Here is an 89,875-nt window from a genome sequence, read left to right as displayed (position 1 = left end):
TGTCTCGGCGCCCGGGGCGACGGGGGTCCCCACCGCCGCGTGCACCCCCAGGAGCCGGCCGTCGCGTTCCAGGGCGCGGCGCTGCCGCGCCTCGCGGCGCTGAGCGTACCGGCGGACGCCGGCCGCGAGGTGCACCTGCTCCGCGCCGGCCTCGGCGGCCACCGCGCGGACCTGTTCGGTGACGTCGCCGGTGCGCAGGGCCAGCCGGGCTCCGGTGCGGCGCAGCCGGGTGTCGAGATCGGCGAGGCAGCCGGCCAGGAAGGCGGCGCGGTTGGGGGAGGGACAGCCGGCGTCGCGGATCGCGTGGTCCACGACGAAGAGCGGGACGACCTGGTCGGCCGAGCCCAACGCGCCGCGGAGCGAGGGGTTGTCGTGCAGCCGGAGGTCGCCGGTGAACAGCGCGATGGAGACGGACATACCGCCAACAGCTACCGACTCCGGCGGCCCGCGGCCGGGCGACACGCGGAGGGCACGGTCACGCCTACTCGAAGGAGCACGCGCTGCTCGAAGAAAGCGGTCACACCTTGCCGAGCATGCGCTCCAGTACGGCCCGCTGCCCTGGCCGGGCCACCTCGTACCGGGTGCGCCCCAGGTCGGTGATCCCGACCCGTACGCCGCGCCGGTCCTCGTCGCAGATCCCGCGGCTCACCAGGCCGTCCTTCTCCAGCCGGGCCACCAGCCGGGACAGCGCGCTCTGGCTCAGATGGACCCGGTCGGCCAGTTCCTGGACGCGGAAGGTGCAGCCGCCGTCCGCCGGATCCCCGCCGGCGAGTACGTCGAGGACCTCGAAATCGCTGGCCCCGAGACCGTGCTGATGCAGCTCACGGTCGAGTTCGCACGCCGTACGCGCGTGGACGGCGAGGATCGCCCGCCATTCCTCCACGAGCGCCCGCTCACCTTTGTCACCGGTCATCTCTGCACGGTAGCAGAAAAACGACGCTCCATGCGCAAGCATTAAATGCACTTGCATTGGATGCATGCGCATGTAGTCTGCTCCGCATGACCTCTCCGTCCTCCACCGTCCGCGCTACCGAAGCGAGTTGGAACGCCCGCCAGTGGGGCACCCTGCTGGTGCTCTGCGCGGCGCTGTTCCTCGACGCGCTCGATGTATCGATGGTGGGCGTAGCCCTCCCCTCGATCGCCCACGACCTCGACCTCACCACCGCCTCGCTCCAGTGGATCGTCAGCGGCTACATCCTCGGCTACGGCGGTCTGCTGCTGCTCGGCGGCCGCGCCGCCGACCTGCTCGGACGCCGCCGCGTCTTCCTGATCGCGCTCGGCGTCTTCGCCGCCGCCTCGCTGCTCGCCGGCGTCGTCGACTCCGGTGAGCTGCTCATCGCCACCCGCTTCATCAAGGGTCTGAGCGCCGCGTTCACCGCACCCGCCGGACTGTCGATCATCACCACCTCGTTCGCCGAGGGCCCGGTCCGCAACCGGGCGCTCACCATCTACGCCTCCTGCGGCGCGACCGGCTTCTCGATGGGCCTGGTGCTCTCCGGGCTGCTCACCGAGGTGGGCTGGCGCTGGACCATGCTGCTGCCCGCACCGGTCGCCCTGATCGCCCTCGTCGTCGGCCTCAAGCTCATCCCCAGGAGCCCCCGCGAGAGCGGCGCGGGACGCGGCTACGACCTGCCCGGCGCGCTGACCGGTACCGCCGCGATGCTGCTGCTCGTCTACACCGTCGTCGAAGCCGGACAGACCGGCTGGGGCTCGGCCCGCACCCTGGTGTCGTTCGGCGTCGTCGCCGTACTGCTGGCCGGCTTCATCGCCATCGAACGGCGCTCCGCGCACCCGCTGATCCGGCTCGGCATCCTGCGCTCCCCCAACCAGATCCGCGCCAACCTGGGCGGCGCCACCTTCATGGGGTCGTACATCGGCTTCCAGTTCCTCGTCACCCAGTACATGCAGTCCCTGCTCGGCTGGTCGGCACTGCACACCGCGCTCGCCTTCCTGCCGGCCGGCGCGCTGGTGGCCATCGCCTCGCCCCGGATGGGGCCGGTGGTCGACCGGTTCGGCACCCCGCGGGTGATCACGGCGGGCTTCGCCTCGCTCGTCCTCGGCTATGTGCTCTTCCTGCGGGTCGACCTGTCGCCCGCCTACGCCCTCGACATCCTGCCGTCGATGCTGCTGCTCGGCACCGCCTTCACCCTCGCCTACTCGTCGCTCAACATCCAGGCCACCAACGGCGTCAGCGACCATGAGCAGGGCATGGTCTCCGGCCTGCTCAACAGCTCGTTCCAGGTGGGCGGGGCGATCTTCCTGGCCATCGTGACCGCGGTGGTGACGTCGAGCGGCACCGGGTCGCCCAGCACGCCGCAGGCGGTCCTGGACACCTACCGGCCGGGGCTCGTGGTCGTCACCCTCATCGGGGTGGCGGGGCTGCTGATCACCGTCACCGGGCTGCGCAAGCGCCGTCCGGCCCACGAGATCGTCGTCGCGACCTCCGTACCGTCGGCCTCGTCCGCCGGTGTGGTGGCGGCGGAGGCCGAGGCGCAGCCGGTGGCGGTGCGCGACTGACCGACCGGTCCGCCGTACCACCCGGGAACCGACCGTCGTCCGGTCCCGCGCCACGAGGGAGGGCGCGGGGCCGGACGTCTCCCGTGGCGCGGGGCCGGGTGCCGGACCGGCGGATTGTGCCGCCGGTCCCAGGGGAAGGGTGTTCCTATGCGTGGGACTCGTACACAGGCCGAGCGGGACGCCACCACGGTCGAGATGATGTACGCGGCGGCGGCCGGAACGGTCTTCGCCGCGATCGCCTTCGCCCTGGTGGTGAGCCCGGTGCTAGCCGGGCGGGTGCACGGCGACGCCCGGCACAGCTGGGTGACGGCGGCCGTCGCCGTGGCGGTGGTGACCTTCTGCGGCACGGTGGCCGGCGTCCTGCAGCGCCACGAGAACCGGACGCGCGAAGCGCGGGACGTACCGGGCCGCAGAGAATCCCGCTGAGCCGGATCGATTCAACCCCGGTCGGGTGCCGGCCCCTTCGGTCAGCCGAGCCACCCAGGGCGTACCAGCCCGGACTCATAGGCCAGGACGACGAGTTGGGCCCGGTCGCGGGCACCGAGCTTGATCATGGCGCGGCTGACATGGGTCTTGGCGGTGAGCGGGCTGACAACGAGTCTGCGGGCGATCTCCTCGTTCGACAGGCCGATGCCCACCAGCGCCATCACCTCGCGCTCGCGGTCGGTGAGGTGCTCCAGGCCCGCGACGGTCGTCGGCTCCTTCGACCGGGCCGCGAACTCCGCGATCAGCCGGCGGGTCACCCCCGGCGAGAGGAGGGCGTCGCCCTCCACCACCGCCCGGACCGCCCGCAGCAGTTCCGCCGGCTCGGTGTCCTTGACCAGGAAGCCGGAGGCACCGGCGCGGATCGCCTCGAAGACGTACTCGTCCAGCTCGAACGTGGTCAGGATGACCACCTTGACGCCGGTCAGCGCCGGATCCGCGGTGATGTGCCGGGTGGCCGCCAGACCGTCCATACGCGGCATGCGGATGTCCATCAGGACGGCGTCCGGGGTGAGTTCGCGCACCAGCCGCAGCGCCGCCTCCCCGTCGTCGGCCTCGCCGACCACCTCGATATCGCTCTGGACGTCGAGCAGCGCCCGGAAGCCGGCCCTCACCAGGACCTGGTCGTCGGCAAGCAGTACGCGGATCATCGGCCCTCTTCCTCGGTGGCGCCCGCCACGGTACCGGCCGCGCCGGACGGCAGCCGTGCCAGCACGCGGAAGCCGCCGCCGGGGCGCGGTCCTGCCTCGACCGTGCCGCCCAGCGCCGCGGCCCGTTCGCGCATACCGATCAGGCCGTTGCCGCCGCCCCCGTCGCCCTCCTGCCGCTGCGCCGAGGGTCCGTCGTCGTCCACGCTCAGCTCGACCCCCTCCGGCCCGTATCCGAGGCGGACGCGCGCGGTGCGGGAGCCGGAGTGCCGGACGATGTTGGTCAGCGCCTCCTGGATGATGCGGAACGCCGCGAGGTCCGCGCCGGGCGGCAGCGGGAAGCGCGCTCCGGCGGTGGTGATGTCCACCGTCAGACCGGCGCCGGCCGCCTGTTCGGCGAGTTCGGGCAGCCGGTCCAGGCCGGGGGCGGGCGACCGCGGCGCGTCACCCGGTGCCCGCAGGGTGCTGAGCACCTGTCGGACCTCGCCGAGCGCCTCCTTGCTGGCGGCTTTGATGGTGGTCAGCGCCGTACGGGCCTGCTCGGGGTGGTCGTCCATGAGCGCGAGGGCGACACCCGCCTGCACATTGATCACCGAGATGCTGTGCGCGAGGACGTCGTGCAGCTCCCGGGCGATCCGCAGCCGCTCCTCGTCGGCGCGCCGGTTCTCCGCCTCCTCGCGCTCGCGCCGCTCGCGCGCGATCCGCTCACGGCGGGCCCGGAACAGCTCGGCGCCGGCCAGGACCGCCAGCAGCCAGGCGGCGATGCCGGACGCGGCCATCCAGGACGAGGGGCCGTCGCCCTCCGGCGGCAGCCAGCGGTACAGCCACTGGCCGACCAGCAGCTCCCCTGCGTAGACCACCCCCGCGATGATCAGCACGGCGCGGCGGCGGCCCGCTCCGATGGCGGCGAAGAAGGCCACGACCACGCTGAGGAAGACCGGCCCGTACGGGTAGCCGAGCGCGAGATAGCCGCCGGCCACGGCGGCGGTGCCGGCGGCGACGAACACCGGCAGGCGGTGGCGCAGCGGCAGCATCGCCGGTCCTGCCAGCAGCAGTACGTAGGCCAGCGAGTCCAGGGGCACGCGGCCCGTCTGGTTGCGCGCCGCTCCGTTGGAGCCGACGAGCTGCGCGACCGCCACGGCGATCGAGGAGATCCAGGGGTAGCGGGTGGCGATGCCACGGAACCGGGGTGCCCGGGGCGACTCCTGGTCTGTCATGCCGCAACGCTAGACCGGCGGACCGATGGCCGTCGTCCGCTGCCGGTGGTCATCGTGACTACTCCGCTGGGAGTACGGCGGCGGGCGACAGCCCGACCTGGCCGGCCAGCGCGCCCACGGCCTGGTCGAAGAACGCACCGCGGGCCTCCACCACGCGGTTGAACTGGCCGAAGAGCTCGAAGCTCAGCAGTCCGAAGAGCTGGGCCCAGCTGCCGACCAGCGCGGCGACGACCGGGATGGGGAGCTCCGGGCCCAGCTCCGCCGCCAGCCGGGCGGCGTCCGCCCTGACCGGCGCGGCCAACGGCGATCCGGGGGGCGGGCCCAGGGTGCCGGCCGCATGCGCCTCCCGCACCACGGCGACCAGCGTGAGCGGTACGCGGGAGGCGGGGCCCACGGTGTCCATCGGCGCGATGTAGCCGGGCACCGGCGAGCCGTAGATGAGGGCGTACTCGTGCGGGCGTGCCAGGGCCCAGTCGCGCACCGAGCGGCAGACCGCCACCCAGCGCGCGTGCGGGGCGTCGCCGGCCGTGCGGGCGAGGGCGGCCTCGGCCTCCGCTCCCATGGCGTCGTACGCGTCGATGATGAGCGCGGTCAGCAGCTCGTCCCGGCTCGGGAAGTAGCGGTAGAGGGCCGAGGAGACCATGCCCAGCTCGCGCGCCACCGCACGCAGGGAGAGGCGGGACGCGCCCTCGGCGGCCAGCTGCCGTCTCGCTTCTTCCTTTATGGCGGCGGTTACTTCGATTCGGGCCCGTTCCCTGGCTCCGCGGATCACACTCATGTCGTCCAGTCTGCCATCTTCCGGAGCATCGGCCAACAATGAGAGCACCGCTCTTGTTTTTTCCGGACGACGGTGACAGGCTGAACTCAAGCGAGAGCACCGCTCTCCATTTCGCCTCAGGGAGCACCGATCATGGCCGACCGCGACCACGTCAAGAAGCCCGGCTGGTTCACCGTCAACGTCTTCAACCGCACGGTCGCGTGGCTGACCCGGCGCGGGCTGAGCATCTGGGGATCGCGGGTGCTGGCCGTGAAGGGCCGCAAGAGCGGCGAATGGCGGCGCACCCCGGTCAACCTGCTGACGGTCGGCGAGGAGCGCTACCTGGTGGCCCCGCGCGGGCACGTCCAGTGGACGCACAACATGCGGGCGGCCGGCGGCGGGCAGCTCATCCTCGGCCGGAGGACCGAGGAGTTCACCGCGACCGAGATCGCCGATGACGACAAGCCGGTGCTGCTGCGCGCCTACCTCAAACGCTGGAAGGCCGAGGTCGGCGTGTTCTTCGGCGGCGTCGGACCCGATTCGACCGACGAGGAGCTGCGCGCGATAGCGCACAAGCACCCCGTCTTCCTGGTCACCACCTCGGGCTGACGGCGAACCGCCCGCGAACGGCCTGCGGGCGGACCGCCAGGAACAGGGGCCGACGGGCCACGGGACCACGGAGCCGTCGGACTACGGGGCGAAGGTCACCTCGACCTTGGTGAACCCGAGCGAGGTGAGCAGCCGCTGCAGCATCGACTGGGTGTTGGCCTCCGCGCGCCGGCCCAGCTCGGTCGCCTTGGCCGCGTCCTGGATCTTCTGCGCGGCCAGTTCGTTCAGCTGCTTCTCGTTCCCGGGGTTGTTGCCCAGGAAGTCGCCGAGCCGGTCGAAGAAGCCCCGCTGCTGGGAGACCACATAGGAGTTCTTCGGGTCGAGGGCGGTGCGCTCCAGCTCCGCGTGGGGCAGCCGGATGGTCGCGGCGGTGCGGTCGGCGGAGACCGTGACCGCGTCCTTGCCGACCTTGCCCAGGTCCACATAGGAGTCGACGCTGCCCGCGCCGACGTACAGCGTCCGCTTGCCCTTCACGGAGTCGGGAAGGAAGGTCGCGTCCTTCTGCAGATCGACGACGACCTGGAAGTTCCCGCTCGCGCCCTGGAAGCGGCTCATGTCCTGGATCGACTTCAGCACCACGGGACCGCTGCGGTCCTTGGTCTTCTCGCCGAACGGATTGGGGATTCCGGGAAGCAGGTCTGCCTTGGCGAAGAGAAAGAAAAGCCCGGCCAGGACCACCACCGTGGCGGTCAGCCTGGCCCACCACGGCATTCGGCCCGCACTGTCGCGCAACACCATGTTGACGGCACCTCCTGGGAAGTCGCCTTCCCCTCAAGTGCCGTTCCATGGGCCGCCGTTACGAACGGTCCAGCGCCCACAGCGCCCGGCGGGCGAGCGGATGGTTACGGACCAGGTCCGCGAGGGTGCCCTTGCCGCGGGTGATCCCCGCGAAAGCGTTCCAGGCCGGCGGGAAGGTGGTGAGAACGGCGTGCAGCAGACCGGGGCGCTTCTCGAACAGGGCCAGCATCCGCCGCCCCACCCCCATCTCCACACCGAGCCCGGCCTTCACGGCGAAGGCGTAGTTCAGCGCCTGCCGGCGGGCGTCGACCGCGTCGTGCGCCTCGGAGATCCGGACCGCCCACTCCCCCGCCAGCCGTCCGGAGCGCAGCGCGAACGAGATGCCCTCACGGGTCCACGGCTCCAGCAGCCCCGCCGCGTCACCGCACACCAGGACCCGGCCACGGGACAGCGGGGAGTCGTCGGAGCGGCAGCGGGTGAGGTGCCCGGAGGAGATGCTCGGTTCGAAGCCGGCCAGCCCGAGGCGGGCGATGAAGTCCTCCAGGTAGCGCTTGGTCGCGCTGCCGTCACCGCGCGCGGAGATCACGCCGACGGTGAGCGAGTCGCCCTTGGGGAACACCCAGCCGTAACTGCCGGGCAGCGGGCCCCAGTCGATGAGGACGCGGCCGGCCCAGTCCTCGGCCACCGACACCGGTACCGGGATCTCGGCCTCCAGGCCGAGGTCGACCTGGTCCAGCTTGACCCCGACGTGAGCTCCTATCCGGCTGGCGCTGCCGTCGGCGCCGACCACGGCGCGGGCCAGGACGGTCGCCCCGTCGTTGAGCACGACGGCGACCGTCCGCCGGTCGGGCACGGCCGGGCCGTGCTGCTCCACGCGGGAGACGGTCACCCCGGTCCGCAGCACGGCCCCGGCCTCCTGCGCCGTCCGGACCAGGGCCTCGTCGAACTCGGGGCGGTTGATCAGGCCGAACAGCATGTGCCGCGAGCGCTTGGTGCGGGTCAGCTTGCCGTTGAGACTGAAGGTGACCGCGTGCACACGGTCCCGCAGCGGAAGCTCGAAGCCGGGCGGCAGCGAGTCGCGGGAGGGGCCGATGATGCCGCCGCCGCATGTCTTGTAGCGCGGGAGTTCGGATTTCTCCAGCAGCAGCACCCTGCGGCCGGCGGCGGCCGCCGCATGGGCTGCCGAGGCACCACCGGGGCCGGCACCGACCACCACGACATCCCAGACCGTGTCGTCCGCTCCGTCGTCCGCCGAACCGCTGCCCTGCGCCGCTTGCTCGCTGCTCACGTGTGATTCCGCTCCCGCTCGACCCGCCGACTCTCGTCGCCCCTGCTCAGCCGCATCCTATGGCGAGAACCCGGCTCCGACCGCTGTGGCACCATCGGCAACGTCCACTTGTGCGCACGAACACACCATCACACCCGCAAGGAGCGCCCATGCAGGCCGTCCCGCTCTCCGAAACCGTCGCCTCCCTCATGCCGCGCGCCCGCGCGGAACTCGCCGAGCTCGTGTCGTTCGCGTCGGTCGCCGACGAACGCCAGTTCCCGAGGAGCGGCTGCGAGAAGGCCGCCGGCTGGGTCGCCGACGCACTGCGGGCCGACGGCTTCCAGGACGTGGCACTGCTGGACACCCCGGACGGCACCCAGTCGGTCTACGGATACCTCCCAGGACCGCAGGGCGCGCCGACCGTGCTGCTGTACGCGCACTACGACGTGCAGCCGCCGCTGGACGAAGCCGCCTGGATCTCCCCGCCGTTCGAGCTGACCGAGCGGGACGGCCGCTGGTACGGGCGCGGCGCCGCCGACTGCAAGGGCGGCATCCTGATGCACCTCACGGCGCTGCGCGCGCTGCGCGAGCACGGCGGGTCCCCGGTGAGCATCAAGGTCATCGTCGAGGGTTCCGAGGAGCAGGGCACCGGCGGCCTGGAACGTTATGTCGAGGCGCACCCCGAGCTGCTGACGGCCGACGCGATCGTGATCGGTGACACGGGCAACTTCCGGGTCGGGCTGCCGACGGTCACCGCGACGCTGCGCGGCATGGCGATGGTCGAGGTGAAGGTCGAGACCCTCGGCGGCAATCTGCACTCGGGCCAGTTCGGCGGTGCGGCCCCGGACGCGCTCGCCGCGCTCATCCACATGCTCGGCACCCTGCGCGACGAGAACGGCGCCACCACCGTCGACGGGCTGGCCGCGGACGGCCGGTGGGACGGGCTGCAGTACCCGGAGGACGACTTCCGCAAGGACGCCAAGGTGCTGGACGGTGTCGGCCTCGTCGGCACCGGCACGGTCTCGGACCGGGTCTGGGCCCGGCCGTCGGTGACCGTGCTGGGCATCGACTGCCCGCCGATGGTGGGCGCGACCCCGTCCGTCCAGGCGAGCGCGGGAGCGTTGGTCAGCCTCCGGGTGCCGCCGGGCATGGACGCGCAGGAGGCCGCCGACGCGCTCATCGCGCATCTGCGGGCGGCCGCCCCCTGGGGTGCCCGGGTCGAGGTCACCCAGCGCGGCAGCGGCCAGCCGTTCCGAGCCGACACCACCAGCCCGGCGTACACCGCGATGGCCGACGCCATGCGCACCGCGTACGGCCAGGAGCTGGAGATCGCCGGTCAGGGCGGGTCGATCCCGCTGTGCAACACGCTGGCCACGCTGTACCCCGAGGCGGAGATCCTGCTGATCGGCCTGAGCGAGCCGGACGCCCAGATCCACGCGGTGAACGAGAGCGTCTCCCCGCAGGAGCTGGAACGCCTGTCGCTGGCCGAGGCGCTGTTCCTGGGCCAGTACGCCGCGTCCAAGTCCGTATGAGCTGACGGGGTCCCGCCGCTGAGCGGCGGGACCCCGTCAGGCCGGTTCACTCGACGGGCCGGCCGGCCTCCAGGTTCAGCGGGACGCCGCGCTCGCGGGCTCGCAGCGCCCAGTGCAGCCGGTCCAACCGTACCGGGGGCAGCAGCCCCGCGGCCTCGTCCTCGGTGACGAACCGCCAGCCGCGCAGTTCGGCGCCGGGGAGCAGCAGCCGTTCGGCGTCGGCCGCGGGTATGCGTCCGCCGTCGAAGAGCAGCCGCATTCCGCCGAAGCCGGGTGGCGCCGGCGGTTCCCAGTCGACGACCAGCAGCCTCGGCACCACGGCGAGTTCGATGCCCAGTTCCTCGGAGACCTCGCGCAGTCCCGCCTGCGCCGGTGCCTCGCCCCGCTCGACGACCCCGCCGGGGAACTCCCAGCCCGGTTTGTAGGTCGGATCGACGAGCAGCACCCGGTCGTGCTCGTCGAAGAGCAGCACCCCGGAGGCGACGGTCTCCGCCGTGGGTTCCGGGGTCTGCACGATGTCGCAGCGCCCCACACCCTGGCGCAGCGCCTCGGCGATCCGCTCCGCGGTCTGGCGGGGTGTCAGCTTCGCCGTCCTGATGACATACGCGTCGGTGCTGAGCCAGGACAGCGCGTCCAGGTACTCCGGAAGGTGGTTCCCGGACCAGCGGCGCGCCGGCGCGCCGGCTCCGGGCGGCAGCGGCAGCCCGCCGACCGGTCCGCCGTCCAGTCCCTCGCCGGGGTCCGCCCGCAGCTCCTCCTCCGCCTCCTCCCGGCGGGCGAGACGCTCCCGCAGGATCGTTTCCCCTGGGTCGAGCAGCACATGTCGCACCACGATTCCGCGCGAGGCCAGACCGCCGAACAACTCGTCGCGGTACTCCTGCCGCAGCAGAGTGGCCGGGACGACCAGCACTCCCCCGACCTCCTGGAGCAGCGCGGCGGCGGTGTCGACCACCAGCCGCCGCCAGATCTGCAGGTCCTGGAGGTCGGTCACCTCCTGGAGCCGCTTCTCGGACAACAGCTGGCCGAGTCCCGTACCGACGACCTCCGGATCGTAGAGAGTGCTGCCCGGCAGTAGGTCCAGCAGTTCGCGTGCGGCGCTGGTCTTGCCAGCGCCGACCGCCCCGTTCACCCAGACGATCACGGTGCCCCCTTCTCCGTAGCCCCCTACGAATTGCCCGGATCATCGCTATCGGCAAACGCGCAGTACCGGCCATCGGCTCGTACCGGCCCCCACCGACGGCCTCCCGACGGCCTCCCCACGCCCCTCTCGGCGCCCAGCCTGCACCCGCCCGTCACCCGGCCCGGAAGAAAGTTCTCCCGCCGTGTCGATCCGGGGCGACCCCGTTCGACGCATGAGTAGAAGCCGTGAGCAGAAGCACGGTCCGGCCGGCGCGCAGCGCCGGAGCACCCGGCCCGGACGCCGTCCCTCCCCACCTCAGGAGCCGCATCATGACCACGACCCACTCCGCGTCCCCGTCCGTGAACCGCCCCTCCGCGGCCCGCCAGCTGTCCGCCGCCGCATCGGGCCGGCGGCGGCGCGTCCGGGCCGCCGCCGTGGCCGGCGCCGTCGTGGCCACCTGCGCGGTCCGGGCCGTGGGCCACGCCGCGGGTGCGGACTTCGCGCTCGCCGACTCCATGGGCAGGACCGTCATCAGCCTGCCGGTCGTGGCCGTCTTCAGCCTGCTGTTCGCACTCCTCGGCTGGGGCGGCCTGGCGCTGCTGGAGCACTTCACCCGGCACGCCCGCACCGCGTGGACCACGCTCGCCACGGCGGTGCTGCTGCTGTCGCTGCTGCCGGTCCTCGCCGAGGAGGCCACGACGGCGACCAAGGTCGCGCTGTGCCTGGTGCACGCCGCCGTGGCCGCGGTCCTCGTCCCGGCGCTGCGCCGGACCACCCGCTGACCGCCGGGCACTCTCCCGCTTCACCCCTTGTTCGCGCCGAGGGTGAGGCCCGCGATGAACTGCCGCTGCAGGATCATGAAGACCAGGATCGTGGGCAGCGCGACCATGACCGACCCGGCCGCCAGCAGGTTGTAGTCGGTGAAGAACTGTCCGCGCAGGTTGTTCAGCGCCGAGGTGATCGGCAGTTTGTCGCCGGAGGACATGAAGACCAGCGCCCACAGGAAGTCGTTGTACATCCAGGTGAACTGCAGCGTGGCGAGCGCGGCGACAGCCGGCCGGCACAGCGGCAGCGTGATGCGCCAGTACTGGGTCCACACGCCCGCGCCGTCGACGATCGCCGCCTCGATGATCTCCATCGGCAGGGTGCGCATGAAATTGGCGAGAACGAATACGCAGAAGCCGGTCTGGAAGGCCACCTGGACGGCGATCACGGCCCAGTAGGAGTCGTACATCGTCATCGAGTCGGACATCCAGTACGGCAGCGGAATCCGGTTGAAGAGGGCGTACAGCGGGGTCACGATCACCTGCTGCGGCAGCAGGTTGCCCGCGGTGAACATGACCAGCAGGAAGACCCGGCCCCTGAGCTGGATCCGGGACACCGAGAAGGCGACGAAGGAGGCGAAGAACAGCGTGAGCAGCAGCGCGGGCACCGCGATGATCAGGGAGTTGACGAAGTACTTGCTCATCTCCCCCTCGGTGAACGCCTGCCGGTAGTAGTCGAACGACAGATGCCGCGGCAGGGAGAAGTACCCGTACTTCGCGGTCTCCTGGTAGGGCCGCAACGAGGCGTAGACCGCGAGCAGCAGCGGGGCGAGGAACGCCAGCGACACGGCCATCAGGAACGTGTGGAGTCCCAGACGCGCGGGCCGGACCCGGCGCCGGTCCCGCGAACCGCCGGTGGCGGCCTTCGCGTGCTGGTGGGAGGGCCGGGCGGCAACGGCGGATGTCATGGCTTCCTCTCCTCGCGCATCTCCTGGACCAGGTACGTCACGATGAATCCCAGCGAGATGGTGAGCAGCACCACCGCGATCGCCGATCCGAAACCGATCCGGCTCGCTTCGCCGATGATGTTGTCCGTGACGAGCACGCTGAGAAGTTCCAGACCGTTGCGCCCGTGGTTGACGGCGTAGACGATGTCGAACGCCCGGAGTGCCTCGATGACGGTGATCACCACGACGATGACGTTCACCGGCCGCAGCGCCGGCAGCACGACCCGGAAGAACGCCTGCACCTCGCTGGCCCCGTCGATCGCCGCGGCCTCCTCGAGGGCCGGGTCCACCGACTTCAGCCCGGCCAGGAAGAGGATCATCACGTAGCCGGTGTGCCGCCAGGCCGCGGCGAGCAGGATCGCCCAGATGTTCAGCGAGGGATCGCCCAGCCAGTCGGTCGGGTTGTCGGTGTTCGCCAGGACGGCGTTGAGGGCGCCCTGGTCACGGGAGAAGACCAGCTGCGCGATGAAGCCGACGACCGCCAGTGAGAGCACGACCGGCATGTACAGGGTGCTCTGGTAGAAGCGGCTGAAGCGGATGTTCTTGTCCAGGAGCACCGCGAGCAGCAGCCCGAAGGGGGTGGCGATCAGGCCCAGGAACCCCAGCCAGAGCAGGTTGTTGCGGGCCGCCCGCCAGAACGGCGGATAGTTCGTGAACAGGTCGTGGTAGTTGCGGGTGCCGACCCAGTGGATGCTGCCGACGCCGTCCCAGCTGGTGAACGACAGCCCGATGGAGGCGAACGTGGGGCCCCAGACGAGGCCGATCTCCAGCAGGACGGGTATCCCGAGCAGCACACCGAGGACGGCGAGGTCGCGGGGGGAGAACCTCCGCGGACCCCGCCGTCCGGCGCGCCGCGTGATGATCTGCGGCACAGCCTGTACTCCTAGTCCGCGGCGGCGAAGATGGACTTCTTCTGCCTCTCGATGCTGTTGACCAGCCCGTCGATGTCGTCCGGCTTGTTGATGAACGTCTGCAGCGCGGGGATCATGACGGTCGAGGCGAAGTCCGGACGGGTGTCGCGGTCCAGGTACTGGGATATGTGTTGGGCGCCGGCGACCAGTACCGCGGACTTCTTCTGCAGTTCGGTGTACTTGGCGGTGGAGGCACCGGAGTTGACACCGACGTTGTTCGGGTCGCTCGCGAGATAGGAGTCCTCGGCCGCCGGGGTGGCCAGGTACGTGAGGAAGTTCCGTGCCGCGTCCTTGTTCTTGGCCTTCTTCGACATCAGGAAGCCGTCGATGGGTGCTTCGACCGAGTCCTGCCCGTGCGCCGGATCGATCTCCGGGAAGGGGAAGAAGTCCAGGTCCGCGTGCTCGGCCTCGGGGAACTGGGTGCCGGGGTGCGGCAGTCCGAAGACCGCCATGCCGGTCTTGCGCTGCTGCAGGCTCTGCCCCGCCTCCTCCCAGGTCCGGCCGTTGGCGCCCTTCTGGTGGTAGGGCATCAGGCTGCGCCAGAGGTCGAAGACGTGCTTGACCTTGGGGTCGGTCCAGGACTCCTTGCCGGCCATGAGCGAGGCGTGGAAGTCGTAGCCGTTGGCCCGCAGGTTGATGTAGTCGAACGTGCCCATCGCGGGCCAGCCGTCCTTGTCGCCGAAGGCGATCGGCGTGAGCCCGTCCTTCTGCATCTGCCGGGCGAGCGCGGTGTACTGGTCGAACGTCTTCGGCGGCTGGTAACCGTGCTGCTGGAAGAGGCTTTTGCGGTGGAAGACGGCCCACGGGTAGTAGTAGTACGGCACGAAGTACTGCTTGCCGTCATGCCCGGTGGACTGCGCCTTGAGCGCGTCGGAGAAGCCCTTGAATCCCGACCACACATCGCTGATGTCGGACAGCAGGCCCTTTTCCGCGAAGAACTGCATCCGGTTGCCGGCGAACCACATGAAGACGTCGTCCGGGCTGCCCTGCAGATAGCGGTTGATGTTCTCCTGGAACGTGTTGTGGTCGACGGTGTTGACCTTCACCGTCCTGCCCGACTGCTGCTGATAGGCGTCAAAGGCCGACTGGAACGCCGTCTTCGGCACGGCGTCCGACGCGTTGGAACCGAGAGTGACCGTCTTGCCGTCCCCGGAGGGACCGCTGCCGCAGGCGGCGAGCAGCGAGGGAAGGGTGACCGCTCCCGCGCTGATCGCCGCGCCCCGTAACAGACTTCGGCGGGAGATCCGATGTCCGGACGCTTCCCCGACTGTGGGCCGACCACTGAACGATGACTGCGCCATGTCCCCCTCCTCGTGGGTGGAACTGAACACAACCGAACGCGAGCGGTGCGATCCCATCGCCAAGAGGAGGCGGTGTCAAGGTTTCTGACCGGATGACCGGCAACAGCTAGGGGATCTCGCCTCACCAATTTCCACCATTGTTCAACGCAAACAATCGCCATTTCCCGTGGAATGACGCTGCGTCACTCCGGGCGGAGCCGAATCCGGGACGATATGTCCCTACTCCGCAGGCGCCGCGTACCGCCAGTCATCGGAGCGCTGGTCACCCTTCCAGGGCGAACTCCGGTGAGAACTCGGCCAGTCCGAGCACCTGGGCGGCGGCCGCCGCGGCGCCGACCAGACCCGCGTCGGTGCCCAGCAGCGCCGGAACCACCTCGATCCCGGCGGCGAACGACAGAGTCGCGTAGCGCGCCAGATGCGCGCGCAGCGGGCCGAAGAGCACGTCTCCCGCGCCGGCCACCCCGCCGCCGATCACCACGACCCGCACCTCGACGAGCGTCGCGGTGGCGGCGATCCCGGCCGCGAGCGCCTGCGCGGCCCGGTCGAAGGAGGCCAGCGCGACCGGGTCGCCGGCGCGCGCGGACTGCGCCACGGCGGCGGCCGTCGGCTCGGCGCCGCCGGCCGGCACCCAGCCGTTCTCCAGGGCCCGGCGGACGATGTTCGGTCCACTGGCCAGCCGCTCCACACAGCCGCGCGATCCGCACGGGCAGGAGTCGCCGTCGAGGTCGACGCTGATGTGGCCGATGTGGCCCGCGTTCCCCGTGGGGCCGGGCAGCAGGGCGCCGCCGAGCACCAGCCCGCCCCCGACGCCGGTGGAGACGACCATGCAGAGCGCGTTGTCGTAGCCGCGGGCGGCGCCCAGCCAGTGCTCGGCCGCAGTCATCGCGACGCCGTCGCCCGTCAGGACGACCGGAAGCGCGTCGGCCGCCCGCGCCACCCGCTCGACCAGCGGGAAGTCACGCCAGCCGGGGACGTTGACCGGGCTGACGGTGCCCCGCGAGGCGTCCACCGGGCCCGCGCTGCCGATGCCGACGGCCACCACCCGCCGCCATCCTCCGTCCAGGCGCAGCTCACCGAGGACCTCCCCGACGGCGCGCATCACCGTCTCCCCGTCCTGCTTGGCGGGGGTCGGCCGCAGCGCGCGCACGAGCAGCCGGCCGCTCGCGTCGACCAGAGCGCCGGCGATCTTCGTTCCGCCGATGTCCAGTGCGGCAATCAGCGAGCCTGCGGCGCGGTCGGAGTGCATCGGGTTCCGTTCTCCCTCTCATTGGCCGGATACCCGCACGTGACGCGGGGTTAGGAGTAGTGTTTCCTTTCGCTGACAACGTTGTCCATTCATTGCGGCAAGGAATATCGCGACAGTGACCCATACCCCGGGGCATACCCCCCGCCCCACCATGAAGGACGTCGCGGCGCGGGCCGGAGTCGGGCTCAAGACGGTCTCCCGGGTGGTCAACGAGGAACCGGGGGTCACCCCGGACACCATCCAGCGGGTACGGGAGGCGATCGACGCCCTCGGCTTCCGGCGTAACGACAGCGCACGGCTGCTCCGCACCGGACGCACGGCCAGCATAGGGCTGGTGCTGGAGGATCTCGCCGACCCCTTCTACTCGCCGCTGAGCCGGGCCGTCGAAGAGGTGGCCCGCGCGCACTCGACCCTGCTGTTCACCGGTTCCAGCGCCGAGAACGCCGAACGCGAGCAGGAACTGGTCCTCGCGTTCTGCGCCCGCCGGGTGGACGGGCTGGTCGTGGTGCCCGCCAGCGACGACCACCGCTATCTGGAACCGGAGATCGACGCCGGTGTCTCCACCGTCTTCGTGGACCGGCCGGCCGGCGGCATCGACGCCGATGTCGTCCTCAGCGACAGCGCGGGCGGCACCCGTGAGGGCGTCGCCCATCTGATCGCACACGGCCACCGCAGGATCGGCTTCATCGGCGACGAGCTGCGGATCCACACCGCGAACGAGCGGCTGCGCGGCTACCGCGAGGCGATGGCCGCCGCGGGGCTGCCGGTGAGCGAGGAGTGGATCTCGATGGGCCCCACCGCGCCCGAGCGGGTACGCGCCGCGCTGACGGCGATGCTGGCCGCTCCGGAACCGGTCACCGCGCTGTTCGCCGGCAACAACCGGGTCACCGTCACCGCGGTGCGGGTGCTCCTCGGCGAGGTGCGTCCGGTCGCCCTGGTGGGGTTCGACGACTTCGAGCTCGCCGACCTGCTGCGCCCCGCGGTCACCGTGATCGCGCAGGACGCCGTCGGACTGGGACGGGCGGCGGCCAAGCTGCTCTTCCGCCGGCTGGACGGCGGATCGGACAAGCCGCGCCGGATCGAGCTGCCCACCCGGCTGATCGTGCGCGGCTCGGGCGAGATCCCGCCGGCGCCGTAGCCGGCGGCCCCGGTGCCCGGCCCGGCGCCGTCAGGGCGCGCCGGCCGGGCACGGTCGGTGGGAGGCTCCCCCGGGGCTCAGCGGCCGGCCAGGGCGTCCAGTTCCGCACGGCCGAGCCCGGTGCGGGCGGTGACCTCTTCGAGGTCGACGGCGCCGCAGTCCAGGCCGCGCAGCAGGTAGCCGCTGAGCGCCTTGGCGGTGGCGGGCTCGTCCATCACATCGCCGCCCGCCTTGGCCACGTACGCCGCAAGCCGGGCCGCGGCGGTGTCGAGGCCCTCGCGGTAGAAGGCGTAGACGGCGGCGTAGCGGGTGGGCAGGTGGCCGGGGTGCATGTCCCAGCCCTGGTAGTAGGCGCGGGCGAGCGAGCGGCGGACGAGGCCGTGGTGGAGCCGCCAGGCGTCGTGCACCTGGGCGGTCGGACCGACCGGCAGCACGTTCGTGGAGCCGTCGGAGAGCCGGACGCCGGTGCCCGCCGCGGCGACCTGCATGACCGCCTTGGCGTAGTCGGCGACCGGGTGGTCCATCGACTGGTAGGCGGCGCTGACCCCGCAGGAGGCGCTGTAGTCGAAGGTGCCGTAGTGCAGTCCGGTGGCGCGGCCCTCGGCGGCGTCGATGAGGCGCGGCACGGTGGCGGTGCCGTCGGGGCCCAGGATCGACTGGGTCGTCTCGATCTGGATCTCGAAGCCGATGCGGCCGGGCGTCAGGCCGTGCGCCTTCTCGAACTCCTCGCAGAGCCGGACCATCGCGGTGACCTGCTGCGGGAAGGTCACCTTCGGCAGCGTCAGCACCAGCCCGTCCGGCAGGCCGCCGGACCGCATCAGGGTGCTGAGGAAGATGTCCAGGGTGCGGATCCCGCGGTCGCGGACCGCCGCCTCCATGCACTTCATCCGGATGCCGATGTACGGGGGCGCGGTCCCGTCCTCAACCGCGGCCGAGACGATCCGGGCGGCGGCCACGGCCGCGGCGTCCTCCTCGGCGTCCGGGCGCTGGCCGTAGCCGTCCTCGAAGTCGATCCGCAGGTCCTCGACGGGCTCGCGCTCCAGCTTGGCGCGCACCCGGTCGTGGACCGGCCCGGCGAGCTCGTCGCTCAGGCCCAGCACCCGAGCGAGGGCCGCCGCGTCCGGGGCGTGCTCGTCGAGCGCGGCCAGCGCCTGCCGGCCCCAGCTGCGGACGGTGTCGGCGGTGAAGGCGTCGGCGGGGACATAGACGGTGTGCACCGGCTGCCGGGTGCCCGGGTCCCCGGGGTAGCGGCGGGCCAGCTCCGCGTCGGTCGCGGCGAGCGAGGCACCGATGCCCTCTCGTACCGCGTCCGCCAACGTCGTGCCGACCGTCTCACCCTGCGTCATGTGCCAGCCTCCCGAACTTCAACAAACCGTTGAAGGGAAGCTATCCGCGCCGCAGGACCGGGTCAACACCCGGACCGGCCCGATGTCGGGGTAAAACGCGATTTCCTATTCTTTCCCGGCCCTGCGGACCAGGCGGAACGCACGACGGCCCCCGCACGCGCCAGGCGTGCGGGGGCCGTCGGAGGCGTTCCTCGGGATCAGCCCTTACGGGCGGTGATCTCCTCGGTCAGCTGCGGGACGACCTGGAACAGGTCGCCGACCACGCCGTAGTCGACCAGGTCGAAGATCGGCGCCTCGGCGTCCTTGTTGACCGCCACGATCGTCTTCGAGGTCTGCATGCCGGCCCGGTGCTGGATGGCGCCGGAGATGCCGTTGGCGATGTAGAGCTGCGGCGAGACCGACTTGCCGGTCTGGCCCACCTGGTTGGTGTGCGGGTACCAGCCGGCGTCCACCGCGGCACGGGACGCGCCGACGGCCGCACCGAGCGAGTCGGCGAGCGCCTCGATGACGTGGAAGTTCTCGGCGCCGTTGACACCGCGTCCACCCGAGACCACGATCGCGGCCTCGGTCAGCTCCGGGCGGCCAGTGGACTCACGCGGGGTGCGCGTGAGGACCTTGGTGCCCGTGGCCAGCTCGCCGAAGGAGACGGCGAGCTGCTCGACCGTGCCGGCGGCCGGGGCGGCCTCCGGGGCGGCGGAGTTCGGCTTGACGGTGATGACCGGCACGCCGGTGGTGATGCGCGACTTGGTGGTGAACGACGCGGCGAACACCGCCTGCGTGGCGACCGGGCCACCCTCGCCCGGCTCGACGTCGGTGGCGTCGGTGATGATGCCGGAGCCGAGGCGCAGCGCGAGGCGGGCCGCGATCTCCTTGCCCTCCGCGGAGGACGGCACCAGGACGGCCACCGGCTCCACGGCCTGGGCGGCGGCCTGCAGCGCGTCCACCTTCGGTACGACGAGGTAGTCGGCGAACTCGGCCGCGTCGGCGGCCAGCACCTTGACCGCGCCGTACTCGGCGAGCACGGGGGCGGCGGTGTCGACACCGGCGCCGAGGAAGACGGCGACGGGCTCGCCGATCCGGCGGGCCAGGGTCAGCAGTTCGAGAGTCGGCTTGCGGACGGCACCGTCCACGTGGTCGACGAGGACGAGGACTTCACCCATGGGTACGGTCTCCTGCGAAATCTGTAGGGGCGGGGGCGGATGGGTCGCGGCTCAGATGAACTTCAGCCTCGCGAGGCTGCTCTAGATGAACTTCTGCTCCGCAAGGAAGGCGGCAAGCTGCTTGCCGCCCTCGCCCTCGTCCTTGACGATCGTGCCGGCGGTGCGCGCCGGGCGCTGCGTGGCCTCGTCCACCGTGGACCAGGAGCCGGAGAGGCCGACCGTGGCCTCGTCGATGTCCAGGTCGGACAGGTCCAGGGACTCCACCGGCTTCTTCTTGGCGGCCATGATGCCCTTGAACGACGGGTAGCGGGCCTCGCCCGACTGGTCGGTCACGGAGATCACGGCGGGGAGGGACGCCTCGAGCTGCTCGCTCGCCGCGTCGCCGTCACGGCGGCCGGTCACCTTGCCGTCGGCGACGGACACCTCGGACAGCTGGGTCACCTGCGGGACGCCGAGGCGCTCCGCGAGGATCGCCGGCAGCACGCCCATGGTGCCGTCGGTGGAGGCCATACCGCACACGACCAGGTCGAACCCGGCGTGCTCCACGGCCTTGGCGAGCACCAGCGAGGTACCGAACACGTCGGTGCCGTGCAGTGCGTCGTCCTCGACGTGGATGGCCTTGTGGGCGCCCATCGACAGCGCCTTGCGCAGCGCGTCCTTGGCGTCCTCGGGACCGACGGTCAGTACCGTGATCTCGGCATCGTCGGCGGCGTCGGCGATCTGCAGCGCCTGCTCGACCGCGTACTCGTCGAGCTCGGACAGCAGACCGTCAACGGCGTCGCGGTCAGTGGTCAGGTCCTCGGCGAAGTGACGGTCGCCCGTGGCGTCGGGCACGTACTTCACACAGACAACGATCCTCAAGCTCACGCCTGCTCTCCTACTGCTTAGTCTCGTCAACTGCCCTTGCAGGCAGCATAGGCGCCTTAGCGGGGTGGCCCCCCACCGGCACGCACCAGCGTTCCAACAGAAGGTTACTCGCCAGTACACCCAGCTCCTCACCCGTAAGCAAGGGTGATGAACTGTGACGTTGCCGACGCCACGGCCCGGAACGGGTCAGTGGCGCAGCCCGTTGAAGCCGCCCTGGTGGTAGAGGAGCGGGCTGCCGGGGCCCGTCGGGTCGCCCGCGACGGCCTGTGCCACCACGATCCGGTGATCGCCCGCCGGGATACGGGCCAGCACGCGGCAGACCAGCCAGGCCGAGACCTCGCCGAGCACCGGCACACCGTGCGGCCCCTCGCGCCAGTCGGTGGCCGGGCCGAACCGGTCGGCGCCGCTGCGCGCGAAGGTCGCGGCCAGCGCTTCCTGGTGGTCGCCGAGCACATGGACGCCGACGAACGGGACCTCGGACAGCGTGGGCCAGCTGGAGGAACCGGTACTGATGCCGAACGAGAGCAGCGGGGGTTCGGCCGATACGGAGGTGAGCGAGGTGGCCGTGAAACCCACCGGCCGGTCGCCGGCCGCGGTGATGACGGCGACCCCGGCCGCGTGGCGGCGGAACACCGAGCGGAAGACGGCCGGGTCGAAGCCGGCGGCGGTGCCGGGAAGGGTGCCGAGGTCGGTCAGGGCAGTCATGGAGTTGTCCTTCTGGAGCGGTCGGGCCGGAGGCGAATGGTCGTCTGGGGCGCTCAACAACTCGGACAGCGCGCACTCGAATGGCGACCGAGATCGACATCCGCGCGCGTGTGAAGAAGGGGGTCTCGCGACATAACGTCAGAGTGACGATGGCAGGCGGGCTCCGTCAAGAGCGGCCCGGGATTTGGGATCCCCATCACAAGATCACCGGTCCGGATGCGCCGGTCCGCGGGCCGGCCGTCACACCGCGGCGCCGAGCGCCGCGATCACGTCCACCTTGCGCGGCTGGCCCGCCGCCCGGCGCACCACCGCTCCGCTCGCGTCGAGCACGAGGACGGTCGGGGTCTTCAGGATCGCCAGCCTGCGGACGAGTTCCAGATGGGCCTCCGCGTCGATCTCGACGTGGGTCACCCCTTCCACCATGGTGGCGATCTCGTCGAGCGTCCGCCGGGTGGCCCGGCACGGGGCGCAGAAGGAGCTGGAGAACTGCACCAGCGTGGCGCGCGCACCGAGCGGCCCGCCGATCTCGGCAGCCGTCAGCCGCTCCTGGCCGTCCTTCGTCCGCACCCGAATCCTCCCGTTCCGGCGCTGGTGCACCAGGCCGAACGCGCTCGCCGCCGCAAGGACAGCGAGGCACACCACCAATCCCGTCATCTTTTCCTCCCGCAGCGGTGCAGCGTTCACGGGACCGCAATGATTCCCGTGGGGCCGGGTGCGCCCCGGTCCGGGATCATCGGCTCCATGAACGCGATGAATGCCGCGAACGCCGCCCCCGCCTCGAGCCTCGATGTCCGCGGGCCCCGCTTCGGCGCCGTCCTCACCACCGTCGTCCTGGCCGCCGTCCTGGTCACCGGGAGTGGCTGGCTGCTGGCCGTACAGGCGGTGGTCTTCGCGACCGGCGCCGCGGCCGGCGTGCGGCGCTCCCCCTACGGCTGGCTGTTCGCCACCGTCGTACGGCCCCGGCTCGGGCCGACGCAGGAGACCGAGGACCCCGCGCCGCCGCGCTTCGCGCAGGCCGTGGGGCTCGTCTTCGCGCTCATCGGTCTGGTCGGCTACTTCGCCGGACCGCTGTGGCTGGGTATGGCCGCGACCGGCTGCGCGCTGGCCGCGGCGTTTCTCAACGCTGCCTTCGGGTACTGCTTGGGGTGCGAGATGTATCTCTTGTTCCGGCGTGCGACGGGGTGACGTGACGAGAATCTCGCGGGATCGTGGGCACGCAAGGTGACACGGGGCACGTTGTCGGTGCACGATCCATCAGCGACCGGAACCTACGGGCGCGTAACTTCCGCCGGGAGAGCCGCCCCCGGAGAGAGCAGGTACCCGGACATGGCTGAACTCGTCTATCCCCCGGTCATCGGCGTTGCCCGCACCATGTTCCGTGTGCAGGGGCTGCGCTTCGACATCGGCGGCACGGAGAACGTACCGCGCAAGGGCGGAGCGCTGCTGGTCTCCAACCACATCGGCTACCTGGACTTCGTCTTCGCCGGTCTGACGGCGCTGCCGAACAAGCGGCTGGTCCGCTTCATGGCGAAGGACTCGGTCTTCCGGCACAAGGTGTCGGGTCCGCTGATGCGGGCGATGAAGCACATTCCGGTGGACCGCTCGGAAGGTATGCACGCGTACGCGCACGCGCTGGACGCGCTGCGGGCCGGCGAGATCATCGGGGTCTTCCCCGAGGCCACCATCTCGCAGTCGTTCACCCTGAAGTCGTTCAAGTCCGGCGCGGCGCGGCTCGCCGAGGAAGCCGGCGTACCGCTGCTCCCGATGGCCCTGTGGGGCACCCAGCGGCTGTGGACCAAGGGGCACCCGCGCCATCTCGGCCGCAACAAGTTCCCCATCACCATGCGGGTGGGCGAGCCGATGCGGGCGAACGAGGGCGAGAAGCCGGGCGCGCTCACCCGGCGGCTGCGGATGCGCGTCCAGGAGCTGCTGGAGGACGCGCAGCGCGCCTACCCGGGCAAGCCGAGCGGCCCCGACGACCGGTGGTGGCTGCCCAGCCACCTCGGCGGCACCGCGCCCACCCCGGAAGAGGCCGCCGAGCTGGACCGTGCGGACCGCGACGAGCGGGCGGCCAGGCGCTGACCCACCGCGCCACGGCGCCCGGCCGGGCTCAGTCCGCCTCGCGGACCGTCACCTCGGCCGCGGGGCTCAGCAGACGCAGTCCCTCGGCGAGCTCGCCCGCGGCGGTGTGCAGCTCGTCGAGCGGCATCGGCGTGAGGCGTTCGAGCAGGAAGACGGCGTTGACGGAGTCCTCCGTCAGCCGGGTGCGGACGCCCTGACGCCAGTTCCAGCGGCGGCAGGTGACCCCGGTGTCGTCCTGCCAGACGACCTCGCCGGGCTCGGGGTGCTCCACGACCGGCTCGCCACCGGCCGCGGTCTCGAACTTCTCGTCGCCGCCGGCCCGTACCAGCCGCATCCCGCCGAGGATGTGGTCGGTGTCCTCGCCGCCGACCGGCACCAGATGGGCCACGCTGACGGCGTTGTAGAGGTCGACGAGGAGATTGATCCTCGGCAGCCCGCCGTCGGCGAGTGCGCGTCTGGCCAGCGCCTCGGCGGAGTTGCGGGTGCGGGACGGCTTGGCGCCGAAGGCGGTGTACGCGTCGCGCCAGGCCGCGATGTGCGGGTCCTCGTGCGGGGCGCGGCCGGCCAGCCGCGCGGTGAGCCGGCGCACGGCGTCGTCGAGCAGCGCGGAGCTCCGCTCGTCGCTCGGCCCGTTGGTCAGGCCCCGGGCCTCGACGATGAGCGGGACGAATCCGGGTGCGAGCTCGTGCACCTCGGGGGCCACGGTGATGTTCAGGGGCTGAGCGGGGTTCGTCGGGGGCATCGCAGACCTTGGTTCCTTGACGGGGACGGCGTTCACAGCGCGGTGGGCAGCAGCTGCCACAGGTGCGGCCGGTCGGTGGCGCGCTGAAGAGATTCCAGCACGGCCGGCGGCGGAGCCGCGTACAGCACCGGGTAGTCGGCCTCGCCGAACTCGGGGCGGACCCGCCAGGCGAGCTGTTCCCGCTCCGCCGAGAACTGCGCGTCCACACCCGGCTTGTTCCCCCGCGCGTCCTGCCGCGCCCACTGCGTCCGCCCGGGCAGCAGGACGGCGACGAGGCCGTGCACCAGCGGATTGCCACCGGCTTCGTCGGTGAGGCGCTGGTAACAGAGCCCGGTGGGAATCCCCTCGGCCCGCAGCAGCGCGGCGAGGGCGTGCGACTTGGCGTGGCAGATACCGGTGCGCAGCCGCAGGACGTCCGAGGCGCGCCAGGTCACCCGGGGGTCGTCGGCGTCGCCGGAGTGCGGAACGGTGTCGCGGACGAACTCGAAGGCCGCCCGGGCGTAGTCGTACGCGCCGTCACTACCCGCGCGCAGCCGTTCCGCGGTCTCGCGCACCAGCGGATGGTCATGGTCGATGACGTCGTCGGCGGCGAGATACGCCGCGGGACCGGGTACGTCCTGGAGGAGTTCCATATTCGGAACCCTAGGCAGGATCACACGTCCGATCAATCGAAATACGAATCAGTGCATACTTATTCAGGAGCGGGCTAGGCGATCGCACCGTTCGTGGCGCCCGGTCCGGCGTCGTCCGCGTGCCGGGCCAGCGCGGACGCCAGATCGGGATGGATCTCGAAGACCCGCCCCAGCCGGGTGAGCCGCAGCAGCCTCGTGAAGGACGGATCGGCGCTGACGATCCGGATGCGGCCCCCGTTCTCGAGGGCGTGCATCCGGAACCGGCAGAGCAGCGAAAGACCGCTGCAGTCGATGAACGTCACGGGCCGCAGATCGATGATGAAGTCCGAGTCGGCCACCCGGGCGAGTGCGTCGAGGAAAGGGGACAGCCCCGCCGCGGCGAGGACGTCCAGTTCTCCCCACAGCTCGACCACGGTGGTCCCGGCCACCGATCGCCGACTGGCGCCGAAGGCGGGCTGATCGTCGTACATGGCAGGCCCCCCACTCCTGGTGATGGGCGTGCGCCGATGCGCATGTGTACGTGTCATACCCGCCGGTCGGCGATGAAGTCAACGGTTGGGACAGCAGCGGAAGTTGGCTTGTTCCGGGCCGTGGCCGGGCCGTGGGACAGCGGTGGCGGGACTAGTGTCCGGCCAGTTCCGCGGCGATGGCAGCCGCGAACGAGTCGACGTCGTCCTCCGTGGTGTCGAAGGAGCACATCCAGCGGACCTCACCGGTGTTCTCGTTCCAGAAATAGAAGCGGTAGCGCTTCTGCAGCCGCTCACTGACCTCGCGCGGCAGGATCGCGAAGACGGCGTTGGACTGCACCGGACGGACGATCGTCACACCGTCGACCCCCCGGACGGCCGCTTCCAGCCGCTGCGCCATCGCGTTGGCGTGCCGCGCGCCGCGCAGCCAGAGGTCGCCGGCGAGCAGCGCCTCGAACTGCACCGACACGAAGCGCATCTTGGAGGCGAGCTGCATCGACAGCTTGCGCAGATGCTTCATGGCGCGCACCCGCTCGGGGGTGAGCACGACGATGCACTCCCCCATCAGCAGGCCGTTCTTGGTGCCGCCGAAGGAGAGGATGTCGACCCCGGCGTCGGTGGTGAACGCCGCGAGCGGCACACCGAGCGTGGCGGCGGCGTTGGAGATCCGCGCCCCGTCCAGATGGACGGCCATGCCGTGCTGGTGGGCGTGGTCGCAGATCGCCCGGATCTCGTCGGGGGTGTAGCAGGTGCCCAGTTCGGTGGTCTGGGTGATCGAGACGACCTGCGGCTGCGCCCGGTGCTCGTCCTCGAAGCCGAACGCCTGGAGGTCGATCAGCTCGGGGGTGAGCTTGCCGTCCGGCGTCGGGACGGTCAGCAGCTTGAGCCCGCCGACGCGCTCCGGAGCGCCGCACTCGTCCACGTTGATGTGCGCGGACTCCGCGCAGATCACCGCGCCCCAGCGCTCGGTGACGGACTGCAGCGCCGTGACGTTGGCGCCGGTGCCGTTGAAGACCGGGAAGACCTCCGCGCGCGGGCCGAAGTGGCCGCGGAAGATGTCCTGCAGATGGGCGGTGTAGTCGTCCTCGCCGTACGCGACCTGGTGGCCGCCGTTGGCGAGGGCGAGGGCGGTGAGCACCTCGGGGTGCACGCCGGCGTAGTTGTCGCTGGCGAAGCCCCGGACCTCGGGGTCGTGGCGCCGGACGGCGTCGGTGGCGAGCTGCTCGCTCACGGTTGGGGCGTCAGCCACAGTCGGGTTCCGTTCACTTCCTCGGCGGGCCGGTTCCAGATGTCCGTGACGGCCTCGGCGAGGTCCGTCACATCGGTGAAGCCGGCGAATTTGGCGTTCGGGCGCTGCGCCCGCATCTCATCGTGCACCAGCGCCTTGATGACGACGACGCTGGCCGCCGCGGTGAGCGGGTCGGTGCCCGCCAGCTTGCGGAACGAGTCCCCCATGGCGAGCGTCCAGGCCTCGGCGGCGGCCTTCGACGCGGCGTAGGCGGCGTTGCCGGCCGTCGGGCTGCTGGCACCGGCGGCGCTGATCAGCACATAGCGGCCGCGCGTGCTGCGCAGCAGCGGGTCGTGGAACGCCAGCGAGGTGTGCTGGACGGTGCGGATCAGCAGCTTGTGCAGGAAGTCCCAGTCGGCGAGGTCGGTCTCGGTGAACGACGCGGAGCCGCGCCAGCCGCCGACCAGATGGACCAGACCGTCGACCGGACCGTGGTCCTTCTCGATCCGCTCGGCCCATTCACGGGTCGCGTCGGGGTCGAGCAGGTCCACGATCTCACCGGTGATGTCCGCACCGCCGGCGTCGAAACGGGCCTGGTCGACGGCTTGCGCGAGCCGTTCGGGGTTCGCGTCTGCGGCGACCACATGAGCGCCCGCCTTGGCGAGCCGCTGGAGCATCGCGCGGCCGGCCGGACCGCCGGCTCCCGCCACCGCGATGACCGCTCCCTGGAGCGGTCCCTGGCTTTCGGTCCCGTTCGCCATCTTCGCCTCCTCGGCCGCGTCGCTCACGCCGCCGTCCGTACGACGCCGCTCGCGGTGATCCCCTTGGTCGAGGCGATCACGTCGCGCAGCTTCTTCGCGAGTGCCTCATAGAACATGCTCAGCGGGAACTCGTCGACGAGCACCTCGTCCACGAGCTTGCGCGGCGGCAGCGACAGGTCGAGGGCGTCCGGGCCCTTGGCCCACACCGATCCCGGGTGGGGCGAGAGGTACGTCGCGACCAGGTCGTACGCGGCGAACCAGTGCACGAGCTTCGGGCGGTCGATGCCGTCGCGGTACAGCTTCTCGATGTCGGCGCAGAGCTGGTTGGTGACCTTGGGAGCCAGCTCCCAGTCGATGTGCAGGGTGTTGTCCGTCCAGCGTACGGCGTCGTGCTTGTGCAGGTAGGAGAAGAGCAGCTGGCCGCCCAGGCCGTCGTAGTTGCGGACCCGCTCGCCGGTGACGGGGAAGCGGAAGAGGCGGTCGAAGAGGATCGCGTACTGCACGCCCAGGCCCATCGGGTGGCCCTCGGCCTGCAGCTTCACGGCCTCCTTGAAGGTCGTGAGGTCACAGCGCAGCTCTTCGAGGCCGTACATCCAGAACGGCGCCCGCTGCTTGATCATGAAGGGGTCGAACGGCAGGTCGCCGTGGCTGTGGGTGCGGTCGTGGATCATGTCCCACAGCACGAACGTCTGCTGGGAGAGCTCCTGGTCCTCGATGAGCCGCGCGGCCTCACCGGGCAGTTCCAGGCCGAGGGTGTCCACGGCGGCGGCGGTCACGGCCCGGAAGCGGGCGGCCTCGCGGTCGCAGAAGATGCCGCCCCAGGTCCAGCGCTCGGGCGCCTGGCGGACGGCCACGGTCTCCGGGAAGAGCACCGCGGAGTTGGTGTCGTAGCCGGGCGTGAAGTCCTGGAACGTGATCGGCACGAACAGCGGGTTGTCGTAGCGGGTCCGCTCCAGCTCGGCGAGCCAGTCGGGCCACACGACGCGCAGGGCGACGGCTTCCAGGTTGCGGTCCGGGTTGCCGTTCTGCGTGTACATCGGGAAGACGACCAGGTGCTGCAGGCCGTCGCGCCGGTCGGCGGCGGGCTGGAAGGCCAGCAGCGAGTCCAGGAAGTCCGGGACGCCGAAGCCGCCGTCGGCCCAGCGGCGCAGGTCGGTGACGAGCGCCTGGTGGTACGCCGTGTCGTGCGGCACCAGCGGGGAGAGCTGCTCGATCGCGTCGATGACGCGCTCCAAGGTGCGCTCCACATCGGCCAGCGACGGGACGACCTCGGCGGAGAAGTCGATCGAGCCGTCCTTCTGCTGCCAGGGCCTGATGGCTTCCACGGCTTGCTTCAGTACGGCCCACGCCGGATGCGAGGCGATGCCCTCGCCGGATATCCCGGCCCCGTCAGCCACTACAGCCGAAAGATTTTCACTCATGACCCCTCCTTCACAGAAGAAACGCGCTTGATCCGCCAAGGAAGCGTATCTATACGAGCTTCCTCCGTTCAAGGGGGGTCGGAGCAGATTATCCTGTGCGACCCCCCACAAGACCGGTCATTTTCCTGTCATGCGCCGTTCTCGCGATGAGTTCTGTTAGTTGCGTCATGATGGGGCGGCCGACCTTCGGAACATTGCTCCCTTATGACCGTAAAGCGACTTCGTTCCAGTCTCGCCCAGCTTCCCGGCGCGCGCGATCCCCGCGCCGGATCCCGGCGGCCCGGTGGCAGCCCGGCGGGCGGCACGCCCTCACACGAGTGACGGAACCGGCAGGCCGGGGTCCGGCGGCGGTAGGAGAGGGGTCATGAGTACCCGCGCTGTCCTCGTCGCCGCCCTGATCACCGGATTCGTCCTCGGCACGGCGGGTGTCCGCTCCTCGCACTCCGCGCCGTCACACCACGTTCCACCTGCCGTCACCGCCCGTCCCTAGGATGTCGGCCATGAACTTCCTCACCGTCGGTCACCGGGGTGTCATGGGCGTGGAGCCCGAGAACACCCTGCGTTCCTTCGCCCGCGCCGAGCGCGAGGGGCTGGACCAGATCGAGCTCGATCTGCACCTGAGCAAGGACGGCGCGCTCGTCGTCATGCATGACGCGGAGGTGGACCGCACCACGGACGGCACCGGCCGGATCGGCGACCTCACCCTCGACGAGCTGCGCGAGCTGGACGCGGGGCAGGGCGAACGGGTGCCCGTCCTCGAAGAGGTGCTGGACGCGGTCACCGGACCGATCCAGGCCGAGATCAAGGACGTGGCCGCCGCCCGGGTGCTCGCGAAGGTGCTGCGCGACCGCGACGAGGTGGGCCGGGTGAGCGTGCTGTCCTTCCACGACGAGGCGCTGCGCGAGATCCACGAACTGCTGCCGGAGTCGCACCGCGTGCTGGTCGCCAGCGAGCTCGGCCGGGACCTGGTGGCACGCGCGCGGGCCGTGGGTGCCCGGATGGTCAGTCTGGAACTGCCGCAGCTCAGCCTCGACGTGGTCCGCCGCTGCCGGGACGCCGGGCTCGCCGTGATCGCGTGGACGGTGAACACTCCGCAGGAGCTGGACCTGGCGCACGCACTCGGGCTGGACGGCATCGTGACCGACCTGCCGTCCATCGACGGTCGGGCGATGCCGCAGATCGCCGGACGGGCCTGACAGGTAGGCCTCCTGGCGAGGCGCGGGGCAACACCCCGGACACAAACGTCCGGCATTCGGACGTATGCTCCCGCGGCCTGGACAGATTCCCCCGGCCGATGTCAATGTCCGGCCATGCGTTCCGCGAACCTGCTGTCCCCGCGCCTCGCCGCCATCGCCGCGGCCGCCCTGCTCACCCTCGCCGCCACCGGCTGCGCGCCCCAGGAGGACGACTCCGCGGGCAGCACCGCCGCGCCCTCGGGAACGTCCGCCGCGAGCTGTGCCCCGGCCGGTCTGTCCACCCGCACCGCGGGCAAGCTGACCGTGGGCACGGACACGCCCGCGTACAACCCGTGGTTCACCGACGACAAGCCCGCCAACGGCAAGGGCTTCGAGTCGGCCGTCACCTACGCCGTCGCCAAGCAGCTCGGCTATGCCCAGGCCGATGTCGTCTGGCAGACCGTCGCCTTCAACAACGCCTTCGCGCCCGGCGCGAAGACCTTCGACTTCGACATCAACCAGGTCTCGATCAGCGACGACCGCAAGAAGGCCGTCGACTTCTCGTCCGGCTACTACGACGTGCGCCAGGCCGTCATCGCGCTCAAGACCTCGAAGATCGCGAACGCGAGGTCGATCGCCGACCTCAAGGGCGCCAAGCTCGGCGCCCAGGTCGGCACCACCAGCCTGGACGTGCTCAACGACGTCATCAAGCCGACCCAGGCACCCGCCGTCTACCAGAAGAACGACCTCGCCAAGAGCGCGCTGAAGAACGGTCAGGTGGACGGCATCGTCGTCGATCTGCCCACCGCGTTCTACATCACCGGCGCCGAGGTGCCGGAGGCCAAGGTCGTCGGGCAGTTCGAGACCGGCGGCGCCCAGAAGGAGCAGTTCGGCCTCGTCCTGGACAAGGGCAGCAAGCTCACGGCGTGCGTCAGCAAGGCTGTCGACGCGCTGCGCAAGGACGGCACGCTGGCCGGGCTGGAGAAGCAGTGGCTGTCCGAGGCCGTCGACGCGCCGGTGCTGAAGTGACGCTGGAGGACGTCCGGCCGGACACCTACCGGCCGTCCGAGCGGCGGATCGAACGGGAGCGCTTCCGGCGCGCCCGCACCCGCCGCGCGGTGATCATCGGTGCCGTCAGCACGCTCGCCACCGCCGGGTTGCTCATCGGGCTCGTCGTCAGCTCCCCCGGCTGGCAGCGCACCCGCGAGACCTTCTTCAACGCGCACGACGCGCGCGCGTCACTGCCGAAGATCCTCGACGGGCTCTGGCTCAACCTCCAGCTGATGGTGGTGTGCGGAGCTGTCGTCCTGGTCCTCGGGCTGCTGCTCGCCGTCACCCGCACCCTGCGCGGGCCGGTGTTCTTCCCGCTGCGGGCGCTCGCCACCGCCTATGTCGACTTCTTCCGCGGTCTGCCGCTGATCATCTGCCTGCTCGGCGTGGTCTTCGGCGTCCCCGCGCTGCGGCTGCAGGGCGTCACCACCGACCCGGTGGTGCTGGGCGGCACGGCCCTGGTCCTCACCTACTCGGCGTACGTCGCCGAGGTCTTCCGGGCCGGGATCGACACCGTCCACCCCAGCCAGCGCGCCGCCGCCCGCTCGCTGGGGCTGAGCAGCGCGCAGACCATGCGCCACGTGGTGCTGCCGCAGGCCGTCCGGCGGGTCGTGCCCCCGCTGCTGAACGACCTGGTCTCGCTGCAGAAGGACACCGGTCTGGTGTCGATCGCCGGCGCGGTCGACGCGGTGTACGCCGCGCAGATCTACGCGGGCAAGACCTTCAACTACACCTCGTACGTCGTCGCCGGCCTGATCTTCGTCGCGCTCACCATCCCGATGACGCGCTTCACCGACTGGATCACCGCCCGGATGAACCGCCGCCAGTCGCAGGGAGGAACCGTATGAGTGACGGCACGAGCACGACACCCGTGCTGCGGCTGGAGTCCGTACGCAAGACGTTCGGCTCCACGGTGGTGCTCCGCGACATCGATCTCAGCGTGCCCCCGCACACCGTCACCGCGCTGATCGGCGCCTCCGGCTCCGGCAAGTCGACGCTGCTGCGCTGCGCCAACCTGCTGGAGGACATCGACGACGGGGCGATCTTCCTGGACGGCGAGGACATCACCGACCCGCGGGTCGACCCGGACACGGTGCGCCGCCGGATCGGGGTCGTCTTCCAGGCGTACAACCTGTTCCCGCACATGACCGTGCTCGACAACATCACCCTCGCGCCGCGCCGGGTGCACAAGGTCGCGCGCGCCGAGGCGGCCGAGCGGGCCCGTGAACTGCTCGCCCGGCTCGGCCTCGGCGACAAGGCCGGCGAGTACCCGGACCGGCTCAGCGGCGGCCAGCAGCAGCGCGTCGCGATCGTCCGGGCGCTGGCCGGGCAGCCGCGGCTGCTGCTCCTCGACGAGATCACCGCGGCGCTCGACCCGGAGCTGGTCGGCGAGGTGCTGGGCGTCGTCCGCGATCTCAAGGACCAGGGCATGACGATGGTGATCGCCACGCACGAGATGGGCTTCGCCCGCGAGGTCGCCGACCAGGTCTGCTTCCTCGACGCCGGGGTGGTGCTGGAGCGCGGCACCCCGAAGCAGGTGTTCGGGGCACCGGAGCAGGAGCGCACTCAGCGCTTCCTGCGGCGCTTCGCGGAGGCCGGGCGGCTGTAACGGGTCAGCCGGTGGCCGCGGCCTTGAGGTCCTTGAGGTCCTTCACCAGCAGTTCGAACTCGAGGTCGTCACGCTGCGGCACCCCGAAGCGCTCGTCCCCGTAGGGGAAGGCGTGCGTCTCGCCGGTGCGGGTGTAGCCGCGGCGCTCGTACCAGGCGATGAGGTCGGCGCGCGCCGTGATCACCGTCATGTGCATCTGCGCCGCGTCCCACTCGGTCGCGGCGTAGCGCTCGGCCTCCGCGAGGACGGTCTTCCCGAGACCTCCGGCCTGGGCCGTGGGCCGGACCGCGAACATCCCGAAGTACGCGTTGTCCCCGCGGCGTTCGATGTGGCAGCACGCGATCAGCTCTCCCGCGCGCTCCACCAGGACGAGCCGGCTGCCCGCCTTCTCGATCACCTCGACGACACCCTCGGGGTCCGTCCGCTGTCCCTGCAGGATGTCCGCCTCGGTCGTCCACCCGACCCGGCTCGAGTCCCCCCGGTACGCCGACTCGACGAGAGTCACGACGGCGGGAACATCGGCCGGCGTGGCCGTGCGGAAGGTCGGCTGCGCGGTGCGCTCGCTGATGTCCATGGGGCCGAGGCTACCCGGGAGCACATCCGGGGCGCCGGGGCCGGGTAGCTTCACCGCATGGTGAATGTGGTGAGCAGCCGGATCCTGTTGCAGCCGACCGACCTGGAACGATCCCGGGCCTTCTACCGTGACGATCTCGGGCTGGCGATCTACCGGGAGTTCGGCAGCGGTCCTGAGCGCGGCACGGTGTTCTTTCTCGGCGGCGGCTATCTGGAGGTCTCCGGGCGCTCCGGGGCGCCGATGAGTGCGGCGCTGCGCATCTGGCTGCAGGTCCCGGACGTCACGGCGGCGCACGCCGAACTGGCCGGTCGCGGGGTGACCGTGCTGCGGCCGCCGGTGAAGGAGCCCTGGGGGCTGGTCGAGATGTGGATCGCGGATCCCGACGGGCTGGAGATCGTCGTGGTGGAGGTGCCGGCCGACCACCCGATCAGATACCGGCCCTGACCTCCGTGAAGGCGGCCGCGAGCCGCCGGATCCCCTCGTCGATCTCCTCCGTGCCGCTGGTGTCGGCGAAGCTGACGCGGATGTACGGCGCCGGGGCCTCGGCGGCGAAGTAGGCGCGCCCGGCCGCGACCGCGACCGAGGCGCGCAGGGCCGCAGTGCACAGCTCCGTCTCGTCGGTGCCGTCGGGCAGTCGCAGCTGGTAGCCGCCGCTCGGGACCCGGTCGGGGACGAGGTCCGGCAGGTCGCGCCGCAGCGCCGCCAGCATCGCGTCGCGGCGCTCGCGCAGCCCCGTCGCGACGGCCCGCAGATGGCGCGGCCAGGCGGGTGCGCCGACCAGTTCCAGGGTCGCCTCCTGCAGGGGGCGGGGGACGAAGAAGCTGTCGACGACCTGGATGGCGCGCAGCCGTTCCACGACCGGGCCACGCGCGATGAGCGCGCCGACCCGCAGGCTGGGCGAGGTCGGCTTGGTCAGCGACGTGACATGGACGACGGTGCCGTGCGGGTCGTCGGCGACCAGCGGCGCGGGCAGCGGGCCGCCGTGGCCCAGCCGCCGGGCGAAGTCGTCCTCGATGACGAACGCCCCGGCCGCGCGGGCGATCCCGGTGATCTGCGCCCGCCGCGCCGGGGCGAGAACGGTGCCCGTCGGGTTCTGGAAGAGCGGCTGGCAGAAGAACACCCGTGCGCCCGTGGCGTCGAAGGCGTCGGCGAGCAGGTCCGGGCGTACGCCGTCGGCGTCGGTCGGCACCGGGACCGGCCGCAGTCCGGCCGCCCGGGCCACCGCGAGCACTCCGGGGTACGTCGGGGACTCGACGAGCAGCGCGGAGCCGGGCGGGGCGAGCGCGCGCAGCGCGGTGGTGAGCGCGGCCTGGCCGCCCGCCGTGATCAGCACCTGGGCGGGTCCGACGCCGGCCTCGCGCGCGAACCAGGTGCGCAGCGCCGTCAGCCCCTCCACCGGCGGCCGGTCCCACGCCCCGGGCCGGCGGGCCGCGCGGGCGAGCGCGGCGCCGAGGGCCTGCTGCGGCTGGAGATCCGGGTGCAGATAGCCGCCGTTGAGCGGGATCACACCGGGCGGCGGGGCGGCGAGCGTGGCGAGCACCCCGGAGGCGTCGACGACGCGGGGGGCGGGCTCGCCGTGCTGGTCCCCGGCGGTCAGGGCGACCTGCTGCCAGGAGGTGTCGACGGGGCCGGCGGGGTGCGCCGCCGGCTGCGACCGGTAGGTGCCCGAGCCGGGCCGGGTCTCCACCAGCCCCTCAGCGGCGAGCGCGGCCAGCGCCCGGGACACCGTCACGGGGCTGACGCCGAACCGGTCGACGAGGGAGCGGCTCGACGGCAGTTTCGCTCCGGGAGAGAAGCGCTTCAGCTCTCCTCGCAGCGAATCCGCCAGGGAATGCGAACTGCTACCGTCGTTCATGACAGCACATAATAGCGCTACCGCACTGCGGCCGATAGCGGTGAACGGCACCGCCCTCGCCGGGCTCGGCGTCGCGGTCTTCTCCTTCACCTTCCCCGCGACCCACTGGGCGCTCGGCGGCTTCGGGCCGTGGACCACCGTCGCCGTGCGCGGTGTGCTCGCCGCCGTCATCGCGGGTGTCTGCCTGGTCGCCGGGCGGGCGCCCCTTCCCGCCCGGGAGCACTGGCCGGGACTGCTGGTCGTCGGCCTCGGGGTGGTCGTGGGCTTCCCGCTGCTCACCACGCTGGCGCTGACGACCACCGACACGTCGCACGCCGCCGTCGTCATCGGCGCGCTGCCGCTGGCCACCGCCATCGTGGCCGCGGCCCGGGAGGGGAACCGTCCGTCGCGCACCTTCTGGGCCGCCGCGGTCGCGGGGGCCGGCGCCGTCACGGTGTTCACCCTCGCGCAGAGCGGCGGGGCGCCGACCACCGGCGACCTCTACCTCTTCGGCGCGCTCGCGGTGTGCGCGGCGGGCTACGCCGAGGGCGGCCGGCTGGCCAGGGTGATGCCGGGACTGCGGGTCATCTCGTGGGCGCTGATCGCGATGCTCCCGTTCACCCTGGCCGGCTCGCTCGTCGCGCTGGCCTTCGAGCCGGTGCACTTCGGCGGCCAGGCGCTGCTGGGGCTGGCGTATCTCGCGGCCGTCTCCCAGGTCCTCGGCCTCATGGTCTGGTACCGGGGCATGGCCGCCATCGGCGTCGCGCGCGCCAGCCAGCTCCAGCTCGCGCAGCCGCTGCTGACGCTGGTGTGGTCCGCGGCGCTGCTCGGCGAGCACCTTGACGCCGCCACCCCGCTCGCGGCGCTCGCCGTCCTGGTCTGCGTGGCGGTCACCCAGCGCGCCAGGGCCTGAGCTCCCGCTCCTCGAGTCCTTCATCGCGCCCCCCGAGTACGTCCGTGCGCGTGAGTGTGCGCCCTCGTGCCTGGGCAGCTCTCCAGCGGACCGCCGTCGCCCGGGGACGCGGGGCGGCCGGTGGGCGGGAACGCCGCGAACGGGAGGCCGGTCATGCACGGACCACCGCTGGTGGGGTGGCTGCTGGTCGTACTCAGCGCCGCGACGGGGCTCTCGTGCCTGCTGCGGCACGCCGCACGGCACGAGGCCCTGATGGGGGCCGGCATGGCGGTGATGGCCGTGCCCCTGTCCGTACTCGACCCCCGGCCCTGGGGGTCGCTGCTGCTCGCGCTGGTCTTCGCGGCGGCGGCGGTCCGGGCCCTGCTGCTCGCCCGGCGGCCTGGCCACCATCTGCACCACGCCCTGGGCGCCGCCGCGATGGTCTACATGGCGGCCGCCATGGGCACCGCCGCCCCGGCCGGCGGCCACGCCGGGCACGCCCCGGCGGGCGCTCCGCTGCTGACGGGGGCCCTGCTGGTGTACTTCGCCGGATACGTCCTGGCCGCCGGGGCCCGGCTGGTGACGGTGGCGGCCGTCGCCCCGGCCGGCGGTCCGCCGGCCGGGGTGGCGATCGCGCCGGAGCTGGCGGCCTGCCGGGTCTCCATGGCGCTGGGGATGTTCGCGATGCTGCTGACGCTGTGACCCGGGGTGCCGGCCGCCCCGGACGGCGTCAGCAGGCGAGGGCGAGCGGCGGCCGCCAGACCTGGCCGTCACCCGGGGTGCCGGAGGCCGGGCTGGAGTTGAGCGGCACGAACATCATCCGCGCGCCGGTCTGGTTCCGGTCGCCGGTCCACAGGTCGATGCCCTGCCAGGCCTGCCCGTCGACGACCGACACCGTGCGGGACTGTCCGCCACAGCTGTTGGCGGAGATGAGGCGGCGGCCGTTCGCGGGCTGGCCGAACCCGAGGTTGGGGGGCGCGACCCAGGTCCCGTACAGGTTCGTGGTGGTGGCGTAGCCGGTACCGGTGCCCGTGCAGTAACCGCAGCCCGGGTCCGAGTAGGTGAGGAAGTACTGCCCGCTGGCCCGGTCGTACCAGCCGCCCGGGCTCTCGATGTTCTTCAGTCCGGCGACGGTCACCCCGCCCGATCCGGAACCGCCGACGCCCGCGGCGTTGAGCTCCTCGATGGACAGGGACAGCGCACCGGGCATCGTGCACACCAGAGCGGGCGCGGCACCCGGCGTGACGGAGTCGATGAAGCCCATGTCCCCGTTACCGGTACAGAACTTCAGGCTGGGCTTGGTGTACGAGCCGTTCGGCGCACCGGCGGTGGGACCGCAGGGGCCGGCCGGGCCGTTGCAGCCCATCGCGTTGTAGGCGTTGGACCGGTCACGGTTGAAGTCCGCCGGGGAGTTGAACCACAGGATCCACGCCCCGTCGCCGGCGCCCCAGCCGCTGCGCTGGATCATCCGCGCGTTGAAACAGCCCGCGCCGGTGCCGCCGCACTCCACCTGCCAGGTCTGCCCGGTGTACGGATCGATGTCGTTCGGGCCGAACAGCAGCTGGGGAGTGGACCAGGGTCCCAGGAGCGACGGAGCGGTGGACACCTTGAAGCCGCACCAAGGGGTGTTGGCCACCTGCCAGTGGAACCCGCAGGCGTACGCGGTTCCGTACGCGTAGTAGGTGCCGTTGAACTTCTGGACGGTGCCGTCGTGCAGGTCGAGCGAGGCGGGCAGGCTGAACGCCACGGGCTGCCCCTCAGGAGCCGAATCGGCCTGAGCGGTGGACGCACCCCCGAGGAACGTGACGAAGGAAAGAGCGAGGACGGCGAGCAGGGCACCGATACGGCACACCACGCCTCCAGTTCGATGAGGTCGTCGCGGACAGGGTCGTGGGCAAATCGAGGGCGAGCCGTTCCGATGATCGGCCCGCATGACGCACCGTAGTCGTGCGTTTCCGGTGCGTCGGACGACGCGACCGGCTGCCGCCCCACGTCACCCATAGCGACGAAGGCTCGTACGCCCGGCCGAGTCCCGCGCCGGCCGGGCACCGGCCGGCGGGCGAGGCGGGGCGGGACGGGGTGAGGCGTGCATCACTTCGGACGGCGGACCGTACCCGGGGCTCCCGGGGCCTCCTAGGGTGAGCGGCATGACGGTCCCGTTCGTGCTGCTGGTGGTCGGCGCACTGGCGGCGGCGATGACGCCGCGCCTGCTGTCCCGTGCCGCCTGGCCGGAGCGCGAACCCGTGCTGGCCCTGTGGGTCTGGCAGTGCGTCGTCGCCGCCGTCCTGCTGTGCTGCGTCCTGGCGATGGCGCTCAGCGCCGCCGCCGCTTCGGCCGCGGTCCGCTGGCACCTGTTCGGTTTCGCCCCGCACGGTGTCGTGGACGCGTACGGTCTGCCCGGCTACGGGCGCTGGGCCGGATCGCTGGCGGTCCTGCTGGCCTGCGGTGGTGTGTGGACCGCCGCGATGCTCACCCGCGAGGTGCGCGGGGCGCGGGCCCGGCGCCGTCAGCGGCGTGCCGACCTGCTCGTCCGCTCCCCCCGGCTGCCCGGCGAGGAGCCGCCGGCCGGTGACCGGCTGGTGGTGCTGGAGGGTGACCGGCCCGACGCCTGGTGGCTGTCGGGCGCGCAGCCGCAGCTGGTCGTCACCACGGCCGCGCTGCGCCGGCTCAAGGGCCGTCAGCTCGACGCCGTGCTCGCCCATGAACAGGGCCACGTCCGTGCCCGGCACGATGTGCTGCTGCACTGCGCGGGCGCGCTGGCCTCCGGCTTCCCGCAGGTCCCGGTCTTCGCCGGGTTCCGCGACCAGGTGCACCGGCTGATCGAGCTGTCCGCCGACGACACCGCCTCCCGCCGCTTCGGCCGGCTCACCACGGCACTGGCCCTGGTCGAGCTCAACGAGGACCGCGGGGTGTTCGGCCCCTGCCCGACCCCGCTCGCCGAACTGCCGCGCCGGGTGCACCGGCTGCTGGACCCGGCGCCGCGGCTGGCTCCGGTACGCCGGGCCGGGCTGACCGCGACCGCGCTCCTCGTCCCGGCCGTTCCGCTCCTGATCGCGTTCGTTCCGGGGCTCAGCGCTCTCGCGTAGCCGACCGGAATCGCTCCTTCCGGGCCCCTGACGGCTCCTTCCCCGGCCCGTTCCGGAGAATGGCGCCATGGTGATCAAGGGATGCATGTTCGACTTCTCCGGGACCTTGATGAGAATCGAACCGGCCGGGCGCTGGCTGGACGCGGTCCTCACCGCGGCCGGGCACGACGTTCCCGCCGGACAGGCCGCGCGGTACGCGGAGCGGCTGGAGCGGGCCGGGGCGCTGCCCGGCGGCGCGCATCCGAGCGCGGTGCCCGAAGCGCTGCGGGAGGTCTGGCAGGAGCGGGACCGCAGCGCGGAACAGCACCGGGCCGCGTTCACCGGCATGGCCCGGCAGGCGGAGCTGCCGTGGGACGTCTACGACGCCCTGTACGACCGCCACATGACGCCGGTGGCCTGGACGCCCTACCCCGACGCCGCCGAGGTGCTGGGGGAACTGCGCGGGCGCGGGACCGCCGTGGCCGTGGTGAGCAACATCGGCTGGGACCTGCGGCCGGTCTTCCGCGCCCACGGACTCGACGCGTTCGTCGACGCGTATGTGCTGAGTTTCGAACACAGCATCCAGAAGCCGGACCCCCGGCTGTTCACGATCGCCTGTGAGGCGCTGGGACTGCCTCCCGCGCAGGTCGCGATGGTGGGCGACGACCGGCGGGCCGACACGGGCGCCGCCGCGCTGGGCTCCCCGGTGCACCTCGTCGACCATCTGCCGGCCGATGAGCGGCCGGACGGTCTGCGGAAGATTCTCGATCTGCTGTAGATCCACCAATCCGCACCGGCCGCCGCTCCGAATACCTCACAGGACATGCGGGCGTGAGGAGGGCGGACTGTGATGACGGAACGACGTCGGGTCGCGATCATCGGGAGCGGGATCGCAGGACTCACGGCCGCATACGTCCTGCGCGGGACGCACGATGTCCTGCTGTTCGAGGCGGACGCCCGGCTCGGCGGCCACGCCGACACCCACGACGTCGTGGCCGCTGACGGCGGCCGGGCGTTCGCCGTCGACACCGGTTTCATCGTGCACAACCGCCGTACGTACCCGCTGTTGACGCGGCTCTTCGCCGAACTCGGCGTGGCCACCCAGGAGACCGACATGAGCATGTCGGTGCGCTGCGACGGCTGCGGTCTGGAGTACGCCGGAGCCCGCGGCGCGGCGGGGCTGTTCGCGCGCCCCGGCAACGCGGCGAACGTCCGCTATCTGCGGCTGCTCGCACAGGTGCCGCGCTTCCACCGGGCGGCCCGCGAACTGCTGGCACGGCCTGCGGACGGACCGGAGCCGACCCTCGGCGAGTTCCTCGCCGAACGGCGCTTCCCGCCGTACTTCGTCTCGCACTTCATGACGCCGCTGGTCTCCGCGGTGTGGTCCTGCGGCGCGGAGCAGGCCGCCGGCTATCCCGCCCGTTATCTCTTCCGCTTCCTGGACAACCACGGGATGCTCTCGGTGACCGGGGCGCCGGCCTGGCGGACCGTCACCGGCGGCTCGCACGAATACGTCCGGCGGATCGCCAAGCAGGTCACCACGGTGCACACGTCGGCCCCGGTGCACGCGCTCACCCGCCGTCCCGGCGGCGTGCGGCTGTGGACCGGCGACGGCGCCGAGCACACCGCGGACGCCGTGGTCGTCGCCGTCCACCCCGATCAGGCGCTGCGGCTGCTCGCCGACCCGACGCCCGCGGAGTCCGAGGTGCTGGGCGCGTTCTCCTACTCCCGCAATCCGGCGCTGCTGCACACCGACGCCTCCGTGCTGCCCCGGGCGAGCAGCGCCCGCGGCTGCTGGAACTATCTGCTGCCCTCGTGCGGCGCCACCCCCGACCGGGTCCTGGTGAGCTACGACATGACGCGGCTGCAGCGGCTCGACACCCCGCAGGAGTACGTCGTGACCCTGGGGGGCGAGCGGCTCGTCGACCCGGCCCGGGTCCTGGACCGCATGGACTACGCGCACCCGGTCTTCACCACCCGCTCGGTCGCCGCCCAGCGGCGGCTTCCGGAGCTCAACGGCTCGGTCACCACCTTCGCCGGGGCCTACCACGGCTGGGGATTCCACGAGGACGGCTGCCGCTCGGGAGTCGCGGCGGCCGCGGCGCTGGGGGTCCGGTGGTGACCGCGGCGCTGTACGAGTGCGTGGTGTCGCACGTGCGCACCGCCCCGCTGCGGTACTCCTTCCGGCACCGTACGTATCTCTGGCTGGTGGACCTGGACGCGCTGCCCCGGCTGCCGCGCCCGCTGCGCCCGCTGGCCCGTTTCGAGGCCCGTGACCACTTCGGCGGCACGGCACCGGACATCCGCGCGGGACTCGACCGCTTCCTCGCGGCGGAAGGGGTGGAGCCGCCCGGCGGGCGGGTGCTGATGCTCACCGCGGCCCGGGTGTTCGGCCATGTCTTCAACCCGCTGACCGTCTACTGGTGCCACCGCTCCGACGGTTCGACGGCCTGTGTCGTCGCCGAGGTGCACAACACCTACGGCGAACGGCACTGCTACCTGCTGCGCCCGGACACCGCGGGCCGGGCCGGTACCGCGAAGGACTTCTACGTCTCGCCGTTCTTCCCGGTGGACGGCGAGTACCGCATGCAGCTGCCGGAACCCGGCGCGCGACTCGCTCTGACGGTCCATCTGGAGCGGGCCGGCACCCGGCCGTTCACCGCGACGCTGCGGGGCGAACGGCGCCCCGCGACCACCGCGGGCCTGCTGCGGACCACCGTGCGGCACCCGTGGTCGACGGCCACCGTGTCCGCGCTCATCCGGATGCACGGCGTCCTGTTGTACCTGCGCGGCCTGCCCGTGCGGCCCCGTCCCCCGCACCGACCCCAGGAGGGTGTGCAGTGACTGCCCCCGTTTCCCGTCCGATCCTCTCCCGTCCGGTCCTTTCCCGTCCGTCGGCGGCCGGTCCGCCGGAGTCCCGTCAGCCCCTGGCCCGCGGCCTGCCGGTGAACCCGGAACTCTGGCCGGACGTCGTCCGGGTACCCGGCGCTCCGGTCCGCGCGGCCGTCGCCGAGCACCTGGTGCGGCGGGCCGTGGCCCGTCTGCCGCTGCGTCTCGCTCTGCCGGGCCGCGCACCGGCCGGGTCGGCGGACCCGGACGCCCCGCTGCTGCGGGTGCACCGGCCCGACGCCTTCTTCGCCCGGATCGCCACGTCGGGACTCGTCGGCTTCGGCGAGTCGTACATGGCGGGCGAATGGGACTCCGACGACCTGGTGGGGGTGCTGACCGTGCTCGCCTCGCAGGTCGGGTCGCTCGTCCCGGCTCCGCTGCAGCGGCTGCGCGGCGCGTGGGCACTGCGGCAGCCGTCGGCCCAGCGCAACACGGTCGTGGGGGCGCGTGGCAACATCAGCCGCCACTACGACCTGTCGAACGACCTGTTCTCGCTCTTCCTGGACGAGTCGATGACGTATTCGGCGGCTCTGTTCCCGCCGGACGGCGAGCCCGCCGACGTCCGCTCCCCCACCGGGGCCGAGCCGCTGACCGTCGCCCAGCACCGCAAGATCGACCGGCTGCTGGACCTCGCCGCCGTGCGGCCCGGCACCCGGCTGCTGGAGATCGGCACCGGCTGGGGCGAGCTGGCGCTGCGGGCCGCGGAACGCGGCGCGGAGGTGGTGACGGTGACCCTGTCGCGGGAGCAGCGCGAGCTGGCCCGGCTGCGGATCCGCGAGGCTGGGTATGAGGACCGGGTGACGGTGCTGCTGCGGGACTACCGGCAGATCCGCGGTGCGTACGACGCCGTGGTCAGTGTGGAGATGGTCGAGGCGGTCGGCGAGGAGTTCTGGCCGGTGTACTTCCGTGCGCTGGAGCGGTTCCTGGCGCCCGGCGGACGGATCGCCCTGCAGGCCATCACCATGCCGCACGACCGGCTGCTGGCCTCCAGGCGCACCTTCACCTGGATCCAGAAGTACATCTTCCCCGGCGGCCTGCTGCCGTCGGTGACCGCCGTCGAGCAGGTCCTGGCCCGCCACACGGGGTTGCGGATCGCGGAGGACACCGGGTTCGGGCCGCACTACGCCCGGACGCTGGAGCTGTGGCGCGAGCGCTTCACCGAGCGGGCCGCGGAGGTGGCGGAGCTGGGGTTCGACGAGACCTTCCGCCGGATGTGGACCTTCTACCTGGCCTACTCCGAGGCCGGATTCCGATCCGGTTACCTGGATGTGCGCCAGCTGCTGCTGGTGCGCGGCGCGGCGGGCACCCTGTGAACGATTTTCCGTGGGGCGACTTCGCCACCTGTCTCGCGGCCTCGGCCGGCGCGGCCCTGGCGGTGCTCCTCGCAGCCTTCGCCGCCGGCGCGGCGAAGGGCCTGCACCGGGTCGTGGACGTGGCCTGGGGAACGGCCTTCGCCGGGGTGGCGGCGGTGTCGTACGCACTGTCCGCGGGCCACGGCGACGAGGGCCGGCGGCTGTTGGTCCTGATCGCGACGGCGGCATGGGGACTGCGGCTGTCCGTGCACATCGGCCTGCGCGGCTGGGGCCACGGCGAGGATCCGCGCTACGACCGGCTGCTGTCGCGCGCGCCCGGCAGCCGGAACCTCTACGCGCTGCGCATGGTCTACCTGCTGCAGGCGGTCCTGGTGTGGGTGGTGTCGCTTCCCGTCCAGTTCGCCATGTACGTGCCCGGCGCGCTCAACGGGTTCGCGTCGGCCGGGGTGGCGCTGTGGCTGGTGGGGTTCTTCTTCGAGTCCGTCGGCGACTTCCAGCTCGCCCGCTTCAAGCGGGATCCGGCGCACCGCGGCGCGATCATGGACCGGGGGCTGTGGAGCTGGACCCGGCACCCCAACTACTTCGGTGACTTCTGCGTCTGGTGGGGGCTGTTCCTGCTCGCCTGCTCGACCCCGCTGGTGGTCGTCACTCTGGTGTCGCCGCTGGTCATGAGCTTTCTGCTGCTTCGCGGGAGCGGTAAGCCGATGCTGGAACGGCATATGGAGCGCCGCCCGGGATTCGCCGAGTACACCGCTCGTACCAGCGGTTTCTTCCCCAGGCCGCCACGGCACCGGTCCTGACCGGCGACCGGTTCTCCGGCGCCGACACGCTGTGACCGGGTCGACGCCCGGCGGTCCCCCGCGCCGCCGGGCGCCGATCCAGGCCCCCGTTCCCCGCATGGCCGTGTAGGCCCGGCGGGGGTGCGTTGAGTATATTGGCTGAGAGCCAGTCAACGCAGGAGTAAAGCATGTCTCCCCGAAGCGCATCGGTCAATGAAGAGATGCGGCGGCGTTCCCGGGAACGGCTCCTCCAGGCGACGGTGGAACTGATCGAGGAACGCGGCTACGAGGCCACCACCCTCGCCGACATCGCCGACCGGGCGGGCACCGCGCGTGGCCTGGTGTCGTACTACTTTCCGGGAAAACGCCAGCTCGTGCAGTCCGCGGTGCACCGCCTGATGCATCTGGAGCTGGCGGCGGCACTGGAACGGGAGCCGCAGACCGAGGACGGCCAGGAGCGGATGGCGCGGGCCATCGACGCGATTCTGGGCCTGACCCAGACGCACACGAAATTGATGCGCACGCATATGGCGTCGATCTTGCAGGCCGAGGGTTTCATCCAGTGTTCCGAGCAGCAGCGGCTCGCCGCACTGCTGCAGGACACGGTCGTGCGGTGGGGCGCGGAGGATCCCGGGACGGAGTACCCGATGATGCGCGCGCTCCTGATGGGCGCGGTGGTCGCGCTCCTGGTGCCCGGCGTCCCGATGCCGCTGCCGCGGCTGCGGGCCGAGCTGTTCACCAGGTACGGCCTGGACTGGGAACTGGGCGTTCCGCCGCCCGCCGACGCCGGACCCTTGGCCGCGGCGGACACCCGCCGCCCGGCGCGCTCGCCACTGCCCTGAGGGTCCGCCCCTGAGCGGCGAGCTGCGCGCGCCACTCCCGCAACGCACGGGGATGGCGCATGCTGGGCTTACGACCTGGCGCGCGATGGAGGGCGGATCAGCGAGCGGCGTCATGCGGCTCCGGATCCAAGGCGGAGGAGGGAGGCGACGCGGAGCGTCGTCGACCGACGACAACGCCTGGGGGCCCCTCCCAGCGCTGCTGGGGGAGGGGCCGCAGGGCGTCGGGAGCCCGCTCTCCATCGCGCGCCAGGTCGTCCACGGCGGAAGGAGCCAGCTCGTGCTTCGTGTCGCAGTAGTCGGTTCAGGTCCCAGCGGCGTGTATGTGGCCGAGGCGCTGACCCGTCAGACCACCGTGCCGGACGTGGCGGTGGATGTCCTCGACCGGCTGCCGTGCCCGTACGGCCTGGTGCGCTACGGAGTGGCGCCGGACCACGAGAAGATCAAGTCCCTGCAGGGCAATCTGCGGCAGGTGCTGGAGGACCCGCGGGTGCGTTTCCTCGGCAATGTCGAGGTGGGGCCGGCGCTCGGCCCCGAGCAGCTCGGCGAGCTCTACCACGCGGTGGTCTACTGCTTCGGCGCCGCCGCCGACCGGCGGCTGGGCGTACCGGGCGAGGATCTGCCCGGCAGTTACTCCGCCACCCGGTTCGTCTCCTGGTACAGCGCCCACCCGGACGAACCGCCGGAGGAGTTCGCGCTGCTGGCCCGGTCGGCGGTGGTGATCGGGGTCGGCAATGTCGCGGTCGACGTGGCCCGGGTACTGGCGCGCGGTGCGGACGAGTTGCGGCACACCGACATCCCGCAGTCGGCGCTCACCGCGCTGGACGCCAGCCAGGTCACCGATGTGCACATGGTGGGGCGGCGTGGTCCTTCACAGGCGAAGTTCACCACCAAGGAGCTGCGCGAGCTGGGCGGGCTGTCCGGCGCCGATGTCATCGTGCACGCCGACGAGTTGGCGCTCGATCCCGGGTACGCCGACCCTTCCGCGCTGCCCGCCGTGGCCCGTCGCAATGTCGAGGTGCTGCGCGAATGGACCACGCGGGTCCCGGAGGGCCGGCCGCGCCGGATCCATCTGCGGTTCTTCCTGCGTCCGGCCGGACTCCTCGGTGACGGGCGGGTGTCGGGCGTCCGTTTCGAGCGGACGCTGCCCGACGGGCTGGGCGGAGTGCGCGGGACGGGGCAGTCGGAGGAGATCGAAGCGCAGCTCGTGCTGCGCTCGGTGGGATATCAGGGCGTGCCGCTGCCCGGTCTGCCGTTCGACGAACGGCACGCGGTGGTGCCGAACGACGGCGGCCGCGTGCTGCGGGACGGTGTGCCCTCGCCCGGGGAGTACGTCGCCGGCTGGATCAAGCGCGGGCCGACCGGGGTGATAGGCACCAACCGGCCCTGTGCCAAGCAGACGGTGGCGGCGCTGCTCGAGGACGTACCGCGGTTGCTGGCCAGGTCGCTCCCCCGCGATCCGCTGGAGGCGCTGCGGTCGGGCGGCGGCGATCCGGTGGCGTGGCCGGGCTGGCTGTCGATCGAGGCCGCGGAGATGGCGCTGGGCCGGTCGCTCGACCGGGGCACCGTCAAGATCCAGGACTGGGCGGGGCTGCTGGCCGCCGCGCGACTGGCCGCCTGACCCGAACCGGGAGGCGGCCTCAACGGGCGGCGGTCGCTCCTGGGTGGATCCGTTCGCACTGCCCCTCGGCCGCCGCCAGCACCGAGTCCAGGAGGTTGGGGACCAGCGCGTCCAGATCCTCGCGGCGCAGGCCGCTCATCTTGGACGTGCCCCGGTAGTTCTGCTCGATGACCCCGGCCTCGCGCAGCACCCGGAAGTGGTGCGTGGTGGTGGACTTGCTGACCGGCAGGTCGACATCGGAGCAGGCCAGCTCGGTCTCGGCGGCGGCCAGGGTGCGCACCACATGCAGCCGCATGGGGTCGGACAGCGCATGGAGCACGCCTTCGAGGCGGATGGCCGTGCGCTCCGGGTGCTCCAGCGCACGGGCGGCGGGGGCGGTCTGCGGTGTCATGCGTCCATAGTACGAGTTCTCTCGTAGTTTGACATCCGCCGTATTACGATGGCTATCGTAGAAGGCGTCCGGTGAGTCGATCCGGTGAGCCCTATGACGAGGAGAGCGCCATGAGCGCACTGTTCGAGCCCTACACCTTGCGGTCCCTGACGATCCCCAACCGCGTCTGGATGGCACCGATGTGCCAGTACAGCGCGGCGGTCGACGGTCCGGAGCAGGGCGTACCGCAGGACTGGCACTTCGCGCACCTCGCCGCCCGGGCGACCGGTGGCACGGGCCTGATCCTCACCGAGGCGACGGCGGTGAGCCCGGAGGGCCGCATCAGCCCGGCCGACCTCGGGCTGTGGAACGACCGGCAGCAGGCGGCGTTCGGCCGGATCACCAACTTCCTCAAGGAGCGGGGCACCGTTCCGGGCATCCAGCTCGCCCACGCCGGACGCAAGGCGTCGACGGACCGGCCCTGGCGCGGCGGCGGCCCGGTGGGCGCGGAGAACCACGGCTGGCAGCCCGCGGGCCCGAGCCCGGCGCCGTTCGCCGACGGCCACCCCGTACCGCGGGAGCTGACCGTCGAACAGATCCGGGAGATCACCGAGCGGTTCGCGGACTCGGCCCGGCGGGCGCTCGCGGCCGGCTTCCAGGTCGTCGAGGTGCACGGCGCGCACGGCTACCTGATCCACGAGTTCCTCTCCCCGCACAGCAACCACCGCACCGACGAGTACGGCGGCAGCTTCGAGAACCGGATCCGCCTCGCGCTGGAGGTCGTCGACGCGGTGCGCGCGGTGTGGCCCGCGGAGCTGCCGGTGTTCTTCCGGGTGTCCGCGACCGACTGGCTGACGGAGAACGGCACCGGCGAGGGCTGGACCGCGGACGAGACCGTCCGGCTGGCGAAGGAACTGCGCGCCCACGGCGTCGACCTGCTCGACGTCTCGACCGGCGGCAACGTCCCCAAGGTCCGGATCCCGACCGGCCCCGGCTACCAGGTGTCCTTCGCCGAGCGGGTCAGGACGGAGACCGATCTGCCGGTGGCGGCGGTCGGCATGATCACCGATGTCCGGCAGGCCGAGGAGATCATCGCCTCCGGCCGCGCCGACGCCGTCCTGCTCGGCCGCGAACTGCTGCGCGACCCCCACTGGGCGCTGCGCGCGGCGCGCGAACTGGGCGCGGAATCCCGCGTTCCCGACCAGTACGGATGGGCCATCTGAGACCCGCCCTCCGTCCCCGGTCCGGCCGGTCCGGGGGCGGAGGACGGCGCTACGGGACGATCGAGTCCACGTATCCACCGTCGACCCGGACCGCGCCGCCGGCGCTGCTCGCGGTCTCCCGGGGCTTCGCGAAGGAGGCGGCCGGCACCGGTGTCACCGTCAACTCCGTGATCGCCGGCCCCACCCACACCAGGGCCCCCAGGAACGTTCCACCATGCCGGGCAGACAGCCGCGGGTCATCCGGACCGCGGTCAGCACGTTGACCTCGAAGTAGCGCCGCCACTCGGCGGCGGTCGAACGGGGCGGAGGACGCGGCACCGACCTGCGGGAACTCCGTGCGGCGAGCCATTGTCAGTGGCGGGGTGGAGACTCTGTGATGTCGGACACATTCCATCCTGGAGGCGACGTGCCATGAACGACGTATTGCTCGCAGTGGGCACCCAGAAGGGTCTCTTCCTCGGCCGCAGGAACAGCGCCGGGGAGTGGGGCTTCGGCGGCCCGCACTTCCCGATGCAGGCGGTGTACTCCATCGGGATCGACACGCGCCGCGATACGCCCAGACTGCTGGTGGGGGCGGACAGCTCGCACTGGGGGCCGTCGGTGTTCCGCTCCGACGACCTGGGGGCGAACTGGCACGAACCCGCCCGGCCCGCCGTGAAGTTCCCCGAGGACACCGGCACCTCGCTGGAGCGCGTGTGGCAGCTGCATCCGGCCGGACCCGCCGCACCGGACGTGGTGTACGCGGGTACCCAGCCGGGCGCGCTGTTCCGCTCGGAGGACGGCGGTGAGAGCTTCGCGTTCGTCCGCAGCCTGTGGGAGCACCCGCAACGGGCGGAGTGGAACGCCGGGTTCGGCGGCCAGGCCGTGCACACCGTGGTGACCGACCCCCGCAACGCCGACGCGGTGACCGTCGCGGTGTCCACCGGCGGGGTCTACCGCTCGCTGGACGGCGGGGCGAGCTGGACACCGTCCAACACCGGGGTGCAGTGCACCTTCCAGCCCGAGCGGTTCCCGGAGTTCGGCCAGTGCGTGCACAAGATCGCGCAGGACGCCGAGGACCCGGACCGGCTGTATCTGCAGAACCACGGCGGGGTCTACCGCAGTGACGACGCGGGGGCGAAGTGGTCGGAGATCGGCGCCGGCCTGCCCGCCGACTTCGGCTTCACCATCGCCACCCATCCGCGCCGCGGCGGTGTCGCCTATGTCTTCCCGATCACCGCGGACGCCCACCGGCTGCCGCCGGACCTGCGCTGCCGGGTCTTCAGGACCGAGGACGCCGGGGGGACCTGGGCTCCGCTCTCCCAGGGGCTGCCGCAGGAGCCGCACTACGGCGCCGTCCTGCGGGACGCGCTGTGCCTGGACGACGCGGATCCGGCCGGGGTGTACTTCGGCAACCGCAACGGCGAGGTGTACGCGAGCGCGGACGAGGGCGACAGCTGGCAGCTCGCCGTCTCCCATCTCCCCGACGTGCTGTGCGTGCGTGCGGCCGTCATCGACTGAGCCACTAGAGTGACGGATCGTGACAGCGCGACCGTTGAACGAAATCGTCGAGGCCGGCTGGGCGAAGGCCCTGGAGCCGGTCGCCGGGCAGATCGGCGCGATGGGAGATTTCCTGCGCGCCGAGATCGCCCAGGGCCGCACCTACCTTCCGTCCGGGCCGAATGTGCTGCGCGCGTTCCAGCAGCCGTTCGACGAGGTGCGGGTGCTGATCGTGGGTCAGGACCCGTACCCCACGCCCGGCCACGCGGTGGGGCTGAGCTTCTCGGTGGCTCCGGAGGTGCGCCCGCTGCCCGGCAGCCTGGAGAACATCTACCGGGAGCTCGGCACCGACCTCGGCGTTCCCCGGCCGGCCACCGGGGACCTGACGCCGTGGACGCGGCAGGGCGTGCTGCTGCTCAACAGGGCGCTCACCACGGCGCCCCGCAAGCCCGCGGCCCACCGGGGCAAGGGCTGGGAAGAGGTCACCGAACAGGCGATCCGGGCGCTGGTGGCGCGCGGCACCCCGCTGGTGTCGATCCTCTGGGGGCGCGACGCCCGCAATCTGCGTCCGCTGCTCGGCGACCTGCCGGCGCTCGAAGCGGCGCACCCGTCACCCATGTCCGCGGACCGCGGCTTCTTCGGCTCCCGGCCGTTCAGCCGGGCCAACGCCCTGTTGACAGGACTCGGGGCCAATCCCGTGGACTGGCGCCTGCCCTGACGGAGCCGGACTGTACGCTGCCCGGGTGACGACGCATTCGAATACTCCTGCGGGCTGGTACGCGGACCCGCAAGGCACCCCTGACCTGCTCCGCTACTGGGACGGATCCCAGTGGACCGAGCACACGAACACCGGCCGGCCGGGCCAGGTGCCCCAGCAGCAGACGAGCAACGCCTGGGAGCTGAACGTCGACGGCGGCCACGACCCGTCGAAGGTGCAGCGCCAGGTGCAGCACCAGGCAGGTGTCGCGCCGGCCGGCGGTGGCGGCGGCACGCTGTTCAACGAGCCGATCCTGGTGGTGAACCAGAAGGCCAAGCTGATCGAGCTGAACAACGAGTACAGCGTGTTCGACCAGCAGGGCCGCTCGCTCGGTTCGGTGAGCCAGGTCGGCCAGAGCACGGCCCGCAAGGTGCTGCGCTTCGTCTCCAGCGTCGACCAGTTCCTCTCGGTCAAGCTGGAGGTGCGGGACGCCCACGGGCAGCCGCAGCTGCTGCTCACCCGCCCGGCGAAGTTCATCAAGTCCAAGGTGATCGTGCAGCGCCCGGACGGCCAGACGCTCGGCGAGATCGTCCAGCAGAACGCCATCGGCAAGATCAACTTCTCGTTCGAGGTCAACGGCCAGAAGATCGGCGCCATCAAGGCCGAGAACTGGCGCGCCTGGAACTTCGCGATCGTCGACCACACCGACACCGAGGTCGCCCGCATCACCAAGACGTGGGAGGGCCTGGCCAAGACCATGTTCACCACGGCGGACAACTACGTGCTGCAGATCCACCGGCAGCTCTCCGAGCCACTGCTGAGCATGGTGGTCGCCTCCGCACTCACGGTGGACACCGCGCTCAAGCAGGACTCCCGCGGGCTCGGCTGACCCGATGGCCGGTTCCGGCGGCTGGGTCCTCGGTGTGGACTCCGGCGGCTCCGGGGTGCGGGTGTCCCTTGCCCGTGCCGACGGCACCGCCAGGTCCGCGACCGTCTCCTCCAAGCGGCCCGCCGTGGTCGCCGACCGGGGGATCGACGCCGACAGCCTGCTCGACGAAGTGCTCCCCGCCGCGCGGGAACTGATGCGGGCGGCGGGCGCGGAGACGCTGATCGCGGCCGCGGTCGGCGCCGCCGGCATGGCCACCCTCGGCGACGATCTGCGCGCCGTACTGCCCGGGGCGCTGCGCGAGGCCTTCGGCGTGCGCGCGCTCGCCCTCGCCGCGGACGCGGTGACCGCGTACGCGGGCGCCCTCGGCATGCGCCCCGGCGTCGTGGTCGCGGCGGGCACCGGCATGATCGCCCTCGGCACCGGACTCGACGACTCCGGCTGGCGCCGTGCCGACGGCTGGGGCCATCTGCTCGGCGACTCCGGCGGCGGCGCCTGGATCGGCCGCGCGGGGCTGGACGCCGCGCTGCGCGCCCACGACGGGCGGGCGGGGGGCTCTACCGCGCTCCTGGAGCGTGCGGAAGCGCTCTTCGGCCCGGTCGACTGCCTGCCGGGGCAGCTGTACCCGCGGCCCGACCGGCCGGCCGTACTCGCCTCGTTCGCCCCGGCGGTGGCCCGCTGCGCGGCCGCCGATCCGGTGGCGGCGGACATCCTGCGGCAGGCAGCCCGGCACATCCTGGAGACGGCCGCCGCCGTACGTCCGATCACCGCCACCGCCAACGGCTCGTGCCGCACGGCGCTGACCGGCGGTCTGTTCAAGATGGGCGAGCCGCTGCTCGGCCCGCTGCGTGAGCTGGCGCCCGAGGTGTTCCCCGCGGCGGAGTTCGTGCCCGCCGACGGAGATCCGCTGCTCGGCGCCCTGCGCATCGCGGGCGCGCTCGCCTCGGGCACGCTGTCGCTGCCGGAGGACCCCGCCCTGCTGCACGTCCCGATGCACGTGCATCGGGACAGCCAAATGTGACCGAACGTGAAGGAAATTCGGACGGAACGGGACAGGTCCCCCCTAGGACGTACCCACCCGAACACCCGCGCACCACGAGGCATTAACATGCGACGCCATGAGCACTGCCACTGGCCCCGCACCCGGCCTCCCCGTTCGAATGCCGCGTCCCCGCCAGCCGGGACGCCACCGCCGACCGGAGCCCCTGGCCGCGCCCGAGGGCGCGCCGGTGCTGGTTCTCGCTGTTCCCGGCACCCCGACCCCCGCCGTTCGCAGTCTGGCGGAAGAGGTCATGAGCATCGCCCGTTCCGAGCTGTCGGGCCTGGACCCGCGGATCGGCTACCTCGAAGGGGACGACGCCGAGTTCCCCGCGCTGGAGGCCGTGCTCACGCAGGCCGCCTCCGAGCGCCCTGACGGCTCCCCCGCCGCCGTCGTGGTCCCGCTGCTGGCCGGGCCCGACGCGTCGGTGGTCCGCCGGATCCGCCAGGCGGTGACCGACAGCCGCTGCGGCGCCGAGGTGACCGACGTACTCGGCCCGCACCCGCTGCTCGCCGAGGCGCTGCACGTGCGCCTCTCCGAGGCCGGTCTGGCCCGCGCGGACCGCGCCCGGCTGTTCACCGTCGCGACGGCCGCCGACGGCATCATCCTGGCCACCGTGGGCGGCGAGGAGGCCGTACAGGCGGCCGGTGTCACCGGTCTGCTGCTCGCGGCCCGGCTCGCGGTTCCGGTGCTGGCCGCCGCGCTGGACGTGGACGGGTCGATCGCCCGCGCCGCCGAGCAGCTGCGGTCCTCCGGTTCCACCAACCTCGCCCTCGCACCGTGCCTGATCGGTCCCGAGGTCGCCGCCCAGCTGCTGCACTCCGCCGCCGAGGAGGCGGGCTGCTCCGGCGCCGACGCGCTCGGCCCCTACCCGGCGGTGGGCAAGCTCGTGGTCGCCCAGTACACGACCGCGCTCGGTATCGCCCCGCAGGGCGCCCCGGTGCACTGACGTTCCACCAAGAGTGCGGGCGGCGCGTTCAGCGCCGCCCGCACTGCGGGGTCCGCTGTCCCTGTGGCGGGGTGAGCGCGGCGCCACACCACACCGTTCAGCACGGCAGCACGCCGTTCAGCGCGGCATCACGCCGTTCAGCGCAGCAGCACGCAGGAGGCGGCCGGCACGTCGACCGAGCCGGCCTGCTTGGGGATGCCGGTCTCCTGGTCGATGTCGAACCAGGTCACGTCGCCGGACCGCTCGTTGGACGCGTACAGCCGGCGGCCGGACGGGTCGGCGGTGAGGTGGCGCGGCCAGTCCCCGCCGCAGGGCACGGTCTCCAGCAGCTCCATCCGGTCCCCCGACTCGTCGAGGGAGAGCACCGCGATGCTGTTGTGGCCGCGGTTGGCCGCCCAGGCGAACCGGCCGTCGGGCGAGACGACCAGTTCCGACGGGTAGTTGGGGTTCTCCGGGCCCGCCGCGCCCTCGGGCAGTACCGACACCTCGGTCACCGGCCGCAGCGATCCGGCCGCCGCGTCCCACCTGCAGACGGTGACGACGGACCGCAGCTCGTTCATGACGTACGCCCGGTCACCGCGCGGGTGGAAGGTCATATGGCGCGGTCCGGCCCCGGAGCGCAGCCCGAGCTCCCGCTCGATCTCCAGCTCGCCGGTGGCCGTGTCGAGCTCGCACACCCGCACCGAGTCGGTGCCGAGGTCGACGCTGAGCAACCAGCGACCCGAGGGGTCCGGCAGGACCATATGGGCGTGCGGGCCCCTCTGGCGCTTCTGGTGCGGCCCGTCGCCCTCGTGCTCCAGCACGCTGCGCACCGCGCCGAGCCCGCCGCCGGCCGCGTCGAGGGCCAGCACGCTGACGCTGCCCGACGAGTAGTTGGCGGTGACCAGGTGCCCCCCGTGCAGGCACAGGTGGGTGGGCGCGCTGCCGCGTACGGGCACGGTGCCGCCCAGCTGGCGCGGCGCGGCGGGATCCGCCAGCGAGAAGGCCGCGGCGCCGCCCTCGGACGTCTCGCTGACCGTGTACAGCACCTCACGGTCGGCGGAGAGCGCCAGGAAGGACGGGTCCGCCACCTCCGCCGCCGACCCCAGCACGGTGAGCGCCCCGGTCCCGGGGTCGACGGCGGCCGTGGTGAGGCCGCGTCCGCCCGCCGACGTGAATGATCCGATGTATGCGTGCGCGGCCACCACTGCTCCTGTCGCTCCTGCTACGTGTGCTGCGGCGACATTAGTGCGCGGCGCGGCCGGCCGCACGGGCGGGGCTACACGGATACCGATCCCGGACACGTTCCCTGACCCGTTCGGGGCTCCGTGCGGGGTGCGGCGGAGCGGTGCACATAGGCCGGGGTGCGGTCGCCCGTTTCGTAGTAGCGGTGGAACACCTCGGTGGCCGAGCCGGAGATCGGCGGCACGATCCACGACCAGTCGGCCGGCACGCTGCGCCCCTTGCGCTCCTCACGGTCCACGTGCGTGAGGAAGCGGCGGGACTCGGTGTGATGGTCGGTCACCGTGGCGCCCGCCCGGTCGAAGGAGTGCAGGACGGCCCGGTTGAGTTCGACGAGCGCGCGGTCCTTCCACAGCGACCGGTCGCTGCTGGTGTCCAGGCCCAACCGCCGGGCGAACCGCGGCAGCAGGTCGTAGCGGTCGGTGTCGGCGAGGTTGCGGGCCCCGATCTCGGTGCCCATGTACCAGCCGTTGAACGGCGCGGCCGGATAGCGGATCCCGCCGATCTCCAGGCTCATGTCGGAGATCGCCGGGACGGCGTGCCAGCGCAGGCCCCATTCGGCGAGCCACTCCAGTTCCGGGTGGACGATCGGCACCTCGAACAGCGCGTCGGCCGGAAGGGTGAACCAGCGCGGCTGTTCGCCGCGGCCCTGGACGATCAGCGGCAGGACGTCGAACGCGGTTCCCGGTCCGCGCGGCCAGCCCAGCCGCTCGGCCGCTTCGGTGATGCCGGTGTTGCGCGGATCCCCCGTCACCCCGCCGTCCGCGCCCCGGTAGCCGGCGTACCGGATCAGCTGTTCGTTGTGGATCCGCGGTCCCGGCAGGCCGGGTGCGTCGGGGGCGAAGACGGTGATGACCGGCCGGATCCGTCCGCCGTTGGCCGCCGCGCGCAGATGGGCGGCCGCCTCCTCGGCGATGCCGGCGGCGTCGGAGATCCGGCGCCGGTCGCGGATGTGGAGGGAATTCCAGTACAGCCGCCCTATGCAGCGGTTGTTGTTGCGCCAGGCGACCCGGGCGCCGAAGACCAGTTCCTGTCTCGTGTGCCGGTAGGTGCCGGTCGCGTCGATCTCGGCCCGCACCCGCGTCAGACGGGCGGCGAGGGCGTCGGGGTCGGCCTCCTCACGGTGCAGCTGCCGCAGGAACTCCCTGGCCAGCGGCCAGACCTCGGCCTGCGCTTCCCGCTGCTCCGGTCCCACCGGGCGGGGCGCCGGACGCCCGACCGGCACTTCCGCCCCCACCGTCCGCTCCTGATGCGCCCTGACGTCGGTCCGTCGCAGAAAGTTCAGCACGCCGCGCACTCCCCAAGATGTTCGGCTCCCGGGCCGCATCCCGCTGCGGCCCGCGGAATTCCGATGCGCAAGGTCCTACCCGTGGAGCGGCTGATCCATCCTGTTCGTGGCCGATGCACATGCCTCAGACATGGTCCGCGTGTCCACGTCGCAGCTCAGGCGGCCAAAGGGGCGCGCGGAGTCGCGCGCAGGGGTGCGACCAGTTCGGTGAGCGCCCCCTCCAGTGCGTGCAGGTGCGCCAGCGCGTGCTCCGCGTGCGGGTGTTCGGCGGCCTCCGCGACCACGGTGAGCTGCGCCGGGACGTGCGGCGCACCGGGCGCCACGAGCCGGTGGACGGCCTCCTCGACGCGGCGGCAGGCCGCGAGCAGCCGCTCGTCGTGCCCCGCGTCCGGGTCGGCCACCACGGCGGCGAGGCCGCGTACCCGGTCCGCGCACTCGTCGAGCAGCGCGAGCACCTGGCGCGCCCGCGCCCGGCGGGCCCGCAGCGGGCTGAACGGGTGGACGAGCGGGGCGACGGTGGTCCTGACCCTGCCGAGTACGAGGTCGAGCTCCTTCGCGCGCTGCGCGAGGTCCTCGCCGGGGCCGCCGGCCAGGTGGTGCGCGGCTTGGGTGGTGAAGTCGCGCACGCCGTGCAGCGCGCGCTGGATCCAGGCGTCGGTGGCGGAGTGCGTGCTGATCGGCAGGACCACGACCACGGCCAGTGCCGCGCCGAGCGCCCCGACGGCGGTCTCCTCCAGCCGCAGCCACAGCAGACCCGGGTGAAGGATGCCCAGCAGCCCGTAGAGCGAGCCCGCCATGACGGTCACGAAGAACATCATCCAGCTGTACGACACGGGCGCGGTGTAGAAGATCCCGAAGACGCAGATCCCGACCAGAAGGGCGGTCGGCGCCCCCGCGCCGTGCAGCGGCAGGGCCAGCGCGAGACCGGCGGCGATGCCCGTCACGGTGCCGAGCACCCGGCGGAAGCCGCGGACCAGCGTCTCGCCGCGGTGGGCGGTGTTGACGAAGATCCACCACGCGGTGCCGACCGCCCAGTACCAGCGGTCCTCGGAGAGCGCCTGGCCGAGCGCGAGGGCGCAGCCGGACGCGGCGGCGGCCTGGAAGGCCTGGCGGGTGGTGATCCTGCGCAGTCCGCGCGCCTGCGGCAGCGCGACGACGGGCGGCGGGGTGGCCCGGCGCTCGTAGCACCAGAGGCCGAAGCGGACCAGCGCGGCGGAGCCGAGGCCCAGGCCGACGGCGCCGCACAGTTCGGGGAGCGCGGCCGGGACGGCGTGCAGGAACTGGGAGATGAAGAACATCATGAACGCGAACACGCCGAGCGCGTGGCCGCGCGGCCCCCAGCGGCGGGCGTAGACGCCGGCGAAGACCACGGCCAGGAAGACCGCGTCACGGGCGTACGGGACCGTGTGCAGGCACGCGGCGACCGCGAGGACCGGGAGCCCGACGACGGGCATCAGGGCGGTGGTGACCGCCTGCTGGCCGACCCGGGCGTCCCCGACGACGAACAGCGCCAGCAGCGCGGCGAGCCCGCCGCCCGCCACGGCGGGCATCGGCAGCCCCGCCAGCAGGGCGGAGGTGACCGCCAGCGCGATGCCCAGGACCGCGCGGGACGCGGTGCGCAGCCGCGCGAGTCCCGGATCCGGAGCGATGAACATCCTCTTCACGTCGGTGGTCCCCGCCCCTTGTTCAGCTTGTTCGGCATCGTTCGATCTGCGGACATGGCAAAGGCGTTGCGGAGGACCGCAACGCCATCGTCACGCCAAGGAAAGCATCACCAGGGGCAATGGCTCAAACGAGCCAGCCGAAGGTGAGCCATTGGTACAGTGATGAGTCCCGATGATCGACCAGAAGGAGACCAGTGGCCCATGGCCGTCGACGCGCTGGACGCCCGCATCCTGCGGCTGATGCTGGAACAGCCGCGCACCAGCGTGCGTGAGTACGCCCGCGTCCTGGGCGTGGCCCGCGGCACGCTCCAGGCCCGGATCGACCGGCTGGAGCGCGACGGCGTGATCACCGGCTTCGGCCCGCGGCTGTCGCCCGCCGCGCTCGGCCACCCGGTGCTCGCCTTCGTGCACATCGAGGTGACCCAGGGGCACCTGGACGATGTCGGTGACGCGCTGGCCGCGGTGCCCGAGATCATCGAGGCGGTCTCGGTCACCGGCGGCGGCGATCTGCTGACCCGCGTCGTCGCGCGCGACAACGCGCATCTCGAGGACGTCGTCCAGCGGCTGATCAGCACCCCGGGCGTGGTCCGCACCCGGACCGAGGTGGCGCTGCGCGAGCGCGTGCCGCACCGGGTGCTGCCGCTGGTCGAGGCGGTGGGGCGGAGCGCCGAGGGGCCGGGGCGGAGCGGAGCGGACCGGGCACCGTGATCGCCCGGTCGGCATGCTGGGGACCATGACCCTCCCCGCGGTGATCTTCGACCTGGACGGCACGCTGGTGGACAGCGAGCCCAACTACTACGAGGCCGGCCGCCGGCTGCTGGCCGCGCACGGGGTCACGGACTTCGGCTGGGAGCAGCACGCGCGCTACATCGGCATCAGTACGAAGGAGACGCTGGAGGCGCTGAGCGCCGAGTACGGTCTGTCGGCGCCGGTGGAGGAGCTGCTGGACGGCAAGAACCGGCTCTATCTGCGCCTGGCGGCCACCGCGACCGCGGTCTTCCCGCGGATGCGCGAGTTCGTGGAGCTACTGCACGCGGCCGGGCATCCGATGGCGGTGGCCTCCGGATCCTCCCGCGCGGCCAGCGAGCCGAGGTCCAGACGTCACCATCCCTGACGAAGATCGGGTCGGGGTCGACGGTCACCTCCGGATAACCGCTCGGCCAGTTCGGCGCGGCTGTTCCAGTGCGTGACGGCGCGCCGGCCGTCCAGCAGCCCGGCCGCGGCGAGCAGGAAGGCACCGCTGCAGACGGAGGCGACCCGGTCGGAACGCCGGGCGGCCGCGGCGAACCACCCGGCGAACTCCGCGTCCCGGGCCGCCCGCCGGATACCGGGGCCGCCGACGGCGACCAGGGTGCCGATCGGCCCCTCGCACTCGTCGAATGTCAGCGACGGGGGGACGGCGAGCCCGCCGCTGGACCCGACCGGCCCGGGGCGGCCGCGACGGCGTCGATCCGTTAGCCGGGCCCGGCCTGGCTGTGCCGTCCGGCCTGCGAGAACACCTCGTGCGGCCCGGTCAGACCGAGGATCTGGAAGTCCGGGGCGACGAAGACGATGCGGTGGTCGTTCACCGGTTCATCGTCACCGCCCCGGATGGTGGCGGCAAGGACAGGGTTATGACGATTCCCGTCACCCCGAGCCGCGGGGCTGCGCCGGACGAGCCGGACGGCGGGAGACGGCCGGACTACGCGCCGCTCGCGTCCAGCATGTCCTCACGCTCGACGATCTTCACGCGTTCGCGGCCCTGCGGCTCGCCCAGCGCCCGCTCCGCGGCGTCCAGCCGGTGCCAGCCCTCCCACGTGGTGAAGCGAACGCTCCGCTCGCCGAGGAACGCCTCCACGTCCTCCGGGGCGGGCGAGGCGGGGGTGTGCAGCCGGCCGTTCGCGAAGTCGTCCAGCAGGCTGGCGACCGTCTCGTTGGCGTCGCCCTTGGTGTGGCCGATCAGCCCCACGGGGCCGCGCCGGATCCAGCCGGTGACGTAGGTCGACCGCAGGTGCTCGCCGGTCTCCTCGATCACCCGGCCGCCCTGGTCGGGGACCGTGCCCGACGCGACGTCCCAGGGCAGCTTGGGCAGCTCGTCGGACAGGTACCCCACCGCGCGGTAGACCGCGCTGACGTCCCAGTCCTTGAAGGTGCCGGTGCCCTTGACGTTGCCGGTGCCGTCCAGGGCGGTGCGCTCGGTGCGCAGCCCGACGACCTGGCCGTCCTCGCCGAGGATCTCGGCGGGCGACTCGAAGAAGTGCAGGAACAGCTTGTGCGGGCGGTCACCGACGTCGCGGATGGCCCAGTTCTCCAGGGTCTTGGCGACCATGTCGGCCTGCTTGTTGCCACGCCGGGTCGCGATCGAGCCGTCGTCGTAGTCGATGTCCTCGGGGTCGACGATGACCTCGATGTTCGGGGAGTGGTCCAGCTCCCGCAGCTCCATCGGACTGAACTTCGCCTGCGCCGGGCCACGGCGGCCGAAGACATGGACCTCCAGGGCCTTGTTGGCCCGGAGACCCTCATGGACGTTCGGCGGGATCTCGGTCGGCAGCAGTTCGTCCGCCGTCTTGGCCAGGATGCGCGCCACGTCGAGCGCGACGTTGCCGACCCCGAGGACCGCGACCTTCTCCGCCGTGAGCGGCCAGGTCCGCGGCACGTCCGGGTGCCCGTCGTACCAGGAGACGAAGTCCGCCGCACCGTACGAACCGTCGAGGTCGCTGCCGGCTATGTCGAGCGCCCGGTCGGCCGTCGCCCCGGTGGAGAAGATCACCGCGTCGTAGAAGGTGCGCAGATCGTCCAGGCTGATGTCACCCGGGTAGTCCACGTTGCCGAAGAGCCGCACCTGCGGCTTGTCGAGCACCTGGTGCAGGGCCGTGACGATGCCCTTGATCCGCGGGTGGTCGGGGGCGACGCCGTAGCGGATCAGACCGAACGGGGCCGGCATCCGCTCGAAGAGGTCGATGGACACACCGGGCTCGACGGCCGCCGGGGATTTCAGCAGCGCGTCGGCGGCATAGATCCCGGCGGGGCCGGCTCCGACAATTGCTACCCGCACAGGGCGAAGCATGATCAGGTTCCCTTCGAGCGGTAACAGGCGGACTCGCCGGGAAGCCTAAACTAAGGCAAACCTAAGTTAGTAGCCGGGTCAGACCTATGACCTCATAAGGCAGCCTTATGGGATCCCATAGACAGGGCTTGTGTCAGCAGGTGGAGCTGCCGGGGCCGCCGCCGGCCCGCAGATGCGCGCAACGTGAGCGCTCCCGCTCGGCCCAGGAAGGACAGCCGCACCTGGCGCCGCGGATGGTCGCGGTTGGTGTCCGCGGAACTCCGTCAGGACAACTGCCGAGCTACCCAAGTACTGGACCTCCACCCGGTGCGTCCCAGGAAAGACAGTGCAACTCAAACCTTTGGGACGACGCCGCAGGTCACTGCCGCGCGGACTGTCAGGCGCGCTCCACCAATCTGCGTTGGGGCAATTCACCCGGCCACCTGCTCCAGGAGCCGGAGCACGAGCACGAAGACCCAGAACCGCCTCCCGCTGTCAGTAGTCCTGCGTAGCCTCGTGTTCATGGAGGAATCACCACAAGAGCCCACGTCGGAGGGCGAACGCGACGGAGCATGGCAGCGGCTGACCGCCTATGCCTATCTGAGCGCACCGGAACGGCTGGAGCATGTCGCGATCATGCGGGTCTTCTGCGGGACCCTGCTGGCGGATCTGGCCGTACCTGATGTGCTGGACAGACTCGTCGACGCCGACGGGCCGGCGGCGCACCTGAACGCGGAGACGCTGACAACCCGGCTGGACCAGCTGGCGAAGTGGGGGAATCTCCTTCCCAGTACGCACACGGTGAAGGCGTCGAGCATCTCCGAGTACCAGCGCGCCCGTTCCCGGTACCAGCTGTCGAAGCTGGGCGAACGCATTCAACGGGATGCTGACGACGTGCTCGCCGGAGCCGATGCCGCTCGCGAGGTGAGCAGTGAGCTGCTGGCCCTCGTCGAGCGCGGGCTGCGTGAACTTGACGAACTGATCCGGAAACCGGGCGGAGCAGAGCCGCAGGAAGCGCTGGAACGCGTCAGCACAATCTTCGTGCAGTTCACGGAGTTCGCCGACTCCATCCGGGACTTCTACGCCTACCTCGGGCAAGTACTCGCGCGCTACGACCTCGACAGCGCCGAGTACCAGGGCTTCAAGGAGCTACTGCTCGACTATGTCGAGGCGATCACAGAGGACGTGTCCTTCCGGGCGCCCCGTATCGCAGCAGTCCTCGACAGACTCTGGCCCCACCTACCCGCCCTCCTGCAACGTCTCGATTCCCACACCCGCGGGCTCTCGGGAGTTCCCCATGGCGCGGATGGCCAGTTGGCTACGCGGGTGCAGCGGAGCCGGGGCCGCGAGCCGGCCGACTGGGAGGGACTACGCGGCTGGTTCACCGACGTCGAGGGGCGGGGAAGCCAGGTTGATCAGCTGCGTGATGCCACCCTGCGTGCGTTGCAATCGCTGCTCGCCAACGCCAAACGGATGCTGCGCTCGGCATCCGGAGAGATGTCTCGGCGCAAGGACCTGCTGCGGCTTGCACGGTGGTTCGACGAAGCCGCTCCGGAAGACGCCCATGACATCGCCGTCGCGGCTTTCGGGTTGTACAGCGCCCGGCATCTGGGCATTCCGCCGGCCACGGACGAGGTGGTGCCCGCATACACCAGCTGGTGGACCGGTCCGGTGGTCGAGGTTCCGGTGGCACTGCGCGAGCGGGGCAATCGTGCCCAGCGGGGCCGGGCGTCCGCGGTGGAGGACCACTCCGAACAGAAGGAGCGCCTTCAGCGGGCGGCGCGGCAGCAGGCGGATGACAGACGTGCCGCTGCGGACGAGCTACGCAGTTCCTCCGGTCGCTTCGAGCACATACGGCTCACATCGGCCGCGCTATCGCTGCTGCTCGAGTTGCTGGCCACGGCCTTGGGCAATGCGCAGCTTCACCGCGCCGAGGCCTGGACGCCGGAGCAGGAGCGCGACTTCACCCTGGACGCCGCGTGCAGCGAGGATGCGGAACTCGGCGTCCGCCTCACGGTCCGGCGCATCCCGGGAGGTGAGACCGTACTGCACTCGGCCGACGGCGAGCTGACGCTGGATGAACTGGAACTCACGGTCGAGGGCATTGCCGGCCTGGCACCGAGCGGCGAGGCGCGGGTGAGCGCCTCGTGACGCTCCCTTCGGCCCACGATGTAGCGCTGGCCGCGGAGCGCCGCAGCGCGGGCCGGCTGCTGCTCGCCTACCCGCTGCTGACCTCGGACGGTCCGCACGCCGACCTGTTTCCGTTGATCCGTCGACACGCCGACTGGCTCACCAAACGGTTCCAGCATGTTCTCGGCTATCGGCTCCTGGTCGATACGTCGTACGCGCGGTTGTTCAAAGCGGGCCTGGGCGCCGGTGCGGGGCACCAACTGGAGCGCTCCAGCGGTACAGCATTCACACCGCGCACTTACGCATGCCTGGCCCTGGCCCTGTCCGTGCTGGTGACGGCGCCCGAGCAGGTTCTGCTGTCGCAACTGGTCGCCGACATCAAAGCCGCAGCGGCCGATGCGGGCGTGGAATGGGAGGACGCCGGCCGGACAGCGCAGAAACGGACGCTGGCGGCCGCGCTGCGGCAGCTGGTCGACTGGGGCGTCCTGACCGAAACCGAGGGAAGCGTGGCTGCCGTCGAGCAGGACGACAGCGGCGAGGCACTGATCTCGGTGGACCGGGAGATCGCTCGCGCTGTGGTGTCCGGGCCGCTCGCGCAGAGCAGGAGCGGCACCGATCTTGTGCGCCGGGCTGCGGATCCTGGGTTCGGCGGAGCCCGTACCTATGTGCGCCGGATGCTGGTGGAGACGCCGGTCGTCTACCTTGACGAGCTGACCGACGCCGAGCGCGACTGGCTCCGCACCCGGCAGCGCCGTGAAGCCCAGGCATTCTCCGAACTCCTGGGCCTGGAGACCGAGATCCGAGCGGAAGGCGCAGCGCTGGTGGATCCCGAGGACGAGCTGTCCGACCTGCACCTGCCCGGTAGCGGAACACTCGCGCAGGCCGCACTCCTTCTCCTGGAGCGCTTGGTCGAGCAGCTGCGTCCGGAAGATCCGGGTCATCCCGCGACTGGGGGCCGCCTCGTCGTCGGTGTGGCGATTCCGGACGGACTGATGGAAGAGGTCCTTGCAGAACTCGTGGCGGCGTATGGGCACCGCAGCAACTGGAAGCGCGACTTGGTCGATGATCCGCCGGCGCTTCGGGCATCCGTAGTGGATCTGCTGATCCGGATGCGGCTCGTGGCACGCGACGGTTCGCTCCGCTCCGCAGGACGGGGCTTGCCGGAGGGGTATGACGAGGCCGTTCCCGAAGGCCGTGCCGTCACCGATGTCGCAGGTGCCCGCAGCGGCAGCGGCAGCGGCCTGATGTTGCTCGCCGGTGCGGCCAGATACGCCACCCATGTCACCGTACGAACCGCTCCAGGTTCGACCTCCGAGGCCGACGGACAACAGGAGCTTCCCCTATGACCACCGACTTCAGTGCTCCCGTTCCCATGCAGCGTGCCGCCACGCAAGCCGCCTCCCGGTTCCGGCTGCACCGCGCGGGTATCCGCAACGTGTGGCAGTACGACGAGCAGGAGTTCGCGTTCGGAGACGGCAGGCTGCTGTTGCGCGGTAAGAACGGCGCGGGCAAGTCCAAGGCCCTGGAGATGCTGCTGCCGTATCTGCTCGACGGTGATGCGCGAGCTCTCGACGCCACGGGCACCGGCCGGACCACGCTGGTGTGGTTGATGCTGGACGGCTTCGAGCAGACCAATCGCCTGGGGTACCTCTGGGTGGAATTCCGCATGGCAGCAGCCGACGGTAGGGACCGGTATCTCACCATCGGCGCGGCCGTTCGAGCGTCGAAATCGACGAAGAGGGCCGTCCCGGCATTCTTCGTGACTCCGCTCCGGGTGGGTGAGGACCTTCATCTGGTGGAGGCGGGCAAACCGCTGCCGGTCGACAAGCTGAAGGAGTCGATCGGCGCCGCGAACGTCACGGAGCGCGCTGTCGAACACCGGGCCCGTGTCGCCCGCGAGCTGTTCGGGATCACCGATTCGACACGCTTCCGCAACCTCACGCAACTCCTCCACCGTCTGCGCCGACCCACGGTCGGGGACCGCATCGAATCCGGTGGGCTGGTCTCGCTCCTGAGCGAAACGCTGCCAGGACTGGACGAGGAGGTCGTGGAGAAGGTCGCGCGCAACCTCCATGACCTGGACGCCGTCCGCGATGAACTGGGCAGGTTGGAAAGGACCGATGCGGCGCTTGGGGCCTTCCTCACCGGCTACCGCGGTTACCTGACAGGGGTCCTGCGCAGGGCTTCAGCAGCTGTGAGTCACGAGCTGGATGTCCTCACCGAGTGGCGGCGCAGGACCGGAGACGCGGCGAAGAGGACCAGCGACCTCAAAGGACGCGAAGCCGAAGCCGACGCACGGCTGTCCGCGGTCAAGGAGGATCAAGAAGCCGCACAGGCCGAACTCGCCGCACTGCATGCGAGTGACGGCTATCGCAGCGTGCAGGAACTGTCAGAGCGCCGTGACACTGTGGCGGCCCTGTACACCGCGGCCGCGGCCACGCACACCACCGTGCTGACCGCGCATGGTGCCGAACAGGGCGCGGCCGGACGGCTGTCCGACGACGTAGGCCGCATGGCGGAGCGTCTCGCGGAACTGGCTACCGAGCACCGGGAACTGATGCCTGAGGCCGAGAGAGCCGGCCTGCCCACGGGCCACCTCGGCGAGGCCGTCTCTCTGCGCTGTACCGACATCGCCGGTTCACAGAGCGTCGAGGTGGCGGACCCTGACGGCGAAACGCAGACCGTGCGACATCAACGCGTCATCGCTGCCGACACGGCAGCCACCGCGCGGGCCCTGGACGCATGGCGTGCGCAGTTGGAAGGTGGCCAGTCGGTGGCCAAGAACCGCTCTCGTATGGTCAAGGAGGTACAACGGCTCTCCGCGCACACCCGCGAAGCAGTAGCGGAAGCCTCGCTTGCGGATGCCGAACGGGAAAGGCTGGAGACGGAGATGGAGGACGTCGCCGGCCGACTGGAGCATGCCCGCACGCAGGTGGTTGCCACCAGCGTCTCCTACGCACGCGAGGTCACCGACTGGGCTGAGCACGTCATCTCAGCGCTCGCCCCCGGCTGCCCAGCTCTCGACCCCGTTCTGGAGGCGATCGTCTGCGAGACCGCACCGGACGCGCCCTTCGCGGACCGAACGCTTCCCGCGGAGATCGACACGGAAGCCGGACAAGCCGCTCACCTCGTCCTCGACCCGTACGGCCAGTGGCTTTCCGATCAGCGGGACCATGCCGCGTTGGCGGTCCATCAGCTAACTGTCTCGTACAAGGATCTGGAGCAGCAGCGGCGGGCCTGGGAGCGGCAGACCGACCCGGAGCCCCCGGTCCCTCCCCACCGCGCCGCTGACCGCACCGCGGGGAGTGGGGCGCCTTTCTACCAACTGGTGGATTTCACCGAGGAACTGTCCACGACCGAGCGAGCACATCTGGAAGCAGCGCTGGAGGCCAGCGGGCTCCTGGACGCCTGGATCAGCGCCGACGGCTCGGTCCTCGATCCGGGCACCCTCGACACCCTCCTCGACTCGCGTGCGGCGGTGCCGGAGGGCCCCACCCTGGCAGCCGCCCTGCGCCCAGTCGTACCGGCCCAGACCGGTGTCACAGCTGAACTCGTCGACCGGGTCCTGTCCTCCATCGCTCTGGCCCCGGCCTACGAGACCGCGGCGGCCAGCGCGGTCCAGGTCGACGGCAGTTGGCGTCTCGGCGCACTCAGAGGGCGGCACCTCAAGCCCGCGGCCGAGTTCGTGGGAGCCGCCACCCGCGCCGAAACCCGTCGCCGCAAGCTGGCCGAACTTGACGTCCGGCTCGCGGAGGCCGCTCAACAGCTCACCGGCGAACGCCGAGAACTGGATCGCCTCAATGCCCAACGCCGGTCCCTGGCGGACGCGCTGCGGAGATTCCCCCCTTCCCGCCTGCTCTCCAGCGCCTGGAACGAAGCCAACGGCAGGGAGTCCGACCTCCAAGTCCTGACCAGTAAGGCGTCGACGGCCGCCCGCACGGCAGAGGGGGCCCGCACCCGCGCAGCGAGAGCTCGCGCCGCGGCCGACGCCGCCGCGACCGCGAACGACCTGCCCACCGGCACCGAGGCCCTGGAACGCATCGACACCGCGCTGGCGACCGTGCACAGTGGCCTCGTGCGGCTGTCCAGAGCGGTCCACGGCACGATCAATAGATCCGGCACCGAGCGATCCGCACTGGAGGCGTACGAGAAGGCATACGCGGACCGTCTCCGGGCGCAGGGTGACTACCAGTCCCGGCTCGACGCACTCCGCCCGGCCCGCAGGGAGCTGGCTACCCTCGAAGAAGCCGTCGGATCGGCCGAAAGCGAGATCCTGACCCGGGAGGAAGCGGCGAAGGAACGGATCACGGCGGCACTGGGTGCCCTCCCCAAGGCCCAGCACACCATGGATGAACTTCGGGAGAGCCGGGCCCGAGCCGAGGAAGCGGAGAAGGGACTTCGCGAGGACTTGGCCCGCCAGGAGTCCGCGGTGATCGACGCCGGCAACGCCCTGCGCGGGGCCCTCGCCCGCCCGGAGGTCCTCCGCGGCGCCGGATGGGACCGGACAGGCCTGCCGGAGAGCTCCGCCGACCTGCTCACGGCGGACGCCCGTGCCAGAATCCGGGCCCTGCGTGAACTGGCGAACGCGGTCAACGCGCGGCTGGAGCGCTCGGGCGACGACGTGTCCGACAACACGCTGATGCGGCGGTACGACGTACTGCGTGACGCGCTCGCCGGGGGCTATGACGCACAGCTGGACGAGCGCGACGGGATCAAGGTCTGCCGCCTCCTGGACGACCACGGTTCCCATGACGTCGCCGTAGTGGGAGAGCGGATCGCCTCCCAGGCCGCCGAGGCCCGCGGCCGGCTCACCGAGCGAGAACGCGAGGTCTTCCAGCGCTTTCTCGCCGGCGAACTCGGCGACCACCTGTCGACACAGGTCATCACCGCTGCCAACCTGGTGGCAGCGCTCAACGCCACGCTCAGGACTGTCCGCACATCGCACGGGCTCGGAGTAGAGCTGCAATGGAAGCTGGACGAGGACGTCGACACGGACGTGCGTGCGGCCGTCGAGCTGCTCCGCAGCCCCTCGGGTCTCCGGACCCGCGAGCAGACCGACCGGCTCCGGGAAGTGCTGCAGCGACGGATCGAGGACGCCCGCAGGGCCGACCCGTCGGCCGGCTATGCCGCTCATCTGCGTACCGCGTTGGACTACCGTGACTGGTACCGCTTCCACACCTTCGTGGTCGAGGACGCAGCCCCGGGCCGCAAGCGCCGGCTGACCAGTCGCACCGGCCTCAGCCAGGGCGAGCAGCGCGTGCTCTCCTACCTCATACTCTTCGCCGCGGCCGCCGCCCACTTCACCACCCTCGGCGAAACCGCACCGCACGCACCGCGGTTGATCCTGCTCGACGATGCCTTCGCCAAGGTCGACGAGCCCACCCACGGACGGCTCGGCCGGATCCTCGTCGACCTCGATCTCGACTTCGTGCTGACCAGCGAACGACTCATGGGCAATTGGCCCGAGGTGCCGTCCCTGCACATCTACGAGTGTCTGCGCGATCCTCATGTACGCGGCGTGGCCACCCTGCACTACACCTGGAACGGCCGCCACCGGCGCCTGGTGTCCGTATGAGCACGCTGCCCGCCGAGACACGGACCTGGCTGGCCGGTCCCGACCTCCACCGGCTGTGGAACGGCACGCGCAAACGCCTGGAGAGCAACGGCCTCCAGGCAATCGGATCGCTGAAGGTAACCAACCTCAACGCACAGGAACGGACCGCTCTGTCCCAACTCCTCGGCAGGACGCTCACGAGCACCACGGTCACCGTGCGGCTCGACGAGCTGGACGCACGTCTGCGGGCTTCGGCCGCCGGCACCGGACTGGTGGATACCCTCCAAGTACTCGGACCGGCCCTCACTGATCGCCGGGCCGTCCGGTCCGCGGCCGAAACCCGGCGAGAACACATGTGGTCCTCGGTCTCCACGTCCTTGGACGCGTCCGCTCTCGGCGGCGAGGACTGGGCACAGCAGTGGTACGACGGGCTCCGCCGATCAGGCGTGCCCGGAGGCGTGGCTCCTGAGGCCGCGGTAGCCACCCTCCACCAGGCCGTACAGATCCTCGCTCTGCTACTGGGACCGGCGAGAGCGGGGGTCCGTGGCCGAGGTGAGATCGCCGCGGAAGCAACCGGGTCCGCGCATGGACTGGACGACGGCACCTGGCTGGCGCGGCTCGTCCAGCGAGGCATCGCCCTCGCCCATGGCGCCGAGCTGCCCGACAATGCGGCCGGACGCCGCGCCCTGTGGCGGCTGGCCGGCGTCACCCCGGACGAGGTTTCCAGCACTGTCCTCGCCTACGGTCTGCGCCCCGAGGGCGACAGTTGGCGCGAACGGGCCTTGCGAGAACGGACCAAGAACTACGCCGAAACGCACCTCACCTTGCGTGACCTGCACGTCCTGCGGCTGACCATGGCGCCCGGCACGCTCATCCGTATCTGCGAGAACCCCCGCGTGGTGGAAGCCGCGGCGGACGCCGCCTGCACACAACCGCTCGTCTGCACGTCAGGCAGCGCCTCCACCGCGACCCTCACCCTCCTCGACGCCCTCGCCGCCACCGGCTGCCGTTTCGCCTATCACGGCGACTTCGACTGGCCGGGCATCGCCTTGGCCAACCGGATCACCCGCCGCTACGACGCGGATCCATGGCGTCTGCACGCCGAGGACTACGAACGCCTCGCCGCCCGCACCCAGGCCCAGGGTGTCCCCCGGCTTCCGCTGTCAGGCCATCCGGTCGATGCCGACTGGGACGCCGACCTCGCGCCCACCATGGAAGGACTGAGCATCGCCCTCCACGAGGAGGCCACCCTCGACCAACTGGTGGAGGACCTGAGCTGAGCCCGCACGCGCCCGCCCACACCAGCCATTTGGTGCGGCCGGACTTCGGCTCTACAGTCTCGTCCGGTCATCGCCCTACCCGAGGAAACTCAGCCGCACCCGCCGATTCACATTGTCCTTGTTCGTGTCCGCCCACCTCCATTCAGACAACCGCCAAGTCATCCGAGCGCGGGAGCTCCGAGCAGCCGCCGTACTCGGCCCTGAACCGGGCGTGCGCGCCGAACCCCGCGCATCACGGCCTTGTCGCTGCTCCCCGGCATCGGAGGGATCCTCGCCCTGCGCCAACTGCGGCCGATGGGCGGGGTCAGCGCGATGTGACGCCGCTGACGCGGTCGCAGGTTGGCCGGTACGGAAGGGACGGAAGGTATGCCGCCCATTCATCCCGGCTCAGGCCGCGTTCGACCACGGTGCAGACGCGGGTCATGGCCGCGGCGGGATCAAGGGTCCACCGGATGATCCTGCCGTCCTGGCCGCCGGAGACGAGGGCGCCGTCGGCGGTGAAGGCCAGGCCGCGGACTGTGCCGGTGTGGCCGGTGAGGGTGACGATGCGGCGGCCGGTGGCAACCTCCCATGTCACTACGGTGTGGTCATCGCCGGCCGAGGCGAGGGTGCGGCCGTCCGGGCTGAAGGCGAGGACCTGGATGGGTGCGCTGTGCCCGCTCAGCACCGCGATCTGACGGTGGGTCACCGTGTCCCACAGTTTGATCGTACGGCTGTCGCCGGCGGTGGCGAGGGTCGTGCCGTCCGGGCTGACCGCCAGGTCCTGCACCACGCCTTGGTGGGTGTCGAACCGGTCTGCCTGGACGCCGGTCGCGAGGTCGATAACGTTGACGAATCCCCCGACGCTGGTGGTCAGCAGGCGGCGCCCATCGGGGCTGAACGCCAATGCCGTGGCCAGGCGCGCGCTCTTGGGCGGCACCGGAACCGGCGACGCCGGGTGACTCATGTCCCACAGATAAGGACCGAGCGTGGCCGCGGCGAGGTAGCGGCCGCCAGGGCCGAAGGCCACATCGGTCGAGGCGCCGACCGCGGGGATCTGGACGGGCCGGCCGACGGGCTGCCGGGTGGTGGTGTCCCAGATCGTCAGGGTGCGATTGCGGGACACCGCGGCGAGCAGGTGACCGTCCGGGCTGAAGGCGACCGCCTGCACGCCGTTGGGCTGATCTCCCAGCACGCCGACCGGTTTCCCGGCGCCGTCCCACAGTCGCACGGATCCGTCGCTGCCCGCCGAGGCGATCGTGCGTCCGTCCGGGCTGACCTCGACATCGTTGACCTGTGCGTCGAACCCGCCGAACGGCTTGTTGCGGAGGTCGTGCAGCACGATGCCGCCGTCCCAGCCGGCGGAGGCGAGGATCGACCCGTCGCGGCTCAGGGCCACCGCCATCGTCTCGACGCGGCCCCGGTCCCGGAAGGCCTGCGGGGGCTCGACACCCCGCAGGTCCCGCAGGGTGACGGTGCCGCTCTCGTCCGCCACCGCGATCTTGTCGTTGACGGGAGCGGAGATCACCCATCCGAACGAACCGTGCAGGGGAAGGGAGGTCGCCGGAGCCGAAAGGTCGCCATCGAGCCAGAGATACACCCCTCGATCGTCCGCCCCGGCCGCCAAGCGGTGCCCTGACGGCTCGAACGCCACCGAGTCGACATGATCGGCGCCGCGCAGGGTGGTGCCCGCTGCGGTGGCCGTGTTCCAGACGATGGGACTTTCCTGCGCGGCCGCCGATACGAGGTACTGACGGTCGGAACTGAACGCCAGGGACAGCACGGTGTGCTGGTGGCTCCGCAGTGTTGCGGACGGCGCACCGGATGGGTGAGTGAGGTCGTACAGGGCGATGCCGCCGGTGTCGGTGCCGGCGGCGATCGTCGCGCCGTCGGAGCTGAAGGCCATGGCCGCGGCGGGGTGGTCGATGGCCAGCCGGCGCACCTGGCGGTGGGTGTGGGTGTCCCAGACCGTGACGGATCCGGACGTCCCGGCGATCGCCAGGGAGGCGAGCCGGTTCCCGTCCCCGCTGAAGGCCACGGCCATCACGCGTCCGGCGTGCCCGTCGAGCGTGGCGATCAGGGCGCCCCGCACCGGGTCCCACAGGCCGACCGTCCCGTCGACGGCCGCGGAGGCCAGCACCGAGTGATCCGGGCTGAACGCCAGCGCGTAGACGGCCGGACCACCGGCGTTGAGGACGACCGGTCTGGGTGCCGCGGCGGCGCTGAGCAGGCCGCCGCCGGTTTCGGTGTCCGGGTGCAAGCGGTATGCCTCCACCGCCAGCCGGCCGGCCAGAGCCGGATCGGTGGCGAGCAGATTCCTGGCCCGCAGCGAGAGCTGATCGGCGAACGTGACCTGCTGCTGACGGCGGGCGTCCGTGCGCTGGCTCATGGCGACGAAACCGCTGACCATGGCCAGTGTCATGAGCAGGGCCATGCCCATGACGAGACGCTTGAGCAGGCGGGTGCGGCGCCGGGCGCTGGCGTGTTCCGCGTGTTCCGCGGCGTTGCCCGCCGCGAGGAAGGCATCCTCCAACTCGTTCAGGTTCCCGGGATGCTCCTGGACCCAGGCGCGGGCGGCCGCCAGCCGGCCCCCGCGGTACAACGCCCCGGCATCACGGTCCGACGACTGCCAGCCGTGGGCGGCCTCGGTGAGCCCGCGGTGGACGAGCAGGCTCGCCCGGTCGTCGGTGAGCCAGCGGTGCAGCCGGGGCCAGGCCCGGAGCAGCGCCTCGTGGGCCACCTCCACCGTGCCGTCCCCCAGCACGACCAGCCGGGCCCCGGCCAGCCGGTCCAGTACCTCGGCGACCACCGGCGCATCCGCGACGCCGTCGAGTTCGGTGCGGACGATGGGCCGCCGGGTGTCCTCGGTGCCGTCCCCCAGCGCGGTGAGCCGCAGGAAGATCTTGCGGGCGATCTGCTGCTGCTCCGGGCTGAGCCCGTCGTGAACCCGCTCGGCGGTCTGGGCGATCGCTCCGCGCACACCACCGCTGGCGTGGTACCCCGCCAGGGTGAGGGAGTTCACTGATCGCCGCCGCCACGTCTCCAGCAGGGCATGCGAGACGAGCGGCAACGCGCCCGGCTCCCCGGCGGCGTCGGCGAGCACCGTCGCCAGCAGTTCCGGTTCGACCCGTAGCCCGGCATGAGCGGCAGGCCCGACGATGATCTCCCGCAGGTCGGTGGCCGATACCGGGCCGACCAGCAGCTGCGCCTGGTCTCCCAGTGCCTCGGCCAGGCCGGGATGCTGGGTGAGGTGCGCCAGGAAGTCCGCGCGCACGCCGAGCACCACCGTGGTGCGGCGTCCGGGGCCGTGGGCCGCGTCCAGCAGCGCCTCGATGAACCGTGCGCGTTCGCCCTCGCCGGTGCACAGCGTGAACACCTCTTCGAACTGGTCGACCACTAGCAGCGCCCGGCACTCCTCCGGATCGGTGGCCATGGCGCCGCGGATCGCGAGGTCCAAAGCGGCCGGATCCTGCGACAGATCCTCGTACATCCGGTGCACATCGGCGCCGGACAACTTCGCGAGCTGGTCGGACAATTCCTCGATCGGATGGGCGGTCGGCGTCATCAGCAGGATCCGCCAGCGCCCTGCCGCCTCCGGATGCGCGGCGATCGAACCGAGCAGCCCGGCCCGCAACAGCGAGGACTTCCCGCTGCCGGACGCCCCGAACAGCGCGACGAACGACAACTGCTCGACCCGGCCCACCAAACGCCCGACCAGCTGCGAGCGGCCGAAGAACCGTGCCGCCTCCTCTGCCTGAAATACCGTCAGCCCCTGATAGGGGCAGGCCTCCCGCTCACCCGCGCCTGCCTCGTCGTCGTGTCCGGACTCCTTGGTACCGGCCGCCGCACGAGCCTTCGCAGCCGCCGACCATCGCGCCCGCCACTCGTCACGGTCACCGCCGCACGCTTCGGCGTAGGCCAACACCACCTCCAGCGAAGCGAGCCGCTCGCCCCTGGCGGCATCCGCCAGCGTGCTCGCCGAGAAGTGGACCCGCTTGGCCAACAGGCGATATCCCGGGTTCCCGGCCCCCTGCCGCAGCTGCCGCAGCTGCCAGGCCAGCGCTTGAACCTCGCCGGCCTCCGGATCCACCGGTTTCTCCAGACGACCCACCACAACCCCCCAACGGCCGTGAACGCGCACCGCGACACGACCACTTCAACGAGCCCCAACGAACCCCCTGGACATGCTAGAGCCCCCGGATCATGACGGCCTTCCCCCGCCAGAACGCGCCTGCTTTGTCCGGCGTTGTTTGTCCGACGCCCCCGCACCTGTCGCACAAACCCCAGGCGAGCGAGGTTGTGGCACATACGACAAGGGCGAAGCACGAAGGCCCAGCCCGGTCCGCCACACGTCACACGTCACACGGGAGTGAACATGCTTCGACGCAACAAGCAAGGCCGCGCACGAGGTCGCGCCACCATGATGGGCCTGGTGCTGTTCAGCGCGCTGGCCGCCGTCCTCGCACCGGCCTCACCCGCCCTGGCCGACCCACCAGGCGGAGGCCTTCCCGGCACCGTCTTCATCGGTCGTTCCTGGTACCCGCAGGAGAACGGCAACTTCTGCGCCCCCGCCTCGGTCCAGATGGCGTTGCAGTCCCGGCTCGGCTACACGCCGCACAGCCAGACGACGTACGCCAATCACATGGGGACCGACGGCGACGGCACGGACAGCGCCCAGGAGGTGGCAACCGAACTCAACAATTCCGGAAACACCCGGTGGTACGAGTTCAAGACCATCGACTGGAACCCGACGCAGGCACAGCGGAACCTCTTCAAGTACGACGTGATGTTCGACATCGACCGGGGCTACCCCATGGTGGTGAACCTGTGGATCCCGGCCGGCTACACCGGGCCGCCGCCGAACTATCCCAACCAGAACCGGACGATCTTCCACTACGTGACGGTCGTCGGGTACGCCAACAACGGGGACACGGTCTACGTCTACGACCCGGCCGCGGAAGGCGCCGGTGGGTCCAGCTGGGGCAACGTACCCCGGCAGTGGACCATGTCGACCTACGACCTGGAGACCCTCATCGGCGGTAAGGGCTACGCCGCCTGACGGTGCACCACCGGAAGCAGCGCCGGTGCGCCCAGTACGCGACCTTCCGTTCGGCGTGTCGGGCGTCACTGAGCCGCTTCCCCTCACATCGATCTCCAGGAGAGGAACGCCCATGAAACTGACGCGTCTTGCCGCATGCGGCGCGACCATGCTGGCCCTCGTGGCGGCGTGTGTCGGGACAGTCACCCCGGCCGGTGCAACGTCGGGCAGTTGCACCGCCCGCTACGAGCCGAAGACGTATCCGTCGGGATACGTGGTCGACACCGTCTACTACTGCGACAGCTGGCAGAAAGCCCCGGTCTACGGCCGGACCCTCATCACGCAGCGCAGCTGGATGTATGCCGGTAGCAATTGGTACACCTGCCAGCGCCAGGACATCGGGCATCAGAACCCGGTCACCTACAACGCCGACGGATCGGCGAACCGGAACGACTGGTGGCTGTTCACCCTCGCCGACGAAAGCGTCGACGACGGCCCCGGCTACTGGGGTTATCTGCCGGCGACCTACCTCGTCCAGGGCGGCAACTGGCAGCGGGTACCCGGCGTGCCGGACTGCTGAGCGGCGGCCGGCGACCTCTTGGACCGCCCACCCCATCGCACCCGTCACCCTGTGGTGCGCAATTTCACGAAGGGATGCCATGAAACGCTTCTTGCGGCTTCTGCTGGCCCTGGTGATGCTGACAGCGGGTCTGCTCGCCGGCGCGGCGCCGGCCTCGGCGGCATCGTGTTCGCAGCGCTCGGAGAGCCATACCGACCCCAACACCGGGCAGTCGTGGAGCAGTGTGTCGTACTGCGGGAACGACAGCGGCGCACCTCTGTACGCCGGCGCCAACAACAGCACACTCGTCGGCTGGATGGACAGCACCAACAGCTGGTTCTCGTGCTACCGGCACGGGCAGCAGCACGCCGGCGGCAACGACGTCTGGTACTACACCCAGGGCGACCGGAGCGCGTCCGGGTGGCAGGGCCGCCAGGCCTGGGGCTTCATGCCGGCGGTCAACCTGTGGACCAGTACGGACCCATCTCCCGGGGTGCCCGCGTGCGCTCCTGACATGTGGCAGTCCAACGAGTCGCAGACCGACTACGCGGGACAGTACTGGCCCGCGGACTGGTACTCGCACAGCCGCGCCGGCGCCGCCCTGTACGCCGGGCCCGATGCGAGCACGACGGTCGGCTACATGGACTCCACGACCAGTTGGTTCGTCTGCTACGCCCACGGCGCGCAGCACGCCGGCGGCAACGACGTCTGGTACTACACCCAGGGCGACCGGGTCGTCGGGGGGCAGGGATCGCGCCGGGCCTGGGGCTATATGCCCGCGGTCGACGTCTCGACCCGCCAGGACCCCTACGACAGCATCCCGGCGTGCTCCGGCGGATCCACACCCCCCGGCGGGACGATCCCCGTCGGAGACACCACGACGACCACTCCCCCGAAACCTGCCACCGACCGGAGCTTCTACGTCCAGAGCATGGACAACGCCATGGCGGACGGCTTCGGCTGCACCCAGGCCAACCTTGACGTCGCCAACAGCGTCAACTACGTCAAAAGCAGCTACGTCATCTTCGCGTTCGGCGGTCAGACCTCCAATGGCTCCGGCACGCAGCTTCCCGGTCTGAGCACCATCGTCAGCAACAGCGCCATCGAGAGCTACGTCGAGGCGTACGCGACCGGCTACCACCGGTGCGTGCGGCCGGTGTTCCCGGACCACGGGACCCACTACCCGTTCGTGAACATCGGGATCGGCACCAACAACGACATCACGGTGACCGCGGCCACCGGCCGGGCCTGGGCCGGAGTGGTCAACGACGTGGACAACTGGCTCCGGGCCCGGTCCGGAGATATCGGCAGCACGGCGCAGGTCGACGGCGCCAATGACATGGAACCAGGGTTCAGCGGTTCTATCGCCGCCACCCGGGCCTGGGTCCAGGCCTTCCACGACAGCACGTACCGCCTGCTGACGAACTTCGGTTCCGCCGACGGATGTCCGGTCTCGATGTCGACCGACACCAGGGTGAACCATGCCTGCAACAACGGCTGGAGCATGGAGGACATCTACTGGATCAGCCAGGGTGTCGGCCGGGCGAGCGCGGAGCCGGAGATCTACAACAGCGACCAGCCGAAGCAGTGGGCGCTGATATCCCGCTACGGCGCGACAGCACACGCCAGCGGCTGCCCCTACGTCAGCGGCTGCGGCATCCCGTACATCGGCGTCTGGGACCACCACGCGACCGGCGACGGAACCAACACCGCGACCACGGCCTGGAATCTGATGTGGCAATACCTGGGCCAGGATTCGCGCACGGCCATGGTTCCGGCGTTCTCGATGGAAATCTGCTACACGTCCCAGGTCACCGGAGCCAGAAGCCCATCCTGCCAATGGTCATAACGCACGGACAATCCAACTGAAAGGACACCAGACATGAACATACGTCAGACACTCACGAAGACATTCACTGTCGGCGCAGTCGCCGCCATCTCGATGATCGGTCTCACCGGCACGGCCACGGCAGCCGGCTCGGACCACCTCGATCGGGGCCAGACCCTCAACGCGGGGGAATCCATCGAGCGGTACACCAGCACCGGCCACGTCTGGCTGGTCATGCAGAGCGACGGCAACCTCGTCGAGTACGGCGGCCACTTCGGTGCCTGCTGGGCGACCCACACCGAGAACTCGGGTGGCGCCTACGCGTCCTACCAGAACGACGGAAACTTCGTCGTCTACACCAGCAGCGGCCGTGCCGTCTGGGCCAGCAACACCGTCGGCTCCGTCCGGGCAACGGGCTCGACCGTCGACATGAACGACGCCGGCCAGTTGTACATCGGTACCCGGAGGTTCAACGACGGCTGCAGGTGATCCCACCCGGCAGCCCCTAGCCGTGGTGGTCGGTTCTTGACGGCCTGGCCCACACCGCATTCCACGCTGCGTGCATCGGCTGTCCGCCCAATGACCTGGGACAGCTGTATGCCCGGGTCAGCTTCTCCGACGGAAGGGGAAGTCCAGGTCGGTGCGGACCAGGAACGTCGTCGCGCCGATCCGTCCCTGTGGTGAGCGGCCAGGCCGTCCCGCGTCAGTTGTCCAATCACTCAACACCGACCAGGAGGTATGGGGCATGGCTGCTCCGAGCGGCCGGACGGACGAAGAAACCGATTCCCCTTCGAAGTCCCGATTCGTTGTCTTCTTCGGCGGGCAGGTCTTCTCCCTCCTTGGCGATGGGCTGGCCTTCCTCGCCTTTCCTCTTGTCGTACTGGGACTCACCCGTGGTGCCTTCGCCGCGGCGCTCGCGGCCGCGCCCCGCACGATCGGCTACCTGATGGTCGGTCTCATCGCCGGAGCGATCGTCGATCGCTTCAACCCGCGCGTCATCATGATCATGATGGACGCGATCCGGTTCTCGGTCTTCCTGACCCTGGCACTGCTCGCCCGCGCGGGAGATCTGCAGGTGTGGGTGGTGCTGGTGCTGGCGTTCCTGGCTTCGGGGGCCGGCGTCTTCTTCGACACCGCGCTCGCCGTCGCGGTGCGCGACCTCGCTCAGGGCGAACGGTTGGTGCGGGCCAACTCCTGGCTTGAGGCAACCAACCAGGCTTCACTCGCGGTGGGACCGGGCCTCTTCGGTGTGCTGACCGCCGCCGTCGGTCTGCACACCGCACTGTTCGGCAACGCCGCCACGTATCTGCTGTCGCTGGTGACGATCTACGCGGTCAGCGGCCGGAGTGCGCTGCGGGGAGCCGCGCGGCCGCGAACACTCGGCAGTGCTCTCAAGAGCCTGCGGCGGGATGTGGCCGAAGGCCTGCGGTACCTGCGGAACTCGCGGCTGATCCTTCTCTTAACGTGCAGTCAGGCATCCGCCAACCTGTTCATCGCGGTGGAGACGCTCATCCCCTTCTACGCGTGCAACATCCTCGGACTCGGCGCCCCGGAGGTAGGCGTCGTGGTCGGCTGCGGCGGTGTGGGCGGGATAGCGGGTGCCGTCCTGGCATCCCGGCTGGCCACACCCGCACGGCAACTCTGGCTCGTCTTCCTGAGTACCGTCAGCCTCGGGATGGCCCTCGACGCCATCGGTCTGACCGCCTCAGTCGTTCCTCTGGCCGCGCTCAACCTCGTCGTGTGCGCCTGTGCGGTCCTCGCGGTCGTCGTCATCCGGACCATCCGACAGCAGACGGTGCCGCGCGAGTTGCTCGGGCGGGTCACCGCCACCGCCCGCATGACGGCGCTGGCGGCGAGCCCCGTGGGCGCCATGCTCGCGGGACTTCTCACCGGCCTTCACCACGGCGACCCGCGACCGGTTTTCATCGGATCCGGCCTGCTCGCGGTCACCACGGCGGTGGTCGTGTGGTTCGCCGGCCTGCGCGGACACGCCCGCGCCGATCGGCACGATTCGGGGGCTCCCGTCGACCGACATGTGAGAGAGAGGGCGGAGGCAAGATGACGAACGCCGCCGCACTACCGACGCCTCCTGATCTGGATCCAGCGTGCGGCAGAGGCCTGATGGACAGTCAAAAGCCATGCGCACCGACTTGATCACCGGGTCAGCCTGGAGAAATCGGGCCGGCAACCGGCCTGCCCGTGCCGTTCGCGAGCCGGCGGTGGAGTGCCGAGTCCGTATTGCCCGCCATACCTGTATGTCATACCTGGAGAGAAGCCGTGAAGCATCTGTTGGTACTCAGCGCGGGCAACGAGATGTACCGCAGGTACATCCTGGAGTCCATGTCCGACGCGGGAGTCCGGGTCGATCTCATCGAATCCCCCCCGCAGCGGAACTGGGCCGTACCTCTGGTGGACTCGGTGCACGAGGTGGACCTGGGGAACCGCGAGCAGGTACGAGCCCTGGCGAAGGAGTTGCACGCCGCCGATCCGTTCGACGGCGTACTCACCTACGACGAGACACGAGTCGAGGTGGCGTCGGAGGTGGCCGCGGATCTCGGCCTGCCTGGTCTGTCGCCGCAGACCGCGGCCATGTGCCGGGACAAGCGTCTGATGCGCGAAGCGTTCCGGGCCGTCGGCGTGCCGTCGGCCCGGAGCATCCTCGCCCTGACCGCCGAAGAGGCGGTGGAGGCCGCCGCGCTCATCGGCTATCCCGTCGTCGTCAAGCCGCGGAATCTGGGCGGCAGTCGCGGCGTGGTCCGGGTCGAGGACGAGCAGCAGTTGCGGTCCCGGTTCGAGTTGGCGGCGAGCGCGCGGGACGCCCGGGTCACTGCCCTTCCCGGTGTGCTCGTCGAGGAGTACCTCGACGGCCCGGAGATCAGTGTGGAGGCGGTGTCGCAGGACGGTCGCGTCCAGATCTGCGGTCTGACCGAGAAGGAGGTGGGGTTCGCCCCATACTTCGAGGAACTCGGCCACACGTGCCGCAGGCCCTCGGCGCATCCGGACTACAGCGCTGTTGAGCGAGTGGTCGTCGAGGCGCACCGGGCACTGGGGATCACCTTCGGAGCGACGCACTCCGAGCTCAGGCTCACCTCATCGGGGCCACGAATGATCGAGGTCGCCGCGCGCCTGGCCGGGGACAAGATCCCGTTCGTGACCAGTCTGGCGACCGGCGTCAACCTGGTGGCCCTCACCGTCGCCTCGCTGACCGGCGAGCCCGTCGAGGTCACCCCGACACACGACCGCGTGGCCGGCATCCGCATGGTCTACCCGCGGCATGACGGCACGGTCCGTGCTCTGGGTCACGCCGCGGACGCCGAGCGGCTCTGGTGCGAACTCGGCTGGCACGTGACGGTCGGACAGGAAGTGGCCCTGCCGCCCCGAGCATTCATGCTGCGTCTGGGGCACGTGGTGGCGCTCGACTCATCGCCGGAGGCGCTTCGCGGGCGCCTGGACGCATGCGTCGACGCCTTGGAGATCGAGATCGAATCACCCGTGGGGCTCCCCGGTCTGTAGCCCGACCCACCGTCCGTAGCAATCGAGAAGGGAGAGCAAGGACCTACGATGACCATCGGGTTGATCGATTCCGGGCTCGGCCTGCTGCCCACCGCGGGTTGGATCAGGCACATGGACCCCGAGCGCGAGGTCATTCTGCTCCTTGACCCCGACGGCGCGCCCTGGGGCCCGCGCTCAGCGGCGTTCATCGCGAACCGGGTCCTCCGGGCTGCCGAGCACGCCGTCAGGTTGGGCGCCCAGGCGCTCGTACTGTCGTGCAACACCGCCAGCGTCACCGCGCTGGAAGTACTGCGCGCCGAGTTCGAACCCGCTGTCCCAGTCATCGGCACTGTTCCTGCGGTGAAGCCGGCGGCGGTCACCGGCGCGCCGTTCGCGGTCTGGGCGACCGAGGCCACCACGGCGAGTCCGTACCAGGAGCGGTTGATCAGTGAGTTCGCTCCCGACCAGACCGTCGCGCGCGTGGCATGCCCAGCTCTGGCCGAGGCCATCGACCGGGGCGGGACGGCTGCGATCGACGCCGCGATCGCCTATGCCGTGGCCCGGACGCCCGGTTACTGCACCTCCGTCGTCCTGGGCTGCACCCACTACCCCCTAGTGGCCGACCGGATTCGCGCGCGTCTGCCCACCCACACGACGCTGTACGACACCGCGGAAGCCGTGGCGAGACAGACCCTGCGACGGCTGGCGGCCATGAACAGCTCCTCCAACTGCCGTAGTGAGGTGAAGGTGCTGCTCAGTGGCCGCGAGGGAGTTCTGCCGGCCGCCGCCCGGACCTATCCGTTGGGGGCCGCCTTGGCCGATGGGGCGCCAGTCTCCCGCGAGCTCCTGGTGACGTCCGGCGTGGCTACCGCGCGGCCGTTCCTCGACGGCACGGACCAGGCTTCTCGTCACCTCACGCCACCCGGTTCCCGGCTGTCGCCCGTAAGCCCCGGGGTGGAAGGCGGGCGGCCGCCACCGGACCAGCGCGTCATCGCCAGTCATCAGCATTGACTTGCCGACGGAGGGCCGGACAGTCGAAACGGTTCGATTCATTCGCCCTGCACAAAAAGCCTCGATTGGCTGGGCCGGCCCGGCAGCCTTCGACAGTTCATTACACCCCCTCTTATGTCTTCTTCGGACTGGCTCCCGCGAACTCATGCCCATGGGGCTCGCGATGGGGCTCTGACCTACCCGGGAGCGAGTATGGCCATGGCGTCCACATATTCACCACATCCGCGACTGCTTCTCTTCGATGTGACCACGGGGCCTCGACCCAAGTTCTACCTTCCGCGGCTCTGTGAAATCTACGACCTGCACATCATGTGGATCCCCAGCGGAGACGCAGTCAAAGATCTGGCCAGGGCAGCGCAGTTCGAGGAATGGTGCGGCCATACGACCATGCACGGCCAGGAAACCGCGACCGAGGAACTCACTGCCTTTGCCCGGAACTGGCGCCCCGAGGGCATCCTGGGCTTCGGTGAGATGACCATGATGCCCGTCCACGCGGCGGCCTCCCATCTTGGCCTACCAGCCAATGCTCCGTGGTCCATCGAAGCTCTGCGGAACAAGCACGAACAGCGTCGGCTCCTTGCCAAGGCGAACATCCCGACGCCCCGCTACGCCTCGGTCCGTAGCCTGGCCGAATTCCGCCACGCCACCGCCCACGTCGGCACCTCGGCCATTCTCAAGCCCGTGGCAGGCGCGGGCAGTATGGCGACGTACCGGCTGGACGAGGCGACCGACCTCGCCGAGTTGTGGGCGGAAGCCTGTGCCAACTACGCCACGGATCCTCGAGGCAGTGCGGCCCAGGATTTCATCCTGGAAGAGTTCATGATCAGTTCCAGCCCCTACCCCGACCCGCGGTACGGTGCCTACGCGAGCGTCGAGTCAGTCGTGCAGAGAGGCGAAATCCAGCACCTCGCGGTCACGGACAAACTGCCACTGTCGCCGAACTTCCGTGAGAACGGCGGAATACTTCCGTCCGTGCTGGCCGAGGAACACATCGTCGCGCTCCTGGACTGCGCGTCCACGGCGATCGAGGCGATAGGAATCGTCAACTCCGGCGTGCACACCGAAATCATGTTCACCGCGGGCGGCCCTCGGGTGATCGAGGTGAACAGCCGAATCGGCGGCGGTGTGACGGAAATGCTGCACTACAGCTGCGGGTACGACTCGGTGCTGGCACGTGCGGCGATCGCCACGGGGCGTCCGCTGCCGGAATTCACGCCCCCCGTGCTCAGTACCGGTTACTACACCATGCAGGCGCCGGCCTTCGACGCGGTGTTGTCCGATGGTCCGACCGTCGACGAACTACTTGCCATCCCCGAGATCGTGGACGCAGAAGTGCCCTATGCGATCGGCGAACGCCCCGCGTGGCACCAGGGAACTCCCGGTGGAACCGTCGCTCGAGTGGTCGCGACAGCCGACTCGCCGGGTCCGCTGCTCGATCTGTACGACGTACTCAAGCCAGGAGGTCTGTTCCGGTACACCCCTGCCGAGCGCCCAGCACCCTGAAATTCCATGAATCCAGCTGCGCTCCGCGATGTAATCAAAAAGAACCAGGTGCGGTCCGATTGTTCACCGGAGATTTGATCTCCGTCTGCGCCTTCCCTGCGGTCGAACGAATTTCCCGTTCTCTTTCCGAAATCGGCTGTGTACGCACTTATGTGCCCGCGGCCGGTCATATTGAGCTGAATCGTCTCTGATGAGAGGTATGAAATGGCAACGAGCGTCCTGCGACTTGAGCTGACCGCTGACGAAGCGGTCGAGACACGGAAACTCCTGGACGAGATCTCGGAAGATCCCCGGATGACCGACCAGTACTACTTCCTGGAGCGGTCCCACGTCCTGTCCCATGAACTGCCCCGGCGCGTCCGGGAAACCTTCTACCGCTTCAAGCGTCGCGAGGAGGGGGGCGTGCTTCACGTGGCGGGCAGCCCTGTACTCCGGGACGGGGCTGGAGCCACGCCCACCAGCTATGTGGAGACCGAGCCCGGCTTCGCCATCAACGACGCCCAGGTGCTGCACGGCCTCTACGGCGCGCTGCTGGGCGAGCCGATCGGATTCACCTCCCAGCGGGCCGGGAGCATTTACAACACCATCGCTCCGATGCCGCATCTCGCCGAGATCTCGAACTCCAGCTCAGGCTCGAAGTTCGACTTCGGGTTCCACGTCGAGGATGCCTTCCACCCGGCGCGTCCCGATTTCCTCGGACTTGCCTGCATGCGCAACGACGAGCAGGCCGGGACCACGGTCTCCTGCGTCGACGGGATCGACAACCTGAAGCCCGAGGAGCGGGACGCCCTCTTCGCGCCCCGGTTCAACATTGGGCACAACCCGATCCACGAAACATCGGGCACCGTCGAGGAGAACTGGCAGCCAATCTTCTTCGGCCGCCGCGAACGTCCCTACGTGCGCGTCAACTTCGCCGCCCTCGACCTCGCGGACTACTCCGGTGTCGAACGCGGCGCACTGCAGCGGCTCAAGGAGTACCTCGAAGAGAACAAGGCCACCCTCGTGCTGCAGGCCGGCGAGTTCGTCTACGTCGACAACTTCCGGTGCGTGCACGCACGAGACGCATACGAGCCGCTTCCCGCGGGCAAGTCGCGTTGGCTCTCCCGGGTTGTCTTCACCAGCGACCTGCGGAAATCGGCCGGCCTTCGCAGCGAAACGATGAGTCGCAGCATTTACGCCTGACCACCGGCTCGCCAATGCCCAGTCCGGTCGATCTTGTCCGACGTCGCGCTCCCGGCGAGATCGATAGGACAGGGCCTTGGCGGGCGAACCCGGTGACGAAGCGCGGTGGTGTGCCGGGGGAGATACCGGCCAAGAGTTCCGTGGTGGGCGGCCCTTCGTAGCCACCCACCACGGCAGCCCGAGGCCCGGGACATGGAGGCGCCGGATGGTTCGATCCGCAGGTACGAGACCATCAGCACGCTGATGTATGCGCGAGACCACCCAGCAGTCCACCGAACGGACGGAGGAGCGGCGGCGGTCAACGACCACCGCCGAGGAGCGCGGAGCCGTAGACGACCTGAGTGACTGGCGTGCCCGTGATTCGGGACGACGAGGTCGGAAGCTCAGCTCACCCGACGGATCCTTGTGTCATCCAAGGAAGGACAGCCGCACCTGGCGCCGCGGGTTGTCGTGGTTGGTGTCCACGAAACTCCGTTAAGGCAACCCCAGACTAACCGCCCAGTGGGCACGCACCAGGCGGTGCGGTGCCGCGAGCGCCTGCCGGGCAACCGGTCCGGACTACGAAGCGGTTACCACGCTGGTTGGCAGGTCTGACGCGACGACATCGCGCGATGCCTCAGCGCCCGGCGTAGAGGAACCGTACATAGCGCGCGTAGGACAGCCCGCGCCGTCGGAGCCTGGCTGCGTCCGCCGAGGCGCTGAGCGCCCCGTGGAGCGCACTGTTCTGCTGGAGCGTGACGGTCCGTCGGCTGAACTCACGTCGCTGTCGCGCAGCGTCTTCACCTGCGAGCGTGTTCTCCCGGGCAAGCCGCTTCTGGCCCTCCTCCAATTGTTTCCGCGCCGATTCGCGCAGCGCTTCGGCAGCGGACTCCAGGGTTTGGCGCTGGCCGGTGAGCTGAGCCCGATAGCGGGCGTTGTCGTGCTCGATCGGCAGTCGCTCCGGCAGGGTGAGAGCGCTTGGCTGACGGGCGACAGCGGAGTTGTACAGATCCTTGCGCCAGATATCGAGTGCGATGGCCTTGGCCTCACCGATGCCCGGGATATTTACGAAACGGCCGCTGCGCAGCCTGAGTTCAGCGCCGACGCTGGCGTAGGAGCTGTTCTGCACTGCCCGGTAGCCCGTGAAATCCGCTGCCGTCCGGATGCCGGCGTCGGCGAGACGGGCAGCGAGCGTCTTCCCGATGCCGTGCGGCGGGGACTGGGCGATCAGTCGCCGGTCGAGCTGATCCCGGACATAGGCCGTCTGCTTGGCAGCGAGCGCCTTCGCCAGGGCATTGCGGAGCTCCTCCGAGAGCCCGTCGATCTTCTTGGCGATGTCGCGTTGCTTGCGGACCTTACGCTGTTCGGCTTCCTTGAGCTCGGCGTGGTACCGGGCTCTGAGCTTCTCCAGTTCCTTGGGGTGGGCGTCGGTCCGTTTCGCCTCCTGGGCGTCGAACTTCGCCTTCTGCTTGCGCAGTTTCTCGGCTGCCTTGACCGGGTCGTCGAGCTGGGTCAGTTGTGTCGTGAGTCCCGCCAGAACGGCCTGGGACTGTGCCCGCTCGACGCGGCGACTCCAGGCGATCATGGTGATGGCTGCAGCGACGACGACGGGTGCCCCGATCCCGGTCAGCGGCATCGGGCTACCGGCGACGAGTAGAAGGCCGGTCACGGCCAGCAGGAGTGGCACCAGCACGGCCGTGACCACGTCCAGGACCGTTCGGGTGCGGAAACAGTTCGGTGCTGCCCCTGGTGGCGCAGCCTGCGGTAGCCCCGCTTGCGGTGTGACGTACCCGTTCATCCAGCCGGGGAGTCCACCGGCGCCACCAGGAACAGTAGCCGCAGGGGAAGCCGGTGTACTCGTCGTAGCGGCGGTGCGCTGCTTCGGGATGGCATCGGAAAGCGGGGGAAGCAGATCGAGCGGTTGAAAGGCCAGGGACCTTACCTGCTCGGCGAGACTGCTCACCGCCCGGTCGGGGTGGGCGAGCAGCGTCTGCAGTCCTGTGGAGCCGCCCGGACTCTTGAAGTCATCCTCCGTGAGCAGCAGGAATTCACCACTCGGCTCGTGCAACCTGTTCCAGAGGGCGGGGTCGGTGGCGATCGACTTGAGCGACATGAAGATGACCCAGGCCGAGAACCTATCCAGCGTCACCCCGAAGTCATCGTTTCCGCGCAGGGGCGACTGATAGTTGCGGTGGCCCCGCTCCGTGCCGCCCAGCCCGGACAGCGCCGGCACGTACATGCCGTCGTAGTCGACCAGGCGCAGGGTGTCGTCGTGAGCGACGAGCAGGTTGCCGTGCTGCAGATCCCCGTGAGCAATCTCATTCCGAGACAAATCGCAAGTCAGGGCTGCGAACCGGTCGGCCAGGCGGTCGACGGCGTACCGGTCCGCATGGTTGGCATCGAGCCAGGAGGACAGGGTGACCGCCTCGATCCACTCCATCTTCAGGACGGGATAACGTTCCTGGCCCACAGTGATCGCGTCAGGGAGATATTCGAAGCCGAGTTTCCACGGCTGGGAGAGCTCCGCCCCGTCCAACCGCGCCAGACGGGCGCTGATGGCCTGGTAGCGACGCTCCTGATCGGGGACATAGCGGGTGAAGCACTTGACCGCATACCGGTGACCCGACGTGGGCGAGGTCAGCGAGAAGACACTCGCGAAGGCGCCGGAGATCGCGCGAGGCAGGCCGAGCTTGGTCAATTCCGGCCGCGCGCCTCTGAGTTCAGGGTGCTGAAAGCACAGCTGCGTATGCTGCAGCGCCTCCGCGTAGGCGGCACCACTGGGGAACTGCCGCTGCGGAGCGGTGGGAGATCCCATGGTCACCGCCCTTCGAAATCGATCCGCACGATGGCCACATCGTCGTTGCGTAGCTGTTGACGCTCCCTAAGACCATTCAGCCAGTCCACGAACGCCCCCAGGTCATCTGGCGCGGAGAACTCCAGCAGCTCCCTCAGCGCGTCGTCTTGGTCGGGCACCGACAGGAACCATGCCGCCAGTGCGTCGGTCATGAGGAACAGCCGGTCGCCCGGCAGGCACCGGCCTTCGGTGTACCGCGTACGGCCGGCCAGCAACGCCGCATCACGGTTACGGCTGCCGAAGAGGTCTGGGACGGTGCCGAACTCTTCGGCGGACTCCACGGGGAATGCCTCGACGAGCTGGTCGTTCCGCAGGTGGAACAGGCAGCTGTCCCCCAGGGCGGCAGCCCGCCACCGCCATACCGGGGCAGATACGCCGGCGTCGGGCTCAGAAACGGTTTCCGGGTCCACCCGCACGGTGAGCAGCGTCGCGAACGCACCCTCGGCGAGCTTGGTGTGCTCGTACCACTTCAACGGGCGCCCGTCAGCGACGCGCACCTGCGTGTACTGCTCGAGCCAGGGCTCCCACCGGCCCACGACTGACGCCGCGAACTCCTCGAAAGCGGCGCCGCCTTGCAAGAGGTCAGGCCGCTCCAAAGCACGCTCGGCCGCCGCACGGGACAGAAGCCGGGCCCAATCCTTCGCCAGAGCGCTCTCCGTTGCCCCGTCACAGACGCCGACGGTGATCGGTTCCCGCAGCATGTGGTCATGCGGATGGTCGGGCAGCACGACGACGGCGTCCTCGCATTCCGCCTGCGTACTGCCGTACTTAGGGGCTACCAGGTGCGTGACGTACACGCAGGAAGGCGATTGCGTCACCGCAGTTCGGTGGCGCGGGTGCCGATGTCGAGGAACTGCACGACCGTGGTGATGTCCGCGTTGTAGACGAAGCCACGGGTGGTCTCGCTGACCCGCTGCCCCTGCGAGGCCGCGTATGAACGCATATGGCTGGGCAGAGGGCTGGACATGGAGAACAGAGTGCGGGCATAGCTGTCGGGGAGTCCGTCGGTGGTGTCCGGGAACGCGGTGGGGGTGCCGCCCGCGGCGGACACGTGGAGGTTGAACAGCAGAGCGGCACCATCAGCCGTTGCATGCGAGGTGATGGCCTCGGCGGCAGCCGTGGGATCGCCATCGGTCGACTCCCCGTCCGTCAGGTTGATGACGATCGGCGGGAAGCTCGCCGGGAAGCGCTCAGTCCAGCCGGCGACGAGGCTCTCGGCGTACTGAAGAGCGCGGTTCATCGGCGTCCCGCCATGGGCTACCGGGTCCATCCACAGAGGGAAGCTGACCGAGGTCTCGACCAGGCCGCCCGCACCGTCCGGCACCTTTTTGATTCGCTCGTCGACGCGCGCCGGGTTGTCCGCCACTTCGCTGAGGGGAACGATGTCCCGTCCGCCGAGCGCACCGGCGAAGGCGGAGCCGACGGAGGCGCCGTAACCGACGACCGCGACGTGGAAGTAGTCGCGGACACCCTCTTCCTTCGCGCACTTGACCGAGAGCTCTGTGAGGAGCCGGTTGATGGCGTCGGCGACGACATCAGCCTTCTGCTGCGGGACTTCACCGCCGATGGGGTCGCTCATGGAGGTCGACTGATCGACGAGGAAGATAATACTCGTCGGATTGCTGCGGCTGATCTCGGCCGTGTACGGCACGTTGCGCTCCTGGCGGACTGCGAAGTGATCGGTCGTCGGAGGAGCTCATGCGGCGCACATACGTTCCGGCTCCCGGCGCAGGCCGGAACGCCGAGACTCCCCGGGTCGCATCGTAATCCGATGACTCGGTGTGCGGGCGGAAGCCATCAAAGTGCCTCCCTGTCATCCTTGTGCTCGCCACCCTCCTTCGATCGCGGCATGCACCGCAGCCCAGCTCGACGCACGAAGGCGATCGCGACGTGGTCGCCTCCAAGGGCTGCGGAGCGGGTTGCCAGTTGGGTGCGGAACGTGGCGTATTCACTCCGCAAGGCCGCTCTCCGCCCCGGCCTCACGCGTGTGACGGAGCACGGTCACCGAGTCGGAGTTCGACCGCGAGCGGCGTGGCCTCGAGGCCATCCGGGAGAAGCTGCCGGACGGCGACCCGTGGAGAGGCGGGCGGCTCGTTGCGCGCAGTGGTCAAGGCCGCCTGGTACGCGCAGGCGATCAACCCACACCATCGGATTCCGGCCGGTAGGCCCGAAGGCGCCGACAACCACAGCAGTGCCCTGCAACAATCCCCCCAGGACGAGCTACTCGTCCCCATCGGCTTGCGAGGAAGGATTAGCAGTGGCGCAGAGCCGCAAGGGGCATTACCGGGCAGCGACCTACGTCAGGCCCACGACGGTCTCCCGACGCATGAAAAAGCCCGCCACTTGGGTCGTGGTGACTCTGGCAGTGCTCGCCATCGCCGCCTGGAACACCCTCTTCGGCGGCGGTTCTGGTACTCCCGCTACGACACCCCAGCAGACGACTCCCCCTGCCCAGGTGTCGCCAGCCCGATAGGCCGAGCTCTCAACCCCGCTCGGGACGTGCGGTATTACCGTCCTTCCTCCGCCAGAGTCTCCTGGCCCATGTCTGGGGCTCCCGGTCTTCTGCAGCAGAGGGCGTCAAGTCCTGTGCTCTGCCAGCCTGTTCCCCGCGGATCCTCTCCCACACCTCCTTCCACTGCCGCACCTGGTCCTCAGGTACTCCGCACGCCGACAAGTACGTGGGGATGGCAGTCCATGTACGCGGAAGCGTCTCGCGATTCAGCAAGTTGCTGACCGTGCCGTCCGCAATCTTGCGGCCCGAGCGTTCGCTGATCGCCTTCTGCGACAGCCCGGCCACCACACGGATATCCCCGAGCCGCGCGATGAACCCCTCGGCTGTCCGGATACCACCGGGCGAGGGCCAGGCGCGGAGGGACGGATCTAGGCCACCGGACGTACCGACGGGAGAGTCCGGGTCGAACGCTCGGTTTCGACCGAGAGCCAGTCGGGCTCCCGTGTTCCTATTTCTGGCCTGCGGCTCGGGGCGCGACTGAGCGGCCAACGACACCCGCAGCTGCTGATATACCGCGTCGAGCTCCAGCAACTCTGGACCGCCGACTATTCCACTGCGCAGAACTTCCAGTAGTTGGCCGGTGAAGGCCGTGTAGGTTTCACCTGGCGGAGCGAGAGCGGCACTCGTTTCCGAGGATGCGGCCAGAAGGTAACTCCCCTCCACCGAAGCGTGATCGGCCAGCTTCGGGGGGCCGCCGGCCACAGGGCGGTTGCAAGTTCCGGGGTCGTGCGGCTGGTCGGGTTGTGACCGGTTGGGGCGCATAGCAGAGCAGGCACGGGCTTCGTGATCATTGTGGTGTCTAAGCCAGATGATCATGAGGTGGCCCGT

At 70.7% G+C, this 89,875-nt stretch carries 80 protein-coding genes and 3 pseudogenes; 46 read left to right on the top strand and 37 right to left on the bottom strand.

Going from position 1 to position 89,875, the window contains the following annotated elements:
- Together O3W51_RS23745 and O3W51_RS23740 are read right to left on the bottom strand one after the other, a co-directional pair.
- Nucleotides 1-417 (bottom strand): deoxyribodipyrimidine photo-lyase (locus O3W51_RS23745; protein ID WP_269287315.1); only part of this gene is annotated, 417 nt, incomplete at its 3' end.
- 100 nt (nucleotides 418-517) lie between these two features.
- Complete coding sequence (locus tag O3W51_RS23740) at nucleotides 518-913, bottom strand: MarR family winged helix-turn-helix transcriptional regulator (protein ID WP_269287314.1); 396 nt, start codon at nucleotides 911-913, stop codon at nucleotides 518-520.
- An 86-nt stretch (nucleotides 914-999) separates the two neighbouring features.
- On the opposite strand from O3W51_RS23740, the gene O3W51_RS23735 reads away from it, so the two are divergent.
- A complete protein-coding gene (locus O3W51_RS23735; RefSeq protein WP_138353852.1) occupies nucleotides 1,000-2,517 on the top strand; it encodes an MFS transporter in 1,518 nt (505 codons plus the stop codon).
- A 147-nt stretch (nucleotides 2,518-2,664) separates the two neighbouring features.
- On the top strand, nucleotides 2,665-2,943 hold the full coding sequence (locus tag O3W51_RS23730; protein WP_138353853.1) for a DUF6332 family protein: 279 nt from the start codon (nucleotides 2,665-2,667) through the stop codon (nucleotides 2,941-2,943).
- Between the two features lie 41 nt (nucleotides 2,944-2,984).
- On the opposite strand, the gene O3W51_RS23725 is transcribed toward O3W51_RS23730, so the two are convergent.
- From O3W51_RS23725 to O3W51_RS23715, 3 genes are read right to left on the bottom strand one after another with little or no spacing between them, the layout of a single operon-like run.
- Nucleotides 2,985-3,650 carry a response regulator transcription factor gene (locus tag O3W51_RS23725; protein ID WP_138353854.1) on the bottom strand — a complete coding sequence of 222 codons (666 nt, stop codon included), beginning with the start codon at nucleotides 3,648-3,650 and terminating at the stop codon, nucleotides 2,985-2,987.
- A complete protein-coding gene (locus O3W51_RS23720; RefSeq protein ID WP_138353855.1) occupies nucleotides 3,647-4,864 on the bottom strand; it encodes a sensor histidine kinase in 1,218 nt (405 codons plus the stop codon). The genes O3W51_RS23725 and O3W51_RS23720 overlap by 4 nt, the downstream gene beginning before the upstream one ends.
- A gap of 58 nt (nucleotides 4,865-4,922) precedes the next feature.
- Entirely contained in the window at nucleotides 4,923-5,642 is a 720-nt protein-coding gene (locus O3W51_RS23715; RefSeq protein ID WP_138353856.1) for a TetR/AcrR family transcriptional regulator, read from the bottom strand.
- Nucleotides 5,643-5,774: 132 nt separating this feature from the next.
- Between O3W51_RS23715 and O3W51_RS23710 the strand changes: the two genes are divergently transcribed.
- Entirely contained in the window at nucleotides 5,775-6,230 is a 456-nt protein-coding gene (locus O3W51_RS23710; RefSeq protein ID WP_138353857.1) for a nitroreductase family deazaflavin-dependent oxidoreductase, read from the top strand.
- An 81-nt stretch (nucleotides 6,231-6,311) separates the two neighbouring features.
- Here the strand turns inward: O3W51_RS23710 and O3W51_RS23705 are convergent, their stop codons facing one another.
- Together O3W51_RS23705 and O3W51_RS23700 are read right to left on the bottom strand one after the other, a co-directional pair.
- Nucleotides 6,312-6,968 (bottom strand): DUF4230 domain-containing protein, encoded by a 657-nt coding sequence (locus O3W51_RS23705; RefSeq protein WP_138353858.1) that lies wholly within the window; start codon nucleotides 6,966-6,968, stop codon nucleotides 6,312-6,314.
- Nucleotides 6,969-7,026: 58 nt separating this feature from the next.
- Nucleotides 7,027-8,256 carry a geranylgeranyl reductase family protein gene (locus tag O3W51_RS23700; protein WP_138353859.1) on the bottom strand — a complete coding sequence of 410 codons (1,230 nt, stop codon included), beginning with the start codon at nucleotides 8,254-8,256 and terminating at the stop codon, nucleotides 7,027-7,029.
- Nucleotides 8,257-8,405: 149 nt separating this feature from the next.
- Between O3W51_RS23700 and O3W51_RS23695 the strand changes: the two genes are divergently transcribed.
- Entirely contained in the window at nucleotides 8,406-9,767 is a 1,362-nt protein-coding gene (locus tag O3W51_RS23695; RefSeq protein ID WP_269287313.1) for a dipeptidase, read from the top strand.
- A 46-nt stretch (nucleotides 9,768-9,813) separates the two neighbouring features.
- Here O3W51_RS23695 and O3W51_RS23690 read toward each other — a convergent pair whose 3' ends face one another.
- On the bottom strand, nucleotides 9,814-10,908 hold the full coding sequence (locus O3W51_RS23690) for an NUDIX hydrolase (protein WP_269287312.1): 1,095 nt from the start codon (nucleotides 10,906-10,908) through the stop codon (nucleotides 9,814-9,816).
- Between the two features lie 308 nt (nucleotides 10,909-11,216).
- Here O3W51_RS23690 and O3W51_RS23685 point away from each other — a divergent pair, with 308 nt between their 5' ends.
- Nucleotides 11,217-11,669 carry a DUF6069 family protein gene (locus O3W51_RS23685; protein WP_138353862.1) on the top strand — a complete coding sequence of 151 codons (453 nt, stop codon included), beginning with the start codon at nucleotides 11,217-11,219 and terminating at the stop codon, nucleotides 11,667-11,669.
- Between the two features lie 20 nt (nucleotides 11,670-11,689).
- Here the strand turns inward: O3W51_RS23685 and O3W51_RS23680 are convergent, their stop codons facing one another.
- The 4 genes from O3W51_RS23680 to O3W51_RS23665 all read right to left on the bottom strand — a co-directional run bounded on the left by O3W51_RS23680 (nucleotide 11,690) and on the right by O3W51_RS23665 (nucleotide 16,116).
- Entirely contained in the window at nucleotides 11,690-12,619 is a 930-nt protein-coding gene (locus O3W51_RS23680; protein ID WP_138353863.1) for a carbohydrate ABC transporter permease, read from the bottom strand.
- Nucleotides 12,616-13,530: a carbohydrate ABC transporter permease gene (locus O3W51_RS23675; RefSeq protein WP_269287310.1), complete on the bottom strand. Its 915-nt coding sequence runs from the start codon at nucleotides 13,528-13,530 to the stop codon at nucleotides 12,616-12,618. The genes O3W51_RS23680 and O3W51_RS23675 overlap by 4 nt, the downstream gene beginning before the upstream one ends.
- Nucleotides 13,531-13,541: 11 nt before the next feature.
- Nucleotides 13,542-14,870 carry an ABC transporter substrate-binding protein gene (locus O3W51_RS23670; RefSeq protein WP_232485042.1) on the bottom strand — a complete coding sequence of 443 codons (1,329 nt, stop codon included), beginning with the start codon at nucleotides 14,868-14,870 and terminating at the stop codon, nucleotides 13,542-13,544.
- Between the two features lie 262 nt (nucleotides 14,871-15,132).
- Nucleotides 15,133-16,116, bottom strand: a complete 984-nt coding sequence (locus O3W51_RS23665) for an ROK family protein (RefSeq protein ID WP_138353865.1) — start codon at nucleotides 16,114-16,116, stop codon at nucleotides 15,133-15,135.
- 151 nt (nucleotides 16,117-16,267) lie between these two features.
- Here O3W51_RS23665 and O3W51_RS23660 point away from each other — a divergent pair, with 151 nt between their 5' ends.
- Complete coding sequence (locus O3W51_RS23660; RefSeq protein ID WP_138353866.1) at nucleotides 16,268-17,254, top strand: LacI family DNA-binding transcriptional regulator; 987 nt, start codon at nucleotides 16,268-16,270, stop codon at nucleotides 17,252-17,254.
- A 77-nt stretch (nucleotides 17,255-17,331) separates the two neighbouring features.
- Here the strand turns inward: O3W51_RS23660 and O3W51_RS23655 are convergent, their stop codons facing one another.
- The 5 genes from O3W51_RS23655 to O3W51_RS23635 form a co-directional block, all read right to left on the bottom strand.
- Nucleotides 17,332-18,600, bottom strand: a complete 1,269-nt coding sequence (locus O3W51_RS23655; protein WP_269287309.1) for a DUF6986 family protein — start codon at nucleotides 18,598-18,600, stop codon at nucleotides 17,332-17,334.
- 197 nt (nucleotides 18,601-18,797) lie between these two features.
- Nucleotides 18,798-19,760, bottom strand: a complete 963-nt coding sequence (locus O3W51_RS23650) for an electron transfer flavoprotein subunit alpha/FixB family protein (protein ID WP_138353868.1) — start codon at nucleotides 19,758-19,760, stop codon at nucleotides 18,798-18,800.
- 81 nt (nucleotides 19,761-19,841) lie between these two features.
- Complete coding sequence (locus O3W51_RS23645) at nucleotides 19,842-20,627, bottom strand: electron transfer flavoprotein subunit beta/FixA family protein (protein WP_138353869.1); 786 nt, start codon at nucleotides 20,625-20,627, stop codon at nucleotides 19,842-19,844.
- Between the two features lie 186 nt (nucleotides 20,628-20,813).
- Nucleotides 20,814-21,332, bottom strand: coding sequence for a flavin reductase family protein (locus O3W51_RS23640; protein ID WP_138353870.1), 519 nt, complete (start codon nucleotides 21,330-21,332; stop codon nucleotides 20,814-20,816).
- Nucleotides 21,333-21,572: 240 nt separating this feature from the next.
- Nucleotides 21,573-21,986, bottom strand: a complete 414-nt coding sequence (locus tag O3W51_RS23635) for a thioredoxin family protein (protein WP_138353871.1) — start codon at nucleotides 21,984-21,986, stop codon at nucleotides 21,573-21,575.
- 87 nt (nucleotides 21,987-22,073) lie between these two features.
- On the opposite strand from O3W51_RS23635, the gene O3W51_RS23630 reads away from it, so the two are divergent.
- Nucleotides 22,074-22,517, top strand: a complete 444-nt coding sequence (locus tag O3W51_RS23630; RefSeq protein ID WP_232485043.1) for a DUF4395 domain-containing protein — start codon at nucleotides 22,074-22,076, stop codon at nucleotides 22,515-22,517.
- Nucleotides 22,518-22,658: 141 nt separating this feature from the next.
- Nucleotides 22,659-23,414 carry a lysophospholipid acyltransferase family protein gene (locus tag O3W51_RS23625; RefSeq protein WP_138353872.1) on the top strand — a complete coding sequence of 252 codons (756 nt, stop codon included), beginning with the start codon at nucleotides 22,659-22,661 and terminating at the stop codon, nucleotides 23,412-23,414.
- A 28-nt stretch (nucleotides 23,415-23,442) separates the two neighbouring features.
- On the opposite strand, the gene O3W51_RS23620 is transcribed toward O3W51_RS23625, so the two are convergent.
- From O3W51_RS23620 to O3W51_RS23595, 6 genes are all read right to left on the bottom strand, one after another.
- Nucleotides 23,443-24,156, bottom strand: a complete 714-nt coding sequence (locus tag O3W51_RS23620; protein WP_138353873.1) for a B3/B4 domain-containing protein — start codon at nucleotides 24,154-24,156, stop codon at nucleotides 23,443-23,445.
- 32 nt (nucleotides 24,157-24,188) lie between these two features.
- Nucleotides 24,189-24,788, bottom strand: coding sequence for a transglutaminase-like domain-containing protein (locus O3W51_RS23615; RefSeq protein ID WP_138353874.1), 600 nt, complete (start codon nucleotides 24,786-24,788; stop codon nucleotides 24,189-24,191).
- Nucleotides 24,789-24,862: 74 nt separating this feature from the next.
- Nucleotides 24,863-25,258, bottom strand: a complete 396-nt coding sequence (locus O3W51_RS23610) for an STAS domain-containing protein (protein WP_138353875.1) — start codon at nucleotides 25,256-25,258, stop codon at nucleotides 24,863-24,865.
- Nucleotides 25,259-25,409: 151 nt separating this feature from the next.
- Entirely contained in the window at nucleotides 25,410-26,504 is a 1,095-nt protein-coding gene (locus O3W51_RS23605) for a threonine aldolase family protein (protein ID WP_138353876.1), read from the bottom strand.
- Nucleotides 26,483-27,244: an SDR family NAD(P)-dependent oxidoreductase gene (locus tag O3W51_RS23600; protein WP_138353928.1), complete on the bottom strand. Its 762-nt coding sequence runs from the start codon at nucleotides 27,242-27,244 to the stop codon at nucleotides 26,483-26,485. The genes O3W51_RS23605 and O3W51_RS23600 overlap by 22 nt, the downstream gene beginning before the upstream one ends.
- 23 nt (nucleotides 27,245-27,267) lie before the next feature.
- Nucleotides 27,268-28,665, bottom strand: a complete 1,398-nt coding sequence (locus tag O3W51_RS23595; protein WP_138353877.1) for a DUF6421 family protein — start codon at nucleotides 28,663-28,665, stop codon at nucleotides 27,268-27,270.
- Nucleotides 28,666-29,029: 364 nt separating this feature from the next.
- Between O3W51_RS23595 and O3W51_RS23590 the strand changes: the two genes are divergently transcribed.
- From O3W51_RS23590 to O3W51_RS23570, 5 genes are all read left to right on the top strand, one after another.
- Nucleotides 29,030-29,155 (top strand): hypothetical protein, encoded by a 126-nt coding sequence (locus tag O3W51_RS23590; RefSeq protein ID WP_269287308.1) that lies wholly within the window; start codon nucleotides 29,030-29,032, stop codon nucleotides 29,153-29,155.
- 10 nt (nucleotides 29,156-29,165) lie between these two features.
- Nucleotides 29,166-29,861, top strand: a complete 696-nt coding sequence (locus tag O3W51_RS23585) for a glycerophosphodiester phosphodiesterase (RefSeq protein WP_138353878.1) — start codon at nucleotides 29,166-29,168, stop codon at nucleotides 29,859-29,861.
- A gap of 114 nt (nucleotides 29,862-29,975) precedes the next feature.
- Nucleotides 29,976-30,869 (top strand): ABC transporter substrate-binding protein, encoded by an 894-nt coding sequence (locus O3W51_RS23580; RefSeq protein WP_138353879.1) that lies wholly within the window; start codon nucleotides 29,976-29,978, stop codon nucleotides 30,867-30,869.
- Nucleotides 30,866-31,738 (top strand): amino acid ABC transporter permease, encoded by an 873-nt coding sequence (locus O3W51_RS23575; protein WP_244809080.1) that lies wholly within the window; start codon nucleotides 30,866-30,868, stop codon nucleotides 31,736-31,738. The genes O3W51_RS23580 and O3W51_RS23575 overlap by 4 nt, the downstream gene beginning before the upstream one ends.
- Nucleotides 31,735-32,499 carry an amino acid ABC transporter ATP-binding protein gene (locus O3W51_RS23570; RefSeq protein ID WP_138353881.1) on the top strand — a complete coding sequence of 255 codons (765 nt, stop codon included), beginning with the start codon at nucleotides 31,735-31,737 and terminating at the stop codon, nucleotides 32,497-32,499. The genes O3W51_RS23575 and O3W51_RS23570 overlap by 4 nt, the downstream gene beginning before the upstream one ends.
- 4 nt (nucleotides 32,500-32,503) lie before the next feature.
- Here O3W51_RS23570 and O3W51_RS23565 read toward each other — a convergent pair whose 3' ends face one another.
- On the bottom strand, nucleotides 32,504-33,073 hold the full coding sequence (locus O3W51_RS23565; RefSeq protein ID WP_138353882.1) for a GNAT family N-acetyltransferase: 570 nt from the start codon (nucleotides 33,071-33,073) through the stop codon (nucleotides 32,504-32,506).
- A gap of 57 nt (nucleotides 33,074-33,130) precedes the next feature.
- On the opposite strand from O3W51_RS23565, the gene O3W51_RS23560 reads away from it, so the two are divergent.
- Nucleotides 33,131-33,517: a VOC family protein gene (locus tag O3W51_RS23560; protein ID WP_138353883.1), complete on the top strand. Its 387-nt coding sequence runs from the start codon at nucleotides 33,131-33,133 to the stop codon at nucleotides 33,515-33,517.
- On the opposite strand, the gene O3W51_RS23555 is transcribed toward O3W51_RS23560, so the two are convergent.
- Nucleotides 33,501-34,928 (bottom strand): aminotransferase-like domain-containing protein, encoded by a 1,428-nt coding sequence (locus O3W51_RS23555; protein ID WP_269287305.1) that lies wholly within the window; start codon nucleotides 34,926-34,928, stop codon nucleotides 33,501-33,503. The genes O3W51_RS23560 and O3W51_RS23555 overlap by 17 nt on opposite strands.
- On the opposite strand from O3W51_RS23555, the gene O3W51_RS23550 reads away from it, so the two are divergent.
- Nucleotides 34,927-35,820 (top strand): DMT family transporter, encoded by an 894-nt coding sequence (locus O3W51_RS23550; RefSeq protein WP_138353885.1) that lies wholly within the window; start codon nucleotides 34,927-34,929, stop codon nucleotides 35,818-35,820. The two genes, O3W51_RS23555 and O3W51_RS23550, sit on opposite strands and share 2 nt — an antisense overlap.
- Nucleotides 35,821-35,973: 153 nt before the next feature.
- Nucleotides 35,974-36,501, top strand: coding sequence for a DUF5134 domain-containing protein (locus tag O3W51_RS23545; RefSeq protein ID WP_138353886.1), 528 nt, complete (start codon nucleotides 35,974-35,976; stop codon nucleotides 36,499-36,501).
- Between the two features lie 28 nt (nucleotides 36,502-36,529).
- Here O3W51_RS23545 and O3W51_RS23540 read toward each other — a convergent pair whose 3' ends face one another.
- Complete coding sequence (locus O3W51_RS23540; RefSeq protein WP_138353887.1) at nucleotides 36,530-37,651, bottom strand: hypothetical protein; 1,122 nt, start codon at nucleotides 37,649-37,651, stop codon at nucleotides 36,530-36,532.
- Between the two features lie 295 nt (nucleotides 37,652-37,946).
- Here O3W51_RS23540 and O3W51_RS23535 point away from each other — a divergent pair, with 295 nt between their 5' ends.
- The 8 genes from O3W51_RS23535 to O3W51_RS23500 all read left to right on the top strand — a co-directional run bounded on the left by O3W51_RS23535 (nucleotide 37,947) and on the right by O3W51_RS23500 (nucleotide 46,305).
- On the top strand, nucleotides 37,947-38,885 hold the full coding sequence (locus O3W51_RS23535; RefSeq protein WP_269287303.1) for a M56 family metallopeptidase: 939 nt from the start codon (nucleotides 37,947-37,949) through the stop codon (nucleotides 38,883-38,885).
- A 67-nt stretch (nucleotides 38,886-38,952) separates the two neighbouring features.
- Entirely contained in the window at nucleotides 38,953-39,642 is a 690-nt protein-coding gene (locus tag O3W51_RS23530; RefSeq protein ID WP_269287302.1) for an HAD family hydrolase, read from the top strand.
- 69 nt (nucleotides 39,643-39,711) lie between these two features.
- Complete coding sequence (locus O3W51_RS23525) at nucleotides 39,712-40,986, top strand: NAD(P)/FAD-dependent oxidoreductase (RefSeq protein ID WP_269287301.1); 1,275 nt, start codon at nucleotides 39,712-39,714, stop codon at nucleotides 40,984-40,986.
- Complete coding sequence (locus O3W51_RS23520) at nucleotides 40,983-41,708, top strand: DUF1365 domain-containing protein (RefSeq protein WP_164294255.1); 726 nt, start codon at nucleotides 40,983-40,985, stop codon at nucleotides 41,706-41,708. The genes O3W51_RS23525 and O3W51_RS23520 overlap by 4 nt, the downstream gene beginning before the upstream one ends.
- Nucleotides 41,709-41,728: 20 nt before the next feature.
- Complete coding sequence (locus O3W51_RS23515) at nucleotides 41,729-43,066, top strand: SAM-dependent methyltransferase (protein ID WP_138353929.1); 1,338 nt, start codon at nucleotides 41,729-41,731, stop codon at nucleotides 43,064-43,066.
- Nucleotides 43,063-43,866 (top strand): DUF1295 domain-containing protein, encoded by an 804-nt coding sequence (locus O3W51_RS23510; protein ID WP_138353892.1) that lies wholly within the window; start codon nucleotides 43,063-43,065, stop codon nucleotides 43,864-43,866. Before O3W51_RS23515 ends, O3W51_RS23510 begins: the two co-directional genes overlap by 4 nt.
- A 167-nt stretch (nucleotides 43,867-44,033) precedes the next feature.
- On the top strand, nucleotides 44,034-44,687 hold the full coding sequence (locus O3W51_RS23505; protein ID WP_138353893.1) for a TetR/AcrR family transcriptional regulator: 654 nt from the start codon (nucleotides 44,034-44,036) through the stop codon (nucleotides 44,685-44,687).
- A gap of 277 nt (nucleotides 44,688-44,964) precedes the next feature.
- Complete coding sequence (locus O3W51_RS23500; protein ID WP_138353894.1) at nucleotides 44,965-46,305, top strand: FAD-dependent oxidoreductase; 1,341 nt, start codon at nucleotides 44,965-44,967, stop codon at nucleotides 46,303-46,305.
- A gap of 19 nt (nucleotides 46,306-46,324) precedes the next feature.
- Here the strand turns inward: O3W51_RS23500 and O3W51_RS23495 are convergent, their stop codons facing one another.
- Nucleotides 46,325-46,696, bottom strand: coding sequence for an ArsR/SmtB family transcription factor (locus O3W51_RS23495; protein WP_269287298.1), 372 nt, complete (start codon nucleotides 46,694-46,696; stop codon nucleotides 46,325-46,327).
- 110 nt (nucleotides 46,697-46,806) lie between these two features.
- Between O3W51_RS23495 and O3W51_RS23490 the strand changes: the two genes are divergently transcribed.
- Together O3W51_RS23490 and O3W51_RS48500 are read left to right on the top strand one after the other, a co-directional pair.
- Nucleotides 46,807-47,898 carry an NADH:flavin oxidoreductase/NADH oxidase gene (locus O3W51_RS23490; RefSeq protein WP_269287296.1) on the top strand — a complete coding sequence of 364 codons (1,092 nt, stop codon included), beginning with the start codon at nucleotides 46,807-46,809 and terminating at the stop codon, nucleotides 47,896-47,898.
- Nucleotides 47,899-47,999: 101 nt separating this feature from the next.
- A pseudogene (locus O3W51_RS48500) lies at nucleotides 48,000-48,089 on the top strand (oxidoreductase); the annotation flags it as partial.
- A gap of 4 nt (nucleotides 48,090-48,093) precedes the next feature.
- Here O3W51_RS48500 and O3W51_RS23485 read toward each other — a convergent pair.
- Nucleotides 48,094-48,189, bottom strand: a pseudogene (locus O3W51_RS23485) (oxidoreductase); the annotation flags it as partial.
- Nucleotides 48,190-48,309: 120 nt separating this feature from the next.
- On the opposite strand from O3W51_RS23485, the gene O3W51_RS23480 reads away from it, so the two are divergent.
- From O3W51_RS23480 to O3W51_RS23460, 5 genes are all read left to right on the top strand, one after another.
- Nucleotides 48,310-49,398, top strand: a complete 1,089-nt coding sequence (locus O3W51_RS23480; protein ID WP_198357440.1) for a WD40/YVTN/BNR-like repeat-containing protein — start codon at nucleotides 48,310-48,312, stop codon at nucleotides 49,396-49,398.
- 19 nt (nucleotides 49,399-49,417) lie between these two features.
- Nucleotides 49,418-50,095 carry a uracil-DNA glycosylase gene (locus tag O3W51_RS23475; protein WP_138353898.1) on the top strand — a complete coding sequence of 226 codons (678 nt, stop codon included), beginning with the start codon at nucleotides 49,418-49,420 and terminating at the stop codon, nucleotides 50,093-50,095.
- Between the two features lie 25 nt (nucleotides 50,096-50,120).
- Nucleotides 50,121-50,963 (top strand): phospholipid scramblase-related protein, encoded by an 843-nt coding sequence (locus tag O3W51_RS23470; RefSeq protein WP_138353899.1) that lies wholly within the window; start codon nucleotides 50,121-50,123, stop codon nucleotides 50,961-50,963.
- A 4-nt stretch (nucleotides 50,964-50,967) separates the two neighbouring features.
- Nucleotides 50,968-51,981 (top strand): N-acetylglucosamine kinase, encoded by a 1,014-nt coding sequence (locus tag O3W51_RS23465; protein ID WP_138353900.1) that lies wholly within the window; start codon nucleotides 50,968-50,970, stop codon nucleotides 51,979-51,981.
- 97 nt (nucleotides 51,982-52,078) lie between these two features.
- On the top strand, nucleotides 52,079-52,948 hold the full coding sequence (locus O3W51_RS23460) for a sirohydrochlorin chelatase (protein WP_138353901.1): 870 nt from the start codon (nucleotides 52,079-52,081) through the stop codon (nucleotides 52,946-52,948).
- A gap of 137 nt (nucleotides 52,949-53,085) precedes the next feature.
- Here the strand turns inward: O3W51_RS23460 and O3W51_RS23455 are convergent, their stop codons facing one another.
- From O3W51_RS23455 to O3W51_RS23445, 3 genes are all read right to left on the bottom strand, one after another.
- Nucleotides 53,086-54,132 (bottom strand): lactonase family protein, encoded by a 1,047-nt coding sequence (locus O3W51_RS23455; protein ID WP_138353902.1) that lies wholly within the window; start codon nucleotides 54,130-54,132, stop codon nucleotides 53,086-53,088.
- A gap of 74 nt (nucleotides 54,133-54,206) precedes the next feature.
- Nucleotides 54,207-55,466, bottom strand: coding sequence for a nitric oxide synthase oxygenase (locus tag O3W51_RS23450; RefSeq protein WP_443048330.1), 1,260 nt, complete (start codon nucleotides 55,464-55,466; stop codon nucleotides 54,207-54,209).
- 146 nt (nucleotides 55,467-55,612) lie between these two features.
- Nucleotides 55,613-57,112 carry an FUSC family protein gene (locus tag O3W51_RS23445; RefSeq protein ID WP_138353930.1) on the bottom strand — a complete coding sequence of 500 codons (1,500 nt, stop codon included), beginning with the start codon at nucleotides 57,110-57,112 and terminating at the stop codon, nucleotides 55,613-55,615.
- A 210-nt stretch (nucleotides 57,113-57,322) separates the two neighbouring features.
- Here O3W51_RS23445 and O3W51_RS23440 point away from each other — a divergent pair, with 210 nt between their 5' ends.
- Both O3W51_RS23440 and O3W51_RS23435 read left to right on the top strand, forming a co-directional pair.
- On the top strand, nucleotides 57,323-57,829 hold the full coding sequence (locus O3W51_RS23440) for an Lrp/AsnC family transcriptional regulator (RefSeq protein WP_138353904.1): 507 nt from the start codon (nucleotides 57,323-57,325) through the stop codon (nucleotides 57,827-57,829).
- Nucleotides 57,830-57,842: 13 nt separating this feature from the next.
- Nucleotides 57,843-58,202, top strand: a pseudogene (locus tag O3W51_RS23435) (HAD family hydrolase); the annotation flags it as partial.
- A 20-nt stretch (nucleotides 58,203-58,222) separates the two neighbouring features.
- Here the strand turns inward: O3W51_RS23435 and O3W51_RS23430 are convergent.
- The gene (locus O3W51_RS23430) at nucleotides 58,223-58,507 is read right to left on the bottom strand and encodes a DJ-1/PfpI family protein (protein ID WP_244809804.1); all 285 of its coding nucleotides are present in this window, start codon (nucleotides 58,505-58,507) and stop codon (nucleotides 58,223-58,225) included.
- 295 nt (nucleotides 58,508-58,802) lie between these two features.
- The gene (locus O3W51_RS23425; RefSeq protein WP_138353905.1) at nucleotides 58,803-60,167 is read right to left on the bottom strand and encodes an FAD-dependent oxidoreductase; all 1,365 of its coding nucleotides are present in this window, start codon (nucleotides 60,165-60,167) and stop codon (nucleotides 58,803-58,805) included.
- A gap of 501 nt (nucleotides 60,168-60,668) precedes the next feature.
- Between O3W51_RS23425 and O3W51_RS23420 the strand changes: the two genes are divergently transcribed.
- The 4 genes from O3W51_RS23420 to O3W51_RS23405 are packed head-to-tail and all read left to right on the top strand — an operon-like array spanning nucleotide 60,669 to nucleotide 69,110.
- Nucleotides 60,669-62,297, top strand: coding sequence for a TIGR02677 family protein (locus O3W51_RS23420; protein WP_198357442.1), 1,629 nt, complete (start codon nucleotides 60,669-60,671; stop codon nucleotides 62,295-62,297).
- Nucleotides 62,294-63,622 (top strand): TIGR02678 family protein, encoded by a 1,329-nt coding sequence (locus O3W51_RS23415; RefSeq protein WP_198357443.1) that lies wholly within the window; start codon nucleotides 62,294-62,296, stop codon nucleotides 63,620-63,622. Before O3W51_RS23420 ends, O3W51_RS23415 begins: the two co-directional genes overlap by 4 nt.
- The gene (locus O3W51_RS23410; RefSeq protein ID WP_198357444.1) at nucleotides 63,619-67,851 is read left to right on the top strand and encodes a TIGR02680 family protein; all 4,233 of its coding nucleotides are present in this window, start codon (nucleotides 63,619-63,621) and stop codon (nucleotides 67,849-67,851) included. The genes O3W51_RS23415 and O3W51_RS23410 overlap by 4 nt, the downstream gene beginning before the upstream one ends.
- Nucleotides 67,848-69,110, top strand: coding sequence for a TIGR02679 family protein (locus tag O3W51_RS23405; protein WP_138353909.1), 1,263 nt, complete (start codon nucleotides 67,848-67,850; stop codon nucleotides 69,108-69,110). The genes O3W51_RS23410 and O3W51_RS23405 overlap by 4 nt, the downstream gene beginning before the upstream one ends.
- 304 nt (nucleotides 69,111-69,414) lie before the next feature.
- Here the strand turns inward: O3W51_RS23405 and O3W51_RS23400 are convergent, their stop codons facing one another.
- Nucleotides 69,415-73,179, bottom strand: a complete 3,765-nt coding sequence (locus tag O3W51_RS23400) for an nSTAND1 domain-containing NTPase (protein WP_269287292.1) — start codon at nucleotides 73,177-73,179, stop codon at nucleotides 69,415-69,417.
- 285 nt (nucleotides 73,180-73,464) lie between these two features.
- Between O3W51_RS23400 and O3W51_RS23395 the strand changes: the two genes are divergently transcribed.
- From O3W51_RS23395 to O3W51_RS23355, 9 genes are all read left to right on the top strand, one after another.
- A complete protein-coding gene (locus O3W51_RS23395) occupies nucleotides 73,465-74,148 on the top strand; it encodes a C39 family peptidase (protein WP_269287291.1) in 684 nt (227 codons plus the stop codon).
- A gap of 112 nt (nucleotides 74,149-74,260) precedes the next feature.
- The gene (locus O3W51_RS23390; RefSeq protein ID WP_269287289.1) at nucleotides 74,261-74,707 is read left to right on the top strand and encodes a hypothetical protein; all 447 of its coding nucleotides are present in this window, start codon (nucleotides 74,261-74,263) and stop codon (nucleotides 74,705-74,707) included.
- Between the two features lie 79 nt (nucleotides 74,708-74,786).
- Nucleotides 74,787-76,535, top strand: a complete 1,749-nt coding sequence (locus O3W51_RS23385; RefSeq protein ID WP_138353913.1) for a hypothetical protein — start codon at nucleotides 74,787-74,789, stop codon at nucleotides 76,533-76,535.
- A 33-nt stretch (nucleotides 76,536-76,568) separates the two neighbouring features.
- On the top strand, nucleotides 76,569-77,003 hold the full coding sequence (locus tag O3W51_RS23380) for a hypothetical protein (RefSeq protein ID WP_138353914.1): 435 nt from the start codon (nucleotides 76,569-76,571) through the stop codon (nucleotides 77,001-77,003).
- A 256-nt stretch (nucleotides 77,004-77,259) separates the two neighbouring features.
- Complete coding sequence (locus O3W51_RS23375) at nucleotides 77,260-78,576, top strand: MFS transporter (RefSeq protein ID WP_269287288.1); 1,317 nt, start codon at nucleotides 77,260-77,262, stop codon at nucleotides 78,574-78,576.
- Between the two features lie 215 nt (nucleotides 78,577-78,791).
- Nucleotides 78,792-80,027 carry an ATP-grasp domain-containing protein gene (locus O3W51_RS23370; RefSeq protein WP_138353916.1) on the top strand — a complete coding sequence of 412 codons (1,236 nt, stop codon included), beginning with the start codon at nucleotides 78,792-78,794 and terminating at the stop codon, nucleotides 80,025-80,027.
- Between the two features lie 48 nt (nucleotides 80,028-80,075).
- A complete protein-coding gene (locus O3W51_RS23365; protein WP_138353917.1) occupies nucleotides 80,076-81,017 on the top strand; it encodes a glutamate racemase in 942 nt (313 codons plus the stop codon).
- Between the two features lie 192 nt (nucleotides 81,018-81,209).
- Nucleotides 81,210-82,520, top strand: coding sequence for an ATP-grasp domain-containing protein (locus O3W51_RS23360; RefSeq protein ID WP_187144805.1), 1,311 nt, complete (start codon nucleotides 81,210-81,212; stop codon nucleotides 82,518-82,520).
- A 204-nt stretch (nucleotides 82,521-82,724) separates the two neighbouring features.
- Nucleotides 82,725-83,702: a TauD/TfdA family dioxygenase gene (locus O3W51_RS23355; RefSeq protein WP_269287286.1), complete on the top strand. Its 978-nt coding sequence runs from the start codon at nucleotides 82,725-82,727 to the stop codon at nucleotides 83,700-83,702.
- Nucleotides 83,703-84,318: 616 nt separating this feature from the next.
- Here O3W51_RS23355 and O3W51_RS23350 read toward each other — a convergent pair.
- Genes O3W51_RS23350 through O3W51_RS23340 form a run of 3 tightly spaced genes read right to left on the bottom strand, consistent with a single transcriptional unit; the run spans nucleotide 84,319 to nucleotide 88,186 of the window.
- On the bottom strand, nucleotides 84,319-86,496 hold the full coding sequence (locus tag O3W51_RS23350) for a hypothetical protein (protein ID WP_269287284.1): 2,178 nt from the start codon (nucleotides 86,494-86,496) through the stop codon (nucleotides 84,319-84,321).
- A gap of 2 nt (nucleotides 86,497-86,498) precedes the next feature.
- Nucleotides 86,499-87,332 (bottom strand): hypothetical protein, encoded by an 834-nt coding sequence (locus tag O3W51_RS23345; RefSeq protein ID WP_244809082.1) that lies wholly within the window; start codon nucleotides 87,330-87,332, stop codon nucleotides 86,499-86,501.
- A gap of 17 nt (nucleotides 87,333-87,349) precedes the next feature.
- Nucleotides 87,350-88,186 carry a vWA domain-containing protein gene (locus O3W51_RS23340; RefSeq protein ID WP_138353922.1) on the bottom strand — a complete coding sequence of 279 codons (837 nt, stop codon included), beginning with the start codon at nucleotides 88,184-88,186 and terminating at the stop codon, nucleotides 87,350-87,352.
- Nucleotides 88,187-89,875: the final 1,689 nt, after the last annotated feature.

The organism is Streptomyces sp. H39-C1 (genome assembly GCF_027158125.1).
Classification (GTDB): domain Bacteria; phylum Actinomycetota; class Actinomycetes; order Streptomycetales; family Streptomycetaceae; genus Actinacidiphila; species Actinacidiphila fildesensis.
This window is presented reverse-complemented; position numbering and strand designations above follow the sequence as displayed.

What these genes read in the sequence shown, in the direction of transcription:
- O3W51_RS23530 (WP_269287302.1), top strand. Translation starts at nt 38,953, where the DNA reads ATGGTGATCAAGGGATGCATGTTCGACTTCTCCGGGACCTTGATGAGA.
- O3W51_RS23445 (WP_138353930.1), bottom strand. Translation starts at nt 57,112, where the DNA reads ATGTTCATCGCTCCGGATCCGGGACTCGCGCGGCTGCGCACCGCGTCC.
- O3W51_RS23410 (WP_198357444.1), top strand. Translation starts at nt 63,619, where the DNA reads ATGACCACCGACTTCAGTGCTCCCGTTCCCATGCAGCGTGCCGCCACG.
- O3W51_RS23375 (WP_269287288.1), top strand. Translation starts at nt 77,260, where the DNA reads ATGGCTGCTCCGAGCGGCCGGACGGACGAAGAAACCGATTCCCCTTCG.
- O3W51_RS23385 (WP_138353913.1), top strand. Translation starts at nt 74,787, where the DNA reads ATGAAACGCTTCTTGCGGCTTCTGCTGGCCCTGGTGATGCTGACAGCG.
- O3W51_RS23565 (WP_138353882.1), bottom strand. Translation starts at nt 33,073, where the DNA reads ATGGACATCAGCGAGCGCACCGCGCAGCCGACCTTCCGCACGGCCACG.
- O3W51_RS23730 (WP_138353853.1), top strand. Translation starts at nt 2,665, where the DNA reads ATGCGTGGGACTCGTACACAGGCCGAGCGGGACGCCACCACGGTCGAG.
- O3W51_RS23360 (WP_187144805.1), top strand. Translation starts at nt 81,210, where the DNA reads ATGGCCATGGCGTCCACATATTCACCACATCCGCGACTGCTTCTCTTC.
- O3W51_RS23405 (WP_138353909.1), top strand. Translation starts at nt 67,848, where the DNA reads ATGAGCACGCTGCCCGCCGAGACACGGACCTGGCTGGCCGGTCCCGAC.
- O3W51_RS23365 (WP_138353917.1), top strand. Translation starts at nt 80,076, where the DNA reads ATGACCATCGGGTTGATCGATTCCGGGCTCGGCCTGCTGCCCACCGCG.
- O3W51_RS23505 (WP_138353893.1), top strand. Translation starts at nt 44,034, where the DNA reads ATGTCTCCCCGAAGCGCATCGGTCAATGAAGAGATGCGGCGGCGTTCC.
- O3W51_RS23585 (WP_138353878.1), top strand. Translation starts at nt 29,166, where the DNA reads ATGAACTTCCTCACCGTCGGTCACCGGGGTGTCATGGGCGTGGAGCCC.
- O3W51_RS23705 (WP_138353858.1), bottom strand. Translation starts at nt 6,968, where the DNA reads ATGGTGTTGCGCGACAGTGCGGGCCGAATGCCGTGGTGGGCCAGGCTG.
- O3W51_RS23420 (WP_198357442.1), top strand. Translation starts at nt 60,669, where the DNA reads ATGGAGGAATCACCACAAGAGCCCACGTCGGAGGGCGAACGCGACGGA.
- O3W51_RS23665 (WP_138353865.1), bottom strand. Translation starts at nt 16,116, where the DNA reads ATGCACTCCGACCGCGCCGCAGGCTCGCTGATTGCCGCACTGGACATC.
- O3W51_RS23610 (WP_138353875.1), bottom strand. Translation starts at nt 25,258, where the DNA reads ATGTACGACGATCAGCCCGCCTTCGGCGCCAGTCGGCGATCGGTGGCC.
- O3W51_RS23635 (WP_138353871.1), bottom strand. Translation starts at nt 21,986, where the DNA reads ATGACGGGATTGGTGGTGTGCCTCGCTGTCCTTGCGGCGGCGAGCGCG.
- O3W51_RS23640 (WP_138353870.1), bottom strand. Translation starts at nt 21,332, where the DNA reads ATGACTGCCCTGACCGACCTCGGCACCCTTCCCGGCACCGCCGCCGGC.
- O3W51_RS23425 (WP_138353905.1), bottom strand. Translation starts at nt 60,167, where the DNA reads ATGCTTCGCCCTGTGCGGGTAGCAATTGTCGGAGCCGGCCCCGCCGGG.
- O3W51_RS23555 (WP_269287305.1), bottom strand. Translation starts at nt 34,928, where the DNA reads ATGAACGACGGTAGCAGTTCGCATTCCCTGGCGGATTCGCTGCGAGGA.
- O3W51_RS23685 (WP_138353862.1), top strand. Translation starts at nt 11,217, where the DNA reads ATGACCACGACCCACTCCGCGTCCCCGTCCGTGAACCGCCCCTCCGCG.
- O3W51_RS23620 (WP_138353873.1), bottom strand. Translation starts at nt 24,156, where the DNA reads ATGCCCCCGACGAACCCCGCTCAGCCCCTGAACATCACCGTGGCCCCC.
- O3W51_RS23715 (WP_138353856.1), bottom strand. Translation starts at nt 5,642, where the DNA reads ATGAGTGTGATCCGCGGAGCCAGGGAACGGGCCCGAATCGAAGTAACC.
- O3W51_RS23740 (WP_269287314.1), bottom strand. Translation starts at nt 913, where the DNA reads ATGACCGGTGACAAAGGTGAGCGGGCGCTCGTGGAGGAATGGCGGGCG.
- O3W51_RS23710 (WP_138353857.1), top strand. Translation starts at nt 5,775, where the DNA reads ATGGCCGACCGCGACCACGTCAAGAAGCCCGGCTGGTTCACCGTCAAC.
- O3W51_RS23655 (WP_269287309.1), bottom strand. Translation starts at nt 18,600, where the DNA reads ATGACGCAGGGTGAGACGGTCGGCACGACGTTGGCGGACGCGGTACGA.
- O3W51_RS23550 (WP_138353885.1), top strand. Translation starts at nt 34,927, where the DNA reads ATGACAGCACATAATAGCGCTACCGCACTGCGGCCGATAGCGGTGAAC.
- O3W51_RS23460 (WP_138353901.1), top strand. Translation starts at nt 52,079, where the DNA reads ATGAGCACTGCCACTGGCCCCGCACCCGGCCTCCCCGTTCGAATGCCG.
- O3W51_RS23600 (WP_138353928.1), bottom strand. Translation starts at nt 27,244, where the DNA reads ATGGCGAACGGGACCGAAAGCCAGGGACCGCTCCAGGGAGCGGTCATC.
- O3W51_RS23390 (WP_269287289.1), top strand. Translation starts at nt 74,261, where the DNA reads ATGAAACTGACGCGTCTTGCCGCATGCGGCGCGACCATGCTGGCCCTC.
- O3W51_RS23570 (WP_138353881.1), top strand. Translation starts at nt 31,735, where the DNA reads ATGAGTGACGGCACGAGCACGACACCCGTGCTGCGGCTGGAGTCCGTA.
- O3W51_RS23695 (WP_269287313.1), top strand. Translation starts at nt 8,406, where the DNA reads ATGCAGGCCGTCCCGCTCTCCGAAACCGTCGCCTCCCTCATGCCGCGC.
- O3W51_RS23545 (WP_138353886.1), top strand. Translation starts at nt 35,974, where the DNA reads ATGCACGGACCACCGCTGGTGGGGTGGCTGCTGGTCGTACTCAGCGCC.
- O3W51_RS23650 (WP_138353868.1), bottom strand. Translation starts at nt 19,760, where the DNA reads ATGGGTGAAGTCCTCGTCCTCGTCGACCACGTGGACGGTGCCGTCCGC.
- O3W51_RS23625 (WP_138353872.1), top strand. Translation starts at nt 22,659, where the DNA reads ATGGCTGAACTCGTCTATCCCCCGGTCATCGGCGTTGCCCGCACCATG.
- O3W51_RS23660 (WP_138353866.1), top strand. Translation starts at nt 16,268, where the DNA reads ATGAAGGACGTCGCGGCGCGGGCCGGAGTCGGGCTCAAGACGGTCTCC.
- O3W51_RS23560 (WP_138353883.1), top strand. Translation starts at nt 33,131, where the DNA reads ATGGTGAATGTGGTGAGCAGCCGGATCCTGTTGCAGCCGACCGACCTG.
- O3W51_RS23735 (WP_138353852.1), top strand. Translation starts at nt 1,000, where the DNA reads ATGACCTCTCCGTCCTCCACCGTCCGCGCTACCGAAGCGAGTTGGAAC.
- O3W51_RS23495 (WP_269287298.1), bottom strand. Translation starts at nt 46,696, where the DNA reads ATGACACCGCAGACCGCCCCCGCCGCCCGTGCGCTGGAGCACCCGGAG.
- O3W51_RS23580 (WP_138353879.1), top strand. Translation starts at nt 29,976, where the DNA reads ATGCGTTCCGCGAACCTGCTGTCCCCGCGCCTCGCCGCCATCGCCGCG.
- O3W51_RS23725 (WP_138353854.1), bottom strand. Translation starts at nt 3,650, where the DNA reads ATGATCCGCGTACTGCTTGCCGACGACCAGGTCCTGGTGAGGGCCGGC.
- O3W51_RS23590 (WP_269287308.1), top strand. Translation starts at nt 29,030, where the DNA reads ATGAGTACCCGCGCTGTCCTCGTCGCCGCCCTGATCACCGGATTCGTC.
- O3W51_RS23355 (WP_269287286.1), top strand. Translation starts at nt 82,725, where the DNA reads ATGGCAACGAGCGTCCTGCGACTTGAGCTGACCGCTGACGAAGCGGTC.
- O3W51_RS23380 (WP_138353914.1), top strand. Translation starts at nt 76,569, where the DNA reads ATGAACATACGTCAGACACTCACGAAGACATTCACTGTCGGCGCAGTC.
- O3W51_RS23440 (WP_138353904.1), top strand. Translation starts at nt 57,323, where the DNA reads ATGGCCGTCGACGCGCTGGACGCCCGCATCCTGCGGCTGATGCTGGAA.
- O3W51_RS23350 (WP_269287284.1), bottom strand. Translation starts at nt 86,496, where the DNA reads ATGGGATCTCCCACCGCTCCGCAGCGGCAGTTCCCCAGTGGTGCCGCC.
- O3W51_RS23535 (WP_269287303.1), top strand. Translation starts at nt 37,947, where the DNA reads ATGACGGTCCCGTTCGTGCTGCTGGTGGTCGGCGCACTGGCGGCGGCG.
- O3W51_RS23720 (WP_138353855.1), bottom strand. Translation starts at nt 4,864, where the DNA reads ATGACAGACCAGGAGTCGCCCCGGGCACCCCGGTTCCGTGGCATCGCC.
- O3W51_RS23465 (WP_138353900.1), top strand. Translation starts at nt 50,968, where the DNA reads ATGGCCGGTTCCGGCGGCTGGGTCCTCGGTGTGGACTCCGGCGGCTCC.
- O3W51_RS23615 (WP_138353874.1), bottom strand. Translation starts at nt 24,788, where the DNA reads ATGGAACTCCTCCAGGACGTACCCGGTCCCGCGGCGTATCTCGCCGCC.
- O3W51_RS23480 (WP_198357440.1), top strand. Translation starts at nt 48,310, where the DNA reads ATGAACGACGTATTGCTCGCAGTGGGCACCCAGAAGGGTCTCTTCCTC.
- O3W51_RS23395 (WP_269287291.1), top strand. Translation starts at nt 73,465, where the DNA reads ATGCTTCGACGCAACAAGCAAGGCCGCGCACGAGGTCGCGCCACCATG.
- O3W51_RS23490 (WP_269287296.1), top strand. Translation starts at nt 46,807, where the DNA reads ATGAGCGCACTGTTCGAGCCCTACACCTTGCGGTCCCTGACGATCCCC.
- O3W51_RS23630 (WP_232485043.1), top strand. Translation starts at nt 22,074, where the DNA reads ATGAACGCGATGAATGCCGCGAACGCCGCCCCCGCCTCGAGCCTCGAT.
- O3W51_RS23670 (WP_232485042.1), bottom strand. Translation starts at nt 14,870, where the DNA reads ATGGCGCAGTCATCGTTCAGTGGTCGGCCCACAGTCGGGGAAGCGTCC.
- O3W51_RS23680 (WP_138353863.1), bottom strand. Translation starts at nt 12,619, where the DNA reads ATGACATCCGCCGTTGCCGCCCGGCCCTCCCACCAGCACGCGAAGGCC.
- O3W51_RS23595 (WP_138353877.1), bottom strand. Translation starts at nt 28,665, where the DNA reads ATGAGTGAAAATCTTTCGGCTGTAGTGGCTGACGGGGCCGGGATATCC.